General features: G+C 69.7%; 109 protein-coding genes and 1 tRNA gene (1 of these 110 running past the window's edge). 40 read left to right on the top strand and 70 right to left on the bottom strand.

Annotated features, from left to right (window positions below; genetic code table 11):
* Nucleotides 1-1,701, bottom strand: the 5' portion of a protein-coding gene (locus AC2DFQ_RS12975) for a M13 family metallopeptidase (protein ID WP_484534185.1). Its footprint begins 264 nt before the window's first position; 1,701 of the gene's 1,965 nt are visible here — the first part of the coding sequence; it begins with the start codon at nt 1,699-1,701; its stop codon lies beyond the left edge, outside the window.
* Between the two features lie 68 nt (nt 1,702-1,769).
* On the opposite strand from AC2DFQ_RS12975, the gene AC2DFQ_RS12970 reads away from it, so the two are divergent.
* The gene (locus AC2DFQ_RS12970) at nt 1,770-3,095 is read left to right on the top strand and encodes an MATE family efflux transporter (protein ID WP_484507771.1); all 1,326 of its coding nucleotides are present in this window, start codon (nt 1,770-1,772) and stop codon (nt 3,093-3,095) included.
* Between the two features lie 18 nt (nt 3,096-3,113).
* Here AC2DFQ_RS12970 and AC2DFQ_RS12965 read toward each other — a convergent pair whose 3' ends face one another.
* The gene (locus tag AC2DFQ_RS12965; protein WP_484534184.1) at nt 3,114-5,006 is read right to left on the bottom strand and encodes a heavy metal translocating P-type ATPase; all 1,893 of its coding nucleotides are present in this window, start codon (nt 5,004-5,006) and stop codon (nt 3,114-3,116) included.
* 89 nt (nt 5,007-5,095) lie between these two features.
* On the opposite strand from AC2DFQ_RS12965, the gene AC2DFQ_RS12960 reads away from it, so the two are divergent.
* Nucleotides 5,096-5,638 (top strand): hypothetical protein, encoded by a 543-nt coding sequence (locus AC2DFQ_RS12960; protein WP_484534183.1) that lies wholly within the window; start codon nt 5,096-5,098, stop codon nt 5,636-5,638.
* Nucleotides 5,639-5,695: 57 nt separating this feature from the next.
* Here AC2DFQ_RS12960 and AC2DFQ_RS12955 read toward each other — a convergent pair whose 3' ends face one another.
* The 5 genes from AC2DFQ_RS12955 to AC2DFQ_RS12935 form a co-directional block, all read right to left on the bottom strand.
* Nucleotides 5,696-6,043, bottom strand: coding sequence for a hypothetical protein (locus tag AC2DFQ_RS12955; RefSeq protein WP_484507768.1), 348 nt, complete (start codon nt 6,041-6,043; stop codon nt 5,696-5,698).
* Between the two features lie 87 nt (nt 6,044-6,130).
* Nucleotides 6,131-6,874: a glucose 1-dehydrogenase gene (locus tag AC2DFQ_RS12950; protein ID WP_484534182.1), complete on the bottom strand. Its 744-nt coding sequence runs from the start codon at nt 6,872-6,874 to the stop codon at nt 6,131-6,133.
* 240 nt (nt 6,875-7,114) lie between these two features.
* Entirely contained in the window at nt 7,115-7,411 is a 297-nt protein-coding gene (locus AC2DFQ_RS12945; protein WP_484534181.1) for a putative quinol monooxygenase, read from the bottom strand.
* A 23-nt stretch (nt 7,412-7,434) separates the two neighbouring features.
* Complete coding sequence (locus AC2DFQ_RS12940; protein WP_484507765.1) at nt 7,435-8,205, bottom strand: SDR family NAD(P)-dependent oxidoreductase; 771 nt, start codon at nt 8,203-8,205, stop codon at nt 7,435-7,437.
* 159 nt (nt 8,206-8,364) lie between these two features.
* Nucleotides 8,365-9,024 carry a TrmH family RNA methyltransferase gene (locus AC2DFQ_RS12935; protein ID WP_484534180.1) on the bottom strand — a complete coding sequence of 220 codons (660 nt, stop codon included), beginning with the start codon at nt 9,022-9,024 and terminating at the stop codon, nt 8,365-8,367.
* 100 nt (nt 9,025-9,124) lie between these two features.
* Between AC2DFQ_RS12935 and AC2DFQ_RS12930 the strand changes: the two genes are divergently transcribed.
* Entirely contained in the window at nt 9,125-9,760 is a 636-nt protein-coding gene (locus tag AC2DFQ_RS12930) for a metal-dependent transcriptional regulator (RefSeq protein ID WP_484534179.1), read from the top strand.
* Here AC2DFQ_RS12930 and AC2DFQ_RS12925 read toward each other — a convergent pair.
* Nucleotides 9,714-10,706, bottom strand: coding sequence for an SDR family NAD(P)-dependent oxidoreductase (locus tag AC2DFQ_RS12925; protein WP_484534178.1), 993 nt, complete (start codon nt 10,704-10,706; stop codon nt 9,714-9,716). The genes AC2DFQ_RS12930 and AC2DFQ_RS12925 overlap by 47 nt on opposite strands.
* Before the next feature lie 76 nt (nt 10,707-10,782).
* On the opposite strand from AC2DFQ_RS12925, the gene AC2DFQ_RS12920 reads away from it, so the two are divergent.
* From AC2DFQ_RS12920 to AC2DFQ_RS12910, 3 genes are read left to right on the top strand one after another with little or no spacing between them, the layout of a single operon-like run.
* Nucleotides 10,783-11,103 carry a hypothetical protein gene (locus AC2DFQ_RS12920; protein WP_484507762.1) on the top strand — a complete coding sequence of 107 codons (321 nt, stop codon included), beginning with the start codon at nt 10,783-10,785 and terminating at the stop codon, nt 11,101-11,103.
* A 38-nt stretch (nt 11,104-11,141) separates the two neighbouring features.
* Nucleotides 11,142-11,966, top strand: a complete 825-nt coding sequence (locus AC2DFQ_RS12915) for an HAD-IIA family hydrolase (protein ID WP_484534177.1) — start codon at nt 11,142-11,144, stop codon at nt 11,964-11,966.
* Nucleotides 11,967-11,992: 26 nt separating this feature from the next.
* Nucleotides 11,993-12,538, top strand: a complete 546-nt coding sequence (locus tag AC2DFQ_RS12910) for a YdeI/OmpD-associated family protein (RefSeq protein ID WP_484534176.1) — start codon at nt 11,993-11,995, stop codon at nt 12,536-12,538.
* A 125-nt stretch (nt 12,539-12,663) separates the two neighbouring features.
* Here the strand turns inward: AC2DFQ_RS12910 and pyrE are convergent, their stop codons facing one another.
* Entirely contained in the window at nt 12,664-13,242 is a 579-nt protein-coding gene (gene pyrE / locus AC2DFQ_RS12905; RefSeq protein ID WP_484534175.1) for an orotate phosphoribosyltransferase, read from the bottom strand.
* A gap of 255 nt (nt 13,243-13,497) precedes the next feature.
* On the opposite strand from pyrE, the gene AC2DFQ_RS12900 reads away from it, so the two are divergent.
* A complete protein-coding gene (locus AC2DFQ_RS12900; protein ID WP_484507752.1) occupies nt 13,498-14,343 on the top strand; it encodes an exodeoxyribonuclease III in 846 nt (281 codons plus the stop codon).
* A gap of 5 nt (nt 14,344-14,348) precedes the next feature.
* Here AC2DFQ_RS12900 and AC2DFQ_RS12895 read toward each other — a convergent pair whose 3' ends face one another.
* Together AC2DFQ_RS12895 and AC2DFQ_RS12890 are read right to left on the bottom strand one after the other, a co-directional pair.
* Entirely contained in the window at nt 14,349-14,909 is a 561-nt protein-coding gene (locus AC2DFQ_RS12895; protein WP_484534174.1) for an NAD(P)H-dependent oxidoreductase, read from the bottom strand.
* Complete coding sequence (locus AC2DFQ_RS12890) at nt 14,906-15,979, bottom strand: LLM class flavin-dependent oxidoreductase (protein ID WP_484507750.1); 1,074 nt, start codon at nt 15,977-15,979, stop codon at nt 14,906-14,908. Before AC2DFQ_RS12890 ends, AC2DFQ_RS12895 begins: the two co-directional genes overlap by 4 nt.
* 88 nt (nt 15,980-16,067) lie before the next feature.
* Between AC2DFQ_RS12890 and AC2DFQ_RS12885 the strand changes: the two genes are divergently transcribed.
* The gene (locus AC2DFQ_RS12885) at nt 16,068-16,514 is read left to right on the top strand and encodes a MarR family winged helix-turn-helix transcriptional regulator (RefSeq protein ID WP_484507749.1); all 447 of its coding nucleotides are present in this window, start codon (nt 16,068-16,070) and stop codon (nt 16,512-16,514) included.
* A 3-nt stretch (nt 16,515-16,517) separates the two neighbouring features.
* Here AC2DFQ_RS12885 and AC2DFQ_RS12880 read toward each other — a convergent pair whose 3' ends face one another.
* The 6 genes from AC2DFQ_RS12880 to AC2DFQ_RS12855 form a co-directional block, all read right to left on the bottom strand.
* Nucleotides 16,518-17,000: a Cif family virulence factor gene (locus AC2DFQ_RS12880; RefSeq protein WP_484534173.1), complete on the bottom strand. Its 483-nt coding sequence runs from the start codon at nt 16,998-17,000 to the stop codon at nt 16,518-16,520.
* 69 nt (nt 17,001-17,069) lie between these two features.
* The gene (locus AC2DFQ_RS12875; protein WP_484534172.1) at nt 17,070-17,690 is read right to left on the bottom strand and encodes a dihydrofolate reductase family protein; all 621 of its coding nucleotides are present in this window, start codon (nt 17,688-17,690) and stop codon (nt 17,070-17,072) included.
* A 44-nt stretch (nt 17,691-17,734) separates the two neighbouring features.
* Entirely contained in the window at nt 17,735-18,172 is a 438-nt protein-coding gene (locus tag AC2DFQ_RS12870) for a VOC family protein (protein ID WP_484534171.1), read from the bottom strand.
* Between the two features lie 86 nt (nt 18,173-18,258).
* Nucleotides 18,259-19,569 (bottom strand): MFS transporter, encoded by a 1,311-nt coding sequence (locus AC2DFQ_RS12865; RefSeq protein ID WP_484534170.1) that lies wholly within the window; start codon nt 19,567-19,569, stop codon nt 18,259-18,261.
* A complete protein-coding gene (locus AC2DFQ_RS12860) occupies nt 19,556-21,058 on the bottom strand; it encodes a carboxylesterase/lipase family protein (RefSeq protein ID WP_484534169.1) in 1,503 nt (500 codons plus the stop codon). The genes AC2DFQ_RS12865 and AC2DFQ_RS12860 overlap by 14 nt, the downstream gene beginning before the upstream one ends.
* A gap of 67 nt (nt 21,059-21,125) precedes the next feature.
* Nucleotides 21,126-21,878 (bottom strand): nuclear transport factor 2 family protein, encoded by a 753-nt coding sequence (locus AC2DFQ_RS12855; RefSeq protein ID WP_484534168.1) that lies wholly within the window; start codon nt 21,876-21,878, stop codon nt 21,126-21,128.
* Between the two features lie 176 nt (nt 21,879-22,054).
* Between AC2DFQ_RS12855 and AC2DFQ_RS12850 the strand changes: the two genes are divergently transcribed.
* Nucleotides 22,055-23,038 carry an Lrp/AsnC family transcriptional regulator gene (locus AC2DFQ_RS12850; RefSeq protein ID WP_484534167.1) on the top strand — a complete coding sequence of 328 codons (984 nt, stop codon included), beginning with the start codon at nt 22,055-22,057 and terminating at the stop codon, nt 23,036-23,038.
* A gap of 61 nt (nt 23,039-23,099) precedes the next feature.
* Here the strand turns inward: AC2DFQ_RS12850 and AC2DFQ_RS12845 are convergent, their stop codons facing one another.
* Nucleotides 23,100-23,681: an NADPH-dependent FMN reductase gene (locus AC2DFQ_RS12845; RefSeq protein WP_484534166.1), complete on the bottom strand. Its 582-nt coding sequence runs from the start codon at nt 23,679-23,681 to the stop codon at nt 23,100-23,102.
* 145 nt (nt 23,682-23,826) lie between these two features.
* Between AC2DFQ_RS12845 and AC2DFQ_RS12840 the strand changes: the two genes are divergently transcribed.
* From AC2DFQ_RS12840 to AC2DFQ_RS12815, 6 genes are all read left to right on the top strand, one after another.
* Complete coding sequence (locus AC2DFQ_RS12840; protein ID WP_484534165.1) at nt 23,827-25,074, top strand: sensor histidine kinase; 1,248 nt, start codon at nt 23,827-23,829, stop codon at nt 25,072-25,074.
* A complete protein-coding gene (locus AC2DFQ_RS12835) occupies nt 25,067-25,729 on the top strand; it encodes a response regulator (protein WP_484534164.1) in 663 nt (220 codons plus the stop codon). The genes AC2DFQ_RS12840 and AC2DFQ_RS12835 overlap by 8 nt, the downstream gene beginning before the upstream one ends.
* Before the next feature lie 85 nt (nt 25,730-25,814).
* On the top strand, nt 25,815-26,069 hold the full coding sequence (locus AC2DFQ_RS12830) for a hypothetical protein (protein WP_484507738.1): 255 nt from the start codon (nt 25,815-25,817) through the stop codon (nt 26,067-26,069).
* A gap of 141 nt (nt 26,070-26,210) precedes the next feature.
* Nucleotides 26,211-27,095 carry an ABC transporter ATP-binding protein gene (locus AC2DFQ_RS12825; RefSeq protein ID WP_484534163.1) on the top strand — a complete coding sequence of 295 codons (885 nt, stop codon included), beginning with the start codon at nt 26,211-26,213 and terminating at the stop codon, nt 27,093-27,095.
* A 35-nt stretch (nt 27,096-27,130) separates the two neighbouring features.
* A complete protein-coding gene (locus tag AC2DFQ_RS12820; protein ID WP_484534349.1) occupies nt 27,131-28,198 on the top strand; it encodes an ABC transporter permease in 1,068 nt (355 codons plus the stop codon).
* 69 nt (nt 28,199-28,267) lie between these two features.
* Nucleotides 28,268-29,656 (top strand): glucose-6-phosphate dehydrogenase, encoded by a 1,389-nt coding sequence (locus AC2DFQ_RS12815; protein ID WP_484534162.1) that lies wholly within the window; start codon nt 28,268-28,270, stop codon nt 29,654-29,656.
* Between the two features lie 35 nt (nt 29,657-29,691).
* Here AC2DFQ_RS12815 and AC2DFQ_RS12810 read toward each other — a convergent pair whose 3' ends face one another.
* A complete protein-coding gene (locus tag AC2DFQ_RS12810) occupies nt 29,692-30,714 on the bottom strand; it encodes a LacI family DNA-binding transcriptional regulator (protein ID WP_484534161.1) in 1,023 nt (340 codons plus the stop codon).
* A gap of 64 nt (nt 30,715-30,778) precedes the next feature.
* Here AC2DFQ_RS12810 and AC2DFQ_RS12805 point away from each other — a divergent pair, with 64 nt between their 5' ends.
* Complete coding sequence (locus tag AC2DFQ_RS12805) at nt 30,779-32,641, top strand: glycoside hydrolase family 2 protein (protein ID WP_484534160.1); 1,863 nt, start codon at nt 30,779-30,781, stop codon at nt 32,639-32,641.
* 18 nt (nt 32,642-32,659) lie between these two features.
* Here AC2DFQ_RS12805 and AC2DFQ_RS12800 read toward each other — a convergent pair whose 3' ends face one another.
* Complete coding sequence (locus tag AC2DFQ_RS12800; protein WP_484534159.1) at nt 32,660-33,049, bottom strand: VOC family protein; 390 nt, start codon at nt 33,047-33,049, stop codon at nt 32,660-32,662.
* Nucleotides 33,050-33,350: 301 nt separating this feature from the next.
* Here AC2DFQ_RS12800 and AC2DFQ_RS12795 point away from each other — a divergent pair, with 301 nt between their 5' ends.
* From AC2DFQ_RS12795 to AC2DFQ_RS12785, 3 genes are read left to right on the top strand one after another with little or no spacing between them, the layout of a single operon-like run.
* A complete protein-coding gene (locus AC2DFQ_RS12795) occupies nt 33,351-34,493 on the top strand; it encodes a type III polyketide synthase (protein WP_484507732.1) in 1,143 nt (380 codons plus the stop codon).
* A complete protein-coding gene (locus AC2DFQ_RS12790; RefSeq protein ID WP_484507731.1) occupies nt 34,490-35,182 on the top strand; it encodes a methyltransferase domain-containing protein in 693 nt (230 codons plus the stop codon). Before AC2DFQ_RS12795 ends, AC2DFQ_RS12790 begins: the two co-directional genes overlap by 4 nt.
* Nucleotides 35,175-36,296 carry an FAD-dependent oxidoreductase gene (locus AC2DFQ_RS12785; RefSeq protein WP_484534158.1) on the top strand — a complete coding sequence of 374 codons (1,122 nt, stop codon included), beginning with the start codon at nt 35,175-35,177 and terminating at the stop codon, nt 36,294-36,296. The genes AC2DFQ_RS12790 and AC2DFQ_RS12785 overlap by 8 nt, the downstream gene beginning before the upstream one ends.
* A gap of 42 nt (nt 36,297-36,338) precedes the next feature.
* Here AC2DFQ_RS12785 and AC2DFQ_RS12780 read toward each other — a convergent pair whose 3' ends face one another.
* From AC2DFQ_RS12780 to AC2DFQ_RS12770, 3 genes are all read right to left on the bottom strand, one after another.
* Nucleotides 36,339-37,190, bottom strand: coding sequence for a UbiA family prenyltransferase (locus AC2DFQ_RS12780; RefSeq protein WP_484534157.1), 852 nt, complete (start codon nt 37,188-37,190; stop codon nt 36,339-36,341).
* Between the two features lie 97 nt (nt 37,191-37,287).
* A complete protein-coding gene (locus AC2DFQ_RS12775; protein ID WP_484534156.1) occupies nt 37,288-39,495 on the bottom strand; it encodes an ATP-dependent Clp protease ATP-binding subunit in 2,208 nt (735 codons plus the stop codon).
* Between the two features lie 146 nt (nt 39,496-39,641).
* The gene (locus AC2DFQ_RS12770; protein WP_484534155.1) at nt 39,642-40,655 is read right to left on the bottom strand and encodes a GlxA family transcriptional regulator; all 1,014 of its coding nucleotides are present in this window, start codon (nt 40,653-40,655) and stop codon (nt 39,642-39,644) included.
* Nucleotides 40,656-40,908: 253 nt separating this feature from the next.
* Here AC2DFQ_RS12770 and AC2DFQ_RS12765 point away from each other — a divergent pair, with 253 nt between their 5' ends.
* Complete coding sequence (locus AC2DFQ_RS12765) at nt 40,909-41,394, top strand: hypothetical protein (RefSeq protein ID WP_484507726.1); 486 nt, start codon at nt 40,909-40,911, stop codon at nt 41,392-41,394.
* Here AC2DFQ_RS12765 and AC2DFQ_RS12760 read toward each other — a convergent pair.
* The gene (locus AC2DFQ_RS12760; protein ID WP_484534154.1) at nt 41,381-42,604 is read right to left on the bottom strand and encodes a glycosyltransferase; all 1,224 of its coding nucleotides are present in this window, start codon (nt 42,602-42,604) and stop codon (nt 41,381-41,383) included. The genes AC2DFQ_RS12765 and AC2DFQ_RS12760 overlap by 14 nt on opposite strands.
* Nucleotides 42,605-42,607: 3 nt before the next feature.
* Nucleotides 42,608-43,813 (bottom strand): glycosyltransferase, encoded by a 1,206-nt coding sequence (locus tag AC2DFQ_RS12755; protein WP_484507724.1) that lies wholly within the window; start codon nt 43,811-43,813, stop codon nt 42,608-42,610.
* Between the two features lie 181 nt (nt 43,814-43,994).
* Between AC2DFQ_RS12755 and AC2DFQ_RS12750 the strand changes: the two genes are divergently transcribed.
* Nucleotides 43,995-44,585 (top strand): hypothetical protein, encoded by a 591-nt coding sequence (locus tag AC2DFQ_RS12750; protein ID WP_484507723.1) that lies wholly within the window; start codon nt 43,995-43,997, stop codon nt 44,583-44,585.
* 183 nt (nt 44,586-44,768) lie between these two features.
* On the opposite strand, the gene AC2DFQ_RS12745 is transcribed toward AC2DFQ_RS12750, so the two are convergent.
* The 7 genes from AC2DFQ_RS12745 to AC2DFQ_RS12715 are packed head-to-tail and all read right to left on the bottom strand — an operon-like array spanning nt 44,769 to nt 52,896.
* A complete protein-coding gene (locus tag AC2DFQ_RS12745) occupies nt 44,769-45,194 on the bottom strand; it encodes an RbsD/FucU domain-containing protein (RefSeq protein ID WP_484534153.1) in 426 nt (141 codons plus the stop codon).
* Nucleotides 45,195-45,201: 7 nt separating this feature from the next.
* Complete coding sequence (locus AC2DFQ_RS12740; protein WP_484534152.1) at nt 45,202-46,839, bottom strand: fucose isomerase; 1,638 nt, start codon at nt 46,837-46,839, stop codon at nt 45,202-45,204.
* On the bottom strand, nt 46,836-48,341 hold the full coding sequence (locus AC2DFQ_RS12735) for an FGGY-family carbohydrate kinase (protein WP_484534151.1): 1,506 nt from the start codon (nt 48,339-48,341) through the stop codon (nt 46,836-46,838). The genes AC2DFQ_RS12740 and AC2DFQ_RS12735 overlap by 4 nt, the downstream gene beginning before the upstream one ends.
* 31 nt (nt 48,342-48,372) lie before the next feature.
* Nucleotides 48,373-49,416, bottom strand: a complete 1,044-nt coding sequence (locus AC2DFQ_RS12730) for an ABC transporter permease (RefSeq protein WP_484534150.1) — start codon at nt 49,414-49,416, stop codon at nt 48,373-48,375.
* A complete protein-coding gene (locus tag AC2DFQ_RS12725; RefSeq protein ID WP_484534149.1) occupies nt 49,413-50,981 on the bottom strand; it encodes a sugar ABC transporter ATP-binding protein in 1,569 nt (522 codons plus the stop codon). Before AC2DFQ_RS12725 ends, AC2DFQ_RS12730 begins: the two co-directional genes overlap by 4 nt.
* Nucleotides 50,981-51,973 (bottom strand): sugar ABC transporter substrate-binding protein, encoded by a 993-nt coding sequence (locus AC2DFQ_RS12720; protein WP_484507717.1) that lies wholly within the window; start codon nt 51,971-51,973, stop codon nt 50,981-50,983. The genes AC2DFQ_RS12725 and AC2DFQ_RS12720 overlap by 1 nt, the downstream gene beginning before the upstream one ends.
* Nucleotides 51,974-52,023: 50 nt before the next feature.
* Complete coding sequence (locus tag AC2DFQ_RS12715) at nt 52,024-52,896, bottom strand: N-acyl homoserine lactonase family protein (RefSeq protein WP_484507716.1); 873 nt, start codon at nt 52,894-52,896, stop codon at nt 52,024-52,026.
* A 199-nt stretch (nt 52,897-53,095) separates the two neighbouring features.
* Between AC2DFQ_RS12715 and AC2DFQ_RS12710 the strand changes: the two genes are divergently transcribed.
* Nucleotides 53,096-54,286: a Fic family protein gene (locus AC2DFQ_RS12710; protein WP_484534148.1), complete on the top strand. Its 1,191-nt coding sequence runs from the start codon at nt 53,096-53,098 to the stop codon at nt 54,284-54,286.
* 209 nt (nt 54,287-54,495) lie between these two features.
* Here AC2DFQ_RS12710 and xylB read toward each other — a convergent pair whose 3' ends face one another.
* From xylB to AC2DFQ_RS12675, 7 genes are all read right to left on the bottom strand, one after another.
* Nucleotides 54,496-55,995 carry a xylulokinase gene (gene xylB, locus AC2DFQ_RS12705; RefSeq protein WP_484534147.1) on the bottom strand — a complete coding sequence of 500 codons (1,500 nt, stop codon included), beginning with the start codon at nt 55,993-55,995 and terminating at the stop codon, nt 54,496-54,498.
* 27 nt (nt 55,996-56,022) lie between these two features.
* Nucleotides 56,023-56,649 carry an SIS domain-containing protein gene (locus AC2DFQ_RS12700; RefSeq protein WP_484534146.1) on the bottom strand — a complete coding sequence of 209 codons (627 nt, stop codon included), beginning with the start codon at nt 56,647-56,649 and terminating at the stop codon, nt 56,023-56,025.
* Nucleotides 56,630-57,754: an ABC transporter permease gene (locus tag AC2DFQ_RS12695; protein WP_484534145.1), complete on the bottom strand. Its 1,125-nt coding sequence runs from the start codon at nt 57,752-57,754 to the stop codon at nt 56,630-56,632. Before AC2DFQ_RS12695 ends, AC2DFQ_RS12700 begins: the two co-directional genes overlap by 20 nt.
* Before the next feature lie 38 nt (nt 57,755-57,792).
* Entirely contained in the window at nt 57,793-58,779 is a 987-nt protein-coding gene (locus tag AC2DFQ_RS12690; protein WP_484534144.1) for an ABC transporter permease, read from the bottom strand.
* Nucleotides 58,776-60,350 carry a sugar ABC transporter ATP-binding protein gene (locus AC2DFQ_RS12685; protein ID WP_484534143.1) on the bottom strand — a complete coding sequence of 525 codons (1,575 nt, stop codon included), beginning with the start codon at nt 60,348-60,350 and terminating at the stop codon, nt 58,776-58,778. Before AC2DFQ_RS12685 ends, AC2DFQ_RS12690 begins: the two co-directional genes overlap by 4 nt.
* Before the next feature lie 48 nt (nt 60,351-60,398).
* A complete protein-coding gene (locus AC2DFQ_RS12680; protein ID WP_484507709.1) occupies nt 60,399-61,421 on the bottom strand; it encodes an autoinducer 2 ABC transporter substrate-binding protein in 1,023 nt (340 codons plus the stop codon).
* A 108-nt stretch (nt 61,422-61,529) separates the two neighbouring features.
* Nucleotides 61,530-62,093, bottom strand: coding sequence for a phosphoheptose isomerase family protein (locus AC2DFQ_RS12675; protein WP_484507708.1), 564 nt, complete (start codon nt 62,091-62,093; stop codon nt 61,530-61,532).
* Nucleotides 62,094-62,243: 150 nt separating this feature from the next.
* Between AC2DFQ_RS12675 and AC2DFQ_RS12670 the strand changes: the two genes are divergently transcribed.
* Nucleotides 62,244-63,194 carry a sugar-binding transcriptional regulator gene (locus AC2DFQ_RS12670; protein ID WP_484507707.1) on the top strand — a complete coding sequence of 317 codons (951 nt, stop codon included), beginning with the start codon at nt 62,244-62,246 and terminating at the stop codon, nt 63,192-63,194.
* A 269-nt stretch (nt 63,195-63,463) separates the two neighbouring features.
* Here the strand turns inward: AC2DFQ_RS12670 and AC2DFQ_RS12665 are convergent, their stop codons facing one another.
* The 10 genes from AC2DFQ_RS12665 to dnaK form a co-directional block, all read right to left on the bottom strand.
* Nucleotides 63,464-64,234 carry a glucosamine-6-phosphate deaminase gene (locus AC2DFQ_RS12665; RefSeq protein WP_484534348.1) on the bottom strand — a complete coding sequence of 257 codons (771 nt, stop codon included), beginning with the start codon at nt 64,232-64,234 and terminating at the stop codon, nt 63,464-63,466.
* Entirely contained in the window at nt 64,231-65,520 is a 1,290-nt protein-coding gene (locus tag AC2DFQ_RS12660) for a hypothetical protein (RefSeq protein ID WP_484534142.1), read from the bottom strand. The genes AC2DFQ_RS12665 and AC2DFQ_RS12660 overlap by 4 nt, the downstream gene beginning before the upstream one ends.
* 1 nt (nt 65,521) lies before the next feature.
* Complete coding sequence (locus AC2DFQ_RS12655) at nt 65,522-67,027, bottom strand: sugar ABC transporter ATP-binding protein (RefSeq protein WP_484534141.1); 1,506 nt, start codon at nt 67,025-67,027, stop codon at nt 65,522-65,524.
* Between the two features lie 25 nt (nt 67,028-67,052).
* Nucleotides 67,053-68,036 carry a sugar ABC transporter substrate-binding protein gene (locus tag AC2DFQ_RS12650; RefSeq protein WP_484534140.1) on the bottom strand — a complete coding sequence of 328 codons (984 nt, stop codon included), beginning with the start codon at nt 68,034-68,036 and terminating at the stop codon, nt 67,053-67,055.
* Nucleotides 68,037-68,078: 42 nt separating this feature from the next.
* Entirely contained in the window at nt 68,079-69,020 is a 942-nt protein-coding gene (locus tag AC2DFQ_RS12645; RefSeq protein ID WP_484534139.1) for an ABC transporter permease, read from the bottom strand.
* Nucleotides 69,017-70,222, bottom strand: coding sequence for an ROK family transcriptional regulator (locus tag AC2DFQ_RS12640; RefSeq protein ID WP_484534138.1), 1,206 nt, complete (start codon nt 70,220-70,222; stop codon nt 69,017-69,019). Before AC2DFQ_RS12640 ends, AC2DFQ_RS12645 begins: the two co-directional genes overlap by 4 nt.
* Before the next feature lie 256 nt (nt 70,223-70,478).
* The gene (locus AC2DFQ_RS12635; protein WP_484534137.1) at nt 70,479-70,937 is read right to left on the bottom strand and encodes a heat shock protein transcriptional repressor HspR; all 459 of its coding nucleotides are present in this window, start codon (nt 70,935-70,937) and stop codon (nt 70,479-70,481) included.
* A gap of 21 nt (nt 70,938-70,958) precedes the next feature.
* Nucleotides 70,959-71,951, bottom strand: a complete 993-nt coding sequence (locus AC2DFQ_RS12630; protein ID WP_484507705.1) for a DnaJ C-terminal domain-containing protein — start codon at nt 71,949-71,951, stop codon at nt 70,959-70,961.
* Between the two features lie 8 nt (nt 71,952-71,959).
* Nucleotides 71,960-72,628 (bottom strand): nucleotide exchange factor GrpE, encoded by a 669-nt coding sequence (locus tag AC2DFQ_RS12625; RefSeq protein ID WP_484534136.1) that lies wholly within the window; start codon nt 72,626-72,628, stop codon nt 71,960-71,962.
* Nucleotides 72,629-72,637: 9 nt separating this feature from the next.
* Nucleotides 72,638-74,527 (bottom strand): molecular chaperone DnaK, encoded by a 1,890-nt coding sequence (dnaK, locus tag AC2DFQ_RS12620; protein WP_484534135.1) that lies wholly within the window; start codon nt 74,525-74,527, stop codon nt 72,638-72,640.
* Between the two features lie 334 nt (nt 74,528-74,861).
* Between dnaK and AC2DFQ_RS12615 the strand changes: the two genes are divergently transcribed.
* The 8 genes from AC2DFQ_RS12615 (at nt 74,862) to AC2DFQ_RS12580 (ending at nt 81,338) form a co-directional block, all read left to right on the top strand.
* Nucleotides 74,862-75,263: a type II secretion system protein gene (locus AC2DFQ_RS12615; protein WP_484534134.1), complete on the top strand. Its 402-nt coding sequence runs from the start codon at nt 74,862-74,864 to the stop codon at nt 75,261-75,263.
* Between the two features lie 82 nt (nt 75,264-75,345).
* Nucleotides 75,346-75,774, top strand: a complete 429-nt coding sequence (locus AC2DFQ_RS12610) for a type IV pilus modification PilV family protein (protein WP_484534133.1) — start codon at nt 75,346-75,348, stop codon at nt 75,772-75,774.
* The gene (locus AC2DFQ_RS12605) at nt 75,771-76,415 is read left to right on the top strand and encodes a PilW family protein (protein ID WP_484534132.1); all 645 of its coding nucleotides are present in this window, start codon (nt 75,771-75,773) and stop codon (nt 76,413-76,415) included. Before AC2DFQ_RS12610 ends, AC2DFQ_RS12605 begins: the two co-directional genes overlap by 4 nt.
* Nucleotides 76,412-78,022 (top strand): hypothetical protein, encoded by a 1,611-nt coding sequence (locus AC2DFQ_RS12600; protein WP_484507699.1) that lies wholly within the window; start codon nt 76,412-76,414, stop codon nt 78,020-78,022. The genes AC2DFQ_RS12605 and AC2DFQ_RS12600 overlap by 4 nt, the downstream gene beginning before the upstream one ends.
* Nucleotides 78,019-78,921 carry a prepilin peptidase gene (locus tag AC2DFQ_RS12595; RefSeq protein WP_484534131.1) on the top strand — a complete coding sequence of 301 codons (903 nt, stop codon included), beginning with the start codon at nt 78,019-78,021 and terminating at the stop codon, nt 78,919-78,921. Before AC2DFQ_RS12600 ends, AC2DFQ_RS12595 begins: the two co-directional genes overlap by 4 nt.
* Nucleotides 78,922-78,934: 13 nt before the next feature.
* Nucleotides 78,935-80,014, top strand: coding sequence for a type IV pilus biogenesis protein PilM (gene pilM / locus AC2DFQ_RS12590; RefSeq protein WP_484534130.1), 1,080 nt, complete (start codon nt 78,935-78,937; stop codon nt 80,012-80,014).
* Nucleotides 80,011-80,661, top strand: coding sequence for a hypothetical protein (locus AC2DFQ_RS12585; protein ID WP_484534129.1), 651 nt, complete (start codon nt 80,011-80,013; stop codon nt 80,659-80,661). Before pilM ends, AC2DFQ_RS12585 begins: the two co-directional genes overlap by 4 nt.
* Before the next feature lie 2 nt (nt 80,662-80,663).
* Nucleotides 80,664-81,338, top strand: coding sequence for a hypothetical protein (locus tag AC2DFQ_RS12580; RefSeq protein ID WP_484534128.1), 675 nt, complete (start codon nt 80,664-80,666; stop codon nt 81,336-81,338).
* 22 nt (nt 81,339-81,360) lie between these two features.
* On the opposite strand, the gene AC2DFQ_RS12575 is transcribed toward AC2DFQ_RS12580, so the two are convergent.
* The 3 genes from AC2DFQ_RS12575 to AC2DFQ_RS12565 are packed head-to-tail and all read right to left on the bottom strand — an operon-like array spanning nt 81,361 to nt 85,511.
* On the bottom strand, nt 81,361-82,590 hold the full coding sequence (locus AC2DFQ_RS12575) for a type II secretion system F family protein (RefSeq protein ID WP_484534127.1): 1,230 nt from the start codon (nt 82,588-82,590) through the stop codon (nt 81,361-81,363).
* Nucleotide 82,591: 1 nt separating this feature from the next.
* Nucleotides 82,592-83,860: a type IV pilus twitching motility protein PilT gene (locus AC2DFQ_RS12570; protein WP_484534126.1), complete on the bottom strand. Its 1,269-nt coding sequence runs from the start codon at nt 83,858-83,860 to the stop codon at nt 82,592-82,594.
* Entirely contained in the window at nt 83,847-85,511 is a 1,665-nt protein-coding gene (locus tag AC2DFQ_RS12565) for a GspE/PulE family protein (RefSeq protein WP_484534125.1), read from the bottom strand. Before AC2DFQ_RS12565 ends, AC2DFQ_RS12570 begins: the two co-directional genes overlap by 14 nt.
* A 281-nt stretch (nt 85,512-85,792) precedes the next feature.
* Between AC2DFQ_RS12565 and AC2DFQ_RS12560 the strand changes: the two genes are divergently transcribed.
* Together AC2DFQ_RS12560 and AC2DFQ_RS12555 are read left to right on the top strand one after the other, a co-directional pair.
* Nucleotides 85,793-86,590 carry a response regulator transcription factor gene (locus tag AC2DFQ_RS12560; protein ID WP_484507691.1) on the top strand — a complete coding sequence of 266 codons (798 nt, stop codon included), beginning with the start codon at nt 85,793-85,795 and terminating at the stop codon, nt 86,588-86,590.
* Nucleotides 86,591-86,697: 107 nt separating this feature from the next.
* Complete coding sequence (locus AC2DFQ_RS12555) at nt 86,698-88,056, top strand: MFS transporter (protein WP_484534347.1); 1,359 nt, start codon at nt 86,698-86,700, stop codon at nt 88,054-88,056.
* Between the two features lie 7 nt (nt 88,057-88,063).
* On the opposite strand, the gene AC2DFQ_RS12550 is transcribed toward AC2DFQ_RS12555, so the two are convergent.
* The 7 genes from AC2DFQ_RS12550 to dcd form a co-directional block, all read right to left on the bottom strand.
* Nucleotides 88,064-89,083 carry a zinc-dependent alcohol dehydrogenase gene (locus tag AC2DFQ_RS12550; RefSeq protein ID WP_484507690.1) on the bottom strand — a complete coding sequence of 340 codons (1,020 nt, stop codon included), beginning with the start codon at nt 89,081-89,083 and terminating at the stop codon, nt 88,064-88,066.
* Between the two features lie 153 nt (nt 89,084-89,236).
* The gene (locus AC2DFQ_RS12545) at nt 89,237-89,956 is read right to left on the bottom strand and encodes a copper homeostasis protein CutC (protein WP_484534124.1); all 720 of its coding nucleotides are present in this window, start codon (nt 89,954-89,956) and stop codon (nt 89,237-89,239) included.
* Nucleotides 89,953-90,849 (bottom strand): carbohydrate ABC transporter permease, encoded by an 897-nt coding sequence (locus tag AC2DFQ_RS12540; protein ID WP_484534123.1) that lies wholly within the window; start codon nt 90,847-90,849, stop codon nt 89,953-89,955. The genes AC2DFQ_RS12545 and AC2DFQ_RS12540 overlap by 4 nt, the downstream gene beginning before the upstream one ends.
* A 2-nt stretch (nt 90,850-90,851) precedes the next feature.
* Nucleotides 90,852-91,829: a carbohydrate ABC transporter permease gene (locus tag AC2DFQ_RS12535; protein WP_484507687.1), complete on the bottom strand. Its 978-nt coding sequence runs from the start codon at nt 91,827-91,829 to the stop codon at nt 90,852-90,854.
* Nucleotides 91,830-91,875: 46 nt separating this feature from the next.
* Nucleotides 91,876-93,120 (bottom strand): extracellular solute-binding protein, encoded by a 1,245-nt coding sequence (locus AC2DFQ_RS12530; protein WP_484507686.1) that lies wholly within the window; start codon nt 93,118-93,120, stop codon nt 91,876-91,878.
* A gap of 262 nt (nt 93,121-93,382) precedes the next feature.
* A complete protein-coding gene (locus AC2DFQ_RS12525) occupies nt 93,383-94,513 on the bottom strand; it encodes an ROK family transcriptional regulator (RefSeq protein ID WP_484534122.1) in 1,131 nt (376 codons plus the stop codon).
* Nucleotides 94,514-94,550: 37 nt separating this feature from the next.
* Nucleotides 94,551-95,156 (bottom strand): dCTP deaminase, encoded by a 606-nt coding sequence (gene dcd, locus AC2DFQ_RS12520; protein ID WP_484507684.1) that lies wholly within the window; start codon nt 95,154-95,156, stop codon nt 94,551-94,553.
* A gap of 180 nt (nt 95,157-95,336) precedes the next feature.
* Between dcd and AC2DFQ_RS12515 the strand changes: the two genes are divergently transcribed.
* A tRNA-Gly gene (locus tag AC2DFQ_RS12515) sits at nt 95,337-95,410 on the top strand.
* A gap of 59 nt (nt 95,411-95,469) precedes the next feature.
* Here the strand turns inward: AC2DFQ_RS12515 and AC2DFQ_RS12510 are convergent.
* Complete coding sequence (locus AC2DFQ_RS12510) at nt 95,470-95,898, bottom strand: hypothetical protein (RefSeq protein WP_484507683.1); 429 nt, start codon at nt 95,896-95,898, stop codon at nt 95,470-95,472.
* A 99-nt stretch (nt 95,899-95,997) separates the two neighbouring features.
* On the opposite strand from AC2DFQ_RS12510, the gene AC2DFQ_RS12505 reads away from it, so the two are divergent.
* Together AC2DFQ_RS12505 and AC2DFQ_RS12500 are read left to right on the top strand one after the other, a co-directional pair.
* Complete coding sequence (locus AC2DFQ_RS12505) at nt 95,998-96,579, top strand: TetR/AcrR family transcriptional regulator (RefSeq protein WP_484534121.1); 582 nt, start codon at nt 95,998-96,000, stop codon at nt 96,577-96,579.
* Nucleotides 96,580-96,729: 150 nt separating this feature from the next.
* Complete coding sequence (locus tag AC2DFQ_RS12500) at nt 96,730-97,341, top strand: TetR/AcrR family transcriptional regulator (RefSeq protein ID WP_484534120.1); 612 nt, start codon at nt 96,730-96,732, stop codon at nt 97,339-97,341.
* Here the strand turns inward: AC2DFQ_RS12500 and AC2DFQ_RS12495 are convergent.
* From AC2DFQ_RS12495 to AC2DFQ_RS12465, 7 genes are all read right to left on the bottom strand, one after another.
* Nucleotides 97,331-98,500, bottom strand: coding sequence for a glycosyltransferase (locus AC2DFQ_RS12495; RefSeq protein WP_484534119.1), 1,170 nt, complete (start codon nt 98,498-98,500; stop codon nt 97,331-97,333). The two genes, AC2DFQ_RS12500 and AC2DFQ_RS12495, sit on opposite strands and share 11 nt — an antisense overlap.
* A gap of 170 nt (nt 98,501-98,670) precedes the next feature.
* On the bottom strand, nt 98,671-99,189 hold the full coding sequence (locus AC2DFQ_RS12490) for a DUF1269 domain-containing protein (protein ID WP_484507679.1): 519 nt from the start codon (nt 99,187-99,189) through the stop codon (nt 98,671-98,673).
* A 102-nt stretch (nt 99,190-99,291) separates the two neighbouring features.
* Entirely contained in the window at nt 99,292-100,047 is a 756-nt protein-coding gene (locus tag AC2DFQ_RS12485) for a response regulator transcription factor (protein ID WP_484534118.1), read from the bottom strand.
* Nucleotides 100,047-100,199: a hypothetical protein gene (locus AC2DFQ_RS12480; RefSeq protein ID WP_484507677.1), complete on the bottom strand. Its 153-nt coding sequence runs from the start codon at nt 100,197-100,199 to the stop codon at nt 100,047-100,049. The genes AC2DFQ_RS12485 and AC2DFQ_RS12480 overlap by 1 nt, the downstream gene beginning before the upstream one ends.
* Before the next feature lie 467 nt (nt 100,200-100,666).
* The gene (locus tag AC2DFQ_RS12475; RefSeq protein ID WP_484534117.1) at nt 100,667-101,983 is read right to left on the bottom strand and encodes an MFS transporter; all 1,317 of its coding nucleotides are present in this window, start codon (nt 101,981-101,983) and stop codon (nt 100,667-100,669) included.
* 145 nt (nt 101,984-102,128) lie between these two features.
* A complete protein-coding gene (locus tag AC2DFQ_RS12470; protein ID WP_484534116.1) occupies nt 102,129-103,049 on the bottom strand; it encodes an EamA family transporter in 921 nt (306 codons plus the stop codon).
* Nucleotides 103,046-104,323 (bottom strand): serine hydrolase domain-containing protein, encoded by a 1,278-nt coding sequence (locus tag AC2DFQ_RS12465; protein ID WP_484534115.1) that lies wholly within the window; start codon nt 104,321-104,323, stop codon nt 103,046-103,048. Before AC2DFQ_RS12465 ends, AC2DFQ_RS12470 begins: the two co-directional genes overlap by 4 nt.
* A 136-nt stretch (nt 104,324-104,459) precedes the next feature.
* Here AC2DFQ_RS12465 and AC2DFQ_RS12460 point away from each other — a divergent pair, with 136 nt between their 5' ends.
* Complete coding sequence (locus AC2DFQ_RS12460; protein ID WP_484534114.1) at nt 104,460-104,768, top strand: DUF2470 domain-containing protein; 309 nt, start codon at nt 104,460-104,462, stop codon at nt 104,766-104,768.
* Between the two features lie 65 nt (nt 104,769-104,833).
* Complete coding sequence (locus AC2DFQ_RS12455; RefSeq protein ID WP_484534113.1) at nt 104,834-105,484, top strand: biliverdin-producing heme oxygenase; 651 nt, start codon at nt 104,834-104,836, stop codon at nt 105,482-105,484.
* Nucleotides 105,485-105,704: 220 nt separating this feature from the next.
* Here AC2DFQ_RS12455 and AC2DFQ_RS12450 read toward each other — a convergent pair whose 3' ends face one another.
* Nucleotides 105,705-107,081, bottom strand: coding sequence for an ATP-dependent DNA helicase (locus tag AC2DFQ_RS12450; RefSeq protein WP_484534112.1), 1,377 nt, complete (start codon nt 107,079-107,081; stop codon nt 105,705-105,707).
* 46 nt (nt 107,082-107,127) lie between these two features.
* Nucleotides 107,128-107,574 carry a MerR family transcriptional regulator gene (locus tag AC2DFQ_RS12445; protein ID WP_484534111.1) on the bottom strand — a complete coding sequence of 149 codons (447 nt, stop codon included), beginning with the start codon at nt 107,572-107,574 and terminating at the stop codon, nt 107,128-107,130.
* Nucleotides 107,575-107,626: 52 nt separating this feature from the next.
* On the opposite strand from AC2DFQ_RS12445, the gene AC2DFQ_RS12440 reads away from it, so the two are divergent.
* Both AC2DFQ_RS12440 and AC2DFQ_RS12435 read left to right on the top strand, forming a co-directional pair.
* Complete coding sequence (locus tag AC2DFQ_RS12440; RefSeq protein WP_484534110.1) at nt 107,627-108,484, top strand: NAD(P)/FAD-dependent oxidoreductase; 858 nt, start codon at nt 107,627-107,629, stop codon at nt 108,482-108,484.
* A gap of 44 nt (nt 108,485-108,528) precedes the next feature.
* Nucleotides 108,529-109,638: a hypothetical protein gene (locus AC2DFQ_RS12435; RefSeq protein ID WP_484534109.1), complete on the top strand. Its 1,110-nt coding sequence runs from the start codon at nt 108,529-108,531 to the stop codon at nt 109,636-109,638.
* A 695-nt stretch (nt 109,639-110,333) separates the two neighbouring features.
* On the opposite strand, the gene AC2DFQ_RS12430 is transcribed toward AC2DFQ_RS12435, so the two are convergent.
* Nucleotides 110,334-112,325: a bifunctional copper resistance protein CopD/cytochrome c oxidase assembly protein gene (locus AC2DFQ_RS12430; protein ID WP_484534346.1), complete on the bottom strand. Its 1,992-nt coding sequence runs from the start codon at nt 112,323-112,325 to the stop codon at nt 110,334-110,336.
* Between the last annotated feature and the right edge of the window lie 99 nt (nt 112,326-112,424).

Genomic DNA, 112,424 nt, shown 5'->3' with positions numbered 1-112,424 from the left:
ATAGGCCTTGATCGCGATGCCGAGTCCCCCGAGATCACCGATGTTCTCGCCGATCGTGAGCGCACCGTTGACCGTGTGCTCCTCCGACAGGCCGCGTGGCACGAGGGTGTTGTACTGCTCGATGAGCACCGACGTGCGCTCCTCGAACGCGGCGCGGTCGGCTTCGGTCCACCAGTCCCGCAGCGACCCGTCACCGTCGAAGCGGCTCCCCTGGTCGTCGAAGCCGTGCCCGATCTCGTGTCCGATGACAGCGCCGATGCCACCGTAGTTGGCCGCAGGATCCCGCTCGGCGTCGAAGAACGGATACTGCAGGATCGCCGCCGGGAAGACGATCTCGTTCATCAGCGGGTTGTAGTACGCGTTGACCGTCTGCGGCGTCATGTGCCATTCGTCGCGGTCGATGGGCTGCCCGACCTGCGCCAGTTGACGGTCGTGCTCCCACACGTGGGCGCGGCGGACGTTTCCGACGAGATCTCCCGCGTCCACCTCGAGGGCGGAGTAATCCTTCCACTTCACCGGGTAGCCGATCTTCGGCGTGAAGGCGTCGAGCTTTGCCAGGGCGCGCTCCCGGGTCTCCGGGCTCATCCACTCCAGATCGGAGATGCTCTCGCGGTACGCCTCGACGAGGTTCGCGACGAGCTCGTCCATCGCGACCTTGGCTGCCGGCGGGAAGTGGCGCTCGACGTAGACGCGGCCGATGGCCTCGCCCAGGGCGGCCTCGACGAGGCTCACTCCGCGCTTCCAGCGCTCGCGGTTGACCGGGACGCCGGTGAGCTGGGTGCCGTAGAAGGAGAAGTTCTCCGCGACGAACGCTTCCGAGAGGAAAGCGGCGGCGCTGTGCACGACCTTGAAGCGCAGCCACGCCTTCCAGTCGTCGAGGCGTTCCGGGCTGAGCAGGCGGGCGAAGGACTCCAGGAAGCTCGGCTGATACACGACCACCTCGGCGAGCGCGTCGGGGTAGCCGGGCGCCACCGCGTCGCGCCACGGGGCGAGGTCGATGCCGGTGAGCGCGACGGTGTCATCCCACGAGCGGAGGTTATAGGTCTTCACCGCATCGCGGCTTTCCTCCCGGCTCCAGTGGTGCGTGGCGAGGTCGGTCTCCAGCGCGAAGATGCGGTCGGCGGACGCGGCGGCATCCGCAACGCCCGCGAGGTCGAGGATGCGCTCGATGTGGCCGCGGTAGGCCGTGCGCGTGTCCTCGAAGTTCTCCAGGCGGTAGTAGCTCTCATCCGGCAGCGACAGGCCCCCTTGGTAGAGCACCGGGAGGTAGCGCTGCGGGTTGCCCGGGTCGGGCTCGACGAACAGCGAGATCAGGCCGCTGACGCCGTCGCGCTCGAGCTCCCCGAGCGTGCGGAGGAGGTGCGGGATGCTGTCGACCGCGTCCACGCGCGCGAGCTGGTCGGCCAGCGGAGCCGCGCCGAGTTCTTCGACGCGTGCGGTGTCCATGAAGCTGGTGAACAGGTCGCCGATCTTGCGGGTCTCCGTGCCCGGCTCGGCGTCCTGCGACTCCTCGACGATCGCTCGGACATCCTTCTCGGCCTGCTCGGCGATCAGGTGGAACGACCCCCAGCGGGCCTTGTCATCGGGGATCTCCGTCCGGTCCAGCCAGCGGCCGTTCACGTGGCGGAAGAGGTCGTCCTGCGGTCGGATCTCGTCGCTGAGCTCTTCGATCGCGAGGCCGGAGCGGGCGTTGTCGGTCATCCCTCAAGGATATGCACGGCGCCTGGGGATGCGGAGGAAAGGGCCCCGACGGGCCCTAGGCTCGACGCGTGACGACCCGGCGTGCCTCGCTCAACCGCGACATCCTGCGACTGGCCGTCCCCGCCCTCGGCTCCCTCATGGCCGAGCCGCTGTTCCTGCTCGTGGACTCCGCGCTGGTGGGTCACCTCGGCGTCGCTCCGCTGGCGGGCCTGGGCATCGCCGGCGCCGTGCTGCAGACGATCGTCGGGCTCATGGTCTTCCTCGCCTATTCCACGACTCCCGCCGTCGCGCGCCGGTTCGGAGCCGGCGACCCCACCCGGGCGGTGTCGGTCGGCATCGACGGGATGTGGCTGGCCCTCGGCATCGGCGCGGTCCTGGCGCTGGCGGGGTCGCTGGCCACGCCGTGGCTGGTGGGCGCGTTCGGTGCAGGGCCCGACGTCACCGGGCACGCCGAGGTGTACCTGGGCATCTCGATGTGGGGCCTTCCGGCGATGCTCATCGTGTTCGCCGCGACGGGGCTCCTGCGCGGCATGCAGGACACCGTCACGCCGCTGTGGATCGCCGGCATCGGCTTCGCCGCGAACGCTCTGCTCAACGTCGTCTTCATCTACGGCTTCGGATGGGGCATCGCCGGCTCGGCCGCGGGCACCGTCGCCGCCCAGTGGGGGATGGTCGCCGCCTATGTGGCCGTCGTCGGACGGCTGGCCCGCACGCACTCCGCCTCCGTGCGCCCTCAGCGCGAAGGGGTGCGGGGCTCGGCGCGCTCTGGGGGATGGATGTTCCTGCGGACCCTGAGCCTGCGCGTCTCCCTCCTGGCCACGGTCGCGGTCGCGACTGGACTCGGTACGGACGAACTGGCCGGATGGCAGGTGGTCTTCACGATGTTCTCCGCTGCCGCCTTCGCGCTGGACGCCCTCGCCATCGCCGCCCAGGCGCTCGTCGGCAAGGGCCTCGGCGCGGGTGACGAGGCCCAGGTGCAACGGGTGCTGCGGCGGACGACCGCGTGGGGCCTGGCGTTCGGCGTCGTCGTCGGCGCGCTCATCGCGGCGCTGTCGGGCGTCATCGGCCTCGTATTCACCGGCGACGCGCGCCTGGCGGCCCTGGTGCAGCCGGCCCTGCTCGTGCTCGCGGTGGCACAGCCGGTGTCGGCGGTCGTCTTCGTGCTGGACGGCGTGCTGATCGGCGCCGGCGACGCCCGGTATCTCGCGCTCGCGGGCGCGCTGAACCTGCTCGTGTTCGTGCCCGCTCTCGTCCTCGTCGCCATCCTCGGCATCTCCGGCGCGGGCGGGCTGGCGTGGCTGGCTGCCACGTTCTTCGGCGCGTACATGCTGGCGCGGCTCGCGACACTCGGATGGCGCGTGCGCGGGCAGAAGTGGATGACCGCGGGGGCCTGAGGTCGCAACGGGCACGGGCTACGCCGCGACCCGGGCAGGCGCCGGTGCGCCGGCTTCCGTCCCCAGGCGGACGGCGGGACCGCGCAGAGCCCGGAGGGCGTACAGGATGGTCGTGAGATCGACCAGCTCCTGCACGAGCGCGCCCACCACGGCGGGGATGACCCCCGTCGTCGCGACGAGCATGAGCCCGATGCTCAGCCCGATGCCGATCCAGATCGCCGTCAGCGCGACGCGCAGGGTGTGCCGACCGATCTCGACGGCGTCGACCACGCGCGAGAGCGTGTCGACGACGATGACGACGTCGGCCGCATCCCCCGCGGCCGTGGCGCCCTTCGCGCCCATCGCCACGCCGATATCGGATGCAGCCAGCACTGGGGCGTCGTTCACCCCGTCGCCGACCATCATCGTCGGACGCGGGCTCAGCCGGGCCGCCAGATGCACCTTCTCGGCCGGGAGGAGTTCGGCATGGACGTCTTCGATCCCCACCTCCCCGGCAACCGCCTCCGCGGTGGCGCGCGCATCGCCGGTGAGCATCGCCACGCGCTCGACGCCGTGCGCGCGAAGCCACTCGATGACCTCCGCCGACTCCGGACGCACCGCATCGGCGAGGATGAGCGCGCCGGCGAAGACTCCGTCGACGGCCACGTAGGCGGCGGCCTGCCCGGCGACCAGCGTCGCGCGCGTCAGATCGGGGGCGACAGAGGCGATGTAGGCCGGCTTGCCGACGACGACATCGTGCCCGCCGATCCTCGCGGCCACCCCGTTGGTGGCGACTTCACCGGCCCGTTCGGCGGGAATCAGCTCGACGCCGCGGGCCTCCGCCGCCCGACGGATGCCGTCGGCCAGCACGTGGGTGGAGTATTGCTCGGCGGAGGCGGCCAGACCGAGGACGGTGTCGGCGTCGAAGCCGCCCGCGGGGCGGATCTCGACGACCTCGGGACGGCCCTGGGTGAGAGTGCCGGTCTTGTCGAAGCAGGCCGAGCGCACCCGGGCGAGCTGCTCGATCACGGCGCCGCCCTTCATGATGACCCCGGCCTTCGCCGCCCGCGACAACCCGCCCAGGAACGCGACGGGCGCGGCGATGAGGAGTGGACACGGCGTGGCGAGGACGAGCACCTCGGCGAAACGCACCGGGTCGCCCGACAGCGCCCATGCCGTGCCGCCCAGCACGAGCGAGGCGGCGGTGAACGGCACGGCGAACCGGTCGGCGAGCCGCACGATGGGCGCGCGCGACTCCTGCGCCTCCCGCACGAGCGCGACGATCTGCTGGTATTGGCTGTCCGCGCTGCGCCGAGTCGCCCTCATGCGCACCGCGAGCGTTCCGTTCACCGCCCCCGACAGCACTTCTCCCCCTGCGGTGCGCGTGACCGGCATGCTCTCGCCGGTGAGCGAGGACTCGTCGAACGTTCCGCTGTCGCTGACCAGAACGCCGTCCACCGGGACGATCTCCGCGGGGCGTACGAGAAGCAGGTCACCGGGCGTCACGTCGTCCACCACGGCATCCTGGATCTCATCGGAACCCGACCACTGCGGATGCACGAGCACGTGGGCGATGCGAGGCGACCGATCCAGCAGCGCGGTGAGATCGCGCCGCGCGCGCTGGGCGGCGAAATCCTCCAGGGCCTCGCCCCCGGCGAGCATCAGCACGATGATCAGCGAGGCGATGTACTCGCCCACGGCGAGCGTGGCGATCATCGCGACCACCGCGAGGATGTCCAGCCCCACGTGTCCGCGGAGCACATCGCGCACCATCCGCGCGATCGTCCACACGATGAAGACGGAGACGTAGGCCGTAGCCAAGGCCTGTCCCGTGCGCGGCCCGTTCGCCGTGTGCAGGGAGAGGACCACGGCCAGGACGACGATCGTGACGGTGATCGCGGGGTACCGCCGGATCGCGCCGAGTGCGCTCATGTCGCCAGCCTGTCCTGCCCCCTACCCCGCGCCCAGGGCCCTATGACCCCATCCACGGCGTTCCCAGGGTCGCGGCCTACCGTGTGCGCATGACGAGGCTCCCCCGGGCAGTCGTCGCCGTCCTGCCGGCGGCGGCGCTGCTGTCCGCCTGCGCAGCGGGGCCGACCGCCACGCCGTCACCGAACGATGGACCTCGACCCGCGCCCTCGCTGTCGGCGTCGAGTCCCGCAGCATCTGACGCCCTGCCGCACGCCGGCGACGACGTGACCGCGTGGGCGGAGATCGCCCTTCCGGAGAACCACCCTGGCGGTGGCGGCTTCCTCACCCGCTCAGCGGGCGCGGTCGCGCCCGACGGGGTGGCCATCGAGCTCCCCACCGATGCCGGTTTCTGGGAGTTCGTGGTCACCTGCCAGAGCGAGGACGGCTCGCCCCTCGTTCTCCGCCTCGAATCCGCGATCGCCCCGCCCGAGGCCACCGCGACCGAGCTGGAGTGCTCAGCACCCGGCGAACCCCAGCCGGCCACGGCCACGATCCTCTTCGAGGGCGGCGGGGAGGGGAGCATCCGGGTCGACGCGACCGCCGACGCCGTCTACGCCTACGAGATCCGTCCGCACGACCAGCCACTCACATGAGGCGCGAATTCGTGCCGACGCCATCTCTCATGTCAGTGTCAAAGCTCCTTCACCGGGCTATCGCGCGACGGCTCTGAAGTGCGTCCACCAGCTCGCGAGAGGCGTGTCGTATTCCGTCCGAAACTTCTCGCTGAGCTCGCCGACGAAGCGGATGTCGAGGAGCTCCGTGGATTCTCCCCAGGCCTTCTGGCCTTCCGCGGTCACTTGGAGATGTTTGACGATCGCGTCCTCGTTCTCGTAGCGCTCGTGCTGCAGCACGATGCCGTCGGCACCGCGCGCCATCTCGTACTCGAGCACGTAGGGTTCCTCGCGTTCGGTGAGGGGGAGCACGATCGCGAGGTAGTCCGCGTACCGCGCGTCGTCGATGATGCGGTAGCGGAAGTACATGTCGATCCGAGCTGTCATCTGCTTCGTCCTTGCCTTATCAGGGTGCGGTTATAGGGGGGTCGGTGATGGGAGGACGGCGGTCCCGTGCATTCGTCATGCGAGGCCTCAGGTGCCGTCGAAGTGCGCAAGTCCGGCGGTCTCACCACCGTCAATGACGAACTCGGCGCCGGTCGCGAAGCTCGATTCGTCGCTTGCGAGAAAGACGACGACATCCGAGATCTCACTGGCACGCCCGATTCGGTGCAACGCCACGTGACTCTGCATTGGATCGATATCCCCGAGCATGGGCGTTCTCACCATTCCCGGGTGGACGGAGTTGACCCGGATGCCGTAGCGGCCGAGATCGAGAGCCGCAGCCTTGGTCAGGCCTCGGATTCCGAACTTGGATGCGGTGTATGCCGGCAGCGATTCGTAGCCCATCAGACCGGCGCTGGACGAGATATTGATGATCGATCCCTGGCCGCGCAGCTTCAGCGCGCTCACGGCGCTGCGGATCCCGTAGAAGGTGCCGCTGAGGTTGATCGACATCACCCGATGCCACGAGTCCACGTCGAGTTCGTCGATGGGAGCGAAATGGACGATACCCGCATTGTTGACCAACACGTCAAGGCCGCCGAAATGCTCGACCGCCGCGCGAACCGCCCTCTCCCACTGGGCGACAACGGTGACATCGAGCGGAACGAAGAGCGCACGATCGCCAAGCTTCTGGCTCAGAGCGCGACCTTCGTCCTCGAGGACGTCCGCGATCACGACGCGGGCACCCTCTTCCAGAAGTGCGGTCGCATGAGAGGCGCCCATTCCGCGGGCTCCGCCGCTGATGAGGACCACTTTGCCGTCGACGCGTCCCATCAGGGAACCTCCCTCAAGCGTCGAGCGCTGTCGGCGCTGTATGGGTCACTCATCACGCGCATCTCCAGAATGAGGTTCTTCATCGGAGTTCCTCCGCATCAGGGACTGTCTCCTTCGTCATAAGAGTCCATCGACTCCATGGCTCGACGCGCTCCTCAGTGGAGCGCGTCGAGCCATGTCGCCCGTGGCCACGTCACATCGCACCATGCCGGCACTCTCGCGACCGATCCGCGGTACGGCTCAGCTGAGCAGGTTGACCTGGTCGTCGCTGGCGAAACCGACCAGGATCGGCTGCCCGATAAGAATCGAGGGCATGTCAGCGAAGCCTTCGCGCGCGTGATCGGACGCCATGTGTGCCTCCAGATCCTCGCGGGACTGCCACACTTCGATGGAGTAGAACTGCTCGGGATCGTCGAGGCTCTGGGCCCAGTCGTACGAGACGCATCCGGGTTCGGCCCGCGTCGCGATCAGCAGCGGCGCCAACGTGGCACGCAGGTCCTCGAGCGCATCGAGTGGGATACGGAATGACCCATGCACGATAAACATCGTCAGCACTCCGATTAGGCGGTGGGTACCGGGCCGAGCAGCAGCCCACCGTCCGCGACGAATTCGGCGCCCGTGATGAAGGACGCCTCGTCCGAGGCGAGGAACAGCACCATGTTGGTGATCTCGCGCGGCTTCCCGAGACGCGGAATCGCGAGACCATGCGGCGAGTAGTTCGCCGTGACCGCCGGGACCCCGGGCGCCATCGGCTCCGTGATCAGCGGCGTGTTGATCGGTCCCGGGTTCACGGCGTTGACACGGATGCCGTCCTGCGCGAGTTCCATGGCGGCCGTCTTGGTGATCCCGCGCACTGCCCACTTGCTGGCGTTGTACGGCGAGAACATCGCATCACCCTGCATCCCCGAGATCGAGGCGGTGTTCACGATGACACCCCCACCTGCGCGACGCAGCGACGGAGCCACCGTGTGCATACCCAGCCAGGTGCCGTAAAGGTTGGTCTCGATCACGCGTCGAAAATCTGCGAACTGCCCGGCTTCGATGGAGGCCGGAAGCGACACGACCCCGGCGTTGTTGATGAGAATCGAGATGGGTCCGAAATGCTTCTCCGCCTCTTCCACGGCAGCGGCCCACTCGGTCTCGCTACTCACGTCGAATCCGACGAAATGCGCGTTCTCCCCGAGTTCGTTCGCGAGTGCGCGCCCCTCGTCCTGACGCTGATCGGCCACGACCACGCGGGCACCTTCCTCGATGAACGCGTGCGCGTGCGAGGAGCCGATGCCGCCTGCGGCGCCGGTGATGAATACGGTCTTCCCTTCAAAGCGTTTCACTTTGATCACCCTTCGTTGATTGCGTATCTCTCACAGTAATTACTTACTTACCAAGTGTCAAGCAGGCGGCCGGTGGCGGCCGGTGGCGCCCGAGCTGTGGCCTGGGCGGTGCGCTCCCTAGCGCACGATGTCAGAAGGTACGCACTCGATGCCGGGCAGCTAAGCCCACCGTCGGCACCACTCGTACATCACCACGGCAGCGGCCGCCGATGCGTTGAGCGAACGGGTCGAGCCGTACTGCGTGATCTCCACGACACCGGATGCGGCGGCCACCGCCTCGGGCGACAGCCCCGGGCCCTCCTGACCGAACAGCAGCACACAGTTGCGGGGAAGCTCGGCGCGGTCGACGGGTAGGGCGCCGCCGACGTTGTCGACCGCGATGATCGGCAGCCCCGCCGCATCCGCCCACGCGACGAACGCCGCCACATCCTCGTGGTGGCGGACGTGCTGGTAGCGGTCGGTGACCATCGCGCCGCGGCGGTTCCAGCGACGGCGCCCGATGATGTGCACCTCCGCCGCGAGAAACGCGTTGGCGCTGCGGACGATGGACCCGATGTTCATGTCGTGCTGCCAGTTCTCGATCGCCACGTGGAACGGGTGCCGTCGCTGATCGAGGTCCGCGACGATCGCCTCCATCCGCCAGTAGCGGTACGCATCGACGACATTGCGCCGGTCGCCGTGCGCGAGGAGCTCCGGGTCATAGCGTTCGTCCGCGGGCCAGGCATCCGGACCGCCCGGCCACGGCCCGACCCCGTGGGGAAGTACGGCCTCCCCGGTCTCGCCGTCGCCCGTCCCGGCGGTGTCGTCGCGCTCTCCCACGTACTCACGCTATCCCGCGGGTCGACTCGCCAGCATCCGTCGCGATTCGGCCCCATATGTCGCGGATGCTGGCAAGTCGACGGGTCGGTAGCCTGAAGCCGTGGCATCCCCCGCCGTCGACGACTACCTCAAGACGATCTACCACCACACCGAGTGGCAGAACGAGCGCATCACACCGTCGCAGCTGGCGAGCGTGCTCGGACTCGCGCCCTCCAGCGTGACCGAGATGGTGCAGAAACTCGCCTCCCAGGGCCTGGTCACGCACCGCCCCTACGGCCCGGTCTCCCTCACCGCATCCGGCGAGCGGCGCGCAGCCGCCGTGGTGCGCCGGCACCGCCTCATCGAAACCTGGCTCGTGAAGGAGTTCGGCTACGGCTGGGACGAGGTGCACGACGAGGCCGAGGTGCTCGAGCACGCCCTCAGCGATCGCCTCCTCGAGGGGATCGACGAGCGGCTGGGCCGGCCACGGTTCGACCCGCACGGCGACGCCATCCCGGATGCCGAGGGCGCGGTGCACCGCGAGGCGTTCGTGCTCCTCGCCCATGCGACGCCGGGGCACACCGGAAGCGTCCTGCGGGTGAGCGACCGCGACCCCGAGTTGCTCCGGGCCCTCGTGGATGCGGGGGTCGACGTGGGGCACACGGTGGAGGTCGGTCGTGCCGGGACGGCGCGAGTGGATGGCGTGGCGATCACACTTCCGGACGGCGCGGCATCCGCCGTCTGGTTGTCGGCCTGATCCCGGCCGTCCGCGACGCCTTCGCGAACGGCCACCGCACCGCCATGGCCTCCTCGCACGTCCGCCACAGCCGGGTCATGAGCTCGGGGTTGCGGGTCAGAGCGGCGGGCGTTGCCCTGTGCGGGACGCCGCGGATTGCGAACCGCGGCCCCCACACCTCGCCGCCGCGTACGTCGGGATCGGTCAGCGCGCGGACCAGCGGTGCCGCGCCGACCTCCTTGGACTGAGCGACGGGGGACTGCAGGTTGTCGACGAAGCGCTTCGCCCGGGAGGGTTCGTTGATGCCGCGGATGGCGGCGGTGCGGCCGCTCTTGGAGTACCCGGGGTGCGCGACGACGCTCGCCACCGGGACGTCGGCCTCACGCAGACGCCGGTCGGCTTCGAGACCCAGGGCGGTAGTGGCCACCTTGGACTGCACGTAGGCGCGCCACGGCGTGTAGCCGTCCACCAGCTGAGGGTCGACGGGGTCGTAGCGCCACAGCGAGCTCGAGACGCTGCCGACCCACACCATCCGTCCCGACGCCGCCGCGAGCGGCTGCAGCAGCTCGCCGGCGAGCGCGAAATGCCCGAGCACGTTGGTGGCGAAGACGAGTTCGTTGCCGTCGGCGGTCTCACGGGTTCTGGGCGGATGGACCATGCCGGCGTTCATGAGCAGCCCGTCCAGCCGCCCACGCGCGCGAACGGTCGCGGCAGCGGCGCGGACGGATCCGAGCTTGCTCGTGTCCAGCAACAGCGTCTCGATCGAGGCATCCGGCACCCGAGCCAGCAGCGCGACCTTCGCCGCCGCCAGCCTGTTCGGGTTGCGGCCCGTGACGATGACGTGCGCACCGGCGCGGGCGAGCTGGTCGGAGGAGAAGAATCCGAGCCCGGCAGTGGCTCCGGTGACCAGGTACGTCCGGCCGGACAGGTCGGGCGGGGTCCCGGGAGCCTCCGCCGCGCGCGTCATCCTCACACGGTACCGCCCACGGCGCCGCCGCACGCGTCTTATGCCGATCTCGGCATAAGACTGGTAGGAAGGACGGGTGAGCTCTCCCTCTCCCGCTCCGCCGGCCCGATCACGCCGGGCGCGGGTCATCTCGATCGTCCTGTCCGTCGTGGTCCTGGGCGGCTTCGGCCTCTTCGTCGCCCAGGCCTATATCCCGCTCCCGGGCGTCACCGATTGCACGGTGACGGACATCATCGAGGAGGACGGGCGGCGCGGGAACCAGATCACCCTGTACGTCACCTCGTGCGGCGACTACTACTCCGATTTCGGCGACGGCATCGAGATCGGCGAGACGTACGACTTCGCTCTTCGGGGCCTGTTCAAGACCAACATCACCGACTGGACGCCGTCCTCCTGACCGAGGCGCGCGTCTGGTCCCGGGCATAGGGTGGGGCCATGCGCACGCGGGCCGATATCGAGTGCTGGCTGACGGACATGGACGGCGTGCTCGTCCACGACAGCACCCCGATCCCCGGCGCCGCCGAGCTGCTCGAGCAGTGGCGAGACGACGGGACGCCGTTCCTGGTGCTGACGAACAACTCCATCTTCACGCCGCGCGACCTCAGTGCGCGCCTGCGCGCGTCGGGCCTGATCGTGCCGGAGGAGTCCATCTGGACCTCCGCGCTCGCGACCGCCGACTTCCTCGCCTCGCAGATGCCCGACGGCACCGCGTTCGTCGTCGGAGAGTCCGGCCTCACGACGGCTCTTCACGAGGCGGGCTTCGTCATGACGGAGACCGACCCCGACTATGTCGTGGTCGGCGAGACGCGCAACTACTCGTTCGAGGCGATCACGAAGGCGATCCGCTTCATCGGGGCGGGGTCCCGCTTCATCGCCACCAACCCGGACGCGACCGGCCCGTCTGTGGAGGGCGTGCTCCCGGCGACGGGGGCGATTTCCGCCCTCATCACCAAGGCCACCGGCAAGGAACCGTACGTCGTCGGAAAGCCGAATCCGATGATGTTCCGTTCTGCGCTCAACCGCATCGGCGCGCATTCGGAGAACACAGGCATGATCGGCGACCGGATGGACACCGACGTCGTCGCCGGCATCGAGGCCGGGCTGCACACGGTGCTCGTGATGACCGGCATCAGCGACGAGGCGGAGATGAACCGCTACCCGTTCCGACCCGACGAGGTGCTGGGGTCGGTGGCCGAGCTCGTGCGCCCCGATCCGGTCGAGTCGGAGCTCCCGGATGCGGATCCGTCGCGAGGGCTGTGATGGGCGCCCTGGATGACCGTCCGCGGATGGAGTTCGCCGACGCGGCCGCGTGGCGGGCATGGCTCGAGCAGAACCACGCCACATCCAGCGGCGTGATCGTGCTGCGCGCCCGTGCGGGCGTGGACCGTCCGCTGATCACCTACCTGGATGCGGTGCGCCAGGCGCTGTGCTTCGGCTGGGTGGACGGCACCGTCAAGCCGCACGACGAGGAGACGATCGGCATCTGGTTCTCCCCCCGTCGCCCGAACAGCGGCTGGGCGGCGACGAACAAGCAGCGCGTCCTCGAGCTCGAAGCATCCGGCGAGATGACGGACGCCGGCCGCCGCGTGATCGCCGCGGCCCAGGCCAGCGGGATGTGGGAGGTGCTCGATGGGCCGGAGGCCGGAATCGAGCCGCCCGAGCTGACCGCGGCGCTGGATGCGGTGCCGGCGGCCCGGGCGCATTGGGACGGATTCCCCGCCTCGGCGAGAAAGATGGGGCTGACCTTCGTTGCGATGGCGCGCCGTCCGGACACGCGCACGGCGCGCATCGAAAAGATCGTGGCCGACGCGGCCGAGGGACGCCGGCCCTGACATGGACGACCGCACGCTCGTATTGCTCGTGTCACTGGTCACGGTGTCGGGGACGCTCGTCGCCTTCATCGTGCAGTTCGTGCGCTCCCGCCGCCGCGACCGCGACTGACCCGGCCGCGCGAGGGCTACTGCGGCTGCAGGCCGAGGTCGTCGAGGTCGATCGCGGCGAGCCACTGCAGGCCCTCCGCCTCGACAGCGGCCTGCGCGCCGGTCTTGCGGTCGACGATCACCGCGACCGCAGCGACCTCCGCACCCTCGCGGCGCAGCGCCTCGACGGCCTTGAGAGCCGATTGCCCGGTGGTGGACGTGTCTTCGACAACGACGACGCGCCTGCCCGCGACATCCGCGCCCTCGATCTGCCGGCCGCGGCCATGGTCCTTCGGCTCCTTGCGTACGACGAACGCGTCCAGCGGGGCGCCCGCGCGAACCGACTCGTGCAGGATCGCGTTCGCGATGGGGTCGGCACCGAGCGTCAGCCCCCCGACGGCGACGACGCCGTCGAGGTCGCGGATGAGGTCGAGCATGATGCGGCCGATGGCGGGGGCGGCCCGGTGATCGAGGGTGAGCTTGCGCATATCGACGTAGTACGTCGCCTTCTTGCCGCTGGAGAGCGTGAAGTCGCCGTGGAATACCGCCTCCGCGGTGATGAGGTCGATGAGGGCCTGCCGGTCGGCTTCGAGCTCGGGCGTGGAGGCGATCGTCATGGCCTCGAGTCTATGGGCGGCGGTGGGGCGGGTCAGATCCAGCCGCGGCGGGCCGCCTGTGCGCCGGCTTGTCCGCGGTGTCGGCAAGCGCCCGTCGCGCGCCGTGCCCATGTCTCAGCATCCGCGCACCATGTCTCAGCATCCGCGGTCCATGTCTCCCTTCCTGCAGGAATCGACCCGGATCCTTGCAGGAAGTGAGACATGGAGGCCAGGATGCGGCAGCGGCGCGTCGGCGGGCGACCATAGGCTGGACGCATGCGCTTGGCCACCTGGAACGTCAACTCCATCCGCGCCCGCCTCCCCCGCATCCTCGACTTCGCGGTGCGCGAGCACATCGACGTGCTGGCGATGCAGGAGATCAAGTGCAAGAGCGAGCAGTTCCCGACCGAGGCGTTCGAGGAGGCGGGCTACCACGTCGCCGCTCACGGACTGGACCAGTGGAACGGCGTCGCCATCGCCAGCCGCGAGCCGCTCACCGACGTCGAGATCGGCTTTCCCGGGATGCCGGGGTTCGCGAAGGGGCACGAGGGCCCGGATGCTCCGCAAGAAGCCCGCGCGATCGGGGCGACCGTCGGCGGGGTGAAGGTGTGGAGCCTGTACGTGCCGAACGGGCGGTCACTGGGCGACCCGCATTACTACTACAAGCTCGACTGGCTGAGCGCGCTGCAGCAGTACACCTCCGACACCCTTACCCGCACGCCCGATCTCGCGTTCGCGCTGACCGGCGACTTCAACATCGCCCCCACCGACGCCGACAACGGTGTGCCCCAGATGGTGCAGGGTTTCTCGACCCACATCTCACCGCCGGAGCGTGAGGCTTTCGCGGCGCTCGAGGCCGCCGGGGTCGCCGATGTCGTCCGGCCGCTCATTCCCACCGGGTACACCTACTGGGACTACAAGCAGCTGCGCTTCCCCCGCAACGAGGGGCTGCGCATCGATTTCATCCTGGGGTCCCACGCCTTCGCGGAGGCGGTCACCGGTGCGCAGATCCACCGCAACGAGCGCAAGGGCGAAGTGCCCAGCGACCACGTGCCCGTCGTCGTCGACCTCGATCTCACGAGCACCGAGGAGGACGACGACCGGCCCATGATCTTCGGCTGATCCGATCAGCCCGCGTACGCCTCGGCCCCGGCGGCGAGACGCTCGAGCTGGGGAAGCACGTCGTGCAGCCCGATCTGGATGCGGCTGTACACCTCGGCGTTGAGCACTGTCCCGCCGTCGATGTCGCCGGCGTTGACGTAGAAGGCGACGGGCATGACCGCCGCCTGGAAGAACCCGAAGAGGGGGCGCAGCTCGTGCTCCAGCACGAGCGCGAACCGCTCGGATCCACCGGTGGCCGCAAGGATCACCGGCTTGTTCGCCAGCGCGTATTGGTCGACGAGGTCGAAGACGTGCTTGAACATGCCCGGGTAGGAACCACGGAACACCGGGACCGCCACCACCAGAACGTCGGCCTCCTCGATCGCGCGAAGTTCCGCCTCGACGTCGGCGCTCACCTCGTCCCGTTCGGTCGCCCCGGTGAGCCCCGGCCCGAGCCGGTAGACGTCCACGCGACGAACCGAGATGGGCAGGAGCTCCCCGAGGGTTCCCGTGATGAGGCCGGCGAGCGCCATGGTCTTGGACGGCTCATGGGGACTGCCGTTGACGACCACCACGTTCAGGCTCATACGATCCTCCCGAAGGCGTCGACCCGCCCGGTCTCGCGGCGGAGGACCGGGGCGACCTCGGTCCCGATGCGCTCGATGGCGGCCAGATGGTCGGCCTGCGACAACCCGCCGTAGCCGATCTGGAAGGTGACGCGGCTCGCACCGTACGCCTCGCGGTAGGCCATGAGCTTGTCGATGATCTCCTGCGGGCTCCCCACGAGCAGCCCGCCGGCAGCCGTGGACTGCGCGTCGAACGCCGCGCGCGGCAGGGGGAACCCGGCCCCGCGCTGGTGGTTGTTCTCCATCATCCCGACGCGGAACGCGGGATACATGAGGTCGCGCGCGCTCTGGCTCGTGGCCCCGACGAACCCGTGCGCCCCGATGCCGACGCGCAGCGAATCCGGGTCGTGACCGGCATCGGCGGCCGCGCGCCGGTAGATGTCGGCCATCGGAGCCAGGCTGTTGAGCGGTCCGAGGAGGAGGCCGAGCGCCATCGGAAGCCCCAACTGGCCGGCGCGCACCGCGGACGCGGCCGTGCCGCCCACACCCACCCAGATTGGCAGATCCCCGACCGGACGCGGAGCGATGTCGATGCCGCGGAGGTCGCGCGTGTGGAAGCTACCGGGCCATTCGGCCGGGTTCCCGGCGCGGATGGCGAGGAGGGCGTCGAGCTTCTCGCGGAACAGGTCGGCGTAGTCGGCGAGGTCGTAGCCGAAGAGCGGGAACGACTCGAGGAACGAGCCGCGACCGGCGATGATCTCGGCCCGCCCACCGGACAGCAGGTCGACGGTGGCGAAGTTCTGGAAGACCCGCACGGGGTCCTCCGAACTGAGCACGGTGACGCCGCTGGTCAGGCGGATGCGCTTCGTGCGCTGCGCGATAGCAGCCAGCACGACGGGGGGCGAGGCGATCACGAAGTCGGAGCGGTGGTGCTCCCCCACGCCGAACACATCGAGCCCGACCTGATCGGCCAGTTCGGCCTGCTCGAGCACCTCCTGCATGCGGGTGAGGGGTGACGGCGTCACTCCCGTGCGGGGATCGGGTGAGATCTCTCCGAACGTGAGGACACCGATCTCAAACGGATGGGTCATTTCACAGCCTTCCAAATAGGTGAAGTTTCATCTTCATCCAGTGTAGGTGAAGTTTCACCTAGGTGGGCCGCGGGCCTACAATCGTGGAGTGGCGAACGCGACGGGCCTGACGGAAGACGATTGGGCGCTGTGGCGCGCCTTCCTTGCGGCCAACGCCCGCCTGACCCTTCGGATCGACCGTCAGCTCCAGCAGGGAGCGGGCCTGGCGCAGGGCGAGTACGGCACCCTCGTCGCCATCCTGGACTCGCCCGATCGGGCACTGCGCATCGGCGAACTCGCCGCCCAGCTGGGGTGGGAGAAGAGCCGGGTGTCGCACCTGGTGACCCGGATGCAGCGGCGCGGGCTCATCGAACGAACACCCACGGCCGAGGACGGACGCGGAACCCGCATCACCGTCACGCCGGAGGGCAGGCGCGCCATGCTCGCTGCTGTCCGCGGTCATGCCGACGAGGTGCGGCGCGCCTTCCTGGAGAACATCGATCCCGACGAACGCGCCGTCCTCCAGCGTGTGCTGCAGCGCATCGGCGATGCCTGAGGCCTACCCGAAGTAGGAGTCGGCCTCCGCCTCGGTGATCGGGTAGATCGCCGTCTGGTCGCGCACGATGTGCCATCCCGATGCGTCCGTCCGGCGCCACACCTGCGAGTTGTAGCAGCGCACGCGGGTCACCGCACCCTCGGGAGAGACCAGCACGGCGATGAAGACCATGCGCGCTGCGGCGAGGTCACCGGAGATGAGCACCTCCGGTTCTTCAGCGATCGCGTGCCGGGCAGAGCGCAACGCCGAGAAGGTCGGCCAGAACGCGTCGGCGTAGTCCGCCACCCGGCGGTGCGTCCGAAGCTCGGGATCGGCGTCGTCGAAGAGGAGCACGTCCGCGTCGAAGTCGTAATACCGCCCGAAGACCTCCTCGAACCGGCGGGCGGGCGCGCCCTCGACGCGGTCCCATCCGAAAATCCACTCGCGCTGCAGGGCGCCGACATCCTGTGCGGCGCGCCGGTCGATCTCACTCGTGTCGTTGACCATGCGTCCTTTGTAGCGGCTGACGAGGCGCGCATCCAGGGTCCGGTGAGCCCAGGATGTGCGCGACGGGCCTCAGCCCTCCATCGTGCCGGTGGTCACGTCGCCCCCGGGGGCGTACCGCAGGAGCAGGGCGCCTCGTTCTCCGGCGCGCGGCGGCTCGAGCAGCGAAAGTCCGAAAGCCGGGCCACTGTCGGGGAAGAGGCGCTTTCCACGACCCAGCACGATCGGATAGACCCACAGGTTCAGCACGTCGAAGAGCCGCTCGCGCACCAGCGTGCGGGCGAAGTCGACGCTACCGATCACGTGGATCTCCCGGTGCCGCTGCCGCAGCTCGCCGACGGCGGCCACCGTGTCGCGCCCCAGCAGCTGCGACCCCTGCCAGTCGAGTTCCGGCGTGCCGCGAGAGGCCACGTACTTCGGGAGCGCGTCGAAGGTGCGCGCGATCTCGGCGGCCGGGCCCTCACCGTAGACCGGCCAGTAGGCCGCGAAGATGTCGTAGGTCTTTCGCCCGAGGAGGAGCGCATCCATGCTCCGGATGCCCGTCATCACGCGCTCGCCGACGGCGTCATCCTCGATCGGCGCCTGCCACGCGCCATAGGCGAATCCGCCTTCCGGATCCTCGTGGGGACTGCCGGGGGCCTGGGCGACGCCGTCGAGCGTGGTGAACAGATCGATGTGAATGAGACCGGTCACGGTGCTCTCCGCAGTAGTGCCCGTCGCTACATGACCCCACGGGGTCAGGCCCGGCCCTGCTCCGCGAGGTGGGCCTCGGGCCCGTTCTCGGCGGCCACGGGGTCCATGTAGAAGAAATCGAGCAGGTTGCCGTCGGGATCCTCGAGGCTGCGGCTGTACATGAACCCGTAGTCCTGCGGGGGGCGCGGTTCGCTCCCTCCGGCAGCCAGACCCGCGTCGAGGCTCTCGTCGACGGCGGCGCGGGACTCCCTGCTGAGTCCGATCAGCGCCTGCGCCGTCGTGGCCGTGTCGGCGATCTGCTTGTCGGTGAAGGTCGAGAAGAACTCCCGCATCAGCACCATGAAGTAGATGTTGTCGTCCCACACGATGCACGCGGCGTTCTCGTCGGTGAAGAGGGGATTGATCCCGGCGCCGAGCGACGTGTAGAACGCCTTCGCGCGCTCGAGGTCGTTGATGGGGATGTTGACGAAGATCCTGGTCATCGTGCTCTCCGATTCGTCGGGCGTCGCGTCGGTGCGCCGCGCGCCCATGCTTGCAAAACGCCAGCCGCGCCGCTACCGACTTCCGATCACCTGCGGGTGCGGGTGCCGACGACGTCACTCTCGCCCCATACGGCGGAGCGGCCGCGGCGTCGGGTGCACGTCCTGAGAACCGCACGTGCGCCGACGACGAGGAGCGTGGCAACGCTCACCGCCAGGATCACGATGGCGAATGCGGCGATCGCAGTGCTCAGGCCCGCAGCCTGGGCGAGCAGCCCTACCCCGAGTACTGGTAACGCATTCCCCGCGTAGCTGACGATGTAGAGCCGCCTCAACGAGAGGGAGCCGCGACCGCCACCCGCTGCAGAGCTGACACGCAGCGCGCCGGCGAAGGTGAGACCCTGACCCGCGCCCGCGAGCACTCCCGCGGCGACGAGCAACGTGGCTGATTCGAACTGCACTCCCGCAAGCGCGGATGCCATCGCCGCTCCGATCGCAGTCAGCCCGACAGAGCGCGCGGCCGTCGCGGTCATCCTGCCGCTGGACAGGTGAGCGACGGCGCAGATCACGAAGACGAGGGCGATGCAGGCTCCGACGAGCCCGCTGGCTCCCCCTCCGCTCAGCTCGGCGATGTACGACGGCGCGAGCGCTAGGACCAGACCGATGCAGGCCCAGCCGACGAACGCCGCGACGACGGTGACGAACAACTGCACACGATCGAGTGCGCCGCCTTCAGGCGGAAGCGCCGGGGATGCAGGACTCGCCGAGGTGACCGGAAGCCTTCGGGCGGTCCAGATGGTGACCGCGATCAGTACCAGGCCGACGACGATGAAGCTGGTGATCGTGGGCGCGGGCAGGTACTGCGCCAAGATGCCGGCGATCAGCGGTCCGGCACCGATGCCGGCGACGTTGGCGATGCCGGCTGCTCTCACTGCTCGTCCCTTGTCGCCCCGTGGAGCGAGCTCGCTGATCGTCCCGGTCAGGATGCCCGATGCACTCCCGACGGCGAACCCCTGAACGATGCGGCCGAGCACCAGCGTCGCCGTTCCTGAGGCGGTGGTGATGATCGCCAGGCCCAGGATGGCCATGAGCATCGACGCGATCACCAGCGAGTGGCGCCCGATTCGCCGCTCGAGACTCGGCGCGACGAATAGGGCGGGCACCACCGCGAAGACATAGGTCGCGTAGACCACCGTGACCATCGCGTCCCCGAGACCCAGCTCGCGTTCGTAGATCGGGTAGAGAGGAGTGAGCAGGTTCGAACTCGCGAGCACCGTGAACAGTGAAGCGAGCGCCGCCCGGAATGCGCGCCTCTTGGCCCGCGGCGATCCCCCCGCGGTGTGGCGATCCGATTCCGCGACGATCAGGGGCGAGGCGTCACCATGATCATCGCCAGGCATCGAGTTCGGCCGCGCGGGGGGCGTCCGCCATTTCGGCTGACCCTCCGTAGATCCGGGTCGACTCGTGCGAGGCGCTGAATCCTGCCCACCCCGGCTCGCCCGTCGTGGCGAACCGTACCCATGCCGCGTGCATCTCGGCGGCCAGCTCAGCGGGCACCGGTCCGTCGCCCAGAAGGCCGGACCCTCCTGAGAGCTCGGGCAGGTGCACGGAATCGAACACGAACGGCAGCTCGACCACGTGCGCCGCCCCGAGAGTTCCACGGACGGCGGTCGACCGCCAGTCGAATCGGTACGCGAAAGTCGAGGCTCGAGCGTCCGCAGCGTGAACGAGCGCCAGCTCCCTGCTCCCGGTGACGAACAGGGCATCGCCGAGGATGAGTGCTCGAAGGTCGCCCGGACTGGCGGAGGGGTGCGCCATCCTGTACGTGCGCACGAGTGCCTCCGGTTTCGGATGCACTCGTGCCGCGAGGCGGAGGAGGTCGCCGGGCTGGGTGGCCTCGATGTCACCGCCCGGAGCCAGATACAGCCGACCCTCCTCGGCGTTCGTGCCGACCAGGAGGTCGACCGGACCCGCTGCCCCCCGGCGGATCGCTTCGATCGGCTGCTCGTCCATCACGATCGCGAACGGATTCAGGCCGACCATCGGGTCGCGCACGTCCCCGACGCCGAGGTCCGGGGCCGTCAGCGCCGGCAGCAGTTCTAGGAATCTCTCGTCGGGGATCTCGCCGAAGGATGTCGCGGCAGCGGGAATACCCAAATGGTCTGCCGCCGCTGCGGTGACCAGGCGCGCCTGCGCGGGGGTGAAGGCGCCCCGCGCGGTTCCGCTCTGGATGATGGCTCGGGTGATCAGCGTGCTGCCTTTCGGGTCGGCCGCGATTGCCGCCGTGAGGATCGCGCCGGCTGACTCGCCGAATAGCGTGACATTCGAGGGGTCGCCGCCGAAAGCGCGGATGTTGCGCCGCACCCATCCGAGCGCTTCGATCACGTCGAGCATCCCTCGGTTCTCTGGAGCGTCCGGTAGGTGGAGGAACCCCGGCACGCCAAGCCGGTGCTGCACGATCACCAGCACCACCCCGTCCCGCGCGAAGGAGCTGCCGTTGTATACGGACGCCGCGGCCGAGCCGCCGATCAGGCCGCCACCAGGGACGAAGACCATGACAGGGGCATTGCTTGACTCGCTCGGAGACCAGATGCTCACCGTCAGGTAGTCGTCGCCCCTCGTCCATCCCGTGCCGAAGTAGGGGGTGAGGTTGAGCGGATCGGTCGGGCTCGCCATTGTCGGCTGAGGCGCGGTTGGCCCGAAGCGAGTCGCATCGAACACCTCCTCCGATCCGGTCGGCGCGGTCGGCGCCTCGAACCGGGCCCGACCGCGGGGGGCGGCGGCGTAGGGGATTCCGAAGTAGGTTCGGTGGGTGTCGTGGTCGACTCCCCGCACTCGCCCGTACTCGGTGTCGATCAGGGTGGGCGCGCTCGTCCGTTCGGTGGTCATGTCGTCTCGTCTCGATAGTCCGCCGATCAGCGGCGGCCGGATGCAGGGAGATCGCGGAAGTCCGCGATCAGAACTTTCCGTTGTCGTTCGCCCAGGTCGCGCGTGGGGGGATCGGCTCTACGACATCCCAGTGCTCGACGACGTGACCGGCCTCGAGCCGGAACAGGTCGTAGAACGCGGTGTGGTCGCCGTTCAGGAAGCCCTCGCTCATGGCCAGGCAGAAGTCGCCCTCCCCGAGCACCCTGTGGAGTCCTTCGTAGCGGATCGACTCAGGACGGGTGAGTGCAGCGCGCAGCTCACCGATGCCGTCTCCCCGGTTCGGGTTGTGTTCGATCAAGTGCTCGGCAACGAGGTCCGTGAGCAGGTCGTGATCGCCGGCGATGTAGACGTCTCTCACGAGTCGCTCGATCACCCGCTTGTTGTCGTCGGCGCTTCCGGGGTCGGATGCCTCGACACGCCCGTCGGTCATCGACCGTGAGCTCGGGTTCAGTCGGGGAGCGACCGGCTGCAGATTGTCCCAATGCTCGACGATGCGGCCGTTCTCCCAGCGATGCACCTCAAACCCGACCAGGTCACCCATCGGCTCGAGGGCGTATTCGAGGTGGGCGAAGCTGATGTCGTCGTCTTCGAACGCGCGCAGGGGCCGCACCCGGCTGGTGCCAGGCGGTAATGAGTCGAGGAACGCGAGCAGAGCAGCGAAGCCGTCGGGAAGAGCCAGGTTGTGCTGGATGTAGGTGCGGGTGTCGAAGTGCGCGAGCGGCCCGCGGGCGCCGGTCTCGATGCTCTTCTGGATCTCGACGGTCTTCTGCTTGATGGACATAGGGGTGCGCTCACTTCTGATAGGAGTCCGGGACCGACGAACTCCGCGGCAGTTCGTGATTCCCATTGAAACAGCGCACTCTCGTCCGGCGACCATTTTCGATAGAAAGTCGCACCTAGGCCCATCGCTCCGCTCGAAACACATGAGGGGAGGCACTCAGGCGCCAGAATATGTATGTGGACACCCTGAGTGAAGCAGACCTCGCCCTCATCGACGCCGTCCAGGTCGAACCCCGGGCCTCGTGGGCGACCATCGGCGCGACACTTGATCTGGCCGCGTCCACGGTGGCTCGCCGATGGAACGCGCTCGAGGAGTCGGGCATCGCATGGACGGGCGCGACGCTCGGCTCAGAAGTGTTCCGCGGAGCGATCATCGAGGCGAAATGCGCACCCGGCACACTCGACGACACAGTCGAACTCCTGAGCGGGCTTCCGGACGTCTACACGGTCGGGCGCACCACGGGCCCGACCGACCTCTACGCGCTGACGATCGGTATCACGATGAGGCAACTGCGGCGCACCTTCGACAGCGTCTCTCGGCTCCCGTTGCAGAGCCTCGGATTCCATGTCTACACGCGGGTATTCGCCGGCCCGCGGTGGAAACTCAGCGTGCTCAACCGGCAGCAGGCCCAAACAGTGCGGGAGCGCTTCGAGACCCCCGTGGGGGCCGCACGCGTCGACCTCCATGAGCCCCGCCTGTTCGATGCGCTTGCTCGCGATGCCCGCCGCTCGTTGACCGACCTCGGCGAGGAGCTCGCGCTTAGTCCGGCCGCGGCGGGTCGCCGCCTCGCGCAGGTGCGGCGACGAGGCACCCTCGACCTGCGAGCCGACGTCGCTCGTCCGCTCGCCGGCTGGCCGTGGGCCGCGGTGCTCTGGCTCTCGGTTCCGGATGCGGCGCTCGACCAGGTGGGTCGGGACATCGGCCAATGGCCGGAGGTGCGCTTTTGTGCCCCCGTCACGCGGTTGCCGAATCTGATGGTCATCGTCAACCTCCGTGCGCCGGACGAACTCGATGCTCTCAGCGGCCGGGTGGCTGCACTTCATCCCGAGGCCCACATCGTCGACCGATGCCTCATCATCCAGATGCACAAGGTGCACGGCCATCTGCTGGACGAGGTGGGGCGATCGATCGGGTTCGTTCCGATGCGGCCGTGGTCGTGAGCGCGAAGCCCGGAGGACCGAAACGGGTCCCCCGGGCTTCGCGGGCTTGTGATGCCGGTCGTCAGGCGGCGAGGGCCTCGGCGCGCTCGGCCACGACATAGCGGGCGATCAGGTCGGTGAAGGCGTCGAGGTAGGCGCGCAGGAAGGTCGCCGTCGTGTCGTCGGTGATCTCCCCCTCCTCGGTGAACAGCCCGGGCTTGGACTGGATGAAGCCCTCGGGCTGGCCGACGGTGGGCGCGTTGAAGTGGCTCAGGATGGTCTTGAGGTGCTGCTGTGCGGCGGCGGTGCTGATGGGGCTGCTGGACGTGCCGATGACGGCGACGGGCTTGCCGTTGAAGGACATGTCTCCGTACGGACGGGCTGCCCAGCCGAGGGCGTTCTTGAGGACGCCCGGGATCGAGCGGCTGTACTCCGGGGTGACGATGATGACGCCGTCGGCGTTCTCGATCCTGTTCTTGAACTCGCGCGCGGCCGCCGGGATGTCCGCGTCGTGGTCCGGCGAGTAGAAGGGGAGCTTCTCGATCGGGATCTCCGCGAGAGTCACGTTGTCGGGGGCCACCGACTCGAGCGCCTTGGCCAGGCGGCGGTTGATGGAGGTGCTCGAGATGCTGCCGACGATGTAACCGATCGTGTACGAGGTCACGACTGTCCTTCCGTTGATGCGAGCGGGGGCGTCCCCGCAGGTCTATTCACGTGCAAGTAGTTTCCCCTCGGATCCATTCCCTGCGGGCGGACGTCTCCCCCCGCAGACGGAGGTCTCGAGCCGCGTCCGCCCGTACCGTGGAGGGATGCCGCCGCCCACCGCCGCTCAGCAGCGCAACGACGTGATCCTCGCCGCCGTGTTGTTCGTCGGCGCCCTCCTCAGCGCGGTGCTGTCCTCGATCGCCGGCATCTACGGTCCGGACCAGGCCGAGATGTCCCTCGCCGTGGCCTATGCGTTCGTGCTGGCCGTGCCGCTGGCGGTGCGTCGCCGGTGGCCGGCCAGCGTGGCGGTCGTGGTCTCGGTCGCGTACTTCGCGGCGGTCACCCTGCGTGTGCCCGAGCTGTATGCCGGCAACATCGCGATGTTCATCGCCCTCTACACGGTCGGGGCGTGGTCGAGCGACCGGCGGCGGGCCACCGTCGTCCGCATCGCGATCATCGTCGGCATGTTCCTGTGGCTGACCGTCGTGACGTTCCAGGATGTGACGGCGCCCGCGAGCGACGAGGGCTTCTCCCGTGCCGGGGCGTTCTCCCCCTACATCGCGTACACGCTTCTCACCGTTCTGCTCAACGCGCTGTACTTCGGCGGCGCGTACTACTTCGGCGAGCGCGCGTACGCGCAGATGCGCGAACGGCACGCGTTGGAAGAGCGCACCCGCGAGCTTGAACGAGAGCGTGAAGTGACCGCCGCGCAGGCGGTGGCGCTGGACCGCGTGCGCATCGCACGGGAACTGCACGACGTCGTGGCACACCACGTCTCCCTCATGGGGGTCCAAGCCGGCGTGGCGCGCACGGTGATGGAACGCGACCTGCCGCAGGCGCGCAGCATCCTCGAAGGGGTCGAGGGGTCGGCGCGCGAAGCCCTTCACGAGCTGCGACAGCTGCTGGAGACCCTGCGCACCCCCGGTGCCGGCTCCGAACCCGACGCCGGTGCGGTAACGCGCGGACTCGCCGGGCTGCCGGGGCTGGTCGAGGAGACCACCACCGCCGGGGTTCCGGCGACCTTCACCGTGATCGGGCAGCCCGAGCCGGTGCCCGACCTGGTGCAGGTGAACCTGTACCGGATCGCGCAGGAGGCGCTCACCAACGCGCGGCGTCACGCCGGGCCGGATGCGACCGCCGACGTGCGCCTGCGCTACTCCCCGGACGCGATCGAGCTGGAGGTGGCCAACACCGGCCGGGTGGGCGTCTTCCGACCCGGGCTCGGGCAGGTCGGGATGCGCGAGCGCGCCGCGGCGTCGGGGGGCACCGTCGAGATGGGACCCCGGACGCGAGGCGGGTATCTCGTCCGTGTCGCCGTGCCGCTGTCGGAGCGGGCAGGCGCCGATGCCTGACATCCGCGTGCTCCTGGTCGATGACCACGCCATGATGCGGGCGGGCTTCCGCACCATCCTCTCGATCGAGGACGACATCGTCGTCGTAGGGGAAGCGGCCACCGGCGCCGAAGCGGTGACGGCCGCCTCCGCCCTGAACCCCGATGTGATCTGCATGGACGTGCAGATGCCCGACATGGACGGCCTGGAAGCGACCCGCGCCCTCACCGATGCAGGCGTTGATGCCGCGGTACTCATCGTCACGACCTTCGACCGCGACGACTACCTGTTCTCCGCACTCGCTGCCGGTGCCAGCGGATTCCTGCTCAAGAACGCCGGGCCCGAAGAGCTCGTCTCGGCGGTGCGGGTCGTCGCGGCCGGAGATGCGCTGCTGGCCCCCGAGGTCACGCGCCGCGTGATCGAACGCTTCGCACGGCCCCCCGAACCGTCCGATGACGCCGGTCACCTGCGCCTGGTGCTGGCCGAACCGCTCACCGAACGCGAAGGCGAAGTGCTCCGTCTCATGGCGGATGCGCTCAGCAACGCCGAGATCGCCGCGCGCCTGTTCATCGGCGAGGCGACGGTGAAGACGCATGTGTCCAACGTGCTGCAGAAGCTCGGCGCACGCGACCGCGTGCAGGCCGTCGTGCTCGCCCACCGCTCCGGCATCGCCTGACTCCCGCGCTTCCCGACGGTGCGGCAGCCGCGAGCGGAATGTCAAGGGTCCAGACACGGTCGAACGCGCGCATAACCTCGCAGTCATGAACTCCGACGACCGACACGAGTACACGACGGACACCGAGCTCTCCGAGAGCGATGCGGTGCGCAAGGACATGTCCTACAGCCCGTCGAGCGACACCGACACCCAGCACAAGCAGGAAGACCCGCTTCCCGACACGATCGACGACGACATCGACCCGGACGACGTGCGAGCCGTTCCCGGCACCGGCGGGCCGGACGACTTCGGCGACGTCGACGTCGACCCCGATGACCTGAACATGCCCTGGCGGGAGTAAACGCCGACCGCCGGCATCACGGCGGATCGTCCTCCCCCCTGCGGGGGAGGACGACGACCCTCCCCGGGGTGGATGCCCCGTCCCCGCCTCCTCCGTAGCGTGAGAGTCATGGTGCCGAACGGCGCCGGAGGAGGAGGAGACGTGCTCCAGCTCGAAGGCATCACCAAGAGCTACGGCGGACGCCGCGTGCTCGATGATGTGAGCTTCGCGATCACGCCGGGACGGCTGACGGGTTTCGTCGGCGGCAACGGCGCCGGCAAGACCACGACGATGCGCATCGCGCTCGGCGTGCTCGCCAAGGACGCGGGCGTCGTCCGGCTCGACGGGCGCGACGCCACGACGGCCGACCGGCGTCGCTTCGGGTACATGCCCGAAGAACGCGGCCTGTACCCGAAGATGAAAGTCGGCGAGCACATCGCCTACCTCGCCCGGCTGCACGGCTACGGCAAGACCGCGGCCACAGCCAACGCCGAGGCGCTCCTTGACCGCCTGGGGCTCAGCGAGCGGCTGGGCGACCTCGTCGAGACGCTGTCGCTGGGCAACCAGCAGCGTGCTCAGATCGCCGCTGCCCTCGTGCACGAACCGGAGGTGCTGATCCTCGACGAGCCGTTCTCGGGTCTTGACCCCCTCGCGGTGGACGTGGTCGCCGGGGTGCTGCAGGAGCGGGCCGCCGCGGGGGCGGCAGTGCTGTTCTCCTCGCATCAGCTCGACGTCGTCGAACGCCTCTGCGACGACCTCGTCATCATCGCCGGCGGCAGGATCCGCGCGGCCGGCTCCCGCGAGTCGCTGCGCGCACAGCACTCCGGACGCCGGTTCGAGCTCGTCTCCGGCGGGGACGCGGGGTGGGTGCGCGAGCAGCCCGGAGTCTCCGTGCTCGACTTCGACGGCGGCTACGCCCTGTTCGAAGCCGACGACGAGGCGGCCGCGCAGAACATCCTGCGTCAGGCCGTCGCCCGCGGCGACGTCGCGAGTTTCGCGCCGCAGCGTCCCTCTCTCGCCGAGATCTTCAAGGAGGTCATCCAGTGAGCACCTCGCCCACCGCCCCGAACGAACTGCAGAGCATGTGGCTCGTCGCCGAACGGGAGATCGGCTCGAAGCTTCGCAGCAAGGCGTTCGTGATCTCCACCGCCATCCTGCTCCTGGTCGCCCTCGCGTCCGTGCTGTGGGGCGGCTTCGCCGCCAACAGCAGCGGCGACGACGGCATCCCCGTCGCCGTCACCAGTCAGACCGAAGCCGACGTGCAGGACATCGACGGCATCGATCCGACGGTGGCCGACGACGCGGATGCGGCAACCGCACTCGTGAAGGACGGCACGGTCGACGCCGCCCTCGTCCCCGACACCTCGGGTGGCACGTTCGACTACAAGATCGTCGCCGACGACAGTGTGCCCAGCAGTCTCATGGCCCTCCTCAGCCAGTCGCCGACGGTCGAACTGCTCGACCCCCAGGGGGCGGCCGACGAGATTCTGCGGTACTTCGTCGCCCTCGGCTTCGGCATCGTGTTCCTCATGGCCGCGTCGATCTTCGGCGGCACCATCGCGCAGAGCGTCGTCGAGGAGAAGCAGACCCGCGTCGTGGAGATCCTCATTTCCGCCATCCCCGTGCGGACGCTCCTGGCCGGCAAGGTCGTGGGGAACACCATCCTCGCGATGGCCCAGATCATCGCCCTCGCTGCGATCGCCGTGGTCGGCCTGTCGGTCACGGGACAATCCGAGGTGCTCGCCGGGCTCGGGGCGCCGCTGCTGTGGTTCGCGGTGTTCTTCTTCTTCGGCTTCGTGCTGCTGGCGTCGTTGTTCGCCGCCGCCGGTGCGATGGTGTCGCGCCAGGAGGACATCGGAGCGACCACCACCCCGCTGACCATGCTCATCATGGCGCCGTACTTCCTGGTGATCTTCTTCAACGACAACCCGGTGGTCCTGGCGGTCATGTCGTACGTTCCGTTCTCGGCGCCGGTCGGCATGCCGCTGCGGCTGTACCTGGGAACCGCCCAGTGGTGGGAGCCGGTGCTCTCCCTCGTGATCCTCGTCGCCACGTGCGCCGCGGCGATCTGGGTGGGGGCGCGAATCTACGAGAACTCGTTGCTGCGGATGGGCGCCCGGGTCAAGCTCGCCGAGGCACTGCGCGGCTGAGGGGACCCGATCGACGGGGAGGCGCAAGGGGTTCCGGCGCCTCCCCGTCGCGTGGTTAGGGTGAGCCGCATGGCGGACACGACGACCCTTCTCATCCTCGGAGCATCCGGCGACCTCACCTCGCGACTGCTGCTGCCGGCTCTCGGACAGTTGCTCGCCCGGGAGCCGCACCGCTCCATCCGCCTGCGCGGTGCGGGGATGGAGGAGCTGGATGACGAGGCCTGGCGCGACATCGTCCGCTCGTCGTTCGCGGCCACCGACTCCTCCGCGGCGTTCGATGCCGTGGCGTCGACGACGTACACGAAGGCCGACATCACGGATGCCGGCGACCTGACGGCGCTGCTCGCCGGCAACGAGGGCCGGGTGGCGCTGTACTTCGCCGTTCCCCCGGCGGTGGCCGAGCGGGCGTGCGAGACCCTCACGGGCATCGAGGTGCCCGAGGGTCTCATCCTCGCCCTCGAGAAGCCGTTCGGCAGCGACGAGGCCAGCGCCCACCGCCTCAACGAGACCCTGCAACGCATCGTGCCGGAGTCACAGGTGTTCCGCATCGACCACTTCCTGGGGCGGTCCACGACCCTCAACCTCGTCGGGGTGCGCGTGGCGAACCGGCTCATCGAGCCGGTGTGGTCGGCCGAGCACATCGAGTCGGTGCACATCCGCTACGACGAGACCCTCGGTCTCGAAGGCCGGGCGGGTTATTACGACCGTGCCGGCGCGCTGGTCGACATGATCCAGAGCCATCTGCTCCAGGTCCTCGCCATCCTGGCGATGGAGCCGCCCGCCACCCTTGCCGAGGTGGATTTCCGCGACGCGACGGCGGCGGTGCTCCGCGCGACGCACGTGTGGAACGACGACCCCGCCGGGTCATCGCGCCGCGCCCGGTACACCGCCGGTTCGGTCAAGGGCCGCGAGCTGCCCGCGTACGTCGACGAGCCGGGGGTCGATGCGCGGAACCGGACCGAGACGCTCGCCGAACTGGTGTGCGAGGTGCGCACCGAGCGCTGGCGGGGCGTGCCCATCACCCTGCGATCGGGCAAGGCCCTCGACGATGCCGACCGCGAGGTCATCGTGCGGTTCCGGCCGGTGCGCCACCTTCCCGACGGGCTGACCGGAAGCACCGCCCCCTCCGTCCTGCGCTTCTCGCTCGGTCCCGACCGGGTCGCGCTCGAGCTCAACCTCAATGGCGGCGACGATCCGTTCGAGCTCGAGCGGGCGTCGCTGCGCGCCGACCTCGGTCCGGGTGCCCTGAAGGCCTACGCCGAGGTGCTGTCGGGCATCCTGGACGGCGACGCCACCCTCGCCGTTCGCGGGGATGCAGCGGAGCAGTGCTGGCGGATCGTCCAGCCGGTGCTGGACGCGTGGCGGCGGGGCGACGTGCCGCTGGACGAGTACCCCGCCGGCACCGACCGCCCGGCGTCCTGGCCGAAGCATCCCGAGGGCGTCCTCGGCGCCTCGTAGATCGGCATCCGTCCGGGGCTGGCCCCTGCGCGCGCTCAGACCGGCGCGGCCGGGGCGCTCTCGCGGACGAGGAGGCGGTGCGGGACGATGACCGTCCGGCCGTCGCCGGCGGCGCCCGACATCTGCGCGATCAGCAGATCCAACGTGGCCGAGACGAGGGCGGGCGTGTCGGCGGCGACGCTGGTGAGGGACGGGATGGTGCTCGCGGAGACCTCGATCGCGTCCCATCCGCACACCGCCACGTCCGTCGGCACGGCGTGACCGCGGCGCTGAAGGGCACGCAGCGCACCGATCGCGGCCAGGTCGTCGCGGCACAGCACAGCGTCCAGGTGGAGCCCGGCGTCGAGCGCTGCACCGAGCGCGAGCTCGCCGCCGAGCGCATCGCCCTGCGCGCTGGCCACCAGAAGGGCGTCGTCCAACCCGAGGCCCGCGGCCTCGAGCCCCCGCCGGTAGCCCTCGATGCGGAGGGCGGAGGTGCGCGAGACCGCCCCCGGCTCGTGCCCGAGGAAGCCGATCCGCGTCCGCCCCAGGGCGACCAGGTGCGCGACCGCCTCCTCTGCGGCGGTGACGTTGTCGATCACGACGTGGTCGGTGCCGCCGGACCCGGGCGTCTCGCCGAGGAAGACCAGCGGAGAATCCCGGCGAGACTGCTCCAGCTCGCTGACGGAGAGAGCGTACGGATAGATCACGACACCGTCGACCAGACCCGCCTCGCGGTCGCGGAGGACCGACCTCTCCCCCTCGGCGGTGCCGCCGGTCTCCTCCAGCAGGAGGCGGTATCCGCGGTCGGCGCTGATGCGCGCGAAGGCGTGCGCGAGTTCGGCGAAATACGGCCGGCGAAGGTCGGGGATCGCCAGCGCGAGCATGCTCGACCTCCCGGTCGCAAGGCTCCGGCCGGTCAGGTTGGGACGGTAGCCGAGGTCGTCGATCGCGCGCTGGACGCGCTCGCGCATCGCGGGACTGACGTGCCGGTAGCCGCGCACGACGTTGGACACCGTCTTCATCGACACGCCCGCGGATGCGGCCACATCCTGCAGCGTCGCCCTGCGGCTCTCCACCGGGCCAGGATAGTGCGTGGTCGGCACCTCTTGACCCTGTTTTACAGCGCTGTAAAGTTGCGGGATGACCGCGCCTGAGCCGATCTCGAGCCTGTCCACCGCCGACGCCGGGCTGCCGCTGGCCTCGCAGCAGGACGGCTCCTACCCCCGCCCGCAACTTCTGCGCGCGCACTGGCGCGATCTCGACGGGATGTGGGACTTCCGTCACGACGACGCCGATGCCGGGCGCCGGGACGGATGGCACGAGGGATTCGACGGCGCTCGGCAGATCCGCGTGCCGTTCCCGCCGGAGTCGGCGGCATCCGGCATCGCGGAGCCCGGCTTCCACCCCGTGGTCTGGTACTCGCGAGCGCTGACGGCCGACGACCTCGCCGCGGCGGGTCGGTCACCGCAGGCGCCACGGGTCCTGCTGCACTTCGGTGCGGTCGACTACCGCGCCGACGTGTGGATCGACGGACGGTACGCGGGCGGGCACGAGGGCGGGCACACGCCGTTCACCCTGGACGTGACCGAACTCGTGGCCGCCGGAGACGAGCACCGCCTCGTCGTTCGGGTCGAGGACGACCCGTTCGACCTGACCCAGCCCCGCGGCAAGCAGGACTGGCACGAAGACGCGCACGCCATCTGGTATCGCCGCACCACCGGCATCTGGCAGACGGTATGGCTCGAGGCCGTTCCCGACGCGAGCATCGACCACGTGACGTGGTCCCCCTCGGCTCCGGCGGCCGTCGACGTCGTCACCCGATTCCGCGGCACCGTCCCCCACGGATCGCGCCTGCGCATCGCTCTGCAGTTCTCCGAGCGCGGCGAAGACCTCGGATGGATCGAGGCGGATGTTCCCCCCGGCGTGCACGAGTTGCGGCTCACGGTGCCCGTGCACCGCCAGCGCAACGGGCAGGCCGAAGACGAGCTGACCTGGTCTCCGGAGCATCCTCGTCTCATCGACGCCGTCCTCTCCCTGTCGGATGCGGGCGGGGCGGTCGTGGACGCGATCAGCTCCTATCTCGGGATGCGCACGGTCGGGCTGGCCGGCGGGGCGTTCCTGCTGAACGGGCACCCCTATGACGTCCGTTCGGTGCTCAACCAGGGCTACTGGCCCGACAGCCACCTCGCTGCACCCTCGCGCGACGCCCTCCGCCGGGAGGTCGAGCTGATCAAAGAACTCGGCTTCACGGCCTGCCGCATCCACCAGAAGGTCGAAGACCCGCGGTTCCTGTTCTGGGCCGACCGCCTGGGCCTGCTCGTGTGGGGCGAGATCGCCGGCGCGTACGAGTTCTCGCCCGTCGCGGTGCAGCGCCTGACGCGCGAGTGGATGGAAGCGGTCGACCGCGACGCGGGGCATCCGTCGATCGTGACGTGGGTGCCGTTCAACGAGTCGTGGGGCATCCAGCACGTCGCCGATGACCCCGCCCAGCAGGCGTACTCCCGCGCCCTCGCCGACCTCACCCGCGCACTGGACCCGACGCGGCCGGTGGTCTCCAACGACGGGTGGGAGCAGGAGAACACCGACATCATCACCGTGCACGACTACGAGGGCGACGGGGATGCTCTGGCCGCGACGTACGCCGATGACGCAGCCCGCGAGCGGCTCGTGTCGCGCCTGGCTCCCTCAGGACGCCGGCAGTTCGTGGGCGGGGCGGCGGATGCGGGGCAGCCGGTGATGCTGACCGAGTTCGGCGGCGTGAACTACCAGCCCGGTGAGGAGCGGCCCGACGGCTGGGGGTACACCAGCGCCGCCGACGCGGCGGATTGGATCGCGCGCATCACCGCGCTGTACGACGCGACCCGGGCGAGTCGCTTCCTCGCAGGCACCTGCTACACCCAGCTGACCGACACCATGCAGGAGACCAACGGCCTCCTGACCGCCGACCGGGTGCCCAAGGCACCGATCGAGGACATCCGGCGGGCCATCACCGGCAAAGGCTGAGCCCGGGGCGGGACGCCGCTACTGCTCGTCGGCCTGCAGCACGGATAGGACGTTGCCGGCGGGGTCGCGGAACCAGGCGATCGCGGGCCCGTCCCCCTCCCGCAGAATCCCCTTCGCGTCGGTGGGGAACTCGGCATCGTCGTAGATCTTCGTCACCACGCCGCGGGCGTTGAGATCGTCGACCGCTGACTCCACGTCGGAGACGGGGAAGTTCAGGATCGTGAAGCTCGCCGGCTCGTGGTTCGGCTTGGCGTAGACGAGGACGTGCGCGCCGGAGGCGAGGAGGAGCTCGAGGAAGCCCATGTCGTTGGCGACGACGTCGAGCCCGAGCGTGTCGCCATAGAACGTGCGCGCGGCGTCGATGTCATCCACGGAGAATCCGCTGTAGGCGGAGGTCGGGTCGAACATGCTTCCTCCTTCGCGGCGCACTCGGCCGCCCCCTCGATGGTGCGCCCGTTCGGCGGTGCTGTCCAGCGTCGCCGCGACCGAGTCCGGGCGGCCCATGCCGAAGGCCCGCCCTCCGTTCAAAATTCAGGAGAAACCGTCGCTTTCGCGCCCGTGGGACGCTCCCTGGGTCGATTCCTCCTGAGTTTTGAACGCGCCGGGGGCGGGGGGAGCCTGGTGCGTCGCGCACGGCGGCGGGTAGCACGGGGTGGCGCGTCGCCACCAGCCCCGCCGCGCCCACAGCTACGGGTGCCTAGAGTGAATCATGACCGCCAGCATCTCCGGCCTCGGAACTGCTCTGCCTCCGACGCGTCTCGCACAGGATCAGGTGCGCGCGATCATGGCCGCGCAACCGGATCTCGACCGGCGGACGCGCCGCTGGATCGACGCCGCCTTCGCCGCATCGGCGATCCAGACGCGCCATACCGTCCTCGCCGAACTCGGCGGCACCGCATCCGGCCTGCACATCCTGCACGAGGGCCGTCTGCTCTTCCCCTCGACCAAGGAGCGCAACGACGAGTTCCGCCGCGTGGCCCCTCCCCTGTTCGCCGAAGCCGCACGCGCTGCGCTGGAAGCCGCCGATACCGACCCGTCGGAGGTGACCCACGTCATCACGGTCTCGTGCACGGGCCTGTTCAGTCCCGGGCCGGACGCGCTGCTCGTCCACGATCTCGGCCTCAACCCCTCCGTCGAGCGCGACCACCTCGGCTTCATCGGCTGCGCCGCCGCGATCCCCGCGCTCCGCCTGGCGTCGCGGATCGTGGCCACCGACCCGGATGCGGTCGTCCTCATCTCCGCGGTCGAACTGTGCTCGCTGCACATCCGCAGTTCGAACGACCCCGAGCAGATCGTCTCGGCATCGTTGTTCGCCGACGGCGCGGCAGCCGCCGTGGTCTCCGGCGACCCGTCGCGCGGACGAGGGAGACGGCTCGACCTCCACGGTTTCGCCACCCGCCTCACCGGCGAAGGCGAGAAGGACATGACCTGGATCGTGGGTGACAACGGCTTCGAGATGACCCTCACCGCGCAGGTGCCGCGCATCATCGGCCGTGAGATCGGCGCCATCGTGGACGACGTCTTCGGCGGCTCGGACACCGTCGACACATGGGCGGTGCACCCCGGCGGGCGGAGCATCCTGGATCGGGTCGAAAGCGGGCTGGGGCTTGCCCCCGATGCGCTCAGCGCGTCGCGCGCGGTGCTGCGCGACTACGGCAACATGTCGAGCACGACGCTGCTGTTCATCCTGCGCGCGATGCTCGAAGACGATGCCCGGCCCGACGGCGAGCGCATCGGTGCACTCGCGTTCGGCCCGGGGCTCACGGTGGAATCGGCACGCCTGGTGGTCCGCGACAGCGCCGCCGCGGAGCATCCCCCGGCCGGCCTGCAGCCGGCGCTCGCCCGGCGATGACCATCCGCCACCGCGACCACGCGCTGACCGAACTCATGGACGACCCGGCGTGCGACCCCGGGCGCCTCGCCGCGACCTACCGGCGCTTCGGCGTGGTGAACCGGCTGGTCACGGGCTGGGGAGCGGTGTGGCGGAGCACCCTGCGGCCGTTCCTGTCCGACCTCGGCCGCCCCGCCCGCGTGCTCGACCTGGGTTCCGGCGGCGGGGACCTGGCCGAGCGGCTCGCGGGCCTGGCGCGGCGCGACGGCGTGCCGATCACCGTGACCGGCGCCGACCCCGACCCGCGCGCGCACGCGGCCGCCACGGCGCGCAAGGCGCCGGGAGTGCGATTCGTCTGCGCGGGCTCGGGGGAACTCTTAGCCGCCGGCGAGGAGTTCGACGCCGTCGTGTCCAACCACGTGCTGCACCACCTCGACGCGGCATCCCTCGACACGTTCGCCGCCGACTCGCGCGCCCTGTCTCGCGGCATCGTGCTGCACAGCGACATCGCGCGCGGGCGGCTCGCGTACGGGCTGTACGCCGTGGGGATCACCCCGCTCGCACCGGGGACGTTCCTGCGCACCGACGGGCTGCGCTCGATCCGCCGCAGCTACCGCGCGGAGGAACTGGCCCGCGCCCTGGGCGGCGGCTGGACGGTGACGCAGCCGGCGCCGTTCCGCGTGATGGCGGAGGCGCGGAGCGGTGCCTGACGTCATCGTCATCGGGGCGGGGCCCGTGGGCACGCTGCTCTCGGCGGAACTGGCCCGCCGCGGCGTGGACGTCACCGTCATCGAGCGCCGTTCGGACCCCTCCGCGGGCTCCCGCGCGATCGGCGTGCACGCGCCCGTGCTCGCTGCCCTCGAGGCGTCGGGTGCGACCGAACGCCTCCTGGCCGATGCCCGCCGGGTGTCGGCGGGCGAGGCCCGATCGGGAGGCCGGGTGATCGGAGTCGTGCGATTCGACCGCCTGTCTCGGCGCTTCCCCTTCGTCGCGACCCTCCCGCAGCCGGCGACGCACCGGGCGCTGGCGGTGGATGCTCCGGCCCCGGTGGTGGGCGAGGTCACTGCCGTGCGGGACCGCGGCGGTCCGGCCGTGACCTACCGCTCGGGTGAGGACGAGGTGGTGCTGAGCGCGCGGCTCGTGGTGGTCGCGGGAGGGCCGCGGGCTCGGTGGCTGCTGTACCGGCGGGAGGCCGTGCGCGTGCAGGCCTACCCCGACCGCTTCGTGATGGCCGACCTGGCCGTCGACGGCCCCGAGCACGGCGTGGTGCACCTCGACCGCGTGGGCGTGCTGGAGTCCCTGCCGCTGCCTGGGGGCCTCCGCCGGTTCGTGGCGCCGGCGACGGGCGCGGATGATCCGGCGACCCGGGTGGCCGAGTTGCGTGCGGCGCTGCAGGCGCGGGGTGAGGACGAGGCGGCCGCGACCATCGAGAGCGCTGATGGGTTCGCCATCCGCCGCACCCTCGCACGACGGATGCGCCGCGGACCGCTCTTCGCGATCGGCGACGCCGCCCACGAGGTGAGCCCCATGGGCGGGCAGGGCATGAATCTGGGGCTGCTGGATGCTGCGACCCTCGCGCCTCTCCTGGCCGCGTGGGTGCGTTCAGGCGAGGCGCCCGAGGCGGAGTTGCGGCGGTGGGAGGCGAGGCGGCGCGCCTCGGCCCGGACGTCGGGGCTCATCGCGAGCATGAACACGGTCCTCGGCCGCCCGGCATCGGCCGGGGTGGACGCCGTGCGTCGCACCGCGATGCGCGCAGCCCTGGCCACTCCCGCGGGCGCGCTCCTGGCCCACGCCTACACGATGGGCTTCGACCGCGACGCCTGACGGGCGCGGAGCCGGTGCTAGCCGGTGGGCGCGGAGCCGGTGCTAGGCGGTGAGCGCGGAGCCGGTGGACACGAGCTGGGCGGCCAGGAGGAGTGCGGCGAGCATCACGAGACGGAAGACGGTGCGGTCCGGCGGCCGGACGACCACCCGCACGAGTGTCGCCACCGCGACCCCCACGGCCGCGGCGAAGAACCCCCACCCGATCGCCGGCACGTCGGCCGGGACGCCGCCGGATGAGCCGAGGAGCACCGCCACGGCGCCGCCCACCACGCCGGCGGCGGCCAGGACGGCGCTCCACCGCGCACCGAGGCGGTGCGGCAGCCCCCGGATGCCGGTGGCGCGGTCATCGTCGAGGTCGGGCAGCACGTTCGTCAGATGCACCGCCCCTCCGAGCACCGCGCCGGCGATGGTGGCCCACACGGGCGCGACACCGCCCTCGGGGAGCGAGAGCGTCGCGAGCGAGGGGAACAGCCCGAAGCTCACGAGGAAGGGCAGGAGGGAGAACGCGGTCGCCTTCGCCCCCGCGTTGTACGCCCAGCCCGAGGCCAGGAGGACGGCGTGGGCGGCCAGCATCCCGGCGCCCAGCGGCACGGCCAGTGCCAGCGCGACGACGACCGCGCCGACCGCGACCGCGAGCGCACCCGTCGCCGAGACGACGCCGGCCGCGACCGGTTTGTCGGTGCGGCCCACGGCCTGGTCGCGGGCGGCGTCGATCGCGTCGTTGGAGAGTCCGATCGACACCTGCCCGCTGAACACCGAGAGAATCAGCAGCAGCAGCCGCCAGGGCTGCAGCCCGGCAGCGATGCCGAGGGCGAGCGACAGCGCCGTGACGACGAGCGTGGGGCCCGGATGCGTCGACCCCCACAGAGCCCGGATCACCCTCATGCGCCGCATCCCCCGACGCTACCCTGCGCGAGAAACGACGTTCCGGACGAGAAGTGACGCGGCGCGTGCTTTCTCGTCCGGAACGTTGTTTCTCGGCGCGTTTGGGTCAGTCGTCCAGGACGGCCTCGATCACCTCGTCGTCGTCGGACATCTCCGGGGTGGGCGCGGCAGGACCGTCGCTGGTGAGCACGAGGCTCGAGCCGTCGGCGGCGACATCCACGCGCACCACGTCGCCGTCGTGCACCCGGCCGCCGAGGATCGCCATCGCGAGGCGGTCCTGGATCTCCGACTGGATGAGGCGACGAAGGGGCCGCGCCCCGAACGCCGGGTCGTACCCCCGCTCGGCGAGCCACGCGCGGGCATCCGGGGTCACCGCGAGGGTGAGCCGGCGCTCGCGCAGGCGGCGCTGCAGGGCGTCCACGGCCAGCTCGACGATCTGCGCGAGGTCGTCTTCGCTGAGCACCTGGAAGATCACGATGTCGTCGAGCCGGTTGATGAACTCCGGCTTGAACGCCTGCCGCACCAGCGCCTGCACCTGCTCGCGCTTCTGCTCGATCGACAGGGTCGGATCGATGAGGATCGGCGAGCCCAGGTTCGAGGTGAGGATGAGAATGACGTTCGTGAAGTCGACCGTGCGACCCTGACCGTCGGTGAGGCGGCCGTCATCCATGACCTGCAGGAGGACGTCGAACACCTCCGGATGCGCCTTCTCGACCTCGTCCAGCAGCACGACGCTGTACGGACGTCGGCGCACGGCCTCGGTGAGCTGTCCGCCCTGCTCGTACCCGATGTACCCCGGAGGGGCACCGACCAGGCGCGAGACCGAGTGCTTCTCGCCGTACTCCGACATGTCGATGCGCACCATCGCGTGCTCGTCGTCGAAGAGGAAGTCGGCGAGGGACTTCGCCAGCTCGGTCTTGCCGACACCGGTGGGGCCGAGGAAGAGGAACGAGCCCACGGGCCGGCCCGGATCGCTGATGCCCGCGCGTGAGCGGCGGATCGCGTCGGAGACCGACTTCACGGCCTCCTTCTGGCCGATCAGCCGCTTGCCGAGCTCGGACTCGAGGTGCAGCAGCTTCTCGGTCTCGCCCTGCAGGAGCTTGCCGACCGGGATGCCGGTCCAGGCCGCGATCACCGCGGCGATGTCTTCGTCGGTCACCTGGTCGTTGACCATCCGGTCGCCGCTGGTCTCTTCGCGTTCGGCGGTCATGAGTTCGCGTTCGAGGGCCGGGATCTCGGCGTACAGCAGGCGTGACGCCTTCTCGAGGTTGCCCTCGCGCTGTGCGCGCTCAGCCTCCACGCGTGCGGCGTCGAGCCGGGTCTTCAGGTCGCCGACGCGGTTCAGCGACGCCCGCTCCCGCTCCCACCGCGCCTGCAGCTCGTTCAGCCGCGTCTGCTCGGTCGCCAGGGTCTCGCGCAGGGTGGCGAGGCGCTCCTTGGACGCGTCGTCCTTCTCCTTCTTCAGAGCGAGCTCCTCGAGCTTCAGGCGGTCGACGTGGCGGCGCAGCTCGTCGATCTCCAGCGGGGCGGAGTCGATCTCCATCCGCAGGCGCGATGCGGCCTCGTCGATGAGGTCGATGGCCTTGTCGGGCAGTTGGCGCGACGGGATGTAGCGGTTCGACAGGGCCGCAGCGGCCACCAGCGCCGCGTCGGCGATGGCGACCTTGTGGTGTGCCTCGTAGCGCTCCTTCAGGCCGCGGAGGATCGCGACGGTGTCCTCCACCGTGGGCTCGCCGACGTACACCTGCTGGAATCGGCGCTCCAGCGCGGCATCCTTCTCGATGAACTCGCGGTACTCGTTGAGGGTGGTCGCACCGATCATGCGGAGCTCGCCGCGGGCGAGCATGGGCTTGAGCATGTTGGATGCGGCGACCGAGCCCTCGCCACCGCCGGCGCCCATGAGGACGTGCAGCTCGTCGATGAACGTGATGACGCGCCCGTCGGATTCGGTGATCTCCTTCAGCACGCTCTTGAGCCGCTCCTCGAACTGGCCGCGGTACATCGCGCCGGCCACGAGCGCGGAGATGTCGAGGGAGACCAGCTCCTTGTCCTTGAGACTCTCGGCGACGTCGCCGGCGACGATGCGCTGCGCGAGGCCCTCCACGACCGCGGTCTTGCCGACGCCGGGTTCGCCGATGAGGACGGGGTTGTTCTTGGTGCGGCGGGTCAGCACCTGGCTGACGCGCCGGATCTCGGAGTCCCGTCCGATGACCGGGTCGAGCTTGCCCTGGCGGGCGCGGTCGGTGAGGTTGATCCCGAACTGCTCGAGGGCGCTCTGCGCCTCCTCCTGTCCGGGCTGCTGCGTGGCGTTCATGTGTCTCCTGAAACTTGTGGTGCTCGTAAACTTGAGCGTTATTGACTCAAGTTTATCACCCGGGTCGGACCTCCGCCAGCCCGGCCGCACCGCGCCGCGTTCGGGGCGGCCCCGCCCGGCCCCGCCCGGAGAGACGAGACGAGCGGTCAAGCGACCGTCACGAGCTCGGCGTCGCGGGCATCGGCGGCGGATGCGGCGGGCCCCGCCGCCGGGAGGCAGCTGAACCGCCCACGGTAGGCGGTCGGGGTGACGCCCAGGGTGCGGGAGAAGTTCTGCCGCAGGACGGCGGCGGAACCGAAGCCGCTCTCATCCGCGACCCGATCGAGGCCGAGATCGGTGGTCTCGAGAAGCCGCTGGGCCTGGATGATGCGCTGCCGCGCGAGCCACGCGGCCGGGGTCGCACCGAACTCGGCCTTGAAGCGGCGCGCGAAGGTGCGCGGAGACATGTGCGCCTGGGCCGCGAGCTGCTCGACGGAGAGGTCGGCGCGCAGATGCTCCAGCATCCAATCCGTCACCGGAGCCAACGACAGAGAGGCGGCGACCGGCATCGGCCGGTCGATGAACTGCGCCTGACCGCCGTCGCGCTGCGGGGGGACGACCATGCGACGGGCGATCTTGTTGGTCAGCTCGGCGCCGATCTCCAGGCGCAGGAGGTGCAGGCACGCGTCGAGCCCGGCGGCCGTTCCCGCGCTGGTGATGATGCGCCCGTCCTGCACGTACAGCACGTCGGGGTCGACCTCGATGTCGGGATACATCACCGCCATGGTCTCCGCGTACATCCAGTGCGTGGTCGCCCGGCGACCGGCCAGCACCCCGGCGGCAGCGAGGATGAACGAGCCGCTGCAGACGCTCAGCAGCCACGCGCCGCGATCAGCCGCCTGGCGGACCACGTCGAGCACCCGCTCGTCGCTGTGCGCCCAGTATTCGCGAGGGATCGGGGAGACCACCACGAGGTCGGCCTCGTACGCGAACGACAGGTCGTTCTCGACGTTGATCGAGAAGCCGAGCTTGGACTTCACCGGGCCGACCACCGGCGTCACGACGCGGAAGTCGAAGGCGGGCACCCCGTCGTCCGAGCGGTCGAGCCCGAACGCTTCGCACGCGACACCGAACTCGAAGGGGGCGAATCCGTCCTGGACGATCACTGCGACGGTCTTCATGGCGCTCCCGAGTGCTTGGCAGAAATCCTCTGAGGTATGGCCATCCTGCCCGTGGTGGCAGGATAAGCGCAACCATAGCCTTTCTGCCATGTTCCTCCTCATCGTTGTCACCGCTCTCGCCACCACAGCGATCGTCGCAACGATCGTCACCGTCTCCCACGACGGATACCGGGCTGCCCCCACCGATCCATCGCGAGCGTGACACCGCCGGTCGGGGCTTCGTAGAATCGGGGCTCCCGAGGAACGAGGAACCGTGACCACTCCCCCCGCTTCACCGCCGCCCCCCGGTCCGGTACCCCAGCACCCCGCCCCCGGATATGCCGGTCCTCCCGCGCCGCCTCCCGGCGCCCGCTCCCCGACCCCCGGGCAGCACCCCGCCGGCGCCCCCTACGCCTCCGCCGGACCCCCGCTGCCCGCACCGGATCGGCCGGGCAACCCGTTCGGCCTCGTCTCGATCCTCGCGGGCGGCTTCCTGATCCTCTCCACCATCGTGCAGGTGGCCGTGCAGGCGGCGGCGATCGGCCGCGAGGACTACCAGGCGCTCGAGATCGCGAGCGGCGTGAGCACGCTGATCGACGGCCTGATCGCCCTGGTCGCGATCGTCTTCGGCATCCTCGGGCTGGCCCAGCGGGGCCGCCCCCACGCTCTCGCCGGTATCGGCGCCGGCATCGGCGTCGCCACCCTCGTGTCGGCGATCGTGTGGGGCGTCATCTACCCCGCGGTGCTCAGCCTGATGTGACCGCCGCCGACCGCCGCTTCGCGACCCGCTCGTAGATCTCCACCATCGCCGCCGTCCGCGACGACTGGCGGAACAGCTCCGCGATACGCGGATCGGGCACCTCCGGCCTTCCCTCGACGATGTCACGGGACGCGCGGCGCAGCACGGCGGCGAGCGCCGCGGTCGATGCATCCGGCACCGACCAGATGCCCGATCCCAGCTCGCCCGCGATGTCGGGGTCGCACACGATGGCGTGAGTTCCCAGCGATGCAGCTTCGAACACGGTCATGCCCTGCGTCTCGAATCCGACGGAGGACTGCACCACCGCATCCGCTGCGGCGATCCGCTTCAGGGTGTCGGGGTACGACAGGCGCCCGGGAAAGGCGACGGATGCTGCCGGGCGGCGTCGGCGCACGAGCCGGCGGGCCGCGCGGGCCTGGCCGCCGCCACCGATGACCTCCACGTCGGCGACGATTCCCGACACGGCGAGCGCGTCGAGGAACGGCAGGAGGCGCTTCTCGGCGCTCATCCGCCCGACCCACACCAGCCGCGGGGGTCCTGGGATCCGTTCGGCGGGAGGGGTGGCGAGAGCGGCGTCGAGCACGTCATCGTCGATGCCGTTCCACACCACGTCGACGGACGGGTACACGTCGTGCGCCTCGAGCCTGCGGGCGAAATGCGCCGAGGGAGCCGTCACCGCATCCGACGCCGCCGCGAGGAGCCGCAGGTACGCCCACCCGTCCCGTCCGAAGCCGGTCGCGTGGGAGTTCACGCGCAGCATCCGCCGTGCCCAGCCGTTGAGCACCCGCAGCACCAGGGCGGGGGCCGGCGCGACCGCCGCGATGCCGACGTCGACGCGGTTGTGCATGGTGTGCACCACGGGGAGGGCGTGCCGGCGGGCGAAGCGGTGCCCGATCAGCGCGCCCCAGAAATCCGCCTGGACGTGCACCACATCCACGGGCGGCCGGGCCGCCAGCGCCGCATCCACGACCTGATCCGTCCGCGGGCCGGGCAGGCTCATCGAGTACTCCCTGTCCACCGTGACGGGCACCGAGGGGAGGTCGACGTAGGCGGGGTCGTGGTCGGGACCCGGCCGGCGCGCGTGCATCCGCGGGGCGACGATGGTCACGGTGTGGCCGGCGCGCTCCAGGTACCGGCGCTGCAGCCGCATCGACACCTGCGCGCCGCCGGATGACTCGACGTGCTGGTCGCCGAACATCACGACGTGCACGGGCTACTCCGGCAGCGGAGTGCCGCGGTACAGCGCCTCGAAGGTGTCGAGGGTGCGCTCGATGTCGTGCACGATGACGCCGTCGAGAGACGCCTGCTGCATCCGCAGGTGCTCCTCCGGCGTCGCGGTGAGCACGTCGGTGAGCCGCGCCGCCATCTCCTCGACGTTTCCCGGCTCGAAGAGATAGCCGTTCTCGCCGTCGTGCACGAGGTGCGGGAGCGCCACGGCGTTGGCCGCCACCACCGGCAGCCCTGACGCCATCGCCTCCATCGTCGCGATGGACTGCAGTTCGGCGATCGACGCGATCGCGAAGACCGTGGCCCGCGTGTAGAGGGCGCGGAGATCTTCGTCGGAGGCGTGTCCGTGGAAGGTGACGCGATCGGCGATCCCGAGCTGCTCGGCGAGCTGCTCGAGGTTCTTGCGCTGGTCGCCGCCGCCGACGATGTCGAGCGTGGCGGCCAGCGACGAATCGAGGCGCGCGAACGCCTTCAGCAGAACGTCGATGCCCTTCTCCGTCGTGAGCCGGCCCACGAACAGGACCCGGTTCTCCTCGCGCGGCGTGAGGTCGGCGGTGTAGTTGCGCCGGTCGATGCCGCAGCTGACCGGGATGACGCCGGTGATGTCGATCGTCTTCTCGAGGAAGTCTGCGGCGTTGCGCGTGGGCGTGGTCACCGCCCGCGTGAGGTCGAACGTGCGCTTGGCGTCGGCCCACGCCAGCTTCACCACGACGTTGTTGAGCGCGTCGGGGAGCGTCGTGAAGTCGATGATGTTCTCGGCCATCACGTGGTTGGTGGCGACGATGGGGATGCCGCGCTTGCGGGCTTCGCGCGCGAGGCCCCGGCCGATGACGATGTGCGACTGGATGTGGACGACGTCGGGTTTGACGGTGTCCAGGACCTTTCGCGCATAGTGCTTGGTGCGCCACGGCCACACGAACCGCAGCCAGTCGTGGGGAGGCCATCGCACCGACGGCAGCCGGTGCAGCGTCATCGGCTGACCCTCGATCACCTCGGTCTGCGGCCGCGCCCTGCGGTAGGCGAGGTTCGGGGCCATGACGTGCACGTCGTGGCCGCGTTCGACGAGGCCTGCCGAGAGGCGCTCGGCGAAGCGGGCGGCGCCGTTGATGTCGGGCGAGAAGGTATCGCAGCCCACCACGATGGTGAGGGGGCGCGCGGCGTCGGAAATGTCAGGCGTCGCAGGGGTGGTCACGGCCGGTGGCTGCCAATCTGTGCGGCGGGGCGGGTCGCACTGTGCGGTGCATGCGCACAGCCACTGTACCCGAGGCCGTTTCTCCAGCCCGGGAAGCCCTCGGCGGCGTTGCGCCGCGGCATCCCCGGCCGTGCCGGCGGACACTCACGCCGAAATGCCCGGCGCGGCATAGCCTGGGGGCATGCCGCGATTGCAGGCCGACGCCGATCCCGCCCTGTGGGTGCCCGTGACCGGATCCCTCGGGTTTCGGGGGCGCCGGCATCGCAAGGCGGCCATCCGGATGCTCCTGAGCCAGGCCGGACGCGCGATCGGGGCGGGCGACCGGCCGGGGAGCGGATTCCTGGCGTGGGCCATGAGCCAGGCGGCGCCTCTCCTCCTCCGCCGCGCCGACGGGCGGGTTCTCGTGTGGGTGTGGAAGGAAGACCCTGAGCTGCTCGTGGCCATGGCGCAGGTGCAGGAGGCGACCCCGCAGCTGCGGGCAGCGCGCGCCTCGATGCCCATGGAGTACGACGACACGGAAGACTTCCGCAACCCGCACCTGGGCGTGGGCGAGAAGCTGGTGATGGACCTCCCCAGCGACCCCCGCACGCCGCCCTTCGCGAGCTACACGTGGGACACCGGCACGTCCTTCGTGTCGCTCACGGCCGTGTGCTCCGATCGCGAGCGCGTCGGCACGGTGCTCGGCGCGGTCGACGCGATCGCGCGATCACTCCGGGTCGTCGAAGACCTGTCGCTCGACGAATCCGCAACCATCCTCCGCCTCGACCCCTGACCCCCCGCCCCCCTCCCCCCCTCCCTCCGGGGCGCGAATGCACGGGCTCGTGTCCAGTGCACGACCTTCCCGCGCGGTTTACCCGTCCGTTCGGCGGGAAGCCGTTCACTCGTCGGGATGAGCAACCCGCGGAGGGCCGCATCCGCACGCCATGCCGCATCCGCGGGACGGAGGCGCGTCGGGCTAGCGCCCCAGCGCATCCGCGTACGCCGGGATGACCCCCTTGCTCAGGATCGCGTTGGCGAAGGTCCGGGTCTCGGCGCAGCGCACGACGAGGTGCGCGGATGCCGCGATCTCGTAGAACTCGAAGCGGTCCACGGCGCGGGCCGCGCCCTCCGCGACGTCGGCCGCCGCGATGATCTCCTCCTGGGCGGCGTTCCACGTCTCCCCCGAGCGCATGAGCGTGACCGGATCCAGGTCGTCCAGCGTGAGGACCGTGCGGATGGCCCGCGTCACGCGCGGCACGTCGGCGGCGACCTCCACGACCGCACGGCCGAGCCGGAATGCGGGGAAGTGGGCATCCGTGATGACCACGAGGTCGGAATGGCCCATGTGGTCGAGGTGGCGAAGGAGGTCGCCGCTGAGAAGCGGATCTATGCCGAAGAGCATGCCGGCCTCAGATTCCGGCCACTCGACCGACGAGGTTCACGACGATGCCCATCCGGTCGAACATGGCGGCCTTGGCCAGAAGCGCCTTATCGGCGGTCTCCGCATCCGGTGCGTAGACGACCTGCGCGTGGTTCGCCTTGTGCCGCGCCATGAACTGGTCGCGGGAGACGTCGTGGAGGACGACATGAGCGATCGGCCACTCGGGGTTGGTGGCGCGCTTGCGTCTCTCGGTCTCCGCGGCCGGGAGCTCGATGGCGGTACCCCGGAAGATGTCGGCCTGCAGCACCCCTTCGGCGATGAACACGCGCGAGAGGACCAGCTCCCCCGGCTTGGACACGCCGTTCACGGTCGAGCCTCCGGCGGGGAAGAACACGGGGTCCTGGCGCCAGCCTTCGGCCCGGTCCCATCCCCCGAGGTGGGAGCCCGGCACCGAGCCGGAGATCTCGTACACCCACACGAAGCGGCCGTCGTAATCCTCACCCCAGCGGACGTCGTGGAGGGTGTTATCGGGCACGAGGCCCATCGCGGTCCACACCCGGTCGGTCACGAGCGCGTCGACGGCGACGCCCTCATCGGCCTCGTTGAAGTGAGGCAGAGCGCGGGCGGCGAAGAGTTCCCGCTCGCCATCGCGTGAGAATACCGGCGGCCGCTCCGTGGAGTTGAGGAGGCCCTCGGCGAGGTCGGACGCCGGAACCAGGTCTTTCAGGCCCTGCTGGTACTGGATGCCCACCGCATCCAAGCCGAAGTCATCCGCCATCCGCAGCGCGGCGATGTACATCTTGAGCTGCCACTGCACCTGTTCGCGGGTGAGCTCGGTGGCTTCGTCCGTTCCCAGCCGGAACGTCATCCCCCGCGAGAGCAGCCAGTCGAATGCGTCGTCGGCCTCGCTGTCGGGAACGCGCAGCATCTCCGCGTACAGCGCCGACTGGGACAGCCTCTCCTTGTAGATCCCGGTGGGGTTCAGCAGCTCGTCGTCGAAGATGGCGTTGTACATGCCCATGCAGCCCTCGTCGAACACGCCGATGATCGCTTTCTCGGCGAGCAGCTGGTCGCCCAGTGCCCGCCCGAGCTCGGTCTCGGGCGAGTCCGGGAGCGGCGGAAGCGACCGCACGTGGGAGGCATCGTGGGTGATGCGACCGGTCTGCGTCCACTCTTGGATGCCTCGAACGAACCACTCGTCGGTGAAATCCACCGACCAGATGGTCGCGTAGTCCTTCCCCATCTTGGTGAGGCCGGCGTTGAGCCCCAGCAGCCCGACGAGTCCCGGCCAGTCGCCGGCGAAGTTCGCGACGGTGAGAATCGGGCCTCGGTGGGTGCGCAGTCCGGCCAGAACGTGGTGCGAGTACTGCCACACCGCCTCGGCGACAATGAGGGGGGCGTCCACGGGGATCCGCGTGAACACGTCCAGCCCCATCCGCTGACTCGAGATGAACCCGTGCCCCGTGGCCGGGTCGACCTCGTTCGCGCGCACGACAGCCCAACCGAGATCGTTGAGGACGCCGGTGACGCCGGCCTCCAGTTCGACCTGAGTCGCCCAGCCGGCGACGTTCGCGGATTCACGCAGATCGCCGCTCGCAATCAGGTACGCCGTCTGCGGCGCAGCCTGGGGGCGGATGAGGGGAGCGGGCAACGTGTAGGTGCTCACGAGGGGGATCCTTCCGTTCGCTGTCGGGCAGCGAGAGTGTGGACGACGGGTGTCGTCGCTGAGTAGAGGTCGAGGTAGTCGGCGAAGAGGCCGTCGTACAGGCCCCCCACCGTGGGGTCTGGGTGGACCGTGGACACGACGGGGTTCCACAGGTTGATGTCGGGGGGCGAGTCGGATACCGCGGTCGCGGCGAGGAAGGCCGCCCCGAAGCTCGCGCCGACCGTCGTACGCGGAACTTCTTGGACGAGGCCGGTCACGTCGGAGACGATCTGCAGCCACAGGGCGCCTTGCGTCCCTCCGCCTACGGCGACGACCCGGCGAACGTCCGCACCGGCCGCCCGCATCGTCTCCACGTTGTGGCGCACGCCGAACGCCGTCGCCTCCAACGCCGACCGGTACAGGTCACCGCGGCCGTGGCCCAGGGTGAGACCGGCGATCACGCCGCGCGCATCCGGGTCGAGGATCGGCGTGCGCTCACCCGCGAAATACGGCAACGTGAGCAGGCCCCGCGCACCCGGGCCGGACTCCTCTGCCTCGGCAAGGAGGACCGGATAGTCGGCGCCGGTGAGGTCCGCCAACCACCCGGTGAGCGCGCCGGAGGTCGCGAGGCCACCGGCGAGGTTGCGTGATCCGGGGAACGCGCCCGCCGTGGTCCACATCGACGGCGTCCGCAGCGTCTGCGTGCCCGTGGCGATGAGGAACATCGTCGTGCCGTACATCAGCATCAGATCGCCGTCGCCGTGCGCGCCGACACTCACCGCCTCCGTCCAGGCATCGATGCTCCCCGCGATCACCGGTACGCCGGCGGGGAGTCCGGTCGTCTCGGATGCCGCCGCGGTCACGCGCCCGACGATGTCGCCCGCCCAGGCGAGATCGGGCATCTGGATTCCGGCGGCGTACCGTTCCCACCACGGCTCGTACCAGGCGGCACTCTCTATGTCATAGAGCGGCGTCATCTGGCTCGCCGATTGGTGGTCGAGGACGTACGCCCCCGTCAGGTGATGACTGAGCCACGACGCCGGCATGAAGAGCCGGCGCGCGCGGGCGGAGATCGCGGGCTCCTCGTCGGCGACCCACACGATCTTGGGACCCCCGGCCTGCGTGGTCAACGCCGAGCCGCCCACCGCAGTGATCCGTTCCTCACCGAGCTCGCGCGTCATCCGTTCGATCTGCGCCGTTGCGCGCGTGTCGACGCCGTACAGGATGGCCGGCCGCACGGGGCGTCCGTCGTCGCCGGTGAGCAGAACGCAGGGGCCCATACCGCTGACCCCCACGGCCCGGATGGTCGCGTGCGGGACGGCCGCCGACAGTGATCGCGCGAGGGCGACGAATTCCTCCCACCACACCTCCCCGTCCATCTCGACCCAGCCGGGGCGCGGCCGTGAGACGGCGTGCGCGATCGACTGCGACGCAAGGACGTCGCCGGAGTGGATGTCCACGAGCACACCCTTGCTGCTGGATGTGCCGACATCCACCCCGAGGACGCAGGAGACAGCGGTCATTGCCGTGGATCCTTTCGATGGCGGGGCGAGTTCAGGCGCGGGCGTATCTTCGGGCGACGGTGGACAGCGCCACGGCGAGAACGAGGATTCCGCCCTTGAAGATGAACTGCCAGAACGTCGGAGTTCCCAGCAGGGCAAGGCCGTTGAAGCCGACGCTGACCACGAGGACCCCGATGAGGGTTCCGACGATGTGGAACTCTCCGTCGCGGAGCGTGGCGGAGCCGAGGAAGACGGCGGCGAAGGAGTCCATGAGGTAGCCGTCGGCGGCGCTGACGGTGCCGCTTCCGAGGATCGAGGCGAGGAGGATGCCGGTGATGGCGGCGCAGACGCCCGCGATCACGAACGCGGTGATCTTCGACCGGTCCGTGCGGATGCCTGCCAGGCGTGCCGCCTTGGTGTTGGCCCCCACCGCCTGAATGCGCTGACCCGACGCCGTGCGGTTGAGGATGATCCACAGGAGGGCCACGACCGCTGCCATGAACCAGATCGGGTTCTGAATGCCCAGGAAACGCGCCAGCGTGATCCAGGTGAACTCGACCGGAACCTGCGTGATCGGAGACCCCGCCGTGTATCCGAACGCGAGGCCGGTCAGGATCGTCCCGACACCGAGGGTCGCGACGACGGCGTTGACCCGGGCTTTGGTCACCAGCACACCGTTCACCGCGCCGATTCCGCCGCCCACCATCAGGGTGACGAGGATGGCGAGGATCAGTGGAAGGCCCTGATTGGCGATCAGTCCCGTCACCAGCACGCCGGCAAGGCTCGCGGCGTATCCGACGCTCAGGTCGAACTCCCCCACGACGAGCACCATCGTCAGGCCGCAGGCGATGATCGCGGTCAGGGCGGACTGGTTGACGATGCTGAGCAGGTTGTTGGGGCTCAGGAACGCCCCGTTGGGCACGAGGAGGGCGAAGATGATCACCATCAGCGCCATCGCGATGAGCGTGCCGTACTTGGAGACGATCAGGAGCGCCACGTTGCCCGCGCGGCTCTTCGCGCGAAGGGGTTTCGGCGCCGGCGCCACCGGGCTGGAGCCGGTCGGCTGCGCCGCCGGGTCGGCTGTGGTCGAGGTCATGCTGCGTCCTTTCCGTTCTCCCGCTCGAAGCTGAGCGAGAGGAGGCGATCGGTCGTGATCGCCGGTCCGACGAGTTCGCCCGTGATGCGGCCTTCTGCCATCACCAGGACCCGGTCGCACAGACCCACGAGTTCTTCGTTATCTGAGGAGATGGCCAGCACCGCGGTCCCGCGCGCCGCGAGCTCACGGACGACACGGTGCACCTCCGCGCGGGCGCCCACATCCACGCCGCGGGAGGGTTCGTCGAGGATCAGCAGGCGCGGCTGATCGAGCAGCCATCGTGCGATGGCCACCTTCTGCTGGTTGCCTCCGGACAGGGAGCCCACCGGGTCACTGACGTCGCGCGCCTTGACGGTGACCTCCCGGGCGATGGCCTGGGCGCGCTTGCGCCCTGCCCTCAGCCGGAGCAGCGGCCACACCCGCGACCAGCGGAGGCCGGCGAGCTTGGCCACGTTGATGTTGAAGTCGATGGAACGGTCGAGGAAGAGGCTTTCCGAGCGACGCTCCTCCGGCACGAGGCCGATTCCCGCGCGCACGGCGTCGGCCGGCTCCCGGAACCGCACCTCACGGCCGTTCAGACGGATCGAGCCGGCCGTGCGTGCGGCCTCGCCGTAGATGAGACGTGCGACCTCGGTTCGTCCTGCGCCGACGAGCCCGCCCAGCCCGACGACCTCTCCCGCATGCACCGTCAGAGACACCCCCCGCACGAGACGGGCGTCACTGACGCCCGTCACCTCCAGCACGGGCGAGCCGGTGGGCGCAGGCTCGTGCCCGTGCTCCGCGATCTCGATGTCGCGGCCGACGATGGCGCGCACGAGGTCGGCCTTGGAGGAGCGTTCGGCGACGGTGCGCCGGGTGACGGCGCCGTCCTTGAAGACGGTGACGTCATCGCAGAGCTCGCTGACTTCGTCCAGTCGGTGCGACACGAAGACGACCGCCGTCCCCGACGCGGCCAGCTCGCGGATGATCGCGTGCAGGCGGGTGGCTTCCTCCGCCGAGAGGGACGCCGTCGGCTCATCCATGGCGATCAGGCGCGCGTCCCGCATCAGCGCCCGCCCGATGAGGACGAGCCACTGGTCGGCGGTGCTCAGGTCGTCGACGTTCGCGGAGATGCTGAAGCGCATGCCGAGGCGCTCAGCGACCCGGCGGGCGCGTTCGCGAGCGGGGCGCCAGTCGATCAGCCCCACCGTGGTGGGCGGCTTCTGACCGAGCATCATGTTCCGCAGCACGCTCCAGCCGGGGATGAGACTCATCTCCTGATGGATGAATGCCAGCCCCCGAGCGGACGCGTCATCGGGCGTCACGATGCGCACCGGCTCGCCCTCGAGAAGGATCTCCCCGGAGTCGGGCGTCTCGATGCCGGCGAGGCACTTGATCAGCGTGGACTTGCCTGCACCGTTCGCGCCGATCAATCCGTGAACGACGCCCGGGCGGATGTCGAAGCTGACGCCGGCGAGCGCCTGCACGCCTCCGAAGCTCTTGCTGATCTCCCGCACCGACAGGAGCGGGGGGAACTCCCCGTGCCGCCCGTCGGCGACACGGGGAGGTAGTACGGATGCGCTCATCAATCGAGCGCTTCCGGGTGCTCTTCGAGGAACTCGTCGATGTTCTCCGACGTCACCAGCACGCCCGGGACGTCGATCCGCTGGGGGGTGAAGTCCTCCGACTCGATCGCAGCGAGGACGGTCTCGAACATCGTGCGGCCCTCGAGGAACGCGTCCTCGTAGACCGTCGCCGTCAGTTCGCCGTCCTGAACCGCCTTGATGGCGGTGCTGGAGCCGTTGATCCCATAGGTCAGGATGTCGGTGCGCCCCTGCTGCTTGATGGAGGAGATGGCGCCGAGGGTCGGGTCCTCCCAGCATCCCCAGACCGCCAGGTTCTTGCTGCCTGCCGGGTGTGCGGCCATCCAGGCGTTGGCGTAACGTGCGCCGTCCTGGAGGAAGCCGGGGATGTTCACCTCGTTCTTGGTCACGGTGATGTCCGGCGCCGACTCCGCGAGCATCTCATCGAAGAGCACCTCGCGGTCGCGGCAGACCTGGCCGGTGCGGTAGGTCAGGGCCAGGACCTCGCCCTCGCCCTCCATCGACTCGATGAGGGCCCGGGTCGCCGGCTCGGCGAAGGGCGCTCCATCTCCCGCGGTGAGGACGACTCCGGTGCCGTCGCCGCCGCCCCACGTCGCCACCGGGACGCCGGCCTGCTCCGCTGCCGTCAGACCCGCACCCAGGGACGTCGTGGGGAACACGAGGTCGAAGATCATGCCGGCGTCTTTGTTCACGAAGTTCTGGATCGCCGTGTTGGCCTGATCGGCGTTTCCTGCCGCATCCACGACCTCGACGGTCCAGCCGGCCTCCTCCGCCGCCTCGGTGGCGCCTGCGATCACGCGGGCGTTGTTGGCATCGGTCGCACTGATGGTGACGATGCCCAGCAGGGTGCTGTCGCTTCCGTTGCCGCCGGCTTCAGGCTCGCTGCCCGATTCGCTCGGGACACTGCAGGCCGACAGGGCCATCAGGGCCGTGACGCCCAGCGCTGTAGCGAGAACCGCTCTGTTCTTGCGCATTTCTCTCCTTCTTGGTGGTGGGGATGATCTGGGCTCGGGTGCCCAGTCGTCTATGAGGGGTCCGGGTCCGTGATGCGCGAGGAGACCCCCGACGCGAGCAGAAGCTCGGCGACGCTCAGGCCGTCCTCGTACGTCCGCGACGGGTGTCGCCGGAACGTGTCGTATTCGTGCACGATCACCAGTCGGTCGGTGTCGCGGGCCGTGCGGGCCATCTCGTCGATGATCTGGAGGCCTCGCCATCCGCTGCCCCCGCCGAAGCCGATGTTCACCGGCACACCGGAACCGCCGATCCCTTCGGCGTTCTCGTAGGAGTACAGGGCGTCACCGGTGATGACCCAGCTGTCCTCGCCGTCGTCCACGACGACGTACTGCCCGCCCATGGTGTGGGTGTCCAACGCGGTGCGGATGTGCAGGCCCGGAAAGAGGTTCTCCACGGGTCCGTCCAGGAGACGCAGCCGCCCATCCGCGGCCATCTCCTCGAGCATCGAGACATCCTCCGGGTCGAGGGCACCGATGATCGAGGCGTAGAGGTGGGCGTTCTCCAGTGCCCATCGCGAACTCTCCAGCTCGACGCGCTGCAGGTAGAAGGTCGCGTTGGGGAAGTACCGTGCCGCGCCGGCATGGTCGTAATGCGCGTGCGTGAGGATGACGGTGTCGATGTCCTCGGGCTTGACGCCCACCTTCGCGAGCACCGCATCGGGGGCCTGGAAGTCGACGATGTCGTTCACGTCGTTGTAGGCCTTGTTCGAGCCGCGGTTGTCGTGGCCGACGTCGACGAGGATCTTGTGACCGGCGCCTTCGACGTAGACGTACGAGTACGCGAACATGCGCGTCGAGCCGTCCCACACGCCGTAGAAGATGCACCCCATCGGCTGCTCCAGACAGTGCGAATACTCCAGCATCCACAGGGAGTACGACGTCATCGAAGCCCTCGCTCACCCGGCCGCCAGTGGCCGACCTGGCGACTCTAGGAAGCAGCAGGAGGGGGAGTCAAAGTGGAAACCGGCCGTTTTCGTCACGACCGACCACAACGCCCGGCATGAGGTCGATACCCGGCGGAGCCGATCGCAACGGCCGCCTTATTATCGGATGTGGAGGTATTCAGAACAGTAGTGTGGAGTCATGACGGGGAGCACTATGACGTGGCCAGCCGTCTCGTACGAGGAACGCACGTGGGAGCCGGCCGCGGATGTCCGCGACTCCTTCAGCCCGCATCGCGCCGTGTCCGGTCCCTACCGAGCGTCCGTGCCGCCCTCGGTCTCCTCGCTCGCGCTGCCGATCGCACCCGACACGCTCTCGCGCGCGTTCGACGCCACCGGCGACCTGATCCGGCTCGACGCCGAACTCGGCGGACGGGATGCCGCCCTCCCGGCGCTTCTGCTGCGCGCCGAGTGCACGGCCAGCTCGGCGATCGAACGCGTCACCGCGTCCGCCGGCGCTCTCATGCTCGCCGGTATCGACGAGTCCCTCGAACCGGCCGCGCGGCAGATCGCCTCCCATGTCCGGGCGGATGAGGTGGCCCTCAGCCTCGCGGGATCTCTCACCGAGGACGCGATCGTTCAGATCCAGCGGACCCTCATGGCCTCCACGCGGCCCGACCGTCGCGGGCGGTGGCGGGACCAGCAGGTATGGATCGGCGGCGGTTCGCTGGGACCTCAACGTGCCTCCTTCGTCCCGCCCCATCAGTCCCGGGTCGCCGAGCTCATGACCGACCTCGTGGGCTTCATCCGCCGCACGGACGTACCGGCGCTCGCGCAGATCGCCATCGCCCACGCGCAGTACGAGACCATCCACCCCTTCCTGGAGGTGAACGGCCGGACGGGCCGGGCGCTGATGCAGGCGATGCTCCGCCGCGCAGACGTCACGCGCGCCGTGGTCGTCCCGCTCTCTGCCGGGCTGCTGCAGGACACCGCGGAGTACTTCGACGCCCTCACCAAGTACCGCGCGGGCCACGTCGATCCCATCGTGGACGTGTTCGCCAGCGCGGCCCATACGGCGGTCGCCTCCAGTCGCGTGCTCATGGACGACCTCGACGCGGTACGCGCATCGTGGCGGAACCGCGCGACATCACGTCAAGGCTCGGCGGCCCGCCGGTTGATGGAGTTGCTGGAACGCCAGCCCGTCATCAACTCGCGTCTGGCGGTGTCGTACCTCGGCGTCACGGCTCCGAACGCCCTCCTCGCGATCGACCGCCTGGTGGACGACGGCATCCTCACGCAGGTCGGGTCGGGGCGGCGGAACCGGACGTGGGCGGCTCGCGACGTCCTGCAGGCCATGGACGCGCTCGCGGAACGCGCACGCCGCCGACGCTGACGTAGGTGTCGCCCGCGCCCTCCCTGCCCCCCCCTCCCGCGGGGCGCGAATGCACGGGTTCGTGTCGAGCGCACGACCTTCCGACGCGGTTTACCCGTCCGTTCGGCGGGAAGCCGTTCACTCGCGGGTGCAGGAGCCGCGCGGCGCTACCCGCTCGCCGGGCGCACATCCTCGAGGCGTCGAGAGAGTGTGGGCTCGCGAGGCCATGTTCACGCGGGGGGCGGTGGCTCCGAGGGCAGCTCCCGTCTCGGCTGATCGCCACCGCGCCAGTCGGCGACGGCGAGATACCGTCCCGTGACGGATACGGCGTCAGGCCGCGGGTGGGTACGGGTGAGAAGGCCGGGAGTCCACGCATCGCGCACCTCTCCCACGTCCCGGCCCTCGAGCACCGCAGCTGCCTGCACCGCAGCTCCGGCAGCGACCGCCTCGGGCGCGTCCTTGGTGATCACGTCCCGGCCGGTGAGATCCGCGAGCACGCGACGGTACGCCTCTCCCCGGGCACCGCCGCCCATCAACACGATGTCACCGTCGGTGGGGACTCCCAGATCTTCGAGCAGTCTCTGGCCACGGACCAGCCCCAGCAAGACACCTTCGAAGGCGCTCAGCGCGACCTGTTCGCGGCTGGTGCTCGTCGTCAGGCCATGCAGCGTCCCCGATGCGAACGGCCGGTCGGGTGAACGCTCACCGTCGAGGTACGCCGCCAGCACCGGACGGTCGGGCGTGGGACGGGCGGCCAGGGCCAGCCGGCCGAGCCCGTCGAGATCGACTCCGAGGATCGTCGCGAAGGTGTCGGTGACCTTCGTCGCATTCAGCGTGCAGATCACGGGAAGGTAGGCGCCCGTCGCATCCGCGACACCGTTCACCCAGCCGCTGCGGTCATGGATGGGCGCGTCCGACATGGCGAACACCACGCCCGACGTCCCGAGGCTGTATCCCACGTCACCCAGGCGCATCCCCATGCCCAACGCACCGGCGTGGGTGTCACCCGCTCCCGGCCCGATGACGACGTCGGGGCGCAGGCCCAGAGCGCGGGCCGCCGCAGAGGAGGCCGTGCCGGCGGCTTCATCGGGACCGAGCACACGGGGAAGCAGCGCCTCCCATGCGATCTCTGAGGACACGAAGCGGCGGAGAAGGTCGATGTTCCAGCGGCCGGTGGTCGCGGAGTAATAACCGGTGCCCGAGGCCTCGGAACGGTCCGTCACGGCAGAACCGGTGAGCTGGAAGGTGAGGTAGTCGTGCGGCAGAAGCACGTGCGCCACGCGCGGGAGGAGATGCGGCTCATGCGCCGCGACCCACGCCAGCTTGGTGATGGTGAACGCCGCCGTCGGCACAGAGCCGACGGCACGCGCCCATTCCGCCATGCCGAGGTCTGCCACCATGGCGTCGGCCTGGGCGCTCGACTCGGTGTCATTCCACAGTTTCGCGTCGCGCAGCGGGGCGCCGGTCTCGTCGACGAGCACCAGGCCATGACATTGGCCCGCAATGCTCATCGCGTCGATCTCATCGGCCCGCACGCCTGCGGAGTCCGTCGCCGCGCGGAGCGCCTCGCCGAGCGCACTCCACCACCGCCTGGGGTCCTGTTCACTGCGGGGAGGGGTGCTCGAGGGGTGCGCAGCGCGCCCGCTACCGAGGCGTCGCCCCGTCCCGGAGTCCCTGAGCTCCACCGTGCACGACTGCGTCGAACTGTCGACGCCGGCGACGACTGCCATGGTTGTCTCCCCTGTCCTGAGGTCGGCTCACGCCAGCTTGCGCACCGTTTCGGGCTCCGTCGCGATTCGGCCGACCGCCCCGGCAGGGTGCGCCTCGAGCACCTCTTTCCAGCTGTACCCGTTGTAATGCATCAGCACGTAGGCGAACGCATCGCCCCAGGCCGCTGAGACGAGGGTGCTGCCCATGGCCACGATGCCGCCCGGGTCCGCCTCCGCCGGCGACTGCAGCAGCACGGTGACGTCGGAGAGCGCCGCGATCGGCGAGCCGGCCTGTGAGGTCAGCGCGATGATCTTGCAGCCACGCGCTCGGGCCAGGACGAGCAGATCGTTGATCTCAGCGGACTGCCCGCCCTTCGAGATCGCGATCACGAGGTCGCCCTCGCTCAGCGCGCCCGAGCTGCCGTGAAGTGCATCCATCGGGTGGAGGAACACTGCGGGGCTGCCGCACACCGACAGCAGATGGGCGAGGCGTCGCGCGACCATCCCCGACGTGCCCGAACCGACGGCGAAGATCTTGCCCTTGGTGGCCAGAGCAAGATCCACCGCCGCGGCGAAACTGGCGTCCGCCTGATCCGCCACCGAACGGACGGCGTCGGCCTCGGCGTGGATCAGAGCGCGGGCGATGTCGAGCGCGTCAGCGCTGATGCTGGGCATCGGAGGGAACCTCGTTCGTTCGGTGCGGATCGGCGGGGGGATGGTCCACCCCGTCCGGAGGCGGAAGCGGGCGGCGCCTGGTCCACCGCGCGAGAGGGACTTTCCTCAGCTGGAGCGAGTTCAGGTACACGGCTCCCACCAGCAGGACGCCGAGGGCGAGCAGCTGCGCACGGGGCCCTGACGAGCCGGGGAAGGTGATGAGCAGGGCTGCGTTGAGCCACGTGACCAGCAGCGCCGCCACGACGGTCCCGCTGATGCGCCCGCGGCCGCCTTGGATCGCGACTCCTCCGAGCACGGCGATCGTGATCGCCGGGAGCGCGAGCCCGTTGCCGGCCGTTCCCGCATCGGGGCGCGCCGACGCGAACTGGGCGACGTTCACGATCGCCGCCAGACCGCACAGCATGCCCGACGCGAGATAGGCGGAGGCGCGGATGCGCCGGACGGGCAGAGTCGCGTAGAGCGCGGCGGTGTCGTTGGTGCCCACCGCGTACAGCGAGCGGCCCCAGGGCGAACGCGAGAGCGCGAACCAGGTCACGATGACGGCCGGGAGCAGGATGGTGAGCACGTGCATCGGCAGGTACAGCCGCGCGCCGAGATCGATGCTCGACGTGAGCGCGTTCGTTGCGGCGACCCGCTCGCCGGAGATCGGCGCCCCGCCGGTCATAAGCAGAGCGGCGGCGCCGAAGACATAGGCGGTGGCGAGCGTCGCGATCAGTGGCGGAAAGCCCAGGTAGCCCACGAGCCAGCCGTTCAGGGCGCCGAACACCGCGCCCGCGGCGACCGTCACAGCCGCAGCCGGGAGCACGTCCCATCCGAGCGGACCCACCAGACCCGCGAAGATCATGCCGGCGAGGGAGACCATCCCTCCGACCGACAGGTCGATGCCCGACCGGCCGGAGATGATCACGAATGTCTGCGCCAGCGCGAGCAGCGCGAGCGGAACCAGTGAGATCAACGAACTCAGCAGGTAGCTCACGGTGAAGGGACCCAGCAGCATGCCGTTCGCACCGAGCAGGGAGAAGGTCACCAGCATCGCGACGGTGAGGAGGACCAGCAGCATGGTGCGATCACGCGCCACCTCGGCGATCCGCTGTGATGCGGGCACGCGCATCCGCGTGTCCGGTGAAGGAGCGGTTCTCGCGTTCACAGGCGGGCCCTTCTCTTCTGGCGGGCGAGGTCGACACCCACGGCGATGACGATGGAGGCGCCCACGAAGAGGTTGGACAGCTCGCTCGGCCACCCGAGGTGGGTGACGGCGCTGCCGACGCTGCCGACGAGCAGTGCACCGAGGAGGGTTCCCAGCACCGTGCCCCGTCCGCCCAGCACCGACGTGCCGCCGATGACGACAGCGGCGATCACCTGCAGCTCGAGTCCTGCTCCGATGTTCTGCTGCACCAGGCCGCCCGAGCCGAGCATGATGGCACCGGCGATCCCCACGCAGGCGCCGGTGAGGACGTAGACGCCCGCCGTGGCCCGCCGCACTTTCACTCCCGCCAGCCGTGCGGCCAGCGCGTCGCCGCCGATCGCGTAGAGGTGACGCCCGCCCGCCCAGTACCGCATGTACACCCAGACGATCGCGACGGCGACGATCATGATCCAGAACGCGTTCGGCACGCCGAACAGCCGGGCGGTGTTGGATCCGCCGATCACCGCAAGCGTGCCTGGGACACCATCGACCTGCTGATCGCCGAAGATCTGCAGCGCCACGAAGCGGAAGATGTTGAGCGTTCCGAAGGTGACGATGATCGGATGGATCCGAGTCACCGTCACCAGGAAGGCATTGACGCTCCCCAGCGCGACGCCGACGAGCACACCTGCCACGATGGCGAGGGGAAGCGGTACGTCGAAGTCGCGCAGCATCTTGGCCAGTACGACCATGACGACCGCGATCTGGCTCCCCACCGACACGTCGATGCCGGCGGTGACCATGACTGCCGTCATGCCCACGCCGATGAGCGCGATCGGCGCGACCTGGTACAGAATCGCGCCGATGTTGTTGGCGGTCAGGAACGTGTCGGTCGCAACGGCCAGCACCGCCCACAGCAGCACGAGAACCCCGATGAGAACGAGTTCTTGTCCCTGCAGCAGAGGCAGCGCGCGGCGGCGGCGCACAGTGGCGACGGCGGTCATCCCCGAACCTCCTCGGAGTGGTGGGCGATCAGGGACGCCTCGGCGGTGTCGTCGCCGGATGCCGCTGCCAGGATGCGCGCGGTCGACGCGCCTCGCGCGAACTCGGCCACCACCCCACCGCGACGCATGATCAGGACGCGATCGGCGAGGGTTCGCACCTCGTCCAGATCGGAGGAGATGAGGAGCACGGCAGCGCCCGCCCGGGCAAGCTCGAGCACCAGGCGATGGATCTCCCCTTTCGCACCGATGTCGACCCCCTGCGAGGGCTCTTCGAGGAGCAGCACGTGGGGATTTCCGATGAGTTGGCGTGCGAGCACGACCTTCTGCTGGTTTCCGCCGGACAGCGCACCGATCGGCGTCTCCGGATGCGGCGCCTTGACCCGGAGCGAGCGCATGGCGTCGATGGCGCTCGCGCGCTCCCGCGCCGTTCTCATGAACAGCCCGTGAAAGGAGAACCGACGCAGGTGAGAGGCCGTGAGATTGAAGGTGAGCGACTTATCGAGGAAGGCGCCCTGCACCTTGCGATTTCCCGGCAGCATCGCAATGCCTGCCCTGGCCGCGTCTCGAGGCGAGGCGATACGGCGGCGGGACCCGCGCACGCGGATTTCGCCCGATCGCGCCGGCGTGACGCCGTTGAGGGCGCGCGCTAGCTCGGTGGTACCCGACCCGATCAGGCCGTACACGCCGACGATCTCGCCCTGACGCACGGACAGGTCGGCCGAGTGCAATGCCCGGCCGGCCGACAACCCCTTCACCTCCAGCCCGGGCTCTCCCCCGGTGCTGCGGACACCCGCGTCGACGTCCTCGAGTTCGCGGCCCACCATCAGCTCCGCGATCGCGCGCGTGGTGAGAGCCGCCATCGGACGGCTTTCGACCACAGCGCCGTCCCGCATGACGGTCACGCGATCAGCGATCTGGCCCAGTTCGTCGAGGCGGTGCGAGATGTAGATGACCCCGACGCCGGCATCCCGCATCCGTCGCACCACACCGAAGAGGGTCTCGATGTCGTGATCCGCGAGAATCGCCGAGGGCTCGTCCAGGATGAGCACCCGCACGCGGGTCGCGAACGCCTTCGCGATGGAGATGAGCTGCTGTTCGCCGATACTCAGATCGCCCACCTGGCGCGGCGCCAGGGCGGTGTCGAGTCCGATCTGGTCGAGGAGAGTCGCAGCCTCATCGAACTGCTCGCCCCACCGGACGGGACCCCCCGGGCGGTGCAGTTCGCGACCGAGGAAAAGGTTCTCCGCGACCGTGAGTTCGGAGAACAGGTGCGGCTCCTGGTAGACGGTCGATATCCCCGCAGCCAGCGAAGCGCTCGGACTTCCCGCGGTGAGCTGCTGGCCCCGCACGGTGATGATGCCGGTGTCGGGCCTCTCGACTCCGGAGAGCATCTTTATGAGCGTGGACTTCCCGGCACCGTTCTCGCCCACCAACGCGTGCACCTCACCGAGATCCACCGTGAAGTCGACGCCGCGGAGCGCGCGCACTCCCCCATACGCTTTGGTGAGGCCCTCCGCGCGCAGCAGGGTCGCGTCGCCCTCGGCGACGGTCGCGTCCGCATCGATTGTCATCGTGTATCCCTCCGGATGCGGGGCGGCCGAGGCCGCCCCGCAGGCGGCTCAGTAGTCGAAGTCGCCGACGTTCGCGGTGGTGAGGATGAGGGGGTCGCCGAGCAGGAGCTCGCCGGTGTCCTCATTGAAGACGACGGTGCCGATGCGGCCGACCTCGTTCTCGGCGGCGATCTCGCCGCCCGTTGCCAGCGTGTACCCGGCCCAGGCTGCGAGGTAGCCGAGGTTCTCCACGTCCCACAGCACCGACGCGCTCGAGGAGCCGTCCTCCAGGTACGGCGCCATGGAGTTCGGCGTACCGACGCCCGTGGTGAAGATCTTGCCGATGTTGCCGGTCTCCTGGACGGCGCGGGCGACCCCGGGGGCCGTCGGCGTGCACATTCCGACCAGCCCGGTGAGGTCGGGGTGCGCGTTGATCAGATCCTTCGCCATGGACACGGCCTTGGTCTCATCCTCGTCCGCGTAGACCACGTCGACGATGGTCGCGTCGGGGTATTCCGCCGCGACGTACTCCTCGAGCTCAGCGATCCAGGAATTGAGGTTCGCCGCCGTCTTTCCGCACGAGACGATGGCCAGCTCGCCGGTTCCGCCCATGGGAGTCAACACCTGCTCAGCCAGCGCGTGACCGATCGCCTCGGAGGACGCCTGGTTGACGAACACCGACCGCACCGAGTCGGGCGCGTCGGTGTCGACCGTGCCGACTGCCACATCCCGCTCGCTGGCCTCCTTGAGGACCGGACCCATGGAGTCGGGGTCGTTCGGCGCGACCACGATGGCGTTCGCGCCCTGCTGCACGAGCGAGCGGACGACATCGGCCTGCGCGGCCGGGTCGGCGGCAGTGGGACCGGTGAAGTTGGAGGTGAATCCGAACTCACTCGCGGCATCCTCCGCGCCGCGCTTGAGTGCGTCGGCGAAGGGGACGCCCTGGATCTTGGGGACGATCGCGACGGTGACGTTATCGGAGGCATCGGACGAGTCGGAGGCGGTCGTGCCCGCACCACCGGCGCAGCCGGTGAGGGCGAGCGCCGAGACGACGGCGAGACCGCAGAGCGTCTTTGCACTAAAGCGAGTCATTGTGGGTTTCCTTTCGAGGCGCGGTTGCGCTGCGGGCGCAGCGAAACCTGCGGGGCATTGCCCCGCGGATCGGGTGGTGAGAGGGATAGCGCGGACGGGGCGGCAGGTCTACTCGAGGTTGGTGTGCCGTAACCGCGCCGCTTCCGGCGCTTGGTTCAGCAGCGCGCTCAACCGGGCGGCGACCACGTCGTAGAAGAAGAGCTGCACGACTTCGAACACGCTGCCCATGAGGAGGGCACTCGACGGCACCTCGAGGTCTTCGTTCATCGTCGGCCCGGGGAGCGCGATCACGGTGTCGGCGAGCGCCGCGCTGGCGCCGTCGGGGTTGGCGGTGACCAGGAGGTTGCGGGCGCCCGCGTCACGAGCGATGTTCTGCAGGGCCTGGATCGTCCCGAAGTGTCCGGGGCCGGCACTCACCACGAGGAGGTCCCCCTCCCGCACGGGAGGAGCCGTCATGTCACCGAGCACATGCGCATCGAAGCCCAGATGCATGAGGCGCATCGTGAGTGCGCGCATCATCAGGCCTTCGCGACCGACGCCGTGCAGCACGATCGTGCGCGCGCCTCGAAGCTCATCGATGAGGGCGTCATAGGTCGACTCCGGCACCTGGGCGAGGAGATCGCCGACCTCCGAAACGGCGCGGGCCGCGGTGTCTTGCGATGCAGTGCTCATGGAGTGGTCCCTCTCAGGCGTCGTCGCCTCTGATCGTCATCGATTTGCACATATGAGCATGCAGCACGCTCATATGAGTACATTAGGGGAGGGCGCAATCGAACGCAAAACGCGCGCACTAACCTGATGCAGGAGCGAGGGGGTCGGCACGTGAAGGAGCATTCACCGGAGAACACCGACCGCGCGCTGGTTGCTGCGGTCGCTCGGCGGTTCTTCCTCGAGGACGCGAGCAAGGTGGAAATCGCCCAGGAGTTCAACCTCAGTCGATTCAAGGTCGCGCGGCTTCTCGAGCTTGCCCGCGAACTCGGGGTAGTCCGAATCGAGATCGATGACGCCGGCGTGGTGATTCCCGACCTTTCCCGCCGACTCGCCGACCATCTCGGCCTCCATCACGCGACGGTGGTGGAAGCGCACGGCACACCGGACGATGTGCGGAAACAGATCGGCGGGGCGGCGGCCGATCACCTGCAGCGGACGCTGCGCACCGGTGACACGCTCGGAGTCAGCTGGGGACGCACGATCCGCGCCATGGCCGACAGCCTCCCGGCCCTCCCCAAGGTGTCCGTGGTCCAGCTCACCGGGACCGTCGGGGCAGAACTCTCCGATTCCCCCATCGAGATGGTTCGGATGGTTGCGCTGAACTCCGGGGGGTCCGCCCACTCGATCTTCACCCCGATGGTGGTCGACGATGCGAGGACCGCAGCCGCCCTTCGGGCCCAGCGCGACGTCGCGCTCGTGCTCGAACGGATGAACACGCTCGACGCGGCCGTACTCGCCCTGGGGTCCTGGTCTCCTCCCGAGTCGCAACTGCGCGAGACCGTGCCGGAGGAGATCCGCGTGGACCTCGAGCGTCGCGGTGTGGTGGCCGAGGTCGGCGGGCTTCTCATCGACGACGACGGCCGAGTGATCGCCAAGGAGTTCACTGAGCGCTGCATCGCCATCACGGAGGAACAGTTGCGGGCCACCACGCGCGTCATCCTCGTCGGCGGCGGGGCCAAGAAGGCACGCGCTGCGCGAGCGGTCACCCGGTCGGGCCTGCTGACCGAGATCGTGACGGACCGAGCCCTCGCGGAGGCGATCCTCGGCGGAGATCGTCCCTGACCTGCGCCCGCCCATCGGCGCCCCCACGTCCGCTAAGAGCCGCGATACCGGCCAGTCGTCAGCGGGCGACTGGGTGCCGGCAGGGCGGTGCCGCGATCACCGAGCGACACCCCACCTCACCTCACCTCACCTCACACGACTCGAGCACGATGTCTTACGACTACCACGGCGCCGAAGCGTTCGCTCCGCCCGCACCCGATCGGTTCCGTCGCCGCCACCGGGTCGCATCCGTCTCGGTCGGTAGGAATCCCGGAGCGCGGGCGGCGAAGTCACGCCGCGGCGACAGCCCGGTCGATCATCACGTGTGCGTTGCGACCCGTCAGCCGCGACGCGGCAGCCCCGTCGATCACCAGCGTGGCCGCCGGATGGAGCTGCAACACGGATGCCGGCGTCGCCCGGGTGACGGGCCCTTCGACCGCGGACGCGATGGCGTCCGCCTTTTGCTCGCCGAAGGCCAGCAGCACGAGCTCGCGCGCCGCCATGATCGTCGCGATGCCCTGCGTGATCGCCTGCCGCGGCACGTCGTCAGCCGACGGGAAGAACCGGGCGTTGTCGAGAACCGTCTGCTCAGCGAGGTCTACCACGCGCGTACGCGATTCGAACGGCGACCCCGGCTCATTGAAGCCGATGTGACCGTTCGCCCCGACACCGAGGATCTGCAGGTCGACGCCGCCGGCCTCGGCGAGGAGCGCCTCGTAGCGCTCGCCCGCTGTCGCGATACGCGTCGGGTCTCCGTCTGGCACGTGCGCGCGGGCCGGGTCCAGCCCGACCTTCTCCGCCACTTCGCGTGTGATGACGCTCCGATAGCTCTCCGGATGCTCCGCCGGCAACCCGACGTACTCGTCCAGCGCGAACGCGCGCACACGGTCAACGGGAGTGCCCTCGATCCGCTCCGACAGCGCCGTGTACACGGGCAAGGGCGTGGAGCCGGTCGCTACACCGAGCACGGTCGTCGGGGACCGGCGGATCAGCTCGAGGATGCGGTCGGCGACCAATGCGCCCGCCTCTAACGGGTCGGAGACCACGACCACGCGCATCAGCGGTTCGCGCCCTTCGTCGCGGCCTCGCGGGCCCCATTGCTGGCACCTATCAGGTCGGACGCCGCCCAGCCGTAGCAGTAATAGATGACATCGTCGGCCTCGCTTGCGTAACTCGCGACGGTGGCCTCGTACAGCTCCTCGGCAGGGAGGTTCCACATCTGAACACCGGAGTAGATGTAGGTGCCGGGCGCCGATGCGCGGCGCACGAGTGCGTTTTGATCGGCGACGAGATCGATCGGGAACCCGTTGGAACGGAACTGGTCGTAGCTGAGCCCATAGTCCACCTCGAAGAGCCGGGCGAACGCGCGGAAGGCGCGCTCCCGCGATGCGGGCGTCGAGGCGAGCGTATCGATGAGGCTCTGCACATCCGCGCCGCCGCCGAGGCGGTGGTAGGGAAAGTGTTTGAGCTTGGGCGAGATCGCCGTGAGCGCCGCATAGTCCTGACCGAGGATCCACGCGTACGCCGGTGGCCACATATCGAGCCACAATTCCACCCGCGGATGGCGGGCCCGCACGCCGTCGACGATCGACTGCACGAGCCGCGTCACCGACTGCTGACGGAAAGCCATCCAGCGTTTGAGCACAGGGGCGGCAAACGCTGCCACGCCATCGTCGAACCGCTCATCCCGAGCCGCGGCGACCAGGTCGCCGAGCGCGGCGCGCACCTGACTCTCGTCGAGACCTTCCGCGCTCATGAGCTCACGGCATGAGACGCAGAAGCAGCTCAGGAGGTTCATGGGATCGACCGACTCCCCGCCCCAATCGGGGAAGCGGATGCGGTCGATCAGGTAGGTGGTGTAGCCGTAGCGGTTCGTGAGCGCCTCGATCATCGCGATCCACATCGGCGCGACATCGGGACCGTTGGGGCACAACCAGCGCGGAACAGCGCGGCCGTTCAGGTCGACGACACCGTTCTCGTCGACGGCCCCCTTCCACTGACCGTTGGCGATGTTGAGCCACGGCACGATGCGGTAGCGCTCGCCGATCGCCGACGACGCGACAAGGGTGAGCGCGTCTGCGTCGGACCCTACGTCCGGGCTGCGTTCCTGCCACAAGCGGGGCGAGATCTCGGATGCCGGCACGTCGGCGTGCAGGCGACCCTGTCCGTGAACCACGTCGTGGCGCGGATTGCGCTCGAGTACCCCGGCGGGCGACGGATTGCGCTCGTAGATGTCGTTGACCTGCACGAAGACCTCGCTCAAGTCGTCGATGCGTTCGAGCCAGGACGCGATCGCCTCGGGTCCTTCGTCGACGAGATCGTGGTGGTGCACGTGGATGCCGGCCATGTCAGATGCCCTCCTCGGAAACGCTCATCCGGGCGAGAATTCGTACTTCGTCGAGTCCCGCAACCGGAACCGGCGCCTCGAGGCGCCCGCCTCGCATTATCGCGATGCTGTCGCAGATGGCCAGCAACTCCTCGATCTCGTCGCTGGTCACCAGGCACGCCGCGCCACCCTCCGCGAGGTTGTCGATGTGCCCGTAGATCTCGTTCTTCGCCCCGATGTCGACACCCGCTGTGGGCTGGTCGAAGAGCAGCACGCGCGGCGCCGTCTCGGTGGCGCGCGCCAGCAGCACCTTCTGCTGATTGCCGCCCGACAACCCGGCGACGGGAGCCGAAGGGTCATTCACAACGATGCGGAATGTGCGGATGGCGGATTCGGCTGCATGCGACACGCGGCGTGAGCGCACGAAACCGAAGCGTGAGAACCGGCGCGACAGGGCGGACAGCACGACGTTCTGCGCGACGCCCTGCTGCATGACCAGCCCGCGATGCTTGCGATCTTCGGGGACGAGCACAATGCCTGCAGCGGACGCCACGGCGGGTGTGCGCGGGACGACGGCGGCGCCGCCGACGCGCATGCGGCCGTGCGAGGGCCGGGCTCCCGCGATCGCTTCGAGCAGAGAGGAGCGGCCCGATCCCACCAGGCCTGCGATACCGACAACTTCTCCGGCGCGCACCGTCAGGCTGCTGCCCGGACGACCGACTTGGGCGAAGTCGTCGACCTCGAGCACGGGGTCGCCGGCCCGCTCGGCAGCCCGGACGGCGCGCTGGGTGCGCTCCGTGTCGCCGATTATGAAGTCAGCCAAGCTCCCGACAGTGAACTCGGAGGCGTGTCCCGCCGCCGCCACGGCACCGTTGCGCAGCACCGTCACACGATCGGAGATGTCGAGCACCTCTTTGAGGAAGTGGCTGATGTAGATCACCGCGACGCCCTCCGAGGTCAGGCGGCGGATGATCCCGAACAGGGCCTCCCGCTCTGCTGGCGCAAGGCGCGACGTTGGCTCATCCATGATGAGCACTTCGGCGCCCGCAGCGAGCGCCTTGGCGATTTCGGTGAGTTGCTGGTGGGCGACGCTGAGGCGGGACACCGGGATCCCCTGAGGGATCGACAGCCGGATGCCGTCGAGGAACTCACTCGCTTGACGGGCGAGCCGGCGGTGCCGCACGATCCCGCCTTTGCGGGGTTCGCGCCCGAGGTAGATGTTCTGGGCGGCGGTGAACTGGGGCACCAGGGAGAACTCCTGGTGGATGACGGCGATCCCCGCCGCAGCGGAGGCGCGAGGCGACGAGAGGTCGACCTGACGCCCGCCGACCGAGACGCTACCGGCGTGGTCGGGATACATGCCGGCGAGCACCTTGATGAGGGTGCTCTTGCCGGCGCCGTTGTGACCCACGAGCGCGTGGACCGAACCGCGGTCGACCTCGAAATCAACACCGTGCAGGATCTCCCGCCCGGCGAACGACTTTCTGATGTCTCGCGCGGTCAACCACACGCCCGTGGGCTCACTCATGTCGGCGTATCCGTCTCTACTCGGTTCACTCGCCCCAGGCGGCGGGGTGGTCGGCGACGTTGTCGATCGTCACGATCGGCAGCTCAAGGTACTCATTGGGCTGCGTAACCTTGTCTTCCTCGCCCTTGAGCCACTGCACGGCCGCCTCGACCGAGCGGGTGCCCTGCGGCTTGGGATCTTGGTTGACCGTGCCGAGGACGTAGCCCGCTTCGATCGCGGTGCGGACGTCGAGCGGGTAGTCGCCGAGGACGAACGCGATGTCGTCGCGGCCCTGATCCTTCGCGTACTTGGCCGCATTCGCCGCCTCGGGACCCTGCGCCACGATAGCGTCGAGCTCCCCTGCGGGGTACTTGTTGAGCCAGTCCTGGGTCACCGACAGCGCCTCCGCGGCATCCCAGTTCGAGGTGCCCTCGACGACGACCTTGATGCCGGGGTGCTGAGCCACGACCTCGTCGAAGCCCTGCTTGCGCAGCAGCTGGGCCGACGTGCCGAGCGAGCCCATCATGTAGGCGACGTTCGCCTCTTCGCCGAGTTCCTGCAGGACCAGGTTCGCCTGCTGACGGCCGAATTCCACGTCGTCTGCACCGATGAAGGTGACCGTGTCGACGCTATCGTCGACACGGTTGTTCACGGCGAAAACGGGGATACCGGCTTTCACGGCCTGCGTCGCCACAGCGGCGATCGCCTTTGCGTCGGACGCGGTGATGAGGATGGCGTCGACGCCCTGTGTGATGAGTTGCTGCACGGCCGACACCTCGGTGCCGACGTCTCCGTTGCCGTTGACGAGCTTGAGCTCAACGCCCAGCTCCTCGGCCATTTCCTGCTGTCCCGCGATGAAGTTCGAGTAGAACGGGACGGAAGTGTTCCAGATCATCGAGCCGATGACCAATGAGTCGTCCTCCGACGAAGTGTCGGTCGAGTCGGTCTCGGCGGCGCAGCCGGTGAATGCGAGTGCGACCAGTGCCGCGGTGGCGGCGGCGATGCCGGCGCGCGAGCGAATGCGTACCATTGCGGTTTCCTTTCGGGTGGGTGTGGTGGAGCAGATCTGGTGTTAAGCGCTGGCTCGGCGGCGCCGCTGGACAGTGTCCAGCCCGACGGCGATGATGATCACGGCGCCAGTGATAGCCGGCTGCCAGTAGGGCGACGTGCCAAACTGGTTAAGGCCGTTGGAAATGGTGCCCAGCAGCAGGGTGCCGACCACGACAGGGCCGACCGAACCGCTGCCGCCGGTGAGCGGCACACCCGCGATGGCGACCGCGGCGATCGCCGACAGTGGCCAACTCGCGGCGGCCGACGGCTGGCCGACCGCGGTCTGGCCGAGAAGGATAAGTCCGCCCACGGCGGCGAGCAGTGCGCCGATGGTGTAGACGAGGATTGTCGTGCGGGTTACGGGGAGACCGGCCAGGCGGCTCGCCTCCTTCGACCCGCCCACTGCGTAGATGTGGTGTCCGAAGGTCGTGAACTTCAGCAGCGCCCACACGAGCAGCGCGACGACGAGGAAGACGAGAGCCGCGACGGGTACGGGACCGATCCGGCCGAGGCCGAGGAACGTCAGCTCGGGCGGGACGCCGTAGACCGGGCTGGCGTTGGTCGCCACGAACAGCAGTCCGGTGAGCAGCGACTGCATCCCGAGCGTGACGACGAACGGGTTGATACCTAGCGTGGCCACGAGCCAGCCGTTTGCCAGGCCGATGACCGCGCCCAGCGCCAGGGCTGCGAGCACCCCGACGAAGATGCCGGAGGATGCCATGACCGCTGCTGCAAGCACGGACGTCGCGGCGCCGGCCGCGCCGACGGACAGGTCGAACCCGCCGAGCATGATCATCAGCAGCATGCCGCACGCTACGACGCCGATGATCGACTGCTGCTCGACGATATTGATGAGGTTCGCCGGCGTACGGAACGTCGGCGACGCAATGGCCAGAACGATCACGAGGACGAAGAACACGACGAGCAGGGCGTGCTGAGACACCCACGAGAGGACGCGGTTCACCGGCGGTCTCCTTCAGAGATCAGCGGCGTCAGCGACGCAGGAGCGTCGAGACGACGAAGGTGCTGGATCGCGGCGGAGATCGCGCCGCGGACGGTCGAGTTTGGGCCGATAGCCGACGCCGTGAGCCGCGGCGGCGTCAGCACGTGGTTGCTGACGAGGGCGTGGACCTCGTCGAAGAATGGCGCGAGGGCTCGACCGACGCTGCCGTCGAGTATGACGACCTCCGGGTCGGTCACCGACACCGTGTTGATAACGGCGAGTGCAAGCGCCTCGACGACGGCGTCGATCAGGCGGCGAGCATGCTGCTGACCGGCGAGCGCCCCCTCGATCACGCTTTTCGCCGTGGGCGTCTCGCCGAGCTCGGCGAGGGCGGCCTTGTCTTCAGCGACGAGCTGGGCCGCCCGCCGCGCGATGGCGCCACCGCTGAGAACATCTTCAAGCCCACCGACCTGCGAAGTGCGAACGTCTTCGAGCATGGCGGTGTTCGGGAGCATGACCCCAATCTCACCCGCAGCGTTGTGACGGCCACGGATGAGGTTGCCATTGCTGACGATCGCCGAGCCGAGCCCGGTGCCGATGGACAGCAGGAGGAAGTCCCGCAGGCCGACCGCTTGGCCGACCTCGCCCTCGGCGATAGCGGCGAGGTTCACGTCGTTGTCGACGACGAACGGAACGCCGAAGGCCTCGATACCGCCCTTCAGGTCGAATCCGTCCCAGCCGACGTTGGGACCCCGAGTGGCGAGATTCGTGTCGGGATCGATCACGGCGGGGATGCCGACGGCGAGCGAACCGACCGCGATGTTGCGCTCCGACGCCTTCTCCGCGAGCGTGCTCCACATCCACTTGAGCGCGGCGAACGCGCCTCCGGCGTCGGCGACGGTGACGATCTGCTCGTCTAGTACGACGCCGCTGATGCTGCTGAGGGCGCCGTGACACTTCGTGCCACCCAGGTCGATTCCGACGACGGCAATGCGGTCCAGCACGAGCTTCAGAACCGTCGACGGCCGCCCGGGGCCGGCCGTGGTGGTGGCGGGCTCTTCCGCTACGAGGCCACGGTCGAGCAGGCGAGCGACGATGCGGCTGATCGTGGCGAGCGACAGCTGGAGCGACTCGGCGAGCTCGGCACGGGTCGCACTGAGTTGCCCGCGCAGGTAGTCGACAACGAGGAACTCGTTGATCTCGCCGAGGGCGTCATGCCGCATGTAATTTATTCCTTTCAGAGTGGAATAAATGCATGATAGCAGGACGCGAGGGGTACGTCGTCCAGCATCCGGAATCATCCCCCATCCGCGATGAACAAGGAGACGACCGACTAGTGGGGGAGCTCGTCGTACAGGGCAGTCAGCCGCTGGACGAATGGATACGCTCGACGCGGCCGTACTCGCCTCGGGGCCACTGAGGAGCAGTTGGGCGCCAGGCGCTCCCCCGTCAGGTCAGAGCCGCGATACCGGCCAGGATTCAGTCGTCGGCGGGCGACTCGATGTCGGAAGAGGGATGCCGCGGACGCCACAGCACCACGTCGGTGGCCCGCCGCACGCGCACACCGTGACGCAGCGGCACGACCGCGCCCGTCGAACCGGCGGCGAACACGCGCGCGCCGGGGCGCGTCTGCCGCTCGAGCAGAAGTTGCCGCTCGAGGTCGGAGACGCGGCGGTGCAGGTCGTGCACCTGCTGCTCGAGGGTGAGCAGGCGCGCGATGGCGGGGAGGCTCATGCCCTCGCCCGAGAGGCGGGCGACCTCGCGCAACTGCTGCACGTGCCGCGTCGAGTACCGCCGCGACCCGCCCTGCGTGCGGGCGGGAACGACGAGCCCGATGCGATCGTACTGCCGCAGCGTCTGCGGGTGCATGTTCGACAGTTCGGCGGCCACGGCGATCGCGAAGATCGGCGTGTCCTCGTCGATCTCTTTCTCAGCCATTCGTCGTCACCGCTCCGCGCGTCAGCCGCGAGCTTTGGCCATGAGGTCGGCCCGCGGGTTCTCCCGGGGCTCGAGTTCGGAGAATCGCTCCAGCGCCTCACGGGCAGCGTCGTCGAGGTGCGACGGCACCACCACCTGAACCTCCGCGAGGAGGTCACCGGTGCCCTTGGTCGTGTGGACCCCGCGACCCTTGACGCGGAGCACCCGCCCCGACGGCGTGCCGGGGGCCACGCGCAGCTTCACCGGGTCTCCGCCCAGCGTGGGCACCTCGATGGTCGCGCCCAGCGCGGCCTCGGTGAAGGTCACCGGAACCGTCACCCTCAGGTTCAGTCCCTCGCGGGTGAACACCGGATGCGGCCGCACAGCGACCTGCACGACGATGTCGCCGGCCTCGCCGCCGTCGGGAGACGGCCGGCCACGACCGCGGAGGCGGATCTTCTGTCCGTCGGAGACCCCCGCGGGGATCTTCACCTTGAACGGCTTGCCGTCCTCGCCCTGCAGCGAGATGGTCTCGCCCTTGGTCGCGGTGACGAAGTCGATCGTGGTGCGTGCCGTCACGTCGGCGCCGCGCTGCGGGCCGCCGAAGCCCCGGAAGCCTCCACTGGTCTGCCCGAACCGCCCGGAGCCGAAGCTCCCGCCGCCCTGGTCGAACATCGTGAAGAAGTCGTCGAATCCGGCGTCGCTCGCGCGGGAGCGGGTTCCGCGCCCCTGCCCGAACGCGCTGAAGACGTCCTCGAAGCCGCCGGTGTTGCCACCCGCCGCTGTGAAGCGGGCACCTGACCCCATCGCCCGGATCTGGTCGTACTCGGCGCGCTGTTCGGGATCGTTCAGCACGGCGTACGCCTCGCTGATGTCCTTGAACGTCGCCTCCGCCTTCGCATCCCCCGGGTTGGAATCCGGGTGATACTTCCGGGCAAGCTTGCGGTAGGTCTTCTTCAGGTCGGCTGCGCTGACGTCCTTATCGACGCCGAGGACCTTGTAGAAGTCCTTGTCGAACCAATCCTGACTCGCCATGCCTTCTCCTACTCGGCCGGGACGGCGACGACGACCTTCGCGGGTCGCAACTCCACGGAGCCCAGGCGGTAGCCGAGTTCGACCACCTCGAGGATCGTCGGCACGGTCGTACCCGGGGTGGGCGCCTGGAAGATGGCCTCGTGCTGCTGCGGGTCGAACGGCTCGCCGGCCTCCCCGTAGGAGACCACGCCCAGGCGCTCGGCCACCGCACGGACCTTCTCGCCGATCGCCCCGAACGGCGTCCCGGCTTCGATGTCACCGTGCTTCGCGGCGCGGTCGAGGTCATCCAGCACGGGGACCAGGCCCTTGGCGGCCTCGCCCTTGGCGCGCTCGATCTCCCGCTCGCGCTGGTCCTCGGTGCGACGGCGATAGTTCGCGTACTCCGCCTGAAGCCGCTTGAGGTCGCTGAGGAGGGTCGACTCGAGATCGTCGATGGACGAACCTTGGCCGGCGTCGATCCGCTGGCCCTCGGCCGCGGCCTCGGCGGTCTGCTGAGCACCGAGGATGTCGTCGATGGTGAGGTCGTCCTGCCCCTCCGCCTCGCCCGACGGCGCGGGGCCGGATGCCGCATCGGGCTGTGCACCCGAGGCATCCGACCCCGTCGTCTCGTCAGGAGCGGCGCCCGAGCCCTGAGCCTCGTTCGGTTCGGGGAACGTTGCGTCGTCCTTGTCTGCCATGACTCCTGCTTACCTTCCGGTTCCTGAGCCCGTCGAAGGGTCTTCGTCGTCGACCACTTCGGCGTCGATCACGTCTTCCTCGGGGTTGGGCGTGGTGCCGTCTCCCGGGGTGCCGGCCGGCGCCTCGTCCGACGCCGTCGGCTGCTGCTGCTGCGACGAGGCGTAGATGGCCTCGCCGATCGCGCTCTGGCTCTGGCTGAGCTTGTCGAACGCCGTCTTCACGGCGTCGTCATCCTCGCCGGCGAGCGCCGACTTGAGGGCGTCGACGTCGGCCTGCACCGACGTCTTGACCTCGGCGGGCAGCTTGTCGTCGTTGTCCTTGAGGAGCTTGTCCACCGAGTACGACAGGGTCTCGGCCTGGTTGCGGGTCTCGGCGGACTCGCGACGCTTCTTGTCCTCGGCAGCGTGCTCCTCGGCCTCGCGCACCATCCGCTCGATGTCGTCCTTGGCCAGCGACGAGCCGCCGGTGATCGTCATCGACTGCTCCTTGCCGGTGCCCTTGTCCTTCGCCGAGACATGGACGATGCCGTTCGCGTCGATGTCGAAGGTGACCTCGACCTGCGGGATGCCGCGGGGGGCCGGGGCGATGCCGGTCAGCTCGAACGTGCCGAGCGGCTTGTTGTCGCGGGTGAACTCGCGCTCGCCCTGGAAGACCTGGATCGCGACCGACGGCTGGTTGTCGTCGGCGGTGGTGAAGGTCTCGCTCCGCTTGGTCGGGATGGCGGTGTTGCGCTCGATGAGCTTCGTCATGATGCCGCCCTTGGTCTCGATACCGAGGCTCAGGGGGGTGACGTCGATGAGGAGGACGTCCTTGCGCTCGCCCTTCAGGACGCCGGCCTGGAGCGCGGCGCCAACGGCGACGACCTCATCCGGGTTGACGCCCTTGTTGGCCTCCTTGCCGGCCTCGCGCTTGACGAGTTCGGCGACGGCGGGCATACGCGTCGAGCCGCCCACGAGGACGACGTGCGCGATGTCTTCGACCTTGACGCCGGCCTCGCGGATGACGTCTTCGAACGGCTTCTTCGTGCGGTCGAGCAGGTCCTTCGTGAGGTCCTCGAACTTCGCGCGCGTGATGGTTTCGCTCAGCGACACCGGACCGGATTCGGTCAGCGACAGGTACGGCAAGTTGACGCTGGTGGACGTGGAGCTGGACAGCTCCTTCTTCGCCTGCTCAGCGGCCTCCTTGAGGCGCTGCAGCGCGATCTTGTCGCCGGAGACGTCGACACCGGTGGTGTCCTTGAACTGCTTGATGAAGTACTCGACGAGGCGCTGGTCCCAGTCGTCACCACCGAGGCGGTTGTCACCGGCGGTGGAGCGCACCTGGATCGTGGAGAAGTCGTCGTCCTTGCCCACCTCGAGCAGCGACACGTCGAACGTTCCGCCACCGAGGTCGAAGACGAGGATGAGCTCGTCCTCCTTGCCCTTGTCCAGGCCGTACGCGAGTGCGGCGGCGGTGGGCTCGTTGATGATGCGGAGGACGTTCAGGCCGGCGATCTCGCCGGCTTCCTTGGTGGCCTGGCGCTCGGCGTCGTTGAAGTACGCCGGCACCGTGATGACGGCGTCGGTGACCGCGTCACCCAGGTACTCCTCGGCGTCGCGCTTGAGCTTCTGGAGGATGCGCGCGGAGATCTCCTGCGGCGTCCACTTCTTGCCGTCGACGTCGAACGTCCACGTGGTGCCCATGTGGCGCTTGACGCTGGAGACGGTGCGGTCGACGTTCGTGACGGCCTGGCGCTTGGCCGTCTCACCGACGAGGACCTCGCCGTCCTTCGTGAATGCGACGACCGAGGGGGTCGTGCGGAAACCCTCGGCGTTCGCGATGACCTTCGGCTCGCCGCCTTCGAGGACGCTCACGACCGAGTTGGTCGTACCGAGGTCGATTCCCACTGCACGGGGCATATGTGTTCTCTCCTTCGTATGAACCGCCGGATGCGGCGGCTCGTGGTGGTGAAATCTTGGTGCGACTCCTCGACGATTCGGAGTGACTCCGGGGGTCGTCGATGGGTTGAGCCGCGATGACTCAAGGTTACCGGGCACCGCCAAGGCATGTCAAATGAACTTGATATGAATCGGCTCAACTTCGTCGCCTGCGTCAGCGACATTCGACCTGAGGCAACGCTGAGGAACGACTGACCGGAGGGTATCGGCGACCTGAGGTGCTGCCGTCATGGTGGGAAGAGCGGGAGACCGACCTCTCGCACCCGGAATCTCGCCCCAGCATCGGAGAACCCCTATGAAGAATTACCTGGACGCCCTCAAGCGTCGCAAAGAGGAGACCGGCGAGTCCGGCTTCTCGCTCATCGAGCTCATCGTCGTCGTCGTGATCCTCGGCATCCTCGCCGCGATCGCGGTGCCCGTGTTCATGGGCCTGCAGGGTCAGGCCCGCCAGAGCTCTCTTGAAACGATCACGGCCAACGGGGCTTCTCAGACTGCGGCGGACCTCGCGCAGTCCGGGGCAACGCCGGCGGCCGTACAAACCGCTCTCACAGCCCTCGCGGCCGACAGTGTGGACGAACTTCCGGGTCTCACACTTACTGTGGCTCCTCCGACAGGCGAGACACTCGGGGTAGACAACTTCTGTGTCACGGGCGCGGCCACCGACCTAGATACGGCCACTTCCGGTCCGGGCTGCTAGCCCAGAGCCCACCCCGGCCGGGCCGACGCCCCAGACGTCGGCCCGGCCGTTCCTCATCCCCCTCCCCCGAAGGACGCAGCGCATGCGCGGCGAACCCCGTGTTCCCGACCTCGACGACGGCATCGGCCTCGTCGAGGTCGTGATCGCGATGCTGCTGTTCGCCGTGATCGCCATGGCGATCCTGCCGCTGGCCCTCCAGGCGACGAAGCTGAGCGCGGGCAACCGCGACGCCGTCGCCGCCGATGCCTTCGCCTCCGGCCAACTCGCCGGCGTCCGGGCGCGTTTCCCCGATGAGTCCGCGAACTCGTGCGCCGAGGTGCGGGGCACCGCCCGCACCGCTGTCCCCGACCCCGCCGCCTCCGGCCTGGTCGCGGACATCTCGGCGGCCGCGTGCCCGGCGGCCTACCCCGCCGCCCTCACCGTCACCGCCGTCGTGCGCGACCCCGACGCATCCGACGCGACCGCGGCCGTGGTCACGATGGCGACCAAGATCGTGGTGACCGCGCCGTGACCGCCCCCTCGGAGCCGCTCGACGCCCACGCGGGCCTCACCCTCGTCGAGCTGCTCATCACCGTCTTCGTGAGCGCCGTACTGCTCGGGGTGGTGGCGACGATCTTCGTGACCACTCTGCAGGCCAACGCCGCCACGCGGGATCGCGACCTCGCCACGGGCCGGGTCCAGGCGATCAGCACCTCGCTCACCACGAGCGTGCGCAACGCCTCCGCGGTCTCGGTGACGGCGACCGCGGGCGGCGGCACGGTCGTCCGTGCGCGCGTGGCCACCGGCGCCTCGGGCTGGGAATGCCGGGCCTGGGCTGTCGTCGATCTCCAGACCTGGGATGCGGCCGGCCGCCGCGCCGGTGCGGACGGGCGGTTCGAGGTGCGCACGCGCACCTATCCGGGCCTCGGCGCCACGGCGGCCGTCCCCGCCCCTGCCGCGACATGGGGCGTGTTGGCCGACCATGCCCGGCCCGCCACCAACGCCGCGGGGTCGCCTCAGCCGTACTTCACCGTCGACGGGAGCCGCCTGTCGTGGAATCTCACGATCGCCGCCGCCGAGCAGCCGCAGCTGAACGAGCGGAGCCTCGCCTCGGTGGCCGGCTCCGCCGTCGCGCGGGCGCACCAGAACGGAGCGCCGATCCGATGCTGGTGAGCCGCCCCGCCCGTCAGGCTCCGGTGGACGATGACCGCGGCGCCGCCCTCATCTCGGTGATCGTGATCGCCCTGGTGCTGGGACTTCTCACCGTCACCCTCTCGGCCGCCGTCGTCAACACCACCCGCAGCGCGGCCGGCGTCCGCGGAAGTCTCCAGGCCCAGGCCGCCGCCGACGCGGGGATGGCCGCGGCCGTCGCCGCCGCCAAGACCGGCGACGTGTGCGCCACCGCCGTTCCCGCCGGGTCCCTTCCCGGGAACGGCGGTGGGGCGAACTACACCGCGACCGTCGTGTGCAACGGCGCCCGCACGACGGCGACCCTGACCGCGACGGGCACGGCGGCCGGAGCATCCGCCACCGTCCGCACCGTGTACTCCCTCGTCGCCGAGACAGCCGAGGTGGTCGACCCGTCCCTCACGCCGGTGGGGCTGGTGCTGTACGAGGGCTCGACCATGGGGCAGGTTACGCTCCTCGCTCACGGCAGCAACGAACCCCAGCTCGTGTCGGTGAAGGGCCCCTTCGGCTGCCGCCTCGGTATCCCCGGCAACCTCATCGTCGGCGGCGATGTGACCTCCTCCGACGGCTGCAACGTCACCGGCGACATCTACGCCGGAGGAACGGTGACCTTCAACGGCGGCGCCACCACGGTGGCCGGCGACATCACCGCCGCCGGTACGGGGACCTCCCGCATCAACAGCAGCATCGGAGGCGCGGCCGGCTCTCCCCTGTCGACCGTGCGCGTCGGCGGTGCGCTCGACCTGCTGTGGAGCGGGGCACGTATGCACGCCGACGTGATCGCCCGCGGAGCCGTCACGGTCAACAACCGTGTCGTGGAGGGGAAGCTGACCCTCCCGACCGGTCAGACACCCTCCATCAACGGCGGACGCGTCGAGGGCGGCGTCATCCAGAGCGGCGCGATACCCGCCGTTCCGCCGCCGACGCTGCCCGGCTGGTTCGATTACGCGTACAAATCCTCGGACTGGCCGGGCGCCGCCGTCATCACCCTGCGGAACGTCTCCGACATGAGCACCACGTCGTGCCGGTACTTCAACGAGAACAACGGCACGTTCGCCAACCAGGGCTGGAAAGACCTCGCCAACTACACCGGCACCGTCGTCGTCGACGCGCGCGCGTGCGCCCAGCTGACCTCCAACGCCGGCGGCAACCCGTCACCGGTGCTCAAGGCCTCGCACGTCGTGCTCCTGGCGAAGAAGTACAACACCACCGGTCTGACGATGAAGTCGGCCGCCGGGGCCCAGCCTCGGGTCTGGTTCATCACCGAAGACACCGTGGACGACGACAAACCCAGTTGCCCGGCCGGTGCGACGGCGACGAACTTCGACACGAACGGCGCCAACCTCGACGGCGTGCGCTCGCTCATCTACACGCCCTGCCGGCTGTCGGTGTCGGGCGGCGGCGTGCTGCTCGGCTCGCTCTACACGAACGGCTTCAACTCCGGCGGCCAGATCACGATCAAGGGGGAGCTCATGAGCCTTCCGGGCATGCCGGCACCGGACGGCGGCTACGGCGGCACCCCGGTCGTCGTGGAGACGGGCGACTACACCCTCGGCGCCGTCGTGTCGCGCCGGGATGTGGGGACACCGTGACCTCCGCGCCCCTCCTCGTCTTCGTCGCCGTGGTCGCGGGCGTCTTCGGTCTCGTGATCGGGTCGTTCCTCAACGTCGTGGCGTACCGCGTGCCCGCCGGCGTCTCGCTGCTGCGCGAGAGCCGCTGCCCGGCCTGCGACGCGCCGGTGCGGTGGTGGCAGAACGTGCCGCTGCTGTCGTGGCTCGCGCTGCGCGGGCGCTGCGCCTCGTGCGCCACCGCCATCCCCGTGCGCTACCCGCTGGTCGAGCTCGCGACCGGCGTCGTCTTCGCCGGGGTGGCCGTGTGGTGGGCGGTGTCGACCGGTCTGACCGGCGGGACGCCGCCGACGCCGAACGCCGGTGCGGATGTGCTGGGCGTGCTGGCCGGGGCGCAGCCCTTCGCCGGGCCGGTCACCGCCCAGCTGGGCGTGCTCGCGGCGTACCTCTGGTTCGCCGCCGCCGGGATCGTCCTCACCGCCATCGACCTCGACACTCGTCGCCTCCCCCACGCGATCACCTCCACGACGCTCGTGGTCTGCGCCGGCTTCCTCGCCGTCGCGTGCGTGCTCGGCGCGGACGGCTGGGCATTCGCCCGCGCCGTGATCGGCGCCGGCGCGCTCTATACGTTCTACGGGATCCTGCGCCTCGTGCGCCCTGACGGCATGGGCGGGGGCGATGTCCGGCTGGCCGCGGTGGTGGGGCTCATGCTGGCGTGGCTCGGCTGGTGGCCGCTGCTGATCGGGGCCTTCGCCGCGTTCGTGCTCGGCGGCGTGTTCGGCATCGCCCTGCTGCTCGGGCGTCGGGCCGGCCGGCGCTCGGCCATCCCCTTCGGCCCGTGGATCGTCGCCGGCGCGTGGGTGGGCCTGTTCGCCGGCGACGTGCTCGGGCAGTCGTACGCATCCCTGTACCCGGCGCTGTGAGGGAGGCGAGCTGATGGCGAAGACCCAGGTGGCGGTGGAGATCACCGAGACGAGCGTGCGCGCTGTGGAGGTGACCGTTGGGCGTGCGCCCCTGCTGGTGGCCGCCGGGGAGGTGGCGCTCCCGCCCGGAGCGGCGAAGGACTCGGAGATCCTCGACCGTGACGCCGTCGCCGTCGCGCTGCAGCGCCTCTGGGCCGACGCCGGAATCTCCACCCGTGACGTCGTGCTGGGCGTGGGGAACCGCCGCATCCTCGTCCGAGAGCACTCCACGCAGCTGACCAACCCGATGCAGATCCGCCAGTCGCTGCCCTTCGAGGTACAGGACCGGCTGCCCGTGCCCGTCGATCAGGCCGTGCTCGACTTCGTGCCCACGAGGCAGGACGAGCGAGGAGTGCACGGGCTGCTCGTGGCGGCCGTCGCCGAGCACATGGAGGAACTCGTCGGGGCCCTCGTCCAGGCGAAACTGCGGGCGACGTCGATCGACCTCGTCGCCTTCGGCTACTCCCGGGCGCTGGCCGCCCTCGCCCCGCCCGGGCGGACCGGCCTGTTCCTCGGCATCGGGGAGCACACGACCCACATCGTGATCGCGACCGACGGCATCCCCCGCTTCGTCCGCGTGGTGCCGATCGACATCGTCGCTCCCGTAGTGGATGCTCCGCCCCCGGGAGGCGCCGTGCACGCACCGACCACCGCCGGCGAGGGCATCACGGTGGTCTCACGGGCCACGCTCCGACGTGAACGCGCCGGCGTCGCGGAGCCGCCGGCCCCCGCCGTCGCGCCGGAGCCCGCAGGCCACGTGGCGCTGCATCCCGACGTGCAGGCGGCGCTGATCGACCTCGTCGGCCGACTGAAGGGCACGGTGAGCTTCTACCGCGACCGTCCAGAGTCGGTGCCGATCGACAGCACCTGGGTCGCGGGCGCCCACGCCGCCCACCCGCGCCTCCTCGAGGCTGTGGCACGGGTCATGGGAACCCCGGTCACGCCGGTGACCGCCACAGACCTCGTCGGCCCCGCCGGATCGTTCGCGCTCCCGGCCGCGGCCGGGGCACGGCTGGCCGGCACCGCGTCGCTTCTGCTGGGAGGACTTCGATGAGCCTGCTCACGTCGCGCGCGCCCGTGCTCCCCCTGGGCGCTCTGCCGCGGGTCGATCTACTCCCTCCCTCCGAGATGCGCCGTCGCGACATGCTGTCCCGGGCTCGCACGTGGGTGTACATCGGCATCGCCGCCCTCGCCGTCGCCGCCCTCGCCGTGGGGGGCGCGTTCGCGTACAACATGGCGGCATCTCTGCGCCTGGCCGCCGAGCAGGCGCGCACGCAGCACATCCTCGGCGGCATCGCGGAGCTGTCGGAGGTCAGCCGGGCGCTGTCCACCCGCGGTGCTCTGGAGTCGATGCGCACGGAGTCGATGGCCGGCGATCTCGCCTGGGAACCGGTGATCGACCTCATCGCCGATCACCTTCCGGCGGGGGTCGTCATCACCGAGTACGCGCTGGACGCGGGGCCCGTGCCGGCGGCGGGCTCCGACCCGGCCACGGCCACCGGCGTCTCGGGAACCGTCACGTTCACCAGCCCCGCGGCGGTCGACTTCGTCGCGGCCACGCGGGACCTGCGTTCGGCGACGGGGATGCGTGCGGCCGACCTGGCCGGACTGACGTCGGCGGAGGGCGTCTTCACCTATACGGTGCGGGTCGACCTCGACCAGGCGGCCTACACGGGGGCCTTCGCCCCGGAGTCGGAGTGACGGTGAACAAGCAACTGGTCAACCTCATCGGTGCGCTCGCGTCCCTGGGGATCCTGGGGCTCGGCATCGCCGTGTTCGCCCTGCCCCTGTTCTCCGCAGCCGGAGCGACCGCCGCATCCGCCGACGACGTCGCCCGGCAGAACGCCACTCAGCAGCTCGTGCTCGACACCCTCACCGCCCAGTCCGCCGACATGACGGAGCTGGATGACGCGGTCTCCGAGCTGCGCGCCGAGATCCCCGAAGCCGCGCACCTCGACGACATCCTGCTCCTGGCGGTGCAGGCGGCCGGGAACAACGGCGGCGCCGTGACGTCGCTGACCCCTGCCACCGCCGAGGCGTTCACCCCGCGCATCACCCCGGTCGAGGAAGGCGCAAGTCCTCCTGCGGCAAGCGGCACGGACACCACGGCGGAGCCGAGCGCAGCTCCGGAGGAATCCACGGACGAATCGGCGACCGGAGGAGACGCGGCGGACGGTGCGGCTCCGGCTCCCGATTCCCCGCAGCAGATCGCCGTGACGGTGGTCGTCGAGGCTCCGGATGTCTCCGCCGCCACGCGCATCGTCGACGCCCTGCGTGACGGCCCGCGGCTGGTCGCCGTGACGCAGGCGTCCGTGACCACGCCGACCGAGGGCGGCGTCACGCTGACGGTGACGCTCCTCGCCTTCTACCGGCCCTGACCCCCCGGCAGAGGGCAGGACGCTACTGCTGTCCGAGCTGGTCGTACATCGTGAACATCGGCATGTAGAGCGCCACCACCATGCCACCGATGAGGATGCCGAGCACCGTCATCATGATCGGCTCCATCATGCTCGTCAGCTGCTCGGATGCGGCATTGACCTCGGTCTCGTAGAAGTCGGCGATGCTCTCGAGCATGTCGGGAAGCGACCCCGATTCCTCCCCCACCGAGACCATCTGCGCGACCAGGGGCGGGAAGACGGCCGCTTTGGCCAGCGGGACCGAGAACGACCGACCCAGGCGCACCGAGTCGCGCACGCCCTGCAGCGCGTCTTCCACCGCCTTGTTGTTCGCGGCGCGGCCGACGAGCTCGAGCGCCTGCATGAGCGGGACACCCGCCTTCAGCATCATCGACAGGTTCCGCGCGAACCGTGCCACGGCGATTTTGGTCACGAGGGACCCGAAGATCGGCATCCGGAGGCGGAACGGGTCGACCACGCCACGGAAGCGGTCGGTGTTCTTGACCCGTTGGTACCAGAGGCTCCCGCCGACGACGAGCACGGCGAGCAGCGGGAGGATCCAGGCCATGTTGGCCGACAGCGTCACGAGGATCTGCGTCGGAAGGGGCAGCTCGCCGCCCATGCTGGCGAACATCGCCTCGAAGATCGGCACCACGAACGTGATCATCGCGATCACGCCGACGATGGCGATCACCAGCACGATGATCGGGTACGTCATCGCCGATTTGATCTTCTGCTGCAGATCGACGTCGGCCCGGTAGGCCCGCGCGATGGCGTCGAGCGACTCCGCGAGGAATCCGCCGGTCTCGCCCACGCTGACCAGGCTCACCATGAGCGGCGGGAAGACACGGGGATGCTCGGCCAGGGCGGCCGAGAACGACCGGCCCGACTCGATGTCGACCTGCACGGCTCCCAGCGCCGAGGCGAGCTTCTTGTTCTCGGTCTGGTCGGCGATGATCGCGAGCGCCCGCATGAGGGGGAGCCCGGCGTGGATGAGGCCGGCGAACTGCTTCGCGAACACCGCGAGGTCTTTCGTGGCGACGCGCTTGTCCAACCCGGGAATGGAGATGTCGCGATTGAGCCCGGACTTCGACATGGGCACGATGCTCAGCGGCGAGAGACCCTGGGCGCGGAGCTTCGCCACCACGGCGTTCTCGCTGGCGGCCTCGACGGTGCCCTTGGCCTCCGCCCCCGCCAGGGTGACAGCCCGCCACTGATATTCCTCGAGCGGCATATCAGAGGGCCCAGTCGCCGGACGACGCGACGGGGGCGGCGGGCGGCTGGGCCGCACCCGCCGCGAGCCAGGCCTCCGCATCCAGATCCCGCGGCCGCACGCGCACATCGTCGAGGGTGTGCGCGTCGGTGAGGTAATGCCGTGCGGTGGACGCGGCCAGCTCGCCGTCAGCGACCAACCGCTTCAGCGACTGGTCGAGGGTGTGCATCCCGTGGGCGTCGCCAGCCTGCATGGCGTTGTACAGCTGGGCGATCTGGTTCTCGCGGATGAGGTTGGCGACAGCCGGGGTCGAGACGAGAACCTCCGTGGCGATCACCCGGCCGCCGCCCTGCGCCTTCGGCAGCAGCGTCTGGCTGATCACGCCCTGCAGGGTGTCGCCGAGCTGGCTGCGCACCTGATTCTGCTGGTGGGCGGGGAAGGCGTCCACGATGCGGTTGATGCTCTTCGCCGCGCCCTGGGTATGCAGGGTCGAGAGCACCAGGTGGCCGGTCTCGGCCGCGGTCAGCGCGGTGGAGATCGACTCGGGGTCGCGGAGCTCCCCGATGAGGATGACATCGGGGTCCTGCCGCAGCACCCGGCGGAGCGCCTCCGCGAACGACCGGGTGTCGGAGCCCACCTCGCGCTGGTGGATAAGCGATCGGCGGCTGCTGTGCACGAACTCGATGGGGTCTTCCACCGTCACCACGTGCGCGGGGAGCGTCGTGTTGATGATGTCGATCATCGCGGTGAGGGTGGTCGACTTGCCCGAACCGGTCGGGCCGGTCACCAGCACCAGTCCGCGGGGGCGAAGCGCGAGATCACGGGCGATGTCCGGTGCGCCCAGCTCGTCGAGGGTGAACGCACGCGAGGCGATGAGGCGGAAGGCCGCGGCGACCTGACCGAGCTGCCGATAGACGTTCACGCGGAACCGCCCTACGCCGGGCACCTGGTACGACAGGTCGACCTCGCCCGATGCCCGGTAGTCCTCGCGGTGGGTGGGACCCATGGTGTCCAGGAGCTCGTCCAGCAGCACCGCGGAGGGGATGGTGTGGGGGAATCCGGCGACCGGCATCAGGTCGCCGTCCAGCCGCTGCAGCGCCGGGGCGTCGGCGGAGAAGTGGATGTCGGATGCCCCGGCATCCGCCGCCGAGCGGAGGATGGCGTCGAGCAGCTGACCGGTCGCGTCTTCCGGCGGCACGCCGAAGCCGGCCCCCGCCGCGGCGAGCACGCCGCCCGCCGGCAGCTCCGCCGCCTCCGCGGCCGCCCGCATCCGCATCTCAGACCGTGACACGCAGCACCTCCTCGATCGTGGTGAGTCCTTCGAGCACCTTCGCCCAGCCGTCGGCGCGCAGCGTCGTCATGCCCTGGGCGAGGGCGAGTTCGCGCAGCTCGCTGCCGGTGGCGTTGCGCACGACGAGCGCCTCGAGTTCGTCGGTCATCGCCATGACCTCGTGCACCCCCACCCGTCCGCGATACCCGGTGCCCGAGCACGCCGGGCACCCGCCGGCGCGGTAGAGCACCGGGGGGTCGCTGGGGTCATGCGGCACCCCCAGGCGGACGAGCACGTCGGCGTCCTCGCGGTAGGGCTGCCGGCAGGTCGGGCACAGCTGTCGCGCCAGGCGCTGCGCGACGACGGCCGACAGCGCCGTGGCCACGAGGTACGGCTCGGCCCCGATCTCCGTCAGGCGCGAGATCGCTCCGGGCGCATCGTTGGTGTGCAGGGTGGAGAGCACGAGGTGGCCGGTCAGCGCCGCCTCGATCGAGATGATGGCGGTCTCCGTGTCGCGGATCTCGCCGACGAGGACGATATCGGGATCGGCGCGGAGGATGCTCCGCAGCGCCGACTGGAACGTCAGCCCGGCCTTCGCGTTCACCTGCACCTGGTTGATGCCGGCCATGCGGTACTCGACCGGATCTTCCACGGTGATGACGTTGACGGTGGCGTTCGCCACCTCCCGCAGAGCCGTGTACAGGGTGGTGGACTTCCCCGATCCGGTGGGCCCGGTCACCAGCACCATCCCGTGGGGGCGCGTGATGGCCCCGCGGAAACGCCCGAGATTGGCCCGTCCCATCCGCAGATCGCCCAGGGACAGGCTCACGCCGGTGTTGTCGAGGATGCGGAGGACGAGCTTCTCCCCCCACACCGTCGGCAGGGTGGCCACCCGCAGGTCGATCTTGCGCCCGTTGTGCGTCACCGACAGGCGTCCGTCCTGCGGCCGACGACGCTCGGCGATGTCGATGGACGCCATGATCTTCAGGCGCGAGATGACGCCGTCCTGGATGTTGCGGTCGGCCCGCTGCATCTCGTGCAGTACGCCGTCGATGCGGTAGCGCACCGTGAGGTGGGCCTCGCCGGGCTCGACGTGGATGTCGCTGGCCCGGTCGTCGATCGCCTGGGTGATGAGCAGATTGACGAAGCGCACGATGGGGGCGTCGCTGTCCTGCCCCTCGATGCTCTCGGCGGCCGCCGCCTGCGTCGCGGCGCTCTCCTGCAGGGTCGCGGAGAGATCGGACAGCTCTTCATCCGATCTCACGTATCGCTGAAACGCCATCTGCAGGGCATCGGCGGCGATGACCACCGGCTCCACGTGCAGGTCGGTGAGGGTGGCGACGTCATCCAGCGCGATGATGTCGGTCGGGTCGACCATCCCCAGGACGATGCGGTCGCCCCGGCGCTCGAGCGGGAGCACCTGGTACTTGCGGCAGAGGCTCCCGGGCACGAGCCCCACCACGGCCGGATCGAGCTGCGAGGTTCCGATGTCGACGAAGCGATGGCCCGTGTGCCGCGCGATCGCCTCGCTGAGCTGCGCCGGAGTCACGATGCCGCGGGCGACGAGCTGGCGCAGGAACTCATCGGTCTCGCCGAGTTCGCTCAGCAGGCCGCTGAGGTGGGCTGCCCGGGTGGCGCCGGTCAGCACGAGGGTCTGCGCGATACCCCGCATGTCCGATCACCCCCGTCGACGTGCTCAGAGCTGGGGCCGCTCCCACGTCTTCCGCGTGATGCGAAGACGGCACAACGCTACGTCCCGCCATCCGCGTCTGCGCTGCCGGAGGGCGGATGCTGAGCTGATGCTGTCCGTCCTGAGCAAAAACTGAGCAACGAATCAGTGCGAAAGCTATGAGGATTCTGAGAAGGATGGGAATTATGAGAAAGTGCTCATAAAGAGTGCCCCGCTCTCCCAGACGTCGTCCCACCCCAGCGCCGCCGAAAGACACGACCCCGATGCGCCCGATCGCAGCCCACCCGCTCCACGACCCCTACGCGCGGTCGGCCGTCGTCATCGACCCCGACGCCGCGCACGCCGAGCGACTGGCCGCATCGCTCCGGCAGCAGGGCTTCACGGTGCACACGGCGCGTGACGGCTTCACGGGGCTGGAAGCCGCGCGACGCTACCGTCCCGACCTGACGACGGTCGATGTCAACCTGCCCGGCATCGACGGTTTCGAGACCGTTCGTCGCCTGCGCGCGTTCTCGGACGGCTTCGTCCTGATGATCACCGCAGACGACACCGAGTCGGCGGTGGTCGAGGGCTTTCGCGCCGGCGCCGACGACTACATCGTCAAGCCGTACGGCCCTCACGCTCTCCGTGCCCGCATCGACGCCCTCCTCCGCCGATCGCGGTCGTTCGCGAGCGCCGCCCGCCCCGAGGACGAATCCTCCTGGCTCGAGCAGGGCCCGTTGCGGCTGCATCCCGGTTCGCGACGCGTCGAAGTCGACGGTGCCGAGTGCGAGCTGACCCGCTCCGAATTCGAGCTCCTGTTCACGCTCATGCGCGCGAAGGACCAGGTGTTCAGCAAGGCCTCTCTCGCACTCATGCTGCGCGAGGCCAACGGCCTGCTCGGTCAGCACATCACCACGCACGACCGCCACGCGGTCGAGGTGCACATCATGAACCTGCGACGCAAGCTCGGCGACGACCCGCGTACCCCGCAGTGGATCGAGACGGTGCGCGGCTTCGGCTACCGCCTCGCGCCCGCTTCGGCGGCAGCGCCCGTGATGCTGCGCGCCACCGCCGGCTGACCACAACGGCGGGCGCAACCGGATAATCTGAGCAGGCGGCAGCGGCGCCGCCGCCTCCCTCCGGGTCGGCAACCGGACGTTCACCGAAGGGGCCCACCGTGGCAGACATGGACTCTCCCGACCCCCGGACGAATCCCCGCGTGCCGGGCCCCAGCCCGACTGACGCACAGGCCGCGGACTCCACCGAGACCGCGCCCACGAGCACCCGTCGCCGCGTTGTCGTGGCCTGGGGACTGTGGGACTGGGGCTCGGCGTCGTTCAACGCGGTCGTGACGACGTTCGTGTTCACGGTCTATCTGGTCGGCGACAGTTTCGGCCCCTCGGGTGTCGTGGAAGCACAGCTCGGTTACGCACTTGCGGCGGCGGGCCTGCTCGTCGCCGTGCTCGCCCCGGTGACCGGACAACGCTCCGATACCTCGGGGCGGCGCAAGCTGTGGCTCGCGGTCAACACCTACATCGTCGTGGCGCTGACGGCCGCCATGGTGTTCGTCGCACCCGACCCGTCGTTCCTCTGGCTGGGGCTTCTGCTGGTGGCCGCCGGCAATATCTTCTTCGAGTTCGCCGGCGTCAATTACAACGCGATGCTGTCGCAGGTCTCCACCCCGAGCTCCATCGGTCGCGTCAGCGGCTTCGGCTGGGGCATGGGGTACCTCGGCGGTATCGTCCTGCTGCTCATCGTGTACTTCGGCTTCATCCAGGGCCTCTTCGGCGTTCCCGACGAGGACGGCTGGCCCGTTCGCATCGCGATGCTCGTCTCGGCGGCGTGGTTCGGGGTCTTCGCCCTGCCGGTGTTGTTCGCCGTTCCCGAGTACCGGGGCGCCGGCGCGCGGCGGGAGCGCGTGGGTTTCTTCGCCTCCTACGGTCGGCTCGGACGGGACATCGCGCGGCTGTGGCGCGAATCGCGACAGACCGTGTGGTTCCTGCTGGCCAGCGCCGTGTTCCGGGACGGCCTGGCGGGGGTGTTCACGTTCGGCGGCGTGCTCGCCGCATCCGTCTTCGGCTTCTCCGCCGGGGAGGTCATCATCTTCGCCATCGCCGCGAACGTCGTCGCCGGGATCTCGACGATCGCGGTCGGCGTGCTCGACGACCGGCTCGGCGCCAAGCCCGTGATCGTCACGGCGCTGATCGGGCTGGTCGTGGCCGGGATGCTGGTGTTCCTCCTGCACGACGGAGGCCCCATCGTCTTCTGGACCGCCGGCCTTGCGCTGTGCCTGTTCGTCGGTCCTGCGCAGTCGGCGTCGCGCACCTTCCTCGCCCGGATCATCCCGCCCGGGCGCGAGGGTGAGGTGTTCGGCCTTTACGCCACCACCGGCCGGGCCGTGTCCTTCCTCGCGCCGACCCTCTTCGCGCTGTTCGTCTCCCTCTCCGGTGAGGCGTACTTCGGCATCCTCGGAATCGTCGTCGTCCTGGCCGCGGGGCTGCTGCTGCTGCTGCCTGTGCGCGCTCAGCAGGACGTGATCCGCTGACGCGCGGCTATCCGCCCGCGATCTCGAACACGAGGCGGGCCGGAACGGTGCCCTTCAGCACCTCGTCCATCGCCTCGGCCGCGTCATCGAGGCGCCGGGTCTGGGCGATCACGGTGGTTCGGCCGAGAGCGTGCAACCGGAAGACCTCCCGGAGGTCCTGCCGCGTGCCGACGATCGACCCGATGATCGAGATGCCGCCGAGGACCGTGTCGAAGACGGGGACCGACAGCGTCATGTCGGCGGGCAGCGAGACCAGCACCATCCGCCCGCCTCTGTTGAGGCTGCGGAAGGACTGATCGAACACCGACGTCGCGACCGCGAGGACGAGCGACACGTCGGCACCGCCGAGGGCGCGAATGGCTTCGACCGGGTCTTGCGTCGCGGCGTTCACCACGTGGTCGGCGCCCAGCTCTTTCGCCAGCCGCAGTTTCTCCTCGCTGACGTCGACGGCGATGACCTCCGCCCCGACCAGACGCGCGTACTGGATCGCGAGGTGACCGAGACCGCCGATACCGACGATCGCCACCCGCTCGGACGGGACGATCCGTGCCGCCTTGATCGCCGCATAGGTGGTGACACCGGCGCACGACAGCGGCGCCGCATCGAGCGAGGTGACCTCATCGGGAACCGGGACGGCGAAACGTGCGTCCGCGACGGCGTACTCGGCGTAAGCGCCGTCGATCGAGTAGCCGGTGTTCTGCTGTGTCTCGCAGAGGTTCTCGCGGCCGGTTTCGCAGTAGCGGCACGACCCGCACGCGCTCCCCAGCCACGCCAGCGCCACGCGCTGCCCGATCGGCGGCTCCGTCACTCCCGGCCCGTGCTTGTCCACCAGGCCGATGCCCTCATGGCCGGGGGTGAACGGCGGGGTGGGCTTGACGGGCCAGTCGCCGTGGGCGGCGTGGATGTCGGTATGGCACAGGCCGCAGGTCTCGATCCGGACGAGCACCTGCCCGGGCCCGGGCTCCGGGATGGGGATGTCCTCGACGGCGATGGGTGCGGTGAAGGATGAGACGACTCCGGCCTGCATGGCGGTTCTCCTGACATCGTCGGCACGGCGATCTGTCGAGCGCCACCCCAGTGTGCGCCGCTCCGGGCCGGGGCAGAGGAGTCTTTGGTCCCGATCCCTCGGACGCCGGCGCTCGGCCGGATTCGCTCGGTCTCGCCGCGCCGCGTCAGGACGTCAGCGGCTGGTGCGGGCGAGGTCAACCGCTTCGCGGAGGGCAGCGGCCGCCTGCGGGTCGACCACGGCGTCGGCGGCCACGACGCCGCGGGTGGCCGATCGGGCGGAGGCGTGCACAGCATCCACTCCGGCGCCGAGGAGGACGGGCACGTGAGCGGCGGTCACCCCGCCGCCCGCCATGATCTCGATGCGACCGCCCGCGTGCGCGGCCAGGCGGTGCAACCGGTGGGACGCCGTGGCCGCGACGGCCGCACCGCCGGAGGTCAGCACGCGAGCCACTCCGAGGTCGACGAGGGTGTCGAGAGCGGCGCGGCGCCGTGGCAGCGTGTCGAAGGCGCGGTGGAAGGTCACCGTCGCCGCACCCGCCGCATCCTTCAGCGCACGCACCAGCGCCACATCCACCGCCCCGTCGCGCACGCCGCCCACCACGACGCCGGCTGCCCCGCCCCGCACCGCGAGCGCCACGTCACGGCGCATGACCTCGAGCGCGTCGGCGTCGTACTCGAAGCCGCCGGCGTGCGGGCGCACGAGCACGTGCACCGGGATTCCCACCGCGACCGTGCGCTCGATCGCGGCGATCGACGGGGTCACCCCGTGCACGGCCAGTGCGGCGCACAGCTCGATCCGGTCGGCACCCGCCCGTGCGGCCACGACCGCGGACGCCGGTCCCTCGACAGCGAGCTCGAGCGACACCAGCCGCCGCGTGCCGGCCGTCGTCACTTCACGCTGCCGGCCGTCAGCCCGCCGACGAGCCGCTTCTCGATGAGCATGAACAGGATCACCACCGGCAGGATGGCCACGATCGACAGACCGAACACGTAGTGCCAGCTCGTCTCGTATTGCCCCACGAACTTCGTCAGCGCGACCGACAGCGGCTGGTTGCCGGCCGTGGAGAGGATCACGAGCGACGCGGCGAACTCGTTCCAGCAGGCGACGAACGTGAACACGATCGCCGTGACGATCCCGGGCCACACCAGGGGCAGGTTGATGCGGAAGAGCACCGTCAGCCGGCTGGCGCCGTCGATCTGCGCGGCCTCGTCGATCTCCTTCGGGATGCCGGCGAAGAACGAGTGCATGATCCACACCCCGAACGACAGGTTGAACGCGGCGTTGATGAAGATCATCGCCGCCCACGTGTCGATGAGGCCGAGGGTGGCGAACTGTCGGAACAGACCCGACGTCAGCACGGCCGGCTGCAGCATCTGCGTGACGATCACCAGGAAGAGGAACGTCATGCGGAACGGGAAGCGGAACCGCGCCGTGTAGTACGCCGCGGGCATGGCGACCAGCAGCACGAGCAGCGTCGCGACCACGGCGATCACGACGGTGGAGACGAGGTTCTGCAGCAGCGGGGTCTCGGGGGTCGACCACATCGTGATGTAGTTCTCCCAGTGCCACTCCGTGGGGAAGTAGGTGGGCTCCACCGAGCGGATCTGCGCCTTCGTCTTCACCGAGCCGAAGAACATGATCGTGTACGGGAGGATGAAGAACAGCAGCACGATCGCTCCGGCGAGCATGCGCAGCAGCACCCGGCCCATCGGCACCTGGTCGGCGGTGTACCGGCGCGTGCGGGGCGGCGTGATCGCTTCGAAAGCGGGGGCGGTGACGGCCATCGTCACACCTCCCGCATGGGCTTGACGACCCGGACATAGATCGCCACGATCGCGATCACGATCACGAAGGCCACGACCGACAGGGCGCTGGCGACATCGACCTTCTGCTGGTTCTGAATGTACTTGAAGATCATCGTCATGATCGTGTCGGCGTCGTAGCCGGGGATCGAGTCGGTCATCACTCTGAGGATCGGGAGCGAGTTGAACACGTTGATGATGTTGATCAGCACGGCCACCGACAGGGCGCCGCGCAGCTGAGGCAGCACGACCGAGAAGTAGGTGCGCGCGGGGCCGGCGCCGTCGATCTTCGCGGCCTCGATCGCGTCGCCCGGCACGGTCGCGAGGCCGGCGAGGATCGTGTAGGTGGTGAACGGCAGCGAGACGAAGATGGCCACGGCGATCGACCACAGGAACGCCGTCCCCGGGTTGCGCGTCCATCCGTAGCCCTCGGGCGTGGAGACCAGCCCCACGTCGACGAGGAAGGTGTTGATGATGCCGAAGTACGGTTCGAGCCCGTAGTAGACGACCATCGTCGTCATCACGACCGACGCCGCCCACGGGATGATGACGACGAGCCGCACGATCCGGCGGCCGGGGAACGCCTTGTCGAGCACCTGTGCGATGACCAGCGACAGCAGCACGGTGATGGTCACCACGGCCACGACCCATACGAGGGTGCGCCCGAGGATCGGCCAGAAGTGGGGGAAAGAGAAGACCTCGACGTAGTTGTCCAGGCCGGCGGAACCCCTGTCCACGCCCGACACCGAGATGTCCCGCGTGGAGTTGAAGAACATCACCCCCGCCGGAAAGAGCACGACGCCGAAGATCAGGATGAGCGCGGGTCCGATCCACGGCAGCGCTGCGAGCACCTCGCGCCACCCCGGGGCGCGACTGCTTCTGATCGGACGGTCGGGGGCGTGGCGGGGACGGCGTGCGACCGTCCCCGCCGGGCTCGACGACCTCTGCATCGTGGTACTCATCCCTCGGATCACCGTGCCTTGTCGTCGCCGCCGCCACGTGCCGGGATCAGCCCGCGGCGTCGACCTGCGCCTGGATCTCGGCCAGCACGTCCTGGGCGGGCATGGTCTGGATCTGTCCGAACAGCGCCTTGAACGCCGCATCCGCCGCCGACCACTGCGGGTTGGTGGTCGGAGAGAACTGCGCGTCGGGGAGCACCTCGAGGAACGGCGCGAGCGCCTCCTCGCCGGCGAGCTCCTCGGCACCGGTCTCGGTCACGGGAAGGAAGCCCTCCGCCTGCACCCACGGGACGTAGACATCAGCGGTGTAGAAGTAGTCGAAGAAGGCGGTGATGGCCTCCTGCTTGTCACCGTCGTTCTCGAACGCCATGAGCTGATCCATGACTCCGAGGGTGAATGGCGAGCCGTCGGCGGTCGGGATGGGGACGATCGAGTAGTTCAGATCGGGATTCTCCTCCTCGATCTGGCCCACTGTCGGGGGCAGACCGACCTGCATGCCGATGCGGCCCTGGATGAAGATGTCCATCAGCGGCGAGCGCTGGGTCGAGCCCGGGTCGGCCTGCGTGGCGCCGGCGTCGATCATGGCCTTGATCTGCTCGGCTCCCGGCAGGTTCGCCGCGTCGTCGACCGTGATCTCCGTCGCATTGCCGAACGAGCCGCCGCCGCCCCACAGCCACACGGCCGCTTCCGCCTGCGCCTCTTCCGAACCCAGCGGCATGCCGTAGCCGGCGATTCCGTTGCCGAGGCCCGACACCCGGGTGGCTGCATCCAGGAGTTCGTCCCAGTTCGTGGGGGCCGCCTCGACGCCCGCCTGCTGAAGCAGGTCGTCGTTCACGAACAACGCGCGGGCGGACGCGATGAGCGGCAGCGCGTACGCGGTGCCGTCGATTTCCGCGTTGGCGACGAACGCGTCCTGGAAGTCGTCGTAGGTCTCCGGCGAGACGACGTCTTCGGCCGCGTAGAGCAGTTCATCGGCCGCGAAGCCGGCGAAGGGGCCTCCGTTGTAGATGTCGGGTGCCTCACCACCCTGGATCTTGGTCGTGATGACCGACTCGAGGTTGTCCCACGACTGCACCTCCAGGTTGACAGAGATGTCGGGATTCTCCTCCTCGAACCCCGTGATCACGTCCTCCCAGAGCGCCTGGGTGTTGTCGGAGTAGCTCGGCACGAGCAGATCGAGCGTGGTGCCGCTCGCGTCGCCGCCGCCGGTCGATCCGCCGAAGCCGCACGAGGCGAGCGTCAAGGTGGCCGCGGCCGTAACGGCCACCGCACCGAGTCGGGTGTAGGTCTTCATTGCGCATCCTTCACTGTCGAGTGGTGCGCCGCTGCCCGCGTGTCACGCAACGGCCGGTGTCTGGTAACTGATCGTGTGTACGACTAACAGGCCCTGCAACACCCAGCGTCGGTCACAACACCTCGCGCACCACTGAGTGGGATAGCTTCTTCGGCCCCTCCGTCGAAGAGGGGGTCAGCGAAATTTGTTTAACGGTAGTACATACTCCGGGGGCCGACAAGAGAAGTGGTGAGGTCATCGTCGCGGAGTGATCCGCGACCGCTCAGATGATGCCGAGGACGCCGCTGAGGACCAGGATGACCGCTCCGCGGATCATGACGTCGTCGCCGAGGTCGGAGCCCCGCAGGGTCAGCGCGGCAGACAGTTCCGGAGGGATGCGGCCCGACAGCGACGCATGGGTCGCCGCCAGCAGATCATCCGCGTACGAGGTCGGTAGCCCGCTCACCACGACCGTGGTCAGGGCGAGACCCCCGACGAGGGGGGCCAGCACGCCGCCGAGCTGGTGACCGGCGTTCTCGAGGACCTCTGCGCGCCGGTCGGGCGAACCGTCGCCCCCGCGCAGCAGCGCCGCGAGCCGCGGTACCGACAGCGTCGCCTCCAGGCACCCGAAGCGGCCGCACACGCAGCGGGGGCCGCCCGGGGCCGTGGTGACGTGGGCGATCTCACCCGCCGAGAAATCGTGACCGTGGAGCAGCTGGCCGTTCGCGATGATGGCGGCACCCACGCCGGATCCGACCCTCACGAACATCAGGTCATCGCGCCCCTGCGTCACCTCGCGTTCGGCCAGCGCCGCCGCATTGGCGTCGTTGGCCACGCACACCGGCAGCCCGGTGTGCTCCGACAGCCGCGCGCGCAGGGACAGGCCCGACCACCCCCGGTTGAGGGAGGTGAGCACAACGCCATCGAGGTCGACGATGCCGGGGACGCATACCCCGATGCCGAGGACAGGCACCTCGGCGCGGGCGAGCAGCAGGTCGATCAGCTCACGCGCCATGACGAAGGCGTCCTCACCGCGCGCCCCGCCCAACGTCACGGAAGCGCGATCGTGGATCGCCCCACCGAGGTCGATCAGCGCGGCCGTGAACTCATGATCGGGCGACAGGTCCACGGCGAGCACGACCCACGACGTCCGCGCCACGTCGAGGTCGACGGCGGGTCGCCCCGGCCCGTCCACCGGGCGCTGCCGCGTCTCGACGACGAGACCGGCCTCGAGCATCTCGGCGATGAGGCTCGACACGGTGGCCTTGGTGACTCCGGCGGCACGGGCCAGGTCTGCTCGCGAGCGATCGCCGCGTCGGTAGAGCAGCTTCAGCAGGCGCGCGTGATTGCTCCCGGGGATGCTCCGCTGCATCTCCAGGGGCGTCGAACCGGCGGTGCCGGCACTGGTTGTCATCGAGCCATCCTCGCCCGCTGCGACGGCGGACGCCGCGTCAGCGCCCGGCCGAACCGGCGTCCGTCACGCCGACGTCGGTGCGATGGAAGTTCAGGAACGACCGGGATGCGGTGGGGCCGCGCTGACCCTGGTACCGGTTGCCGTACGGACCGGAGCCGTAGGGGTTCCCGGCGGGCGACGACAGCCGGAAGAAGCAGAGCTGCCCGATCTTCATCCCCGGCCACAGCTTGATGGGCAGGGTGGCGACGTTGGACAGCTCAAGGGTGACGTGACCCGTGAAGCCAGGGTCGATGAAGCCCGCGGTGGAGTGGGTGAGCAGGCCGAGCCGGCCGAGGGATGATTTCCCCTCCAGGCGCGCAGCCACGTCGTCCGGCAGGCTCACCTGCTCGTACGTGGACCCCAGCGCGAACTCGCCGGGGTGCAGGATGAAGGGCTCGTGCGGGGCGACCTCGATGAGGCGCGTGAGTTCGGGCTGATCCTCGGCGGGATCGATGAACGGGTACTTGTGGTTGTCGAACAACCGGAAGTAGCGGTCCAGGCGCACGTCCACGCTCGACGGCTGCACCATCGTGGCGTCGGAGGGGGCGAGCCCGATGCGTCCGGATTCGAGTTCACGGATGATGTCGCGGTCGGAGAGCAGCACGCGCCCAGCCTAGAGCCGCCGCCGGCCGCGCGTTGCCCGCCGGGACCCCGCACGCGGCCGCGAGACTGCACGCCGCCGGCGAGACCCTGGCCTTATGTCGCGGTCTCGTCGGCAGGATGCTGCCTCGCGGTGTAAGGGTCGGGAGTGCGCTGTTATGCTGGCGAGGCGCCGAAAGGCCGCGGGGCTGTAGTTCAATGGCAGAACTTCTGCTTCCCAAGCAGATAGCGCGGGTTCGATTCCCGTCAGCCCCTCCATTGCCCGTTCTCCCGCTGGATGTGCCATCACGGCGCGAGCGGAGACGCGATCGACGGCCTCAGCGAGAACGCACGAGCCGGAAGGCCAAGAAGAGGATGGCGCCGGCGAGGACCACGGCGCCGGCGGGCGTCATGACCGCAACCCCGAACGAGGCCTCACCCGCGGTGGCGCCCACGTGGACGAAGAACCCGCCGGCGAGGAGTCCCACGCCGACGAAGTAGATCACGTAGCTGACGATCTGCGTACGGGTCGTGGCGCCGGTGCGCGCCATCGTCATCACGTACAGCATCCCGATCACGGTCAGCACTCCCGCGTGGCCGTGGCCCGCACGGAAGAACTGCTCGGCGTGGTCGCTCATGCCGGCGCTGATGAGCCGCAGCAGGGAGTACCCGCCGAACATCACGCCGAGAAGCGCGATCCAGTTGATGGCGAGGAGGACGTCGGTCACAGTGCGCTGGCGGGGGCGAGTTTCGGTCGCGGTCGTCACGGGTTTTCCTTCTTTACGGCGGTTCTCGGGCGGTCACGTCGTCGCTAAGTGAACAGTGATCACTTGCGAATGCGTCACGCTAGCACCAAAATGTGATCAGTGTCTACATCGCGCGGGTACCATCACGGCGACACTCGCGAGAGCCTGCTCGCGGCCGCGGAGCGGGCGTGCGACGCGAGCGACATGCGATCGCTGAGCCTTCGCGAACTCGCCCGCGATATCGGCGTGAGCCCTGCCGCACCGTACAAGCACTTCGCGACGAAGGACGCGCTGCTGCGAGAACTCGCCGAGCGATGGATGGCGCAGTTCGTCGACTCGCAAGTGGCCGCCCTCGATGACCCGGAGCGCACCGTCAGCGCGGCGGAAGCAGCCGGTCGCGCCTACGTGGGGTGGGCGGTCGCGCACCCCCGGCGGTTCGCGTGGATCTACGATCCCGACGTCGTCGGCGACCGGAGCCCGGAGTTCGCCCTCCAGATGGCGCGACACCGCGACGTGCTGAGACGAGTCGCCGCGGAAAGGGGCGCGGCAGCCGACGCGAACGCAGCGCCTGGGCTGGCCACGCGGATGTGGGCCACGGTGCATGGCCTCGCGGTGCTCTCGAACCTCGGCCTGGTGCCGGAGGCGGAGGCCGTCGACGCGATCCGGGTGAACCTGCGCCGGCAGCCCCCGTCGAGCGACTGACCTCAGCAACCCGGCCGACCTGAAGCGGAGCATCAGCGGTGCCGCGAGCTCGGTCGGGGCCGCCCCGAGTTCGCCGGTCGCCGGCGGAGTCCGTGGGCGGGTGGCCGGGCGTCATTGGCGGTGCGCGGCCACGGTGAATACCCTGAACGGATGGCCCGCCCCTACAAGTCCGCACAGCGGGAGCGGGCGGCCGCTGTCACGAGGCTCGTGGTGCTCGACGCCGCCGAGGCGCTCTTCACCTCGCGCGGCTTCGCGCGCACCACCGTCGCTGACATCGCGCGCGACGCAGACGTGGCTGTGACGACCGTCTACGGCAGCGTCGGGAGCAAGGCCGAGATCGCGATCGCGCTCATCGAGCGCGGCACGAGCAACCCCCGCATCGCGGAGACCGTCGCGGCGGTCCGCGGCACGACGGCGGCCGACGAGGCGATCCGCACCCTCTCCGCCGGCGTGTGCACGACGATGCAGGAGCTCCTCCCGCTCATCGCGGTGATGTACAGCGCGGCGCCGACCGAGCCCGCCGTTGCGGACGCCGTCGCAGTGACCGAGCGGCAGTACCGCGACAACCTCGCGCCGGTCGCGGAACATCTCCTCGCCAACGGTTGGCTGCGACCCGACGTGGGTCGAGAGGACGTCCTGGACATTCTGTGGTTCTACTTCGGGGTGACGGCCCTCCGCACCCTCGCCGACCTCGGCTGGCCGTGGGACCGCACGCAGGCGTGGCTGGCCCGCCAGGCCATCAGCGCACTCGTCACACCCTGACGGCGCCCTCTGAGACACCGCCGCTCCCCCGACCCGCCCGAGGTCCGGTGAGCTCGGCAACCACGTCCGAGGCCGACGGCATGGCCCGGATGTCGGCGGCGATCCGTTCGGCGGCGGCTCGGAACGACGCCTCATCGGCCACCGTGGTGAGCGCCGCGCCCGCGGCGGAGGGATCGTTCACCACGAGGGCCGCTCCGGACGACGCCGACCGTTCCGCATTGACGAACTGATCTGCCCCCTGCGGCAGGACGACCATCGGGATGCCTCTGCTCAGGGTCGCGAGCACGGTGCCGGCTCCACCGGAGTTCACGACCACGTCGACGCCGACGAGCAGTTCGGCGAGGGGGACGAAGGAGACATAGCGGACCCCGTCGACGAGGTCGGGGCGCGATGCGTCCGGGAGCAGCCCCGTCGTCGCCACGATCTCGAAGCGGGACCGGTCGATCGAGCCGACGATCGCATCGAGCGTGTGCGATCCCGCGAACACGGTGCCGAGGGTCACGAGCACCACGCGCTTGCCGTCCTTCGACCCGTCGGTCGGCACGTACCCGCTCTGGGCGGCGCGGCGATGCGGTTCGACGCGAAATGGGAGCCGATCGACGGGAGGAGTCCAGCCCTCCGGCTGCAGCGACAGCGGTGCCGGGTCGAGGTAATGCTCTGGCGCGGTCGGCGTGAGGCCTCGGTCGGCGTAGCGCGACGCAACGACCGCGCGCATCGGCGCCGCGAATTCGTCGGGCACGGCCGGCCCGAAGGCGAGCACGTTCCATGGCACCGCCAGCTCAGCAGCCACGAGCGGGCCGACGAAGTCCGTCGCCTCCGCGATGATCAGGTCTGGTCGCCACGCACGGGCCACTTCGATGGCCCGGTCGACGGTCAGGTCCACGCGCGCCCCCGCGAAGAACTCGGCGACGCTCTCCGGGCGGGGGTCTGCCGCGGGATCCTGCCCCCCGAGCCGGCGGGCCACCTCGGCGAAGATAGCGTCGGGCATCGGACCGGCACCGAGCACGGGCGCCTCGGGAAGGTCGAGCGCCATCGCCTCCGTCATGCCTGCGCTCGTGAGCAGGCGCAGTTCGTGGCCGGCTGCGTGGGCTGCCCGGGCGATCGCTGCGAGGGGAAGGAGATGACCGAAGGCGGGGACGCCGCTCAGGAGAATGCGCATACATTCATGCTAATGCGAATAGTGCGATTGGGCTCCGGCCGTCGACCTCGGCGGGATGCGCACCCCGCACTCCCGGGTGGGCCCCGCCCGCCGAAAGCTCCGCGCCCCTGGAGCGGCAGTGAGGCCCACCCGGCATCGACGGCGTCCCTAACCGCCGCCGACGCGGAGGATCAGGAGTCGATTGCTTCGAGGATCCGCTCGTCACCCTTGCTCAGGGCCTTCACCACGGCACTGAAGTCACCCTTGTCCACGGCCTTCGAGACCTTCTTCGCCGCTCGATCGAACGCGCGATCGACGCGGTCGAGGTACCGGTCGTCGATGACGGCAACGACAGCGGATGATCCCGCCGGCAGCCACTCCTCGACGTCGACGCCGATCGACTTCTCCTCGTGACGCTTGACGATCTCGCCCACGCCGGCACCGACACCGGCACCGATCACGCTCGACAGCAGAAGCGGCGGGGCGAAGAGTCCGACGACGACACCGACGGCGAGGCCTGCGGCGGTCCCGTACGCGAGTTGCCTGCCGCCGTGTTCCTTGACCGTGACCTCTCCGCCGGAATCCCGGGTGAGCACCGCCGCGGCAACGACCTTCACGTCCTCCACGGACTTGAGTACATCGAAATCGGTCTGCGCGGAATCCTGGTCGTCGTACGTGGCGATGAGTAATGAGTAGTTTCGGTCAGCCATCGTGTTCCTTTCGTTGCTCTCACTCTCCGCGTCACCGAGCGGAGCAGCTAGAGCAGGAGGTCCCGCTTCCCCGCGAGGGGGAGGCGGTCACACCGCAGCGGATCAGGCGCGTTCCCGCGTCGCGCCGTAAACCGCGGCCTGGGTGCGACGTTCGAACCCGAGCTTCGAGAGGAGCCCGGAGACGTAGTTCTTGACGGTCTTCTCGGCGAGGAACAGCGACTCGCCGATCTGCTTGTTGGTCATGCCATCGGAGATCAGCGCCAGCACCTGGTGCTCGCGCAGCGTCAGGCTCGGTCCGGTGGCGAGGAGTCCGAGCCGTCCACCCGCGGGAGCAACGGAGGCCCGCCGTGCGGGCGGCGGGAGGAGGTCCTCCCCACGGGAGACCCTGCCGACCGAATCGAGGAACGTCTCTCCGGGCACCCGCTTGAGGATGTAGCCCGAGGCGCCGGCAGCCATCCCGGCGGCGACCGTTTCGGCCCGCTCGTCGGACGTGAAGATGAGACACCGGGTGTCCGGGCGCGCACGGCGGATGGCCCCGCACAGGTCAGTCCCGCTGCCGTCTCGGAGACGTGCTTCCATGATCACGACGTCGGGATGGGCGGGAGCCACCAGGCGCGCGGCCTCGGCGGCGGAGGTCGACTGTCCCACCACCACGAAACCCGCGCGCGATGCGATCAGTCTCGTGATCCCGAGCAGGAAGATCTCGTTGTCGTCCACGACGAACACCCGCACCCCGCGACCCTCGGAGTCACCACGGACGGCGCGGCTTGCGGCGGCATCCTCCGGAGTGGTCGATGGCACCCGCTCGTCACGCGCGCGCATCGGCCACAACACCGGCTCCGCCCAGTGCTGGCGCATCACGACGACCCCGCCGCGGATTTCTCCGCGGCCACCGCCGCAGCGATGAGTGCGGTCATGTCGATCGGCTGGGTCGCCGGAAGGTAGAGATCGGCGGGGCCGACGGTGCGAAGCCGGGGCTCTGAGGCGGGGTATCCCGAAAACTCGTTCATGTCATTCTCATCTCCTCGGCGCGGTATGCGCCGATGTCACCGTGCCCACGACCGCGCATGGCCGGGCGACGATGCCCGCGCTCACATGGACGAGGCGCCGGGGAGCGGCACTGACCGCCCCCCGGCGCTCGCTCAGACGGAACGGGGTCTCGGCTCCCCTCGCGGGGGCGGATGCGTTCCGATTCGGGGCCATGGTCGTCTCTCACAGGGGGAAGTGGATGCCTCGGACCGAGGCTGCGCTGCCGCGCACGACTACGTTCGCTCAGCAGCCGCGGTGCGGTAAGAGCCATTGGTCCCACCGGCGTGACACAGGTGACATAAACGAGGGAAACCGTGATGAGAAGGGCCGGCATCGCGCATGGGCCGCCCGCGGACGAGCAACGCGGCGGGGCCGCCGCACACAGCGACGCGCGGTGCCGGAGAGGCCTGAGAAGGCTCCCGGCACCGCGCGTCGCGGCGTGCTTCTTTCAGGCGCCGCGGACGGGGGCCTCCGAGGCGGGAGCGACGACACGGCGGCGCAGAGCGTCGTCCTCGCTCGTGATGTCGCGCCCGGCTGTCTCGGGCAGCCACTTCCACAGGAACGGCAGCGCCAGCACCGCCAGCAGCACCATGTACCAGGCCGGCGAGACCGGGTCGCCGGTGGTGCCCGCGAGCCACGTCCCGATGTACGCGGCAGGACCGGCGATGAACGCCAGCGCGATGTTGAATCCGATGGCGCTCGCGCTGGACCGGTTGGAGGCTGGGAACAGCTCCACGAGCATGACGACGGTCGTCACGCTCACGAGCGACTGGGTGAGCGTCAGGAGGATCATCCCGGCGACCACGGCCACGCCCTGCCCGCTGGACATCATCCAGAACACCGGGATCGGCAGCACGATGTAGCCGATGGTTCCGATGAGGTTGAGCCGGCGACGGCCGAATCGGTCGCTGAGCGCACCGGCGAGCGGGCACAGGATCATGTAGACCGTGAGCCCGATGGCGCTGAATGCCAGCGCCGGGCCGCGCTCGAGGCCGACGGTGGTGGTGAGGTAGTTCACGACGTACGTCGCGAGGTAATAGAAGCCGGTGCCCTGCACCGCCGCGATGGCGAGCGTGAGCAGGATCGGGCGCAGGTTCTCACGGAGGCTGCGCACGAGAGGCGACTTCTGCACCTCGCCGCGCGACTCGACGTTCTGGTAGACGGGGGTCTCCCCCAGGCGCAGTCGGATGTACAGCCCGACGAGCGTGAGGGGCGCGGCCAGGAGGAACGGCACACGCCAGCCCCAGGAGAGCAGGTCGGTCTCGGAGAGCACGTTGTTCAGGAACAGCGCGAACAGGCTGCCGACGATCGTGGCCAGGGCCGCAGTGGCGGAGATGACACTCCCGAACTTGCCGCGGTGCGGGGTCGGGGTCGACTCGATGAGGTACGCCGCCGATCCGGTCCACTCCCCACCGGCCGAGAGACCCTGGACGCACCGGCACAGCACCAGCAGGAGGGGCGCGAGCACGCCGACGGCGCTGTAGACGGGGAGAAGCCCGATGACCGTGGTGGCGATGCCCATCGCGACGATCGAGATCACCAGCGCCGTCCGGCGCCCGTACCGATCTCCGATCGGCCCCAGGATGAAGCCCCCGAGGGGTCGCATGAAGAACCCCACGGCGAAGACGGCGAGCGACGACAGGATCGCGACGAAGGGATCGGTGTCGGCCGGGAAGAAGAGCTGGCCGATGATCACGGCGAAGAAGCCGTAGACGGCGAAATCGAACCACTCCATGAAGTTGCCGACGGCAACGGCTACGGCCACGCGAGCCTTACTGGGTGGGGACGAGAGAGCGGACACCGGTACCTCCTTGTACGAGCGGAACATCGAAACCACGGCGCCAGCAATCCTGGCTTACCGTCAGACAATCGGTCAAACCGAGCCCATGGGTCACCGGGACCGACGCTGGTCAGCCGAGTGGCTCGGTGAGCGGGTCGTCGTCCGGCCCTGAGCCGGTGGCACCGCGTCCGGCCCGGCTTGCGGCGCGTACGGCGCCGATACTCGCGACGATCACCAGGGCGATCCCCGCGAACTCCAGGAGCGAGAGATGCTGGCCGAGCAGCAGGAATCCGGCGAGGGATGCGGTGGCCGGTCCCAGGCTCATCAGGATGGCGAAGGCGGCCGCCGGCAGTCGGCGGAGGGCCATGAGTTCCAGGGCGTACGGGATGGCCGAGGAGAGCACCGCCACCGCGGCCGCGACGGCCAGGAGGTCCCACCGCAGGAGCGCGAGCCCGGCGTCGGCGATGCCGAGGGGAAGCGACAGGACCGCGGCGACGAGCATCGCCAGAGCAAGTCCGTCCAGCCGGGGGAACTCCCTACCGACCCGAGCGGACGCGAGGATGTAGCAGGCCCATGCCGCCGCCGCGCCGAGCGCGAACAGGACACCGAGAAGGTCGAGGCGGTCCCATCCGCCGCCGCCCAGAGCGACGACCCCCACGAGGGCGAGCCCCGCCCAGATGAGCGCAGACGCCCGGTGACTGGCGATGATCGACAGCGTCAGCGGCCCGAGCACCTCGATGGTGACGGTCACGCCGAGCGGCAATCGCTCGAGCGCGAGGTAGAACAGTCCGTTCATGCACAGCAGCACGAGGCCGAAGAGCACCACCGACGTCCACCCACGACGCGAGCGTCCGCGGAGCCGCGGCCGCGCGATCGCCAGGAGGAGGAGCGCGGAGAAGACCAGGCGGAGCATGACCATGCCGAGCGGGCCGAGCTCGGGGAACAGCATCACCGCCAGGGATGCGCCCACCTCCTGGCACGCCAGGCCGACGATGACGAACAGCACCGCGGTGCTGGGCCCGAGGCGGCCGGCCCCGGCGACCGAGGTCACTGCGCAGGCGCCTGGCAGATCGCGTTCGCGAGGATCGCGTCGTGCTGCTGCTGCGCGGTCCAGGGCAGCCCTGCCTCGGGGATGCTCTCCCCCTCCGCGCCCGGCGCATGTGAGGCGATCGCGGCCAGCTCCCACGCGAGCCACGCGCCGATGGCGGAATTGGCGCCGGAGTTGTTCAGGACCACCGCGATGGTCAGCCCCGAACGCGGATCGGCGAACGCGGCGGTGATGTACCCCGGAATCGACCCGTACTGGCCCACGAGATCGCCCGCCTGATAGGCGCCGCCGGCGGCTGTGAACCACGTCGGCTGGTCGGGGGCGACCGGCAGGCGGTTCTCGAAGCGATCGGACGCGTCGGGGGTCAGCGCGCCGGTTGCCAGGGCCTGCGCGTAGCGGCCCAGGTCGGTGATGTCGGTCACCGCTCCGGAGTCGGCCCCGCCGACGCTCGACGACATCGTGGTGACGTCGCGCGGCTCCGCGCAGTTCCATGCTCCCGCTGCATCCGCGGTCGACCAGTGCCCTCGCAGAACCGGCCCGTCGGACGGGGGTGCCGCGGCGGCGGTGGGCAGCTCGGTCGCGTCGAGACCGAGCGGTGCGGCGACCCGGTCGGCCAGCAGCGAGCGCATGCTCTGTCCCGTCGCCCGCTCGAGGGCTGCGCCCAGCAGGAGGTAGCCGGAGTCGGAGTCGCGGTAGGCGGTGCCCGGCTCGAGCCGGCCCTGACCGAGGCCATAGCCGGCGAGCTCCCGCGGATCCCACTGCCGCTCGATGTTCGAGAAGATGAGCGACTGCAGCTGAGGCGAGTGCGAGCCGATGCCGGCGGTGCCGTCGCAGAGCTGGCGGAGGGTGACATTGTCGAGATCCGGGAACCCGTTGACGTACTCGATGACGCTGTCGGTCAACTCGACAGTGCCCTCAGCAGCGACCTGGAAGAGGACGTCGCAGGTCATGGCGCGAGTGACGTCGGCGGCGCGGAAGCCCATGTCGGCATTGACGGTGTCGTCGCCGCCCGGGGTCTGCGTGCCGAGGCCCGCGACCCAGCTGCCGCTCCAGGGTGCCCAGACACCCACGATCGCGCCGGATGACCCGGTGGCACCCATCGCGCTGGTCACCGCCGCCTCCAGCTGCTGCGCCGTCTCGTCAGGAAGCGCGGCCTCCGACTGGGGCGGCAGCTCGATCTCGACCGGGTCGGGGGCGGAGCATCCGGTGAGCACGGCCACGAGGGCGGCGATGCCGGCAGCCGCCGCGGCGACGCTGCGAGCGCGATGTGACCGCATCCTCACCCCCGGGAGAAACTGGAACCGGCGCCTGAAGACGCGCACCATGAATTCAAACACACCCATCCGTGGGGCCCCCCGGGATTCCGCCCCTGGCCGGTCACGTCTACATCACGACTGTCCCTAATCTGGTCGCATGCCCCACACCTTCCCCGACGATGCCCTCGCGGGCGTGCTCGGCCACATGAACACCGATCATCCCGCCGACAACCTCCTCATCGCCCGCGCGTTCGGGGGGACGCACATCGCCGAGGCCGAGATGACGGGGTTCGACGGCGACGGCGGCGAGTGGTCGGTGGTGACGGCCGACGGCACCGCGTCGGCTCTGCGCGTGCCCTGGCCCGGCGGACCCATCACCGAGCGCCGCGCGGTGCGGCGGGAGGTCGTCGCCCTCTACGACGAGGCGTGCCGGCGGCTGGGTGTCGAGCCCCGCCCGCACGACTGACGGCCGGCACCGGCCTCAGCAAACTCGTAGTTAGGCTCGCCTAACTCTCCCCTATGATGACGCGTATGAGCGACGGTCTTCCGTTTTCGAGCGCGCTGCGCGAACGCTCGAGCGCCGCGCACTCCTCGAGCGAGCACTCCGGGTTCATGTCCGACCTGATGACGGGGGAAGGCACCCGCGAGGACTACATCGCCCTCGTCGCCCAGCACTGGTTCATCTACGCCGCGCTCGAAGCGGCCGCCGACCGCATGCGCGCCGACCCCGTCGCCGCCGCGTTCATCTCCGAGAGGCTCACCCGGCTGCCCGCCCTCGAGGCCGACCTGGAGTTCCTCCTCGGCGCGGACTGGCGGGAGAGGATCCAGCCGCTGCCCACCACCCGGCGCTATGTGGACCGCATCCGCACCGTCGGCACGGCGTGGGCCGGCGGATTCGTGGCTCATCACTACACGCGCTACCTCGGCGACCTCTCCGGCGGCCAGTTCATCGGACGTCTCATGCAGCGCCGCTTCGGCTTCGAGACGAACGGGATCGGCTTCTACGTCTTCGCCGACATCGCCGACCCGAAGGCGTTCAAGGACCTGTACCGGGAGCAGCTGGATGCCGCGCCGTGGGATGCGGCGGAGCAGGGACGCGTCATCGACGAGGTGCTCGTGGCCTATCGCTTCAACACCGAGCTCTTCCACGACCTCGCCCGCGCCAAGGCCGCCGCACCCTGACCCCTGCGCCTGCGCCCCTGCGCCCTGCGCGCCTGCGCCCTGCGCGCCTGCGCCCTGCGCGCCTGCGCCCTGCACCCTGCCGCCCTGCGCCCCGCGCCCTGCGAGAAACAACGTTCCGGACGAGAAACGACGCGGCGCGTTGATTCTCGTCCCGCTTGTCGTTTCTCGGCGCGGGACGAGGGGACGGAGGGGACGGAAGGGAGGGACGGGACGGGACGGGCTAGGCGCGGGCGCGCAGGGCCGTGCTCATGAAGCGCTGCACGTCGGGGTCGACGCGGATGTCGCTGGGGCGGAGAGGGCGGGAGAGGTAGAGGCCGTCCAGGGAGGTCAGGCGGCTGAGGGCGACGTAGGTCTGCCCGGGGGCGAACGCACCCGAACCCAGGTCGATCACGGCGCGGTCGTAGGTCTTGCCCTGGGATTTGTGGATGGTGACGGCCCACGCCAGTCGCAGCGGGAACTGCGTGAACTCCGCGACGACGTCGCGGGAGAGGGTGCGCTTGCCGGGGTCGTAGGAGTACCGGAACCTCTCCCACACGGCCGGCTCCACATCGTGCTCGGTGCCGTCGACCTCGACGCGCACCGTGCCGCCGGCGATGCGCGTGACGGTTCCGATCGTGCCGTTGACCCAGCGCGGCGGCTCGCCATACGAGGAGACGTCGTTGCGCAGGAACATCACCTGCGCACCGACCTTGAGCTTCAGCTCCTGCTCGGCCGGATAGTTGGCCTCGCCCCGGCCGAAGTCGCCGCTGATCTCGGCGTTGGCCGTCTGCATCCGCCCGACCAGCTCGTCCAGGTGACGCCGGTTGATGGTGTTCACGATGTCGTTGCGCGTGGCGAGAGTGATGATGGGATGCTCGCCGTCAGCGGGATTCGGCGGGGTCCGCGCCCCCGCACCGTTGAGCACGCCCGCCATGTCGGCCGTCACGCGGCCGTAACGCACCGCGTTCAGCAACGCCTTGAACGCCGGATCTGATTGACGGTGGATCTCGACGAGCTCCCGCACGTGCAGGTCGGCCCCATGCCGGCCCAGCTCGAGGATGCCGTCGCTCGCGCTGTCGCCGGCCCACACCTTCGCGTCGAAAAACCAGAACGAGCGGTAGTGGTCGCGGATGTAGCGCATCTCGTCACCGCGGGGCGGGACGGGGGCGAGCTGGTACGGATCGCCGAACATCACGAGCTGCACTCCCCCGAAGGGCTCCGCGCGGCGGCCCCGGGCCTGCCGCAGCGAACGGTCGATGCCGTCCATCAGATCGGCGTTGACCATGGAGATCTCGTCGATCACGAGCGTGTCGATCGCGTTCAGGAGCTTGCGCGTCGCATCGGACTGCTCGATCTCCCCCGTTGCGATGAGCCCGATCGGCAACCGGAACAGGGAGTGGATCGTCTGACCCTCGACGTTCAGCGCCGCCACACCGGTGGGAGCGCAGACCGCGATCTGCTTGCTCGTGTTCCAGGCCAGGTGCTGCAGCAGGGTGGACTTGCCCGTCCCGGCGCGCCCGGTGACGAACACGTGCTCACGCGTGTCTTCGATGAGCCGGAATAGCGCCTCCTGCTCGGCCGAGAGCCCCGGGGATGCGGAGGGGGGCGGCGTGCTCACCGCATCATGCTAGTTCGGCATCGACCGCGTGTGACGCTCACGCGCGTCACGCCGCAGCGGCCGTCCGGCGCCGGCGTGCGGTTCGGGCGCGGTCGTCGGGGGTGCTGACGGTCAGCTCCGACACGTGGATGCGGAAGCGCGGACACGTGCCGACATCGCGCGCGCGACAGTGCAGGGCGTGGTCGGCCATCTCGCGGGCTCGCTCGATTTCCGCGGCGCGCCGCTCCAGGTCGGCCAGATGCTCGCGCAGGATGCGGTTGCGATCGGCCGGCGCGGTCTCGAACAGGGTCGAGATCTGTTCGAGACTCATCCCCGACGCCTTGCTGCACAGGATGACCGCGATGCGGACGTGGTCGCTGTCGGAGTACCGCCGCCTTCCGGCGGGATCGCGTTCGGGATGCAGAAGCCCCACCTCCTCCCAGTGCCGGAGGACATGGGTGTCCAGACCGAACCGTGCCGCGATATCGCCGATCGCCTCGCCACTTGACTTCATCCCAACATGAAGTCACAGGATCGTCGAGTTCGCAACAACTACGAGGAGTGGCATGTACGACACAGTGATTCTGGGTGGCGGCCCCGCCGGCCTCCAGGCGGCTTTGACGCTCGGGCGGGTGCACCGCACCGTGGTGCTGTTCGATTCCGGCGTCTACCGCAACGACCCCACCGCGCACGCCCACAACGTGCTCACGCTCGACGGGGAGTCTCCGGCGGAGATGCGCCGGCGCGGCCGCGCGGAACTCGGCGCCTACGACACCGTGGAGGTGCGCGATGAGGCGGTCGAATCCCTCGCACGCGCCGAGGGCGGGTTCTCGACGACCACGGCCGGGGGCGCGGTGATCCGCGCGCGGACGGTCATCCTGGCCACCGGCCTCATCGACGCCCTGCCCGACATCCCGGGGCTGGCAGAGCACTGGGGAGAACTCGTCGCGCACTGCCCGTTCTGTCACGGACACGAGTTCGCCGGGCGTCCCGTCGCCGTAGTGGACGAGAACCCGCATGCCGCCATCCAGGCTGCCAAGCTCCGCCCGATCGCGTCGGAGGTGCACGTCATCGCGCCGGCGGAGCTCGAGCGGGTGACGCCAGCCGCCGACGGGCTACAGCTGCACCTGGCGGACCGGTCGACACTCGAGGTGGGCGGGGTCTTCGTCCTGCCCCGCTCCTCCCAGGGGGCACCGTTCGCCGAGCAGCTCGGGCTCACCCGGAACCCGCTCGGCCTGGTCGCCGTCGACGGCGTCGGACAGTCCAGCGCCGACGGCGTGTACGCCGTCGGCGACATGGCGCAGAGCGAGGCCTGGCCCGCGCCGCTGTCGTCGATCGTGCTGGCGCTCTCCACCGGCCAGCTGGCGGCGTTCGCCATCGTGCAGCGCTTCGCGATGGCCGATATGGGTCGCGACCGACCGTGACCGCGTCCACCGCTTTCGGAGGACCGGTTTCCTAGACTGAGACCGTGGAGACGGCCTCGATATCGGACGCTCCGCGGCCGACGACGGTCGCGACGCCCCCTGGCGCGCCCGCCGGTCGGGCACGCCGCCGGCTGGCCGGTGAGCTCACCGCTCTCGCCGTGGTCGGCGTTCTGCTGTTCAGCGCCCTCGGCGCCGGCGGGGCGGCCCTGTACCGCGAGGTGTACAGCCCCACCGCCTTCGTGCTGCGCTACCTCGACCTGCTGTCGGAGGGGCGCGCCGCCGACGCCCGAGAGGTGCCCGGCGTCGCGCTGGACGGTCAGCAGCTGGAAGCGGCCGGACTCACCCCCGCCGCATCCGATGTGCTGCTGCGCCGCGACGCCCTGGCCGCGCTCACCGATGTGGAGGTCGTGGGCGAGAAGCACGACGGCGATCGCACGCAGATCACCGTCTCCTACCAAGCGGGTGGGGTTCCGGGGAGAACCACCTTCTCCGTGGCACAGGACGGCTGGACGGGCATTGCGCCGGCCTGGCGCTTCGATACCAGCCCGCTCGCGGTCATGAGCCTCACCGTGCGGGGGTCGATGCGCTTCGACGTGAACGGCTTCGAGATCGACAAGCGTCAGGTCTCCCCGGATGGCGCGGAGGTCGACCCGCTCGTGGCCCTGCCGCTGCTCATCTTCTCGCCGGGACTGTACTCGGTGTCCGTCACCACCGCGATCTCGGCGACCCCCGGGGTCGCGGTGCTCGCCGACGCGCCGCAGACGGGCATCCCCCTAGACATCCAGGCGGACGCGACCGAGGAATTCGTCTCCGTCGTGCAGCAACGGATGGACGAGTTCCTCTCCGCCTGCGCGGCGCAGGCGGTGCTGCAGCCGACCGGGTGCCCCTTCGGCTTCCAGGTGCGCAACCGCATCGTCGACGCTCCGACCTGGTCGATCCTGCAGCAGCCCGAGGTGAGCGTCGAGCCCGATGGCGCGGGATGGCGGATCGTGGCGACCGAGGCGGTCGCGCACATCGATGTCGACATCCGCTCGCTCTTCGACGGCTCGGTGCGCACGGTGCAGGAGGACGTGCCGTTCGTCGTCTCCGGCTCGATCACCGTGCTCCCCGACGGCACGGCATCCATCCAGGTCGAGGGCCACAACGCCCCGTAGCCGCCCGCCCCCGTGCGGCATGTCTCACTTTCGGCAACGTGCCGGATGCCTCACTTTCTCCCCGGGCAGGAATGTCACCCTTTCTGCCAGGTCCGGCATGTCTCACTTCCTGCAGCAGTGCGGGATGCTTCACTTTCTGCCGGTCCGGCATGTCTCACTTTCGGCAACAGTGAGGCGCTGAAGTTGCCGAACGTGAGACATGCAGCGCGGAATGTGAGACACGGAGGATGAGCGACGGCGCGGGTCAGCGCAGGGCGCGGGTCGGGCGGGACGGCGGGGGTCAGCGCGCGGCGCGGTCGGCATGTCTCACTTTCTGCCCGGTCCGGGATGCCTCACTTTCTGCCCGGTCCGGCATGTCTCACTTCCTGCAACAGTGAGGCGCTGAAGTTGCCGAACGTGAGACATGCAGCGCGGAATGTGAGACACGGAGGATGAGGGACGGCGCGGGTCAGCGCAGGGCGCGGGTCCGGCGGGACGGCGGGGGTCAGCGCGCGGCGCGGTCGGCATGTCTCACTTTCTGCCCAGTCCGGGATGCCTCACTTTCTGCCCGGTCCGGCATGTCTCACTTCCTGCAACGGTGAGGCGCTGAAGTTGCCGAACGTGAGACATGCAGCGCGGAATGTGAGACACGGAGGATGAGGGACGGCGCGGGTCAGCGCGGAATGTGAGACACGGAGGATGAGGGACGGGGCAGGTCAGCGCGCGGCGCGGGCGTCCCGCTCGGCGAGAGCCGCGAGCTGGGCGTTGTACTCCTCCAGCTCGGCATCCCCCGTGCGGTCGGCGTGCCGGTCGCGGCGGCGCTGGGCGCGGTCATCCGAGCGGCTCCACTGGATCGCCACGGTGATCGCCAGGATGAGGGTCGGCAGTTCGCCGATCGACCACGCCACGCCACCGCCGATGTACTGATCCTCGAGAGGGTCAGGCCCCCACGTGCGCCCCATCGAGCCGAACCAGTCGGCCACCATGAGACCCGACTGCATCATGATTGCGATGCCGAAGAAGGCGTGCATCGCCATGACCCCGATGAGCAGCGACAGCCGGAGGGCGTAGGGCAACCGGTACGGCACCGGGTCGATGCCGATGAGGGACAGCACGAAGAGGTATCCCGTGAGCAGGAAGTGGGCGACCATCCACTCGTGCCCGAGGTGGTCGTACAGCGACCAGCGGAAGAGGTCGGTGTAGTAGAACAGCCAGAGCGATCCGATGAAGAGCCCCGCGGCGATGTACGGATTGGTCAGCACCCGCGCGACGGGGCTGTGCACCGCCCAGAGGATCCACTCGCGACCGCCCCGGCTTCCGTCGTCCCGGCGGCGGATGGCGCGGGCGGCGAGCGTCACGGGCGCCCCGGGCACCAGGAGAAGCGGGATTGCCATGGTGAGCAGCATGTGCCCCACCATGTGGATGCTGAACAGGTAGTCCTGGTACGCGTTGATCGGGCCGCACGTGACCCACAGCAGCAGCAGCATCCCGGCCACCCAGAACACCGTGCGGTAGATCGGCCACGCGTCGCCGCGGCGGTGCAGACGCCACGCCCCGGCCAGGTAGAAGAACAGCCCGAACGCCACGACGAACAGCCACAGGAGGTCGACGTCCCACGTCGTCAGCCAGCGCTCGAAGCTCAGCTCGGGCGGAAGCGGAGCGCCGGTGAGGATCTCGGCGGGGCTGTCGAGGGTCGGAGCGTTCACCGACGCCGGGGGCGGTGTGCGGGCGAGGGCGGCTGCGACACCGCTGGCGACCCCCATGAACGCCAGCTCGAGGAGCACGAGCCCCCAGAACCGGCGGGAGGCGATTTCTTCGCCGGCCCGGGCGATGAGGCGGCGGCGGTACCAGGCACCGAGCGCGCCCATCGCCAGAAGAGCGATGACCTTCACCAGGACGAGCACCCCGTACGGCGAGGCGAGGGCGTCCCATCCGCCGATCCCGACGGACGCGCGCACCGTTCCCGACACCGCTACCACCACGAACGCGACCAGAGCGATGCTCGAGTACCGCAGCAGCACGGTGGCCAGCGTCGCCCGGTCCAGGACCGGACGGATGAGCACCAGCAGGATCAATCCGCCCAGCCACACCGCGGCGGCGAGGATGTGCAGGACCAGCGCCACCACGGCCGAGTCGTGGTTGGCCTCCTCGCCGGAATGCCCCTGGGTGCCCATCGGCACCAGGGCGACGAGGGCGAGGACGGCCACGAAGAAGGTCGCGGTCCAGGACCGGACGGCGAAGGTGAGCACCGTGAGCACGGCGCCCGCGACGGTGGTGAGCAGCCAGGTGCGCCCGAGTTCCACCTCGACGAGGAACCGGCCCAGCTGCTGGCCGAACAGCGCGTCCGCGCTCGGGGTCGCGTTCATGGTGTTCACGAACGTGAAGAAGCCCGTCACCGCCGAGGCCACCGTGAACAACGCTGCGCTGGCGGATGCGGCGTCGAGGGCGGCATCGAACGCGCGGTCACCCGCGCGCAGCGCGTAGAGGGCGACAACGAGCGAACCCACCATCACCGCGGCGGTGAGGTTCACCGCCAGGGTGGCGACCGGGAGACCCCAGCGGACCACGGGGCCGGGGTCGCCGAGGACGAGCGGCGCCGCACCCCCGCCGAAGGCGAGACCCCACACGAGGAACGCGAGCGCCGCGGCGACGAGGACCGCCGGGCCCACCAGTCGCAGCACCCGAGCCGTGTCTCCCCGGCTCGGCACTCCGCGCACTCCGCGCGCGGCTTCAGCGGCGGGTGGAGTGGGCGTGGGTGGGCCCACGCGCCCGGAGGCTCCGCGCGACGCGTCAGCGGCGGGTGGAGT

Source organism: Microbacterium sp. Z11_20 (assembly GCF_057197605.1).
Note: the sequence above shows the minus strand (reverse complement) of the source record. Positions and strands in the feature narration are given on the sequence as shown.

What these genes read in the sequence shown, in the direction of transcription:
- AC2DFQ_RS12965 (WP_484534184.1), bottom strand. Translation starts at nt 5,006, where the DNA reads ATGAGCGCACTCGGCGCGATCCGGCGGTACCCCGCGATCACCGTCACG.
- AC2DFQ_RS12960 (WP_484534183.1), top strand. Translation starts at nt 5,096, where the DNA reads ATGACGAGGCTCCCCCGGGCAGTCGTCGCCGTCCTGCCGGCGGCGGCG.
- AC2DFQ_RS12955 (WP_484507768.1), bottom strand. Translation starts at nt 6,043, where the DNA reads ATGACAGCTCGGATCGACATGTACTTCCGCTACCGCATCATCGACGAC.
- AC2DFQ_RS12950 (WP_484534182.1), bottom strand. Translation starts at nt 6,874, where the DNA reads ATGGGACGCGTCGACGGCAAAGTGGTCCTCATCAGCGGCGGAGCCCGC.
- AC2DFQ_RS12925 (WP_484534178.1), bottom strand. Translation starts at nt 10,706, where the DNA reads ATGACGCGCGCGGCGGAGGCTCCCGGGACCCCGCCCGACCTGTCCGGC.
- AC2DFQ_RS12915 (WP_484534177.1), top strand. Translation starts at nt 11,142, where the DNA reads ATGCGCACGCGGGCCGATATCGAGTGCTGGCTGACGGACATGGACGGC.
- AC2DFQ_RS12910 (WP_484534176.1), top strand. Translation starts at nt 11,993, where the DNA reads ATGGAGTTCGCCGACGCGGCCGCGTGGCGGGCATGGCTCGAGCAGAAC.
- pyrE (WP_484534175.1), bottom strand. Translation starts at nt 13,242, where the DNA reads ATGACGATCGCCTCCACGCCCGAGCTCGAAGCCGACCGGCAGGCCCTC.
- AC2DFQ_RS12900 (WP_484507752.1), top strand. Translation starts at nt 13,498, where the DNA reads ATGCGCTTGGCCACCTGGAACGTCAACTCCATCCGCGCCCGCCTCCCC.
- AC2DFQ_RS12895 (WP_484534174.1), bottom strand. Translation starts at nt 14,909, where the DNA reads ATGAGCCTGAACGTGGTGGTCGTCAACGGCAGTCCCCATGAGCCGTCC.
- AC2DFQ_RS12890 (WP_484507750.1), bottom strand. Translation starts at nt 15,979, where the DNA reads ATGACCCATCCGTTTGAGATCGGTGTCCTCACGTTCGGAGAGATCTCA.
- AC2DFQ_RS12880 (WP_484534173.1), bottom strand. Translation starts at nt 17,000, where the DNA reads ATGGTCAACGACACGAGTGAGATCGACCGGCGCGCCGCACAGGATGTC.
- AC2DFQ_RS12870 (WP_484534171.1), bottom strand. Translation starts at nt 18,172, where the DNA reads ATGACCAGGATCTTCGTCAACATCCCCATCAACGACCTCGAGCGCGCG.
- AC2DFQ_RS12865 (WP_484534170.1), bottom strand. Translation starts at nt 19,569, where the DNA reads ATGCCTGGCGATGATCATGGTGACGCCTCGCCCCTGATCGTCGCGGAA.
- AC2DFQ_RS12860 (WP_484534169.1), bottom strand. Translation starts at nt 21,058, where the DNA reads ATGACCACCGAACGGACGAGCGCGCCCACCCTGATCGACACCGAGTAC.
- AC2DFQ_RS12855 (WP_484534168.1), bottom strand. Translation starts at nt 21,878, where the DNA reads ATGTCCATCAAGCAGAAGACCGTCGAGATCCAGAAGAGCATCGAGACC.
- AC2DFQ_RS12840 (WP_484534165.1), top strand. Translation starts at nt 23,827, where the DNA reads ATGCCGCCGCCCACCGCCGCTCAGCAGCGCAACGACGTGATCCTCGCC.
- AC2DFQ_RS12835 (WP_484534164.1), top strand. Translation starts at nt 25,067, where the DNA reads ATGCCTGACATCCGCGTGCTCCTGGTCGATGACCACGCCATGATGCGG.
- AC2DFQ_RS12830 (WP_484507738.1), top strand. Translation starts at nt 25,815, where the DNA reads ATGAACTCCGACGACCGACACGAGTACACGACGGACACCGAGCTCTCC.
- AC2DFQ_RS12820 (WP_484534349.1), top strand. Translation starts at nt 27,131, where the DNA reads ATGTGGCTCGTCGCCGAACGGGAGATCGGCTCGAAGCTTCGCAGCAAG.
- AC2DFQ_RS12815 (WP_484534162.1), top strand. Translation starts at nt 28,268, where the DNA reads ATGGCGGACACGACGACCCTTCTCATCCTCGGAGCATCCGGCGACCTC.
- AC2DFQ_RS12805 (WP_484534160.1), top strand. Translation starts at nt 30,779, where the DNA reads ATGACCGCGCCTGAGCCGATCTCGAGCCTGTCCACCGCCGACGCCGGG.
- AC2DFQ_RS12800 (WP_484534159.1), bottom strand. Translation starts at nt 33,049, where the DNA reads ATGTTCGACCCGACCTCCGCCTACAGCGGATTCTCCGTGGATGACATC.
- AC2DFQ_RS12795 (WP_484507732.1), top strand. Translation starts at nt 33,351, where the DNA reads ATGACCGCCAGCATCTCCGGCCTCGGAACTGCTCTGCCTCCGACGCGT.
- AC2DFQ_RS12790 (WP_484507731.1), top strand. Translation starts at nt 34,490, where the DNA reads ATGACCATCCGCCACCGCGACCACGCGCTGACCGAACTCATGGACGAC.
- AC2DFQ_RS12780 (WP_484534157.1), bottom strand. Translation starts at nt 37,190, where the DNA reads ATGCGGCGCATGAGGGTGATCCGGGCTCTGTGGGGGTCGACGCATCCG.
- AC2DFQ_RS12775 (WP_484534156.1), bottom strand. Translation starts at nt 39,495, where the DNA reads ATGAACGCCACGCAGCAGCCCGGACAGGAGGAGGCGCAGAGCGCCCTC.
- AC2DFQ_RS12770 (WP_484534155.1), bottom strand. Translation starts at nt 40,655, where the DNA reads ATGAAGACCGTCGCAGTGATCGTCCAGGACGGATTCGCCCCCTTCGAG.
- AC2DFQ_RS12750 (WP_484507723.1), top strand. Translation starts at nt 43,995, where the DNA reads ATGCCGCGATTGCAGGCCGACGCCGATCCCGCCCTGTGGGTGCCCGTG.
- AC2DFQ_RS12745 (WP_484534153.1), bottom strand. Translation starts at nt 45,194, where the DNA reads ATGCTCTTCGGCATAGATCCGCTTCTCAGCGGCGACCTCCTTCGCCAC.
- AC2DFQ_RS12735 (WP_484534151.1), bottom strand. Translation starts at nt 48,341, where the DNA reads ATGACCGCTGTCTCCTGCGTCCTCGGGGTGGATGTCGGCACATCCAGC.
- AC2DFQ_RS12730 (WP_484534150.1), bottom strand. Translation starts at nt 49,416, where the DNA reads ATGACCTCGACCACAGCCGACCCGGCGGCGCAGCCGACCGGCTCCAGC.
- AC2DFQ_RS12725 (WP_484534149.1), bottom strand. Translation starts at nt 50,981, where the DNA reads ATGAGCGCATCCGTACTACCTCCCCGTGTCGCCGACGGGCGGCACGGG.
- AC2DFQ_RS12720 (WP_484507717.1), bottom strand. Translation starts at nt 51,973, where the DNA reads ATGCGCAAGAACAGAGCGGTTCTCGCTACAGCGCTGGGCGTCACGGCC.
- AC2DFQ_RS12715 (WP_484507716.1), bottom strand. Translation starts at nt 52,896, where the DNA reads ATGACGTCGTACTCCCTGTGGATGCTGGAGTATTCGCACTGTCTGGAG.
- AC2DFQ_RS12710 (WP_484534148.1), top strand. Translation starts at nt 53,096, where the DNA reads ATGACGGGGAGCACTATGACGTGGCCAGCCGTCTCGTACGAGGAACGC.
- xylB (WP_484534147.1), bottom strand. Translation starts at nt 55,995, where the DNA reads ATGGCAGTCGTCGCCGGCGTCGACAGTTCGACGCAGTCGTGCACGGTG.
- AC2DFQ_RS12700 (WP_484534146.1), bottom strand. Translation starts at nt 56,649, where the DNA reads ATGCCCAGCATCAGCGCTGACGCGCTCGACATCGCCCGCGCTCTGATC.
- AC2DFQ_RS12690 (WP_484534144.1), bottom strand. Translation starts at nt 58,779, where the DNA reads ATGACCGCCGTCGCCACTGTGCGCCGCCGCCGCGCGCTGCCTCTGCTG.
- AC2DFQ_RS12685 (WP_484534143.1), bottom strand. Translation starts at nt 60,350, where the DNA reads ATGACAATCGATGCGGACGCGACCGTCGCCGAGGGCGACGCGACCCTG.
- AC2DFQ_RS12680 (WP_484507709.1), bottom strand. Translation starts at nt 61,421, where the DNA reads ATGACTCGCTTTAGTGCAAAGACGCTCTGCGGTCTCGCCGTCGTCTCG.
- AC2DFQ_RS12675 (WP_484507708.1), bottom strand. Translation starts at nt 62,093, where the DNA reads ATGAGCACTGCATCGCAAGACACCGCGGCCCGCGCCGTTTCGGAGGTC.
- AC2DFQ_RS12660 (WP_484534142.1), bottom strand. Translation starts at nt 65,520, where the DNA reads ATGGCCGGCATCCACGTGCACCACCACGATCTCGTCGACGAAGGACCC.
- AC2DFQ_RS12655 (WP_484534141.1), bottom strand. Translation starts at nt 67,027, where the DNA reads ATGAGTGAGCCCACGGGCGTGTGGTTGACCGCGCGAGACATCAGAAAG.
- AC2DFQ_RS12650 (WP_484534140.1), bottom strand. Translation starts at nt 68,036, where the DNA reads ATGGTACGCATTCGCTCGCGCGCCGGCATCGCCGCCGCCACCGCGGCA.
- AC2DFQ_RS12640 (WP_484534138.1), bottom strand. Translation starts at nt 70,222, where the DNA reads ATGCGGCATGACGCCCTCGGCGAGATCAACGAGTTCCTCGTTGTCGAC.
- AC2DFQ_RS12635 (WP_484534137.1), bottom strand. Translation starts at nt 70,937, where the DNA reads ATGGCTGAGAAAGAGATCGACGAGGACACGCCGATCTTCGCGATCGCC.
- AC2DFQ_RS12630 (WP_484507705.1), bottom strand. Translation starts at nt 71,951, where the DNA reads ATGGCGAGTCAGGATTGGTTCGACAAGGACTTCTACAAGGTCCTCGGC.
- AC2DFQ_RS12625 (WP_484534136.1), bottom strand. Translation starts at nt 72,628, where the DNA reads ATGGCAGACAAGGACGACGCAACGTTCCCCGAACCGAACGAGGCTCAG.
- dnaK (WP_484534135.1), bottom strand. Translation starts at nt 74,527, where the DNA reads ATGCCCCGTGCAGTGGGAATCGACCTCGGTACGACCAACTCGGTCGTG.
- AC2DFQ_RS12615 (WP_484534134.1), top strand. Translation starts at nt 74,862, where the DNA reads ATGAAGAATTACCTGGACGCCCTCAAGCGTCGCAAAGAGGAGACCGGC.
- AC2DFQ_RS12610 (WP_484534133.1), top strand. Translation starts at nt 75,346, where the DNA reads ATGCGCGGCGAACCCCGTGTTCCCGACCTCGACGACGGCATCGGCCTC.
- pilM (WP_484534130.1), top strand. Translation starts at nt 78,935, where the DNA reads ATGGCGAAGACCCAGGTGGCGGTGGAGATCACCGAGACGAGCGTGCGC.
- AC2DFQ_RS12585 (WP_484534129.1), top strand. Translation starts at nt 80,011, where the DNA reads ATGAGCCTGCTCACGTCGCGCGCGCCCGTGCTCCCCCTGGGCGCTCTG.
- AC2DFQ_RS12575 (WP_484534127.1), bottom strand. Translation starts at nt 82,590, where the DNA reads ATGCCGCTCGAGGAATATCAGTGGCGGGCTGTCACCCTGGCGGGGGCG.
- AC2DFQ_RS12565 (WP_484534125.1), bottom strand. Translation starts at nt 85,511, where the DNA reads ATGCGGGGTATCGCGCAGACCCTCGTGCTGACCGGCGCCACCCGGGCA.
- AC2DFQ_RS12560 (WP_484507691.1), top strand. Translation starts at nt 85,793, where the DNA reads ATGCGCCCGATCGCAGCCCACCCGCTCCACGACCCCTACGCGCGGTCG.
- AC2DFQ_RS12555 (WP_484534347.1), top strand. Translation starts at nt 86,698, where the DNA reads ATGGACTCTCCCGACCCCCGGACGAATCCCCGCGTGCCGGGCCCCAGC.
- AC2DFQ_RS12550 (WP_484507690.1), bottom strand. Translation starts at nt 89,083, where the DNA reads ATGCAGGCCGGAGTCGTCTCATCCTTCACCGCACCCATCGCCGTCGAG.
- AC2DFQ_RS12540 (WP_484534123.1), bottom strand. Translation starts at nt 90,849, where the DNA reads ATGGCCGTCACCGCCCCCGCTTTCGAAGCGATCACGCCGCCCCGCACG.
- AC2DFQ_RS12535 (WP_484507687.1), bottom strand. Translation starts at nt 91,829, where the DNA reads ATGAGTACCACGATGCAGAGGTCGTCGAGCCCGGCGGGGACGGTCGCA.
- AC2DFQ_RS12530 (WP_484507686.1), bottom strand. Translation starts at nt 93,120, where the DNA reads ATGAAGACCTACACCCGACTCGGTGCGGTGGCCGTTACGGCCGCGGCC.
- AC2DFQ_RS12525 (WP_484534122.1), bottom strand. Translation starts at nt 94,513, where the DNA reads ATGACAACCAGTGCCGGCACCGCCGGTTCGACGCCCCTGGAGATGCAG.
- AC2DFQ_RS12500 (WP_484534120.1), top strand. Translation starts at nt 96,730, where the DNA reads ATGGCCCGCCCCTACAAGTCCGCACAGCGGGAGCGGGCGGCCGCTGTC.
- AC2DFQ_RS12495 (WP_484534119.1), bottom strand. Translation starts at nt 98,500, where the DNA reads ATGCGCATTCTCCTGAGCGGCGTCCCCGCCTTCGGTCATCTCCTTCCC.
- AC2DFQ_RS12490 (WP_484507679.1), bottom strand. Translation starts at nt 99,189, where the DNA reads ATGGCTGACCGAAACTACTCATTACTCATCGCCACGTACGACGACCAG.
- AC2DFQ_RS12485 (WP_484534118.1), bottom strand. Translation starts at nt 100,047, where the DNA reads ATGCGCCAGCACTGGGCGGAGCCGGTGTTGTGGCCGATGCGCGCGCGT.
- AC2DFQ_RS12480 (WP_484507677.1), bottom strand. Translation starts at nt 100,199, where the DNA reads ATGAACGAGTTTTCGGGATACCCCGCCTCAGAGCCCCGGCTTCGCACC.
- AC2DFQ_RS12465 (WP_484534115.1), bottom strand. Translation starts at nt 104,323, where the DNA reads ATGCGGTCACATCGCGCTCGCAGCGTCGCCGCGGCGGCTGCCGGCATC.
- AC2DFQ_RS12460 (WP_484534114.1), top strand. Translation starts at nt 104,460, where the DNA reads ATGCCCCACACCTTCCCCGACGATGCCCTCGCGGGCGTGCTCGGCCAC.
- AC2DFQ_RS12455 (WP_484534113.1), top strand. Translation starts at nt 104,834, where the DNA reads ATGAGCGACGGTCTTCCGTTTTCGAGCGCGCTGCGCGAACGCTCGAGC.
- AC2DFQ_RS12445 (WP_484534111.1), bottom strand. Translation starts at nt 107,574, where the DNA reads ATGAAGTCAAGTGGCGAGGCGATCGGCGATATCGCGGCACGGTTCGGT.
- AC2DFQ_RS12440 (WP_484534110.1), top strand. Translation starts at nt 107,627, where the DNA reads ATGTACGACACAGTGATTCTGGGTGGCGGCCCCGCCGGCCTCCAGGCG.